Consider the following 85,286-nt stretch of genomic DNA (forward strand, 5'->3'; position numbering starts at 1 on the left):
CCCTAACAGGGGCGGCGAGGCCAGTGCGATCCACGTTGGCAGAAGGGGTATTGATACTGTCGAACGAAAGCTTGCCTTCCGGGTCAGGCGCGTAGTGACCTTTGTCTGTACTGAGTTGATACAGCCCACCGCTGGGAAGCGTCAGCGAAATACCGTTAAACTCGACAGCGAGATCTTTACCGGTATGGTCGCGACCACTCGGCGGCGGAATAACACCGGGGTTGGCCCCATTGTTAATCGTCGCCCCACTGCCACTAATAGTTTTCGCCGTAAGACTGGAGGCATATTGGTTGGTGGTGTGTTCTTTGACCTCCGGCCCCCAACCGGTACCCCACAAATTGCCTTTGTAGGTACGGTAGCGCCACTCACCGCTGGATGTCGTCCGTTCGATCAGGCGTTGTGCATTACCCCAACCATCCTGGTTCAGGGTGACACCCGAAAGGTTAATCTCACCTTGCGCACTCACTTTGCTCCAGAAGTTTTCCAGCGCGCCCACCTGTGGGGTCAGGTTCCCCCCCGCTAACAGTTGTGCCTCAGGGCTGATTTGATCAATGCCGTTATAGGCGTAAGTCGACGTATAATCAGTGCCGGTATAATCGCTATTCATTGAGCCGCCATGAGGTGGTTCAGCATAGCGCCCGCCAGGAATATCTGGGTTTTCCGCCGTCCAGTAGCCCGTCCCACTCACTGTACCTGCCGCCACGAAATTGCTATTGGCGGTTAAGATATGACGGCGATTAGTCAGCTTGCTGGCGTAAACCAGCAGATCTTTGCCTGATTCAATCAGGCCTGAAATATTGAGAATCTGAGCCGCCGGCTGGTAATTCCCACCATTATCTTGCCCGCCCGCCAGAATGACCTTGCCCATACCTAAAAGGGTGGTGGTCGGGGCGCTGTCTGTGTGGGTGACGGTATCACTGTTCTCAATCACCGGTGCCAGCAAGGTTAATGTGCCATTTTCATCCGTGGCGCCGATAAGGGCTTTAGGGCCGGAGTTGGTGATGCGATCTCGCGCTTTAAGTGTGGCTTCAGCCCCAATAATGCTGCCGCTATTGAACAAGGTGGTGGAGTCGGTGCTGAGTTTTCGGCCTGCCAACAACTGCCCACCATTGGTTAAGGCACCCTGAGTGGTAAAGGTTAAATCTCGTCCAGCCTGGAGGGTAGAGCCTGCCAGATTGTTGAAATCACTCAGTAAACCAATAGTCAGATCCTGACTGGCACTGACTTTACCTGCGCTGCCATCAAACTGGCCAAGATTCAACGAGATATTATTCGCCGCCAGTGCGCCGCCTTGGTTATTGAGTTTTTGAGCTGCATTTGCGCCCGCAGTAATGGTCAGCGAGCCAAGAGAGATGATGTTGGCGCGCTGTGTGCTGACATCACCACTGTTGGCAATAATATTCACCTCGCGGGCTTGCGTGTGGCTATCGGCAAGACTCACCCGACTACCGGTTAATGTCATGGCCCCCGCTGCGAGGGTCTGACCTTGTGCGATCAAATCCTGATGGGTGCTTACCGCCAGGTTGCCCGTATCAGTCAGGCGACCATCACTCTGTATCCCAGCGCCCAACAAGCTGGTGCTGTTGCTATCAAGACGCTGTGCCTGCACTGCCACGTCGCCTTTAGAGAGCAGGGTGCCAGCACGGTTGTCCAGATAACCAGCCAGATTGAGATTGAAATCCGTGATGCCGGTTTGTGCGATGACACCGCCTAAGTTAGAGAGTGATTGTGCGGTGAGAGTTATCTGATCAGCAATCAGGCTGGCTTTATCAGCACGTAGCAGAGTGGTTGTCCCAGCCGACAGCTGCGTCGCGGCTTTAACCACGGCCTCAGTTAAGGTGATATCGCCCGATTTGGCCGCCAGTGTTATGGCATTAGCCTGAGTCTGACTACCGGTTAAATCAAGTTGGCTACCTGACAGCGCTAATGTACCCGTAGCGATATTCTGCCCTTGAGCAATCAAGGTGTGCTCTGTGGTGATAGTCAAATCACTGCTGTTGGCTCGGCTACCATCTGCTGTCAAACCCGCAGCTATCATGGAGGGGTTGCTACTGAGTAAGTCGCTGGCTTTCAGTTGGAAGTCGCCAAGTGCGGCAATGGAACCACTGTTAGCGACACTCCCGCCAGACTGCCACTGTAGTGCACCTTGGGTATAAACGGAGCCGGAGTTAGCCGCATTGCCATGGACTGTTAACTCGCTGTTCCCCGCACCAAAGAGGCTGCCACTGTTATCCAGATTACCTTTGGTCAACAGGTGTAAATTGCCCTTGGCAGCATACAGGCTGCCCTTATTGGTTAGGTCACCGGTGACGGATAGCGCCATTTGGTCACCCGCGCTATACAGGGTGCCACTATTGTTGAGATAGCCCTCAGTGGATAACTGCATATCCCCGCGAGTTTGTATCACACCGCTGTTAGCCAGATTGCCCGCAGAGGCTAAAGTCAATTGTTGTTCGGTGTAAATCTCGCCCCGATTTTCGGCATTTCCGTTAATCGTAAATTGCCCAACACCGGCGGCATACAGAGTCCCGCTGTTAAACAGACTATCGGTGTTCAATGACAAATCCCGACCGGCCAGTAGGGCGCTGTTGTTATCAGCATTGGTGTTGCTGATACTGAGCGCCGTCAGCTGCATATCCCGTCCGGCTTCCAGTTTGTACTGATTAGTCAGTGTGCCGCTGGTGGTAAAGGCCAAATCACTCCCCGCCGTGAGCCGTGCGCCAGCCTGGTGAGTGAAATCACTTTGCAGGCGTATCCACATATCGGTCGCTGCGGCAATTTCCCCTTTGCTGCTATCAAGTTTGGCGAGATTGAGCTGGATATTATCAGCATGCAATTTACCGCCACGGTTATTCAGGGTTTGTTTCGAGTTTGCTGCGGCGGTGATCGCAAGGATTCCGGGAGTGAGCACCGTCGCGTCTTGCGTAGAAATATCGCCATCGTGGGCTGTTACAGTGATATTGCCAGCCTGAGTCTGGCTACCGGTGAGGTCAACACGGCTGCCAGATAACGTCATGGCACCCGCAGCCACATTTTGCCCTTGAGCAATCAATGCCTGACGCGTAGCGATATTCAGTTCACCACTCTGAGCCAGCTTGCCATCGCTCTGCACTCCGGCACCGAGCAAACTGTTGCCATTGCTATTCAGCGTTTCGGCTTGTAACGAGAGTTTGCCACCAGAGAGGATTTTGCCATCACGGTTATCAATATTACCCGGCAGATTCAGATTGAAATCTGTGGTTCCCGTTTGTGCTATCACGCCGCCAACATTGGAGAGCGTTTGCGCATCGAGTGTGACTTGTCCGGCAACCAGATTGGCCTTGTCGGTACGTAGTTGCGAAGCTGTTGAGGCAGAAAGATTCTGGCTGGCGGATAACCTGGCTCCGCTGAGATCAATTGGCCCGCCTTGTGAGGTCAATGTGATATCACGGCTCTGGGTTTGACTGCCGCTGAGATCGATACTGTGCGCGTTGAGATTCTGCGCCGTACCACTGACATTTTTCCCTTGGGCGATTAGCTGCCCGTTGGCTTCAATGCTAAGAGTGCCGCTGGTAATGTCGCTGTTGTCCGACTTAATCCCTGCCCCTAACATAGAATTACGGCTGCTGTTCACCTCAGCCGCGCGCAGAGTAGTATCCCCCGCAGCGGCAATGGTGCCACTGTTACTGAGCTTACCCGCCGTAGTGAGTTGGGTATCACCACTGGCGTAGAGCACACCTGAGTTATCAATATTGGCGGAAGACGTCACCGCCAGTTGTCTCGCACTATTGATCTGGCCGCTGTTGAGCAGCATACCGTCAGCCGTGATCGTAATATCGCCCGCTGAAGCGCCTATCTCGCCCGCGTTACGCACACCGACACCGCTTTCAGTCCCAATCAGGCGAATTTTACCCGCATACATGCCGCCCAAACTCGCAACATCCACCGCCACTGTCGGGTGCGGGCTGCCATCGGCGGCTTTGGCATTTATATTCTGATGTGCGGCATCAATCTGATTGCGCCCAGCGGTGACTTTTAGGTCGTTGGCCCAGATACCGGCATTCACTTTAACGGAACGGGCGATCAGATCAGTATGATCTTGGTTGCTGCTGTCCAGACCTTTGCCCTGAATAACAATTTCGCCCCGATCTACATCGTAGCCGGTGAGCTGACCATTATTGAGCTGCGCCTGACCGGTCGTTAAGGTCGCGCGGTTGGCGTTAATAAAGCCACAACCATCACAGGTAATGCCTGATGGATTGGCAATCACCACCTGCGCCTTGCGCCCGGCCACTTCGATATAGCCATTGAGCTTGCTCGGGTCACGGCTGTTGACTTCGTTAAGGATAATACTGGCCTCACCGTGTGCCAGCGCTGGGTTGCCGTTGACAAACCCACCGAGTTGGGTCTGGTTGACGCCGTGACCGTTATTGAGGATCACGCCACGATTATCAACATCTAACTGGCTGTAAACGTTGCGTGACACACCGTCGCTGCTCGGTGTCTGGATATTAACCTGCGGTGTCCCGTTGGCGCTGTTGATAATAGTTGGCTGCTGATTTCCCGGCGCACTGCCGTCGGCGACAATATCAGCCTGAGCGGATAACGAAACACAGCCCAAGGCCAGCAATAAACTAAAACTCAGCGACGATAAGGCACTGATACGGTGGTTTTGCGTATGCCCAAGACCTGTCGACGGCGATGATGCGGCCCGACCCGAGGCGGCAATATCAGCTACCACCATCAACATGCCACGCGCTTTGTTGAAAACGATACGGTACAGGTTCTTATTCATAACTCATCCCAGAGTAAAGCGTTAATCGGCGCATCAGTATTGCCAGTTCAGGTTAAAGCCCAGAGTCACCGAGTCGGTTTTGAATCCGTCGGGTTTAGAGAGTGGTTTGCCCGCAAACAGGTCGTAGCGGGTATTCAGAATATTGCCGCGCACACCGATGGCTCCACCCGCCAAATGCTGGCCCAGCAGATAAGAAGCACTGCGTCCCCCAACCTCGCCATAGTCAACGCCGACATACAGTTCATGCCCCGGTAGCGGGGTGTACCAGCCGAGATCATTGCGCACTGTCCAGCCACGATCAGCATTCAGCGTGCGCTCGCCATCAAACCCGCGTACCGACCAGCGGCCACCAATAGAGAACTGATCCTGTGGCGTCAGCGGCGTGTTAGTGCTTTGACGTTGGTATTGCAGGTTGTAGTGGAGTTTTTGCGTCAAGACGGCAAAAGGAATATCCAGTTGTGCATTTAAGCGCAGAATTTTACTCAGGGCGGTGCCTTCCCCGACATACTCTTCCTGTGCGGGCATCGCACCAAACCAGCGAGTACCGCGCTGATAACTGATACCGGCATCCAGTGTGGCCTGCGAAATAAAGTGGCGATGTTCCAGCCCAACACGCCAGGCGGAGGTGCGACGGCGCTGCACTTCCACTTCGGTATCATTGATGTAGTTTTTCGACGAGCGGGTCAGCACATTGTAGGTAAAAGTAGTTTTCTGGTTGGCATTACGGTGCAGCAGGCGGCTGAGTTGCAGTGTCACATTCTCACTTTCACCCCGATAGCTGTAGTCGCCATTCAGGCCTGCCACCGTCTGATGATAGTCATAGCTGCTGGCGCTAATACCTGCGGTCCAGTAACCGAACGGCAGCGAGTAATGACCGGTCAGGTTATTGGTGCCTTTGTCGCCGCGATTTTTTATTGAACCGCCAGCCGAGACATAAAACAGGTCACTCAGGGATAAAGGGTTATCCAGAAACAGTGTTGCGCCACCTTGATAGCGGCCGGTGCTGCGGGTGCCAGAGTCATCCAGTGAGGCCGCCAATCGCCACATTTTACTCTGTTTCCAGTTTAGGGCGATGTCAGTCTCACCGGGTGCGGAGCCGGGGATCAACTCCATACTGGCTTGCACGCTGGGGACGCGCTGTAGGTTCTCCAGCCCTTGTTCGATATCACGCAAATCCAACAAGTTACCGGGGCGGGCGGGGAAAGCACTGAATAGCGTGACATGGCGGTCACTGTCGGGAGTCAGAGTCACCTGACGTATTTTGCCGGGTATCACGTGTAATACCAATGTGCCGCGGTTCAAATCTTGCTGCGGAGCCAAAATACGGGTGGTGACATAGCCATGGTCGATCAGGCGGTTTTGCAATTGGCTCATCAACAGATTAATACCCTGTCCGCCCAAACACTGGCCTTGCGCCTGATTGGCGATGCGTTGCAGAGGCAACCAGCGGGGTAAAGGTTCGGTGCCGCTGAGGATAATATGGTCAATAACAAAGCAGGGTTTCTCAACCGGAAAGGTAATCCGGCCCATAGAGGTCGCAGGTGCCGATAAGCGCACATCGGGTGCCGCCGGCGCCAGACGTTCTTCCAGTGCCCGTTGCCGTTCCTGCTGATGAATACTTTGTTGAACGGGGGCTAATTCCGCACAATTACTTGCAAATGGAATAGCTACCGCTAGCAGCAATATGCCAGCTATTAATTTTAAATAATAGGAACGCAGCACAGAAAACATCCTTATTTGCCCTACTAGAGCAGATAAACGGCTGAATAAAATAATTCAGCGCATTATGCCTACGAGAAGTTATTTTCAATACATATTTTATAATATAAAAGACATCCAATAATTAGCTTATAAAACCCATATAAAATATCGTACAAACGGAAAGTTATTGTAGTAAGTGTCTCATTAAATTAAATACCAATAGTAGTTTGTTGTTCGTGAAGGCGAAATAGGTAGTCAGTTAAATTTATAATAATCTCAATAACATGACTTAAGTCAATATTCTCTGATAAAGCCGCAGGAGTAACATAAACTAATCCTGCAATTCCAAAGCAAAAATCTAACGAGTTATTATTTTCATTGTAAGTAAGGTTGGAAAGGACCCATTGTTCCATCAACATAAAATCCATAATTGACTGCCGATAGCAGACTCACCTTTCATATAAGGTTTCACTTTATATGTAACACCAGAGGATGGGCAGAGAAACTGAGGCCATATTTAATGGCTTAATTGTCTGAAGGCAAAATAGTTTATTGGGAGGATAATCCTCATCACACAGGCAACGCGTGCAATCAATCATGGTACTTGCGGCAGAGAATGGTATTCAGATTTATGGTGACATTGCGATAACTATGGGTAATGCCTATCTGATTAATGAGAATAACGCGGAAGTGATGGTCGATAAGACGTTTGTCTTCCGTCGTTGCCAAGATGGGCTGTTACATCTGTGCGTTCATAAATCAGCGTTATCCTACACTCCTGCGGTTAAATAAGATGCTGTGATATTAAGGCTTTGCTCGGATAAGATGTTTGCAAGCCGAAAGGCCTTTAATCAAACATTAGCCTGCTATAGCTAATTTCACAAAAGCAACAAGGAAGGAAATCATGGATTTGGCCTGATCCCCAATCTTATCTCCCCAGACAAGATAGTCGAACATTTTGGAGATTTAGCCCCATTAGCGTAAGCCATTTTCTCGTGGGGCTGGCATAAAAAATGGCTATCTCCACGAGAGTGAATGGCAGTTGTGGGCTGATACTGTTAAATGGATCGTGCCGATTTAATTCCTGACTGTTGTTAATGCAATAAAACGTTTAAAAATAGCCCCAAGGAGTGGTAACTGGGGCTACCATTTAATACAATTTCTGCGGCGGCCCGGCAAAGATCAGCGGCCCAACGCTTTTCATATCGACTTCTACTACCGATGGCCCAGGGTAGTTAATCGCCTCCGCCAGCACACCGCTGAACTGCGCAGCATCACTCACTTTCCAGGCTTTCAACCCCATAGCTTCGGCAACCAGACTGAATGCAGGTGTATGCAATTCGTTATAGTACTGACGCCCGTCAAAATACTTGTCCTGAATGCCGCGCATTACGCCATAGCCCCCGTCGTTCATGATAAGCAGCGTGATATTGGCCTGCTCTTGCGCCATGGTTGCCAGCTCACCTAATCCTAATGCCAAACCACCGTCGCCGACCAATCCCACCACTTTACGCTGCGGATTGGCAATCGCAGTGCCGATCGCCATCGGCAATCCCATACCTATAGCGCCGGCCAGAGAGTGAATATTACACAATGGCGAGAAGGCTCGGAACAAACGGCTACCCCACAAACTGCCAGATACGGTGATATCACGCACCAGTAATCCATCCGGTGGCAGTGCCGCCGCAATAGCATCGTTAAGCTTGGCATATTCACCAGATTGCTGACGCAATGCCACTTCAGCCTGCTGAACTGCACCAGCAATCTCAGCATCCCATTCAGCATTTACTTTCTCACCGACCGTCAGACGTGCTGCCAACGCGCCCAGTAAAGCGGCACAATCGCCATTAACTTGTTCGTCTGCCAGATAATTACGGTTGGCCGCCGCCGGATCGATATCAATCTGCACCATTGGGCGCGGTAGCTGCAGCATCCAGGTACGAGTTTCATTGCTGCGCAGACGCGAACCCGCCACCAGCGTCAAGTCACACTGCTCCAGAATCCTCTCAATACTTGGCGAATTGTGGAAAGCCCGCAGGCTACGCGGGTGGCTGTCTGGCAGGATCCCACGCCCATGAGTGCTGGAGATAACCAGCACTCCGGCATCCGCTAACTGTTTCACCGCGTCGCAGCAGGCCAGCGCGCCACCGCCGACCCATAACAGCGGGCGTTTGGCGTGCTTCAAATGTTGATAAAGGCGCTCAACAACCCGTTCATCCGCAGTGGGCAGTGCTGGCGGTAATATGGCTTGCCCTACAATACTGGCAGGAACCAGGCTGTTTTGAATATCTATCGGGATTTCTACCGCCACCGGGCCGCAGGGTACAGTCTGAGCATCCAGAATGGCACGCTGGATCACCGCAACCGCCTGTTCTGGAGAATTAACCCGGTAAGCCCGCTTCGAGCAGGCACGCAGAAAACCCAGTTGATCTTTGGTTTCATGGATAAACCCGGCATCGGCATCCAAATAGTTTTTTTCTACTTGCCCGGTAATGTGCAACAGTGGCGTATTGGCATTCATTGCTTCAATCATGGCGCCTACCGCATTGCCTGCACCGGCTCCGGTACTGGTCAAAGCAACGCCCAGACCGGAAAAGCGCCCATGAGCATCGGCCATGGTAACGGCCCCGGCCTCACCACGAGCCGGTACAAAACGGATCGTACCGCGTTGCCCGACAGCATCGGCAATCGGCAGATTATGGATAGAGATGATACCGTACATTACGGCCACCTCGTATTGTTCCAGAGTTCGGGCTATCGCCTCACCAACCGTGATTTTTTTGCTCATTATCTGCCTTCTTATTATTGTCTCTGTAGGGGATCGGCCACAACGTTAGTTAATCGCTCCAGCGGTTAGGCTGATTGTTAAGGGATAAATACAAACTCTTTTGCTGCATATAGGCCTGAATACCATGTAGCCCCTTTTCGCGCCCCAGACCACTTTGTTTATATCCGCCGAATGGCGTAGAAATCGAGAATGTCTTATAGGTGTTAATCCACAGGGTGCCGACTTCCAACAGCCCTGCCAGCGCCATTGCTCGAGGGAAATCGCGAGTCCAGATACCGGCGGCTAGCCCATAAACTGAGTCATTGGCTTGTGCTATCAGCTGTTCCTCATCATCAAACGGCATTGCCACCAGCACTGGGCCAAAAATCTCTTCCTGACAGGTGCGGGCACGGTTGCACAGCCCCTCAATAATGGTCGGCAAGTAGTAGCTGCCCGCTGCCAATCGTGGATCGGCAGGCACTTCGCCACCAATCAGTATCCGACCACCTTCCTGCTGTGCCAGCGCCACATAGTCCGCGACACTCTGCCGGTGTTTATCGTTAATCAGCGGGCCCAGATGGATACCCGGCTGTAGCGGATTACCAATACGCAGCCCTGCGGTCAGTTCACATAGCCGAACCAACAATGGCTGGTACAACGAACGGTGCACAAACAGCCGTGAACCCGCGATGCAAGCCTGCCCAGCCGAGCTAAAAATACCGTAACAGATACCACGCGCAGCCTGTTCCAAGTCAGCATCTTCCAGCACAATGGTAGGAGACTTGCCACCCAGTTCTAACGACGTGGGGATCAGTTTTTCCGCGGCCACATGCGCTAAATGACGACCGGTTGATGTGCCGCCGGTAAAGGAGATTTTTTTCACCAGCGGATGGCGCGCCAGCGCTTCACCAATCACCGAGCCCTTGCCCGGTAAAACGCTGAGCAACCCAGCGGGCAAACCTGCCTGCTCAAATAACTCGGCCAGTTTCAACGCCATCAGCGGTGTCGCCTCTGCCGGTTTGAGCACCACCGCATTACCCGCGGCCAGTGCCGGGGCCACTTTCTGCATTTCACTGGCAATCGGCGAGTTCCACGGCGTAATTGCCGCAATCACCCCTAGCGGTTGATACTGGCTCAGCGTCATTACTTCGGGGTTGCGCTGAGGAGGAAGCTCTCCTTCCAGCACTTCACAGGCTGCCGCGAAATAACGCGCCGTCGCCGCCGCACTCATCACCAAGCCACGGGTTTCCGCTAACGGCTTACCGTTGTCACGGGTCTGTAGTTGTGCCAAGGATTCAACCTGTTCGGTAATCAAGTCGCTGACGCGGTGCAGAATTTCCGCTCGCTGATGGGGCACTAATCCGCGCCAGGTCGGGGCCCGCCAGGCTTTTTCTGCCGCAGCAACGGCATCATTCACGTCATCGACGTTGGCTGCACGCAAACGAGCATTAACCGTGCCGTCTGCCGGAAAAACCGAACTCATCTCTTCGCCACGCCCTTCGCACCAGCGACCGGCTAGAAAAATCTTTAATGTTTCCATGCTTTGCTCCCACCATTCAGGCAATAGACCCTGAGTCTTTCAAGCCACAGCCTTGTTGGCTGCACTCCTTCACTCCAGTCACTTACCTGCTAAGCTCCTGGGGACTAACAAATTTACCGCCTAGCGACAACTTAAAATCCATTGGATGTGAAACCACCGTCTACCAGACTGCGGCAGACCTGCACCGCGCTCAATGCCGCCAACGTCGAGGTTTTCGGGTTACTCGCCAGCGGGTTACCACACAGCTCGATCTGGAATTCACCAAACTGGCCACAAACCTGCAAACGATGGGTATTACGTTGGGTGTGGGGATCCACCTGCAAACGAACCCGCGTAGCATCCATTCCCAAACCGTGCAGCGCAATGGTCGCCGCCACATTGGCATTGGCAGGAAATAGACGCGCAGCTTCACGGGCAGAACCTTCAAAGAACACTTGGGCTTCGCTCACACTATCCAAGTTGATCAGTTTTTCTGCCAGGCTGCCGCGCCAGCTGGTCGGGCTTTTACTGGATTGATAGGTGACGCTTTCCAACCCACCTTCCCGAGCCGAGGCAAGGCCATCCATCCCCGCTACAGCACCGGATAGCACGATTAACCGCCCTTGATAGCGGGCACAAGCCTGCTGCAAACGCAGTTGCAGTGCGGCATCAGCCAACGCACCGGTGGAGATAACCGCCAACCGCCAGCCACATTTGAGTACCGCCTCACCAAACTCAACCACGGCCTGCTGGCTGGCGCATTCCAACACCAGATCTGGCTGCCCACGACACTGATCAGGATGGGTTAATGCGTGCACGTTCCCAGCAAAGGTTTTTTCGATATCGGCATGATGGTTTTCACGTGCCACAATCCAACCGACCTCCACACCTGCCGGCAAACGTGCCAACACCTCTTTCGCCATCGCGCCATAGCCCATCATCATGATTTTTTTCATCTTATCGGCCTTATCGGGTTACAGATGACGGTTGAAACCACCGGAAACATCCAGCGCGGCCCCGGTAGTAAAGGAGGACATGGGGGATGCCAAGAACATCAACGCTCGTGCCGGTTCTTGCGGTTTACCCAAACGCCCCATCGGAATACCACGCCGCTCGGCGATGGCTGCCGTCCACTGTTCCCAGCTTTGTTGTTTATCTTCGCGTTCGGCGAAACGTCGCCGCCATTGGCCTGATTCCACCATGCCGAGCAGGATGGAATTAACGCGGATTCCTTTACTCACCAGCTCCTTTGACAGCGTGAGTGTCATGTTTAGCAATGCGGCGCGGGCTGCTGACGTGGCAATCATGTGCTCTTCCGGTTGCAACGCCAGCAATGAGTTCACGCAGGTTATCGAGGCAATATCTGAACGCTCCAGCGCCGGCAGAAAAGCCTGCACCGGATTAATCACACCGAATAACTTAAGCTCCGCCTCATGTAACCAGGCTTCACGAGGCGTTTGATCAAAATGAGCGACAAATCCCTGTCCGGCGTTGTTGATCAACAGATCTACCGCACCAAAGTGATTGCAGACCTGCTGGGCAAACTGGGTAACTTGCTCAACATCCAACACGTCGCAACGCAGCGCCAGGATCTCCGCCTGCGGGAACTCCTCACGTAGACTGGCTTCGGCGCTGACGAGTTTGTCTTGATTACGACCACAGAAAGCCACTTTCGCCCCCTCGGCCAATAGCAGGCGCAGCGTTTCAAAACCGATCCCCGAAGATCCTCCGGTGACCACCGCCACCCGGTTCTCAATCTGAAAATTCATGGTTGGATTGTCTCCGTAAAATCCTGCAAATAACGGTTAAAAAGCTCTGGCGCATCAAGATAACTGGCGTGCCCGGCAGCATGAATCAAACGCATCGTCGCATTCTGTCGCTGTGCCAACGTTTCCGCTCCCTGAGGTGTAGTGATGCTATCTTCACTGCCACACCACACCTGCAATGAGCCTTGATAATGCAGCAGATACGGGTTGATATCGTCATTGGCCAGCATCCACGCAGCACTGAGAAAACCGGCTGGATTAAGCCGCTGCATGCCACTGCGTACCCAAGCAATATCCTGCGGATCTGCTCCCTCACGTAACAACGCAGCGGCTCGCTGTTCGCCATAACCTTGCGGGCCCAGCGTTTCAATTATCTGTTTACGCTGGCCATACACTTGTTGACGTTTTTCAGCCGTGGCGCTGGCATAACCCTGTGCGGGATCGGCCAGCACCAAACCAGCTACCTTGTGTGAATTGGCCGCAGCGTAGGCGCTGGCGATCAACGCACCGAGCGAGTGCCCCACAATCAACGGCTGCGCCAGCTGCAGCCGCTCAACTAATGCTGCCAGCGCATTGGCATAATCAGCAGCGCTCGGTTCGGTCTGTGCTAAAGCTGCACTACCGCCATAACCCGGCGCATCCCAAGCAATCAGCCGATGACCGTCAGTCAAGGCGCGATCGCTGTACTGCTTTACCCAGGAAGCCGAACCGGAGCTAATACCATGCAGCAGTATCACTGCCTGGCCGTGGCCCGCCTCACGCCAGCTCAGCGAGTAATTACCACAGTCTGCCTGCTGGCATTCAGGTAAGCCATTCATCAGCTGCGCTTTACTTTGGACAGTGGATGATCGGCCGGGTAAGTCGGTGTCTCCGGCTTCGAAGTACCGAGCATCACGCACATTAAGGCTTCTTCTTCGCCATGGTTAAACAAACCGCGATAAATCCCCGCAGGTACCGAAATCAGGTCACGCTCTTTCAGAATGGTTTCGTAATACTCCTCACCATCCTGGATCATCAACGTGATGTTGCCCTTAAGCATGAAAAATACCTCTTCGACATCATCATGCAGGTGCAAAGGCCCTTCACACTTGGATGGCAGCACCATGGTGGAAAAGGTGAAATGCTCTGCTGGGACGGTATTGGTATCATTGACCACACCGGTCGCACCGGTGCCGATATAACGCATTTGTGCACGACGATATTTCGGGTCGTAATCGGCCTGAAACTTTAGTGCGTTCCAGTCATACTTACGGCCTTCGAACCGAGCAACACGTGATTCAATCCACTTCGCCATTGACTGATCTTGCGGCTTGATGCCGCCTTTATTCTCAACCTGGAACATGTTATCTCTCCTTCGTTGCATCAATACTTCTTCAGTAACGGCAGCAGAATGGCGCAGCCCACAAAGGCCATCACCACCAAGAACAGCAAGCCGTTATCCATATTGCCAGTAGAGGCGATCAACGCCCCCATCAGCACCGGTGCCAGTGCTCCGGCAAAATTACCTAATCCATTAAACACACCGCCAGCGGTGGCACTCACTCGGCTGCTGGTCGCTTTGGCCAGCAGCGCGAAGATATTTGGCGCACCGGCTCCCCACATAAAAGTGCTGAAGGACATCGCGGCGATCACGCTGTAGGTACCTTGCAGATGCAGCACTATGCCCAAACCAATCCCGGCACCGCACAGCGAGATAAAGCAGGCCAATGCACGACGATCCATCTTGTCCGAAAGCCAAGCCCCCACCACTTCACCCAGCAACATGGCAATAAACGGCAGTGACGACAGGTAACCGGCATGTTCCAGATGAATGCCTTTGCCCTCGATGAGGTAGCTGGGTAGCCAGCCGTTCATGCCCCATAGATAGGTAAGAAACGCGATGTTAAACAGGCAAATCATCCAGAAATGTGGAGTACGGAATAGTTCACGACGTAATTGCTTGCGTTCGGCAATCGCCGGTTGTGGATCGGTGCTTTTTAATGGGCGAGCCACGTTCAGATGCCGCATGCCAAACAACACCAATAGCATCACTGGCAAGGTCAGAAATGCCATAAAGAAGAAGGTAGTTTCCCAGTTAAAACGGCTGAGAATAAACAGCGTGACCGGGAAGCCCAACGCCGCCCCGATGGGTGTCCCCAGTAGCCACAGCATAGTGGCACGTGCCTGCAAACGTTGCGGGAAAGCCTGCCGTACAATCGCATATGCCATCGGCAACAGCGGCCCTTCGGCAATACCCAGCAAAATACGCAACGTCATCATGGTGTGATAAGAACGTGTCAGCCCCATCAGCACCATCAGCACTCCCCACACAACCATCATGCCGATCAATACTTTGACCGGATTTAACCTATCGCCAATGCCACTTAACAACATTGAGGAGAAGCCGTAGGAGAACAAAAAGGCACTCATCAGTAAGCCAAGCCGGGTGGGATCAAACCCAATGCCCATAGCTTGTTGAAACCCGGCGTCAGAGAACAATGCCGCGATGCTAATTTTGTCGAAAAATGCCAACAGTACGCAGGCAAACAAGGCGGCGGGCACTGACCAACGCACGCGGGTTGGCGAATTTTCGGCAACAGCATTCCCCACCCGATTGCTCTGGGCGTCAATATCTTGCGTAGTCATAAAACGCTCCCTTAGATCGGGCGTTATTTCAGCGCCATCAGAGAAAACTCCACATCCGCCAGTTGCTGCGGATCCAGTACCCGGCCAGTCGCTAACCAGCGCTTACCCAGCTTGATGGTGCGAGCGTCATTAAACGCCACCATTTGCACCAGTTGCCATTCGCTGTTCAGGGTGAAAAATACCTGCGACTGAGGCGTGCGGCGCACCACATAGTGGACACCACCGGTAGGGACGCCGAGAATTTGGATATTGGCGTCGTATTGATCCGACCATAACCAGGCCACATCATCGTAAGGGGCGGCGGACACATCCAGCATCGCACAGGCAGTGCTGATCGCTTGATTCTGCGCATAGGCCCAAGATTGCAGACACAGGCCGAGCGTAGGATGGCGCGCCACATCGCCAGCGGCAAAAATAGCCGGATGGCTGGTACGTCCTTGCCCATCCACTACTATCCCAGTTTCAACCCGTAATCCCGCGTTGAGCGCCAGTTCCAGATTCAGTTCTATACCGATGCCGACCACCACCAGATCAAAAGGTTGCGCCGCGCTGATGGTGCTGCCAATCCAGGCACTACCTTGGCGATCATCAAAGGTGATGTCACCGCAATCGCAATTCACCGTGACACCTTGCTGTTGATGCAATTCCAGTAATGCCTGGGAAACTTCAGCCCCCACACTGCGCATACACAGTGCTGGCTGGCGTTCAAATACTGTGACGTCGGTCCCCAGTTTACGTGCTGAAGCCGCAATCTCGAGCCCAATCCAGCCGCCCCCGACAATCGCCAGCGTTTTGCACTGCTGCAAGGCCTGCCGCAGGCGCACCGCATCATCCCAAGTACGTAACGTCATCACCCGAGGATATTTCGCCCAACAACCATCCGGCAAACGTGGTCGGCCGCCGGTTGCCAGCAGCAATTGCTCAAACTTCAGCTGACTGCCATCACTGAGCGTCACCATTTGTTGTTGACTATCAATGGATTCGGCGCGCAGCGGGCGATACCAATCGATATTCAATCCGGCTACAATTTCTTCGCTAAACAAGCGACTGAGTGGTGTATTGCCATCCAGCAATGCCGCTTTAGAGAGCGGAGGGCGCTCATAAAAATCGTAGGGTTCGTCGCTTACTACCGTTAGCTTGCCGCTGTAGCCGCGATCGCGTAGCGTTTTTGCCGCCCAGCCACCAGCCTGACCACCACCGATGATGACAACTCCCGCACGGATTAGCTGGCTCATACCGCCCCCGGCTTCTTATTTTGGCGACGAGTATCGTGATCTATCCCGCCTTCCACTGCCCATTCGGTAAACGACACCAGTGAATGTTCCAGCTCACGTGGCTGCCAATTTTCTGTCAGATAATCATCATTGGTGTAGTACTCAAACGCGCCACCGGTTGGGCTATTGACGTACCAGAAATAGGCCGAGGAAATCGGGTGTCGCCCTGGGCCAATAAAGGTGCTCCATTGCTCTTTATTCATCGCGATACCGCCGCCGATCACCTCATGAATATCACGCACGGTGAAGGCGACGTGGTTCAGGCCGCGTGGGCGATTAGGTAACTTCAACAGGAATAGATTGTGGTGACCGCCACGCGCCTGAGTGCGCAGGAATACGGCGCGATCGATATAACGATCTGAAACTTGGAAACCAAGAATATCGCAGTAAAAACGCTCGGTTGCTGCCAGATCGTCGACAAAGAACACCACGTGGCCGATATTGATTGGCTCAGCTTTGGCATAAACTGGGCTAGGTTGATCTATGCGGCGGACATCGCCCCACTGGTTAATCGGTGAAACCGGCAGATCAACCGCCTGCTGGGCGCTAACCCCGAAACGCAGCGTCATACCGTTAGGATCCTGACACTCCAATTCTTCGCCCACTTGGCGGAAAGCGGGCATCTTTGTCAGCAGCGGTTGTAACGCTGCCAGCGCTGCCCAGTTTTCAACTCCCCAAGTCATTCGGCGCAGGGTAGAACCGGCTTCAAACGCCGCTGGCAGCACCTCACTGTTTTGTGGGTATAACACCACGCCAGCGCCACTTAACGTGGTGAATTCACGAGACGGTTCACCCCAATGCTGCAAGGTGGGCTGTAGGCCAAAGTCCTGCATGAACTTTTCGCACGTTGGCAGATCTTCAACGCCAAATTCCAGTTTTTCGATTCCGGTTATGCTCATTATTGTGCCTCACGTTATCGCTGAATACGTTTTTCAGGCATGATCAGACCCCGACCCATGATTGTCATGAGTCTTATCCCTGCCTTAGTCAAAAAGTCAGTACGGCTGGCGGAGATGCCTAGCCAGCATTTGCCTGTGGAGATGCGCCTAAAAATCCAGAGATTTTCACTGCTGCGTCCCGAACTTCCATGCGTAACCGTTCGCGATCCGCTTTTGGGATTTCATCGAATGGCACCATAATGCTGACTACGGCCTCCACCTGTTGTTCACGGTTGAAAATCGGGTAAACAATCGAAGAAATGCCGTGGCGGAAGAAAGATTCACCAATCACATAGCCGCGTGCTTTATCCTGCTGCACCATCTGCCACAGTGCTTCTCGGTTGGCTGGTGTACCCGGTGCTGCATCGGGCAAAGCATCATTTGGGAATAACCGCTCAAACTCTTCGCGGCTGGTACTGGTCAATAACATGCGCCCAAGAGAGGTGCGATGCACCGGCAGACGAGTGCCAACACTGACCTGATTAATCTGCGAACCGGCGGCACTGACACGGGCGATATAGATAACATCGTGCCCATCGCGGATTGCCAGATGGCTACTGCATTGGCTGCGATCGCGCAGTTGCTCGATGACAGGCTGGCCAGCTTGTGTGATATCCAGCGAAGCAATATATTCAAAGCCCAATCGCAGTACTTTAATCCCTAGCACGAAGGTATTGGTGCGCGTGTTACGCTCCAAAAAACCTAGATGTTCCAGCGTCTGGACTACCCGGTAGGCAGTCGCCTTTGGCATATCGACCAGGCGATGTAATTCTGCAAAAGTCATTTCCTTATTCTGCTCACTGAAGGCCAGCAGCAGTTGTAACCCACGATCCAGTCCTGGGATCAGATATTTACACGCGTGATCATCTGCCATGTCCAACTCCTAAATGATTTGCCTGCCCGTCAGACAGTCAGTTAAACACGAAACCACCGTTAACGGGCAACAGCTGGCCAGTGACAAAATCAGCCAGCGGTGACAGTAAATAAAGCACGCTACCGGTGACATCATCCGGGTGCTGTGCGCCAGCCAGTGCCCGACCTTGCTCATACAGCTGATGGCGTTCGGCAGGAACATATTCCGTGGCTTCTACTCGCGTCAAACCCGGTGCAATGGCATTAACACAGATGCCTTGCGGCCCCAGTTCACGTGCCATGGAACGGGTCATCGAAATGATAGCCCCTTTACTCGCCACGTAAGCCATTAATCTAGGTGCTCCCCACAAGGCGGTATCTGAGGCGACATTAACAATTTTGGCATGCGCTGTTTGTGCCAACAGGGGAACTGCGGCCTGGCTCACCAACCAGGTACCACGCACGTTGACCTGCATCACCTTATCCCACAGATCAATGTCATATTCCATCATGCTTTTGCCACCGACACCGGTCGCCAGCGCCGCGTTGTTTACCAACCCATCGATCGCTCCACCAGCAGCAATGGCGCTAAATGCCACAGAGATGGATTGCGGTGATGCCAGATCGATGACCTGAGTTTCTACCTGTGATCCTTGCTCACGCAGGTTGGCAGCACTGTCTTGTAATTCCTCAACTAAGATATCGCACATCACCACGCTGGCACCGGCCTGAGTCACCGCAACAGCAAAGCTGCGCCCCAAACCGCGTGCCGCACCGGTCACCACAATACGTTTTCCCGCCAGCAGGCCGCTCATTGTGCCGTTTCCTGTTCACTGAGTATCGCCAGTTGTTTTTGTGCTTCTTTCTGCATAATACGGCGCAAGCGGGAAAGCCCCACGTCATGCTGGTAAAGATACTCATTACCGCGCGCATTGGGTGCCATGTTTTCCAATACGATGCGATCCTGTTCCAGAACGTCCCAATGTAGCTGTTCCAGACGATTGCGATACATAAAACGCCATGCGTCACGTTGCCAATCTTTCACTTTACGAATACGCCAGAAGAATACGCGGCAGTGATCCTTGTCTTCCGGTACCACCATACCAATTATCCAGAAGTGACCGCCCGGCCCGAAACGTTTCTTATAAGGGATCGACAAGCGCATCCAATAAGCTCCGCTGCTGCCAAACTCGACCCAGTCAAAGTTCACGCCGATCTGGCCATTTTTCTTAAAGATAAAACCGCTGTCGGTGGATTCCAGCGCCATATCGGCCTTGCGATCCCCTTCCGCCATCGAGTGCGATGAAGAGTGCAAGTAGGTGCCATGCATCGGATCCATCACGTTTTCCAATGCATACTGATAGTTACAGTCCCAACTGGCGGTACACAGGAAGTTACTGTAATTCACCTCATCCGCCAATTCCTGCGGAAAGGTCAGTTCCGTGGGTTCTTCATCGGCGGTAATGCCGAAATAGAGGAACACCACACCGTACTTTTCTTTTGCCGAGTAAGATCGCAGGCATTTCTGCCCAACCAGCGGGCAGCGATCCACTGCTGGCACATCTTTGACCGTGCCATCACCGCCAACTTCGACGCCGTGATACCAGCAGGCAATACGATCGCCAAGATTCCAGCCCATCGAAAGACGCGCACCGCGATGAGGGCAGCGATCTTCCAACGCGTGGATCGTGCCAGTGCTATCGCGCCATACCACTATTTGCTGTTCAAGACGGGTTATCCCCACCGGATTATTGCCCACTTCCCAACTCGCTAATACCGGGTACCACATCCCGCGTAGCCCCTGATCCAGGTAGTTTTGTACTGTCTGCGCGGAGGATGTTGTGTTGGCTGTCATTGTCTCTCCCTATACGGCTTAGAAACCGTTAACGTGAAGGTATTCGCGGAATGTGGCTTCATTCCATGGCTGACCAGCACGATCAAACAGACGACGTTGATTGAGCGCGCTAACTATCTGATCCAACTCTTCCGCTCCTTGATCAAAAATCTCTTCCAACGCCATTACCAGAGCGGTTTCAAACCCGTCCGGTACTCGCGCACGAGTTTGCCAGATAACATTCTGGAACTCGCCGGGTTGGTGGATTTGACCGTTGCCGCCAACACGTGCCGGGGTTACCTGCTGGGTATCCGGTAGCCAAGGGTTAAAATCGGTAATGTGCTGCATACTTATTCCTCCGCGGTAAAGGTGATTTGGATTTGGTTATCGATTACCCGGGTAAGATAGGTTTGCAGATCTCGACCGCCTGGTTCGCGCAGGCATTGGCCGGTACGCACATCGAATACAGCTTCATGCAGCGGGCACTCTACTTTTCCGTCATCAACAAACCCTTGGCTGAGCAAAGCATAAGCATGCGGACAAATGTCTTCCAGCGCATAATATTTGCCGCCAATCAAATAAACGCCGACCTCTTTTCCCTCTACGTTAGCGGAGAAAGGAAAATCCTCTTTGACCTGAGACACTTCGCACACTTTCTTCCAGCTCATTTTTCCACCCGAATCGTTTCATATATGAAACTAAGTTTCTTATTTAATACGATAACTATAAGTATGGCGATTATTTCGTCAAGTGAACAAGTCCATTATTGTTAATGCTTAGTTAATTAAAAGTTACAAATGCGGAATTGATCACAAAAAATGCATCGATGCATAAAAGGGGGCTTTAGCTGGGCTAAATATGGCTGGTTCAAGAATAGTGTTGATGGTGAGGATTTAGCGCGCGAAGAGTACAAGTCGGAAGGGAGAACAGCGTCAATTGAGAGTGGCTATACTTTTAAGATGGTGATTGGTTTTGTATTGTCGTTATTACAAAAAGGTGTACCGCTGAAGAAGTGATAAGTAATGGCGCAGAGGTAAAATGGATCTGCGCCATAGTGGCCATTTGTTGGACTGTATAAAATGCATATATAAATTTGATGCCAGTCATAGCCTGGTCAAAGAGCCACTTAGCCAAATAGTGCGTTATAGAAGTTCCATTTCTTCAAATGACCAACATCATACAAACGTAGCTCATAATGAGCCAAATTAATGATAACGATATCCGTCATGCACTGCTTGTTACCACCAGACCCGCGTCATAAATTTATGCCCACAATCCAGACAACAGCTGCGGGGATTATCCAGTGGTATAACGGTTATCCCTGCCGTTATCAGGTATGTCGACTAGTAATCGGCACAACGCACACCTTGTTGGCTCAGTATATTAACCCTTTTATCTTCCATGATAATCTCACCGTTAAGGGGCAACTGACTGCGAACCTGCGGGTTGAACCAGCAACGCATACCGATTCAGCAGTTGGGTAAACCGGCTGTCAATCTGTTGGCGCAATGCCGAGGGTGGGGTTTGCCCTGCCGTGATTTGGGCCTGATATTGGCGTAGCAGTTCTTCCAGCGGTAAGGTTTTTTCTAGTGGCTGTTGAATCGCAAACACCACTGATTTCAGCTCTGAGACGGTCATATAACGTCCCTTTTTCTCATCCAATCCATTCAGACGTTCAGCCAGCTGTTTTAATCGCGTTTGTGCCAGTGCAAATTGCTCCAGCTCCGCCAAGGGCGCGGCCCCGGCTTCTTGCTGCTGTTGCCACCAGGTACTCAACCGTTTGACGTCTGGATGAGCTGGCCACAGTTGTTGTAACTGTGATAACAGAGCATCACCGCGCAATTGAGCCCATAACGGCGCTAACTGTGCCAGCTGTTCCAACTGGCTGGCACTGGCTTGCAATGCCGGTTCAGCCAGCTGAGCTAACGCGGTATCTGACGTTTCCTTTCTCAGCTCATCAATGGATTTACTGGTTAAGGAAGCAGATAAAGGTGCGGTACTGACCAGCAATTCTTCACGTAATGGATGGGATGACGGCGACTGCCAGAGCAAGAAACTGCCGGTCATCAGTAGCGCCATCAGGACTAAACCGGCGATAAAACCGTGGTGGGCCTTCCAGCGTGGTGCCGGCGGCAGAGCTGGCGGGGGGAATTCCACCTGAACGCGCGGCGCGGCAGGTTCACTGACAATATACACCAGCGGCTGGCTGGCTGGAGGCGATGAGAATACCGACGGCGCAGGTGATTCATTAATAACAGCATGTTGTAGCGGCGCTGACAATGACGCGGGCGTATCAGCCGCCGCCTCGGCACTTTCCAGACGTAATGCCGCGTTATGCAACATTAAACGGACACCATCCAGCTTACTCAAGTGCTTGAGTTCCAGCATTTGCAACTGGGCGCACAGTTGTTCCAGCGCGCGTTCTGCCCGGTAAATCAGTGCCAAATCGCCATAACAGGGGGTCAGGGTGCGCCAGACTTGTTGCAAGCGGTCACTCAGCCATGCCAACAATTCAACCCGGGCATGGGTTTGCGGCGGCCACAAGGCGCTCCATTGGTGAGAAAGCAATCCCGCCAACAGTTCCACACCCTCACACAATCCGGCCAGCCCCGCCAGGTGAGTCCGTGCCAGAGTAAAATCGACCGTGGTCTGTAACTCAACCCCATTTTGGCGAAATAGCGCCAAACACAGCTGTTCAACCCGCACCCAATTAACATCCGGGCGGGCAGGATGGTGTAACTTGCCGATTTCATTACGCAGTGCAGTAAATTCAGCCAAATGGCGCGGATCGCCGCCGGTTTTCAGTGTGCGTTCGGTATTAGGCATTATGATTTTTCTTCCCTGAACTGGCGTTAAAATGACTCGCCCGGATTGATATAATGTTGTTGTTTCAAATGGCGAATTAATACCCGGCCTTCCGGCATAAACGCGGTGCCAAAATGCACCAATCCGAACTCTTTTAGCTCGGCATCAATGCCATACTCCAGGTGCCCGGGGGTGGACTGTGGCAACAGCACCACATTGAGGCTTTTTAGCCGCGGTTCATATTTCAACAGCGTGTCAGAGAGGATGGTCAGCAGTGCATGTGCCGTACCGGGCATTCCTTGCAGGATTTTGCTCATGTCTGGCAAACCGTAATCTGGCAGATGGCTGAGTGTACCCGCGCGGCAGTTAAGGATGCGCTGCATATTGTCGAGTACCGAGAGGACTCCTTGATTGGCTTCGCTCACTTGATGGAGATCGAGGCCACCGGCGACATTGCCGAACAGCATTTCATAGAGCGAAGGCGGGGGCATATTACTTATCCTTCAAGGGTAAAAGTGTCATTCCGTGATTATTCAGTTCAATCTGACGGGCCTTATCGGGGTCGAGGTCGTCACGGCTCAGCACCACCCGCCAGGTGTTGTTAACGATATCCGGGGTCAGAAACATACCCGCCACCGCCACATACTCCGTTTTTTCATCCAGCGGCACATCAATGGTGACCGCAGCGCCTGGGCGAATACGAATGTCTTTCTCAGCAACCAGATCCGCTTTTATCGCCTGACTGTCCTCGGCAAATAAAGAGGGATAATCGCTGCCATCAAACGTTTTACGATCCCGCAGCTGATAGATGCGCACCACCGTGGCCAGTGGAGCCCCTGCCGCATTGTTGTTTACCGCGTCCCGCGCTTGTATATCCAGATGCAGTATTTTCACCTGCTTATAAAATATAGCTTTTGTCACGGCGACGGTGCCGTCACTCACTTTCTGGGTCAGTCCACATCCGCTCAGAGTGAATATCATGACCAGCATCAAAAATATAAAACGTGTTTTACCAGCGATAATCGCCATGTTCATCGGTTTCCCTTCGGTGAAAATTTTCCTGAACACGCTGATAGCGGCCCAGATTAATGGTGATGATTTCAGTGTCAGTCTGGGCTGTTGCCGTGGTACGTAATGCCCGCATCACGGCTGTTCGACCTAACAAGATCCCGCTGCTTTGCGGTTGGCAGGAAAGTTGTGCATCGGGCAGCAGCGTGCGCAAGACCGACAGTTGTAAACGCACATGCAGCCGTGACCCCAGGTACACCTGCAATAACGCCAGCAAATCGGTGTGTAACTGCCCACCAGGCAACCATTCTCTGGCTTCATCAGGGTTGTCCGTCGTCAGTTGCAGTAATACCTGACTGTTAACATCTACCGCATGGCTACCCATCACCGGGCTGTTGCTCATGCTCACGGGGTGGCGCGCACTCATTGCCAGTGGATGGCGTAAAGGGATGCGGTAGCGGTCATGGGCTATCACGCGAGCATCGGTTTCAGGTGCCAGCAAATGAACCAGCGCAATAATACCTTCGCTGGTGCGCGTGGGCAGGCGCATCATGCTGGTCAGTGCCAGAAAACGGGATACCGGCGTGGCGATATGCGTTGTGCATCCCTCAATGCCCAGACCACAGAGGCTCAATAGGTACTGTGAAGTTTTATCCGTCCCGCCAGGAGAAAAACTGGCCGGATAAGAGTACTTACGCCAGATGCGGTAGTACTGCGTAATAAGCCGGTGATTGAAGATATCCAGAAAATCACTGACGGCCTCATGCCCTTCCCTGCGTTGGGTAATATCATCGATATACGCGGTAGGCAGCGGCGATTCCACGCCATACAGCCCCATAAAGGTGGTGCGGATGGTCGGCGGAAGGTGTGCCTGCTCGGGTATTTCCACCCGTTTAAATTCACTGGCCGGAAAACCCATGCCCGGATGGGGCCGAAAACGAACCGGGTCGTGTTTTACCTGCCAGTGACTGCCCAACGGAGGTGCCTCCGGCTGGCTTTGCTCCAGTAACTGACAGAAGCGATAAAACTGGGTATACGGCAGTTTATCCCGCAGTTGTTCGATTAGCCGGGCAGACGCTGATTGTGATTCTCTTTCCATCGGATACATTTCCCGGCAGGCTGAACGATAAGGGTGAGCTGATTGAATAAATGGATGTCAGCGTAAAGGGCAAAGAAGCGATTGAGCATTTCGCCGAACAGATGAATATCGCCTTCACCGGTAAAACCATTGCCATCCAGCCGCACTTCAATATCGATACCCCGCAGCAGAAATCCCTGTTCAAAACGCTGAATCTGGTGGTGTTGCACCTGTTGAATGGCATCAAGACGCCGGTTATTCAGTTCATCTCCCTGCCAGTTGTAAAGCTCCAGCGTTCCGCGCAGTACTTCGGCGTTACTCATCAGATTAAGGTAGCTTGAACCCAGGTGGCTCAATACCCGCCACTGAAAGTGATCTTCCGCCGGGGGATAAGACGGCAGCGTTGGCTTGCAGAGATTGCGCACTTTCAACGGCGTCTGTAACACCGCTTCGCAGCGATCCAGTAGTGTGCTCTGTAACGCTTTGCGCGGTAGCTGACCATTGGTGCCGGTAATTTTCAGCGAGACCGCCTCGCGGGTAAAAGCTCTGTCTGCTTCCCACTGCTGGCCACCGAGAATCAACCAGGTATCATGCAGCCCGGTCACGCCCCGTTTTACTCGGGTGTGGAAATAGCGTTCCGGCGCATGCCGCCGCTGCATCCCGCCGCGATGGCGAAAACTGGTAAAAGGGACATAAGTGGCATCAGATGTTCGCTGCGAACCGGTCACCGCGTCCACGGAGTAAATTTCGGTGTGCCCATCCTGCAGACGCCGCGGGCGCAGCATATACTCACTTTCCAGCCCATTGATAGTCAGCGGGTCAGCCTCCAGAGAGAACAGGTTAACTACCGGCACACAATGCAGGTGAAGTGCGTCGTCCCTGACCGGCAAATCACTTTGCCACTGGCAGTCAAACACCACTTCGATATCAAACCAGGTAATGCCTGCTGGCAGTGTCACCGTTTCCAGCCCATTCAGGTGCACAAACATAAACTTCTCGCGGAAGGTGAAATACTCCAGCAACAACTGATAGCCACTGAATGCGCTGTCACCTTTGGGCCACAGCAGGTCTTCGTCTGCAAAACCGCCGGGAGAAAACCAACCATCCAGTTTTATGCGGTCAGCCTGATTGGGCAGCCGTAAATAAAGAGCGGCCTGACGCCGGGTCAGTGCCAGATGTAACTCACTGCTGACAGGGGCGTCTCCCGCCAGATAAAAACACAAGCGCCGTAAATCCACTTGCGACCAGTCAGCCTGAGGGCTGCATGCCAGTCGTAGACGCAGCACCGAACGGCCATCCGGCTCCGTCGCCATCACTACGGTTGAGACGGCAAGTGGGTTAAGCACCATATCGCGAGTGGTTCGGTACTGGCAGACGGTATTTTTCGGGCCGATTGGGCGAGAATAGACTTCCATTCCCGCGGGCACGGTTTCGGCCATTTTCATCGCCGGGACATCTGGGGTCAGCGCAACAATAGAAAGCGAGGGAATGGTGCGCAGATAGTGCGGCCACAGCATGCTTACCAGCCCTTCGGTAAACTCCGGCAGGTCGTCATCGATTTTTTCGCGTAATCGCCCCATCGAAAAGGCAAAGCCTTCAAACAGACGTTCCACGTAAGGGTCTGGCGTACCGGGTTTATCCAAATCTAACAGGGCCGCCCGGTCAGGGTGAGTTTGGGCAAACTCTTGTGCCGCATCACGCAGATAGCGCATTTCGGCGTCGTAATAACGCAGAGTAAGGTCTTTCATGGTTTTCTTTTTATCCGGATATACCCGTCATATTTCAAAATGTGGGTGTGTTGACGGCAGTCAGTCACTCGAATTGTTTTGGGGATAAGATGAGTTATTACCCACACAGCACCGCAGCTCGTGCCGGGTCGAGGGCAATTAATCCGGCGAGCAGATGTTCCATCTCGCCATGCAAACGTGATTTGTCCGACTCTGTCCGGCTGGCTTTCATGCGCAGCAGTTTCAGGCGACGGGCTTTCACTTCAAACAGCAATTCCGGCTCCCATTGCGTGAGTGTCATTCGGGTTGCATTCCCCTCCAGCTCACCTAACAAATGCAGCGCCATGTCGTTTTTGCCATACTGCTCGGCGACTCGCGCCATCAGCAGGCGGATCAGCCACTGATGGCGCGGTGTGTGGGCCCCTGGGCGGTTCTGCAACCAACTCAGCGCGGCGTCCACGCCTTCAGTGTCGGCCTGAGCCAGTGCTTCCGGCTCCAGTTGCAGAATATCGTCATCACCTACTGTGCTGGCGGATGCGGCAGGTTCATTGCCCCAACTTGCTGCGGCCATAACTTGCTGGGTTAGCCAGTTCTGTGTCACCTCATCAGCGAAAGGCGTGCCATCACTGAAGGCCAATCCTTCAAGCCCCGGCAGGCGAGTCAGCAGGCCATTTAAATCCTGTTTAATGATGTCAGCCCAGCGCTCGTACGGCGCGCCCGTCTTCATCAGCGCCTGATGGGTATACCACTGGAGATCAAGCCACAGGTGATTGACCCCCTGAGCAAACAGAATGTCGGTTTGCTCCAGCAATTCCAGCCAGCTTTGTTGCAAATAAAGACGTTTCAGCAGTGCACGGTTCTCCGGCTTTGGCGGAGCCAGACGGGTACAGCCGCTGGCGGCCAACGGCGGCAATTCATGCAGTGTATCCAGACGAATACTTTTCATCAGATGATGACCTGATAGCCAGCCATTCGGCTGGTCGCGTAAAAAACCCGCCAGCAGTTTTGCCTGATCGAGTAAATCACGCCCGGAGGAGACCGCTTTCAACGCAGGGGCATCAGATGCCGCGTGACGAGAGGGACTGCTATTTTGTGGAATAACCGCATCAGGGCCGCCGGACTGCATTAGCCGGTTCTCCAGTGCCGCATAAAGGTTGCCAAACTGAGGGCGGGTGGACTCATCCCAGCCGCTAATATTTTCTTCGGCTAACGCCAATGCCCCCACGATGCGCTCAAAGTCAGCTTTTGCGACTTCAGGGTAAAGTGACAGGCTGTCCAGCACCCGGCTACTCGCTAGCCATTCCAGTGCCAGTTTGCGGCTGTTGCCTCGTTGCGGGTGCAGTGTATCGCCAAAACGTTGCAGTAATCCGGCCAGCAGGGCCAGGCCATCCGCCAACCCGCTTTCACCATCGATATGCAGCCGCGCCCAGATATAGTAGGTCGCGACGCGCACATCCTTGCACGACCCCGTTAGCAGTTTCTCCGCCAATGCACAGACCAGCCCCGTGTCCGCGCCAGACAGTTTGTTGACTTCTTCGCGCATCTGCTGGAAATCATCATCATAGCCGGGGTCATCACCTACCGGTGACTCCACGACTATGGGCACCAGCCATTTTTCCCAGAGCAAAATCTGCTGTTGTGCTTGTTGCGAAAGCGCCTGTTGTTCAGCATGACAAGCATTGAGTAAAGTATGCAATGTGGCCATCAGTCGCCCTCTCCTGTTGCGCTATCCGGTTTCTGAACAGCGCCAGTCGCACCCACGCTGAATATTTGCGTCGGTAAGACAAAATTACGCAGTTTCAATAAGGCCAGTGGGCCGTCTCCGGCTTCAGTCCGTAGGGTGTAATTCAGCGGCCGGCCATCAGGGGCTTTCCAGGTGAGATTAAAGCTGCTGTTCACACCCTGATAAGGGGTCACCACAGCTTTATCCAGTAAACGTATCCACCCCCAGGCACCGGGGAAATCAGCAAATTGCCGGGTACCGGCTTGGGTGCTTATCCAGCTCAAACTGGCACCTGGGGCCTCGGTATCATGGGGCCAGGTGAAACGTTTCCAAACTGGTAACTGATTGTAATAAGTGAGTTTTTGGCTATCCACCACCAGATCGGTCTGCATCACATCTTTGGCTGTTCCTGGGCGCAATTCAAAGCGTATTCCCGCTTCACCGTCCACAAATACCACGTCCGACAAATAGCTCAACTGATCCACGGCTTTCAGGAACGCCGGATTGAAGGTCAGGCCCTGAGCATTGATGCTGTCCGGCACCCAACGGCTGCCTTCTTTGTGCAGCACGCCGTTCAGCCGGGTTTGCAAGAAGCGGGCGATGCGTCCGCTATCACTGTTGAGATAACGCGCCAACAGCGGAAGTGAGACTTCACTGCTGGTATCTTTCAGGGGATAACGCCCGCCAAAAGTGCTGTTCCAGTCATCAACAATAGATGCCTGCCACTGGGCATTCAGGCTCTGGGCGGCGGGAGTTAAGACCTGCTGCCACGCCTGTTCCATCGGCTGGACAAACACCGTTTGACCAAATCCACTCCACTCCTGCCCAAGACTGGCAGCCACCAGACTGCCATAATCCCGGGTGTCGGTCAGATCAACCGCCTTGCCCTGAAATACGGTCTGAGCAAGGGTCTGGGTCATGGCCTGTGGATCCGCAGCATTCACTACCTGCTGGAGTTTAAGACGCACCTGGGTGACTCGGGTCAGGAAGGTTTGCAAACTAAGGCTGGTATTGCCCTGCCCGCCAGCCTTGCCATCCATCAGCGCCAATACTGGCCCGAAAGTGGCATCCAGTGGCCCTTGTGCACCCGCTTGCTGATCAATGGCGGGCTGTTCATCCCGGTTTAACAGATTTTTGGCCGATTTCACTAATGAGTCCGACAACGCCTCACCGGTTTGCCCGGTTTTGCCCTGCACGCTCAGGGTGTTCATTAATGCCACCAGAGGGGACTGGCGTACGTCGGCCATCAGAGTGAGCTGGTCGATAGAGTCCGATAAAGTTTGTGCTGGCTGCCAGTGCAGGCTGTTGAGAAAATCCAGCCAACTGGTGGAAAAATCGGCAAAATAGCGATCTTTCAGTCGGGCCTGCAGGGCTTCCGGTGAATCCTGCTGCAAAACAGCATTTTTGCTGTCACTCAGTACCCAGTCCATCTCTTCCCGACGTTCGCTAACCACTTTTTCAATCGCCGGTTTTACCGCGTCATCCCAGGCTTTACGGGTAAACATCCCCGGCACGACGGCATCGGTGGTAAATATTCTCTCAGCATCAGTATCACCGGTCATGTCTGACAAGCGCAGGTCAGCATACTGGTGCGCAACCTGAACCAGCATCTTCTGATAGAGCGAAGATTCGCTGTTGCGGGCCCCCATCTGGCTGATAAGCCTGGCCCGCACTTGATTAACCAGACTTTCATCCAGATTCAGACGCCAGTCCGGATGTTGGGAAAGATTACGAGCATAAAAATCCAGCAATGCCGGGCCGCTGCCCTGCCAGAAACTGTCTGGCACTCCCTTGCGTTGTGGCCAATCACTCAGCAGCGTTTTACTAAACCATGCCGCATCCATTTTCTCTGGACGCGCTAACATCAAATAGAGTTTTAACTGGTCATAGGCGGGTTTCACCAACGTGTCGCGCAGCGGAGAATCCGGTGGAAGTTGCGCCATGGTGCTGAGTTGCTCTTCAAGGTGACGAGCAGCCGCATCACGCAGCAAAGGGGTGGCACTGGCCCGATAATGTGGCCAGAGCGCAGCCAGTAACGGATCATTCTGATTTAAACCAAACCGGCTGTACCAAGGTGCGCCCTGTTGCTGGCGATACTGTAATCTGTCTAGCGTATGTTGCAGACTCAGTTGTGCCTGAAGGCGCGCAGTAAGGGGCTGTTGCACGTTAGCCGCCAGTTTCACCTGAGACTCACTGGTATTAAAGGTATCGCGGTTGACCAGGAATGACATCAGCATGCCCGCGCCCCACAGCACCATCATGCCTGCCACCGCCATTGCTAACATTTTACGCCAGGCGAACCCCAGCTTTGTTGCGGCTAAACCTGTGGGCAAGGATGGCAATGAATCAATCAACACATCCCAGCGGTTATCCTTGCCCCAGTGGTGTTGCACACTGCGCTTTGCATTGACCGAAACCGGGCTGAAGATAACCCCCGCCAGCGGGGAAGGACGATAGGGATTCAGTAGCGCAGCCAGGGGGCCGGCAACAGAGTCCGGCTGACGCGCCAGTTGATCGGCCAGTTGCAATAAAAATGGGTGCTGGGTATTGCTGCTAACCTGTTGCGTGCCTTGCTCAATTAGCGCGGGCAGCAGCCCGGCAAGTTGCGCACGCAGTTCGTCTGGTTGGCAACCTGCTGGCAGCAAACAGCCCACGGATTGCGTGATACGGTCGGCCCCGTCATCGGTATGCAGTGACCAGACATACAGCGGCAACCGCCAGCCGAGGAGTTCATAACGTGAAGCAAACGCCTGTGCCACGCTGTCCATCATGTCGGCGGAGAGTGTAGTTTTAGATTCTTTCTGGCCAAGCGTAGTGGATTGAGCTAAGGCTGAGGTCACCCAGACCACGCCATCCAGCGGACGACGGCGCAATTTGCGCAAAGCACCCAGCCACGCGCTATCGGCCTGCGCCCCCAAATCGCCGCCCCACAACAGCACGGTGCCACTGTCTTCTTGCCAGAACTGTGACGTAAGGCCGGGGGGGAGTTGCTCGACATCCGCCGCACTGCCAGTGAGCAGAAGAATGCGAACTTTGCGGGGCCAGAAACGGCCGTAGGTGTGGTGCAGGGCTTGTTGTAGACTTTTAACTCGCAAAAAATAGTGGCTGCCACTCTCCGTATTTGAATGTTTTTTATGACTTTGCCCACCGAAACTTACTTTCAGTAACCGGGAAAACTCTGAAGAGATAATCGCCTTCCATACCCTTGCCAATAAATCATCAAACAGCAGTCCCCCAAGGCAAAAACCGAGCAATGCAACCGAGGCAATCAGCTTTTTTTCCTGAGTAGATAAATGAATAAAAGGATTATCAAACCAAATGAGACAGTTACCAATAATTAGCAGCACAATCACGATTATCCATGTACTGAGACGTTTCTTCTTAATCACTTCAGATTTCCTTAACGCGGAACTACGCTGGGCGCACAATCACCCATTGAGGGGTTTCATCTTGCAACATGATCCACTGGGGTTGTTGCGAAGAGACAGCATGGTCGCAGGCGCAAATCAGGGTAATATGCCCGACTGCTACCGCAGGTTTACCGAGAGAACTGTCCAGCTGATGTTCGCTATCTTTATCAACGTGGTAGTTCATTGCATCCATCGCCTGAAGCATTTCAGTCTGTGGTAACGTTGGCAGTTGACTACGCCAGATAAAATAGCGTTCCTCAACAGAAAGCATTCCCCAGCGAATGACATCCTCCAATGCCTCTTTAGTCGCTGTTATGGCAACCGGGCGATGTATCCAGGCAATAGGGATTGTGTTTTGGTGTATTAACCATGCAGGCGAAGCCAGTAACAGCGCAGAAACAGACTCTGTCTGATAATCACGCCCCTCAACGAATAAATTCATCTCAAGGGAAAGTACCAAGGCTGAGTTTTGCTCGTCCAGCCAATTATCCAGCCACATCAAGCCATTATCTTGCTGTCCGAAAATAACTTTTGATATTGCGTAATCTTCAGGAAATATACGTTGCCATATACTCAAAATCTGAGCATCTTCCAATGTTGCATCGTGACGAATTCGCACAATAATTGATTCGCCTACTGCATATTCTTTCAGCTCAGTATCGAGCCCCTGGAGTACCGACTTAAGATGAGTTTCCAGCCTTGTGCAGTATTCAGCTTCACTACCGACTCTAGCCGGTGGTTGAAGTGATGACATCATTAGAACGGATGTACTGCCAGGTGGATATAATGTTTGCAGGGGAGCGGCCCCCTTCAATAACGCAGAAGCCAGTTTATTATTTGCAGCGGGGGTTACATAGGCCATTCCCAGCAAGCCCAGCGCCTTTTGCCCTTGTAGCACCATCTCTTGTTGTTTTTCTCGATGCAACTGGTTCCAGTACGAGACGCGCTCCCATTGCTGCTCATAATGTCGTAACCTGAGCGCATAACTGATAACACCGATGGAGGATGGAATAAATAATGAACACATCCAGAACCAGAAGGTGTGTGTGGATAGATCCTTAGGCCAGAAATAAAGCGTAAGAAAAAATCCCATAAATATGCACAAAATAATAAAAATGGCCCAGCGTATTTTTACTAAAGGTTCAGGTAACGCCTCTGGTTCGGGTATCTTCCTTAATTCAACAGACATAAATCAGCTTTTCCCGGTATTCGGTAGTGACGTAATCAGCGTACAACCGCAAGCACAGCGATGACCATGTAACGCAATAGGCCGTCCGTTATATTTAGAACCTTCATCCCCTTCTGATATAAATGTTGTTCCATGTAGAGGACAGGAGACCTTGTCCATAATACAGGCAACTTCTAGACCCATAAATTTAATCCCACTACTGCCTTGAATAACAGTGCCACCATGAGTTGTCTTATCTCCTAATCGTATTACACCTCGCATTTCAATCATCCTTATGATGTGGGTTCTATAATTAAAAATATTACTCACGCTTATTACTTAGTGATTGCTATAATATTTAAATATCTAATGAATTAATCCAGACAAGTAATAACCAATTATTTAATAGCTATATTTTGTGCATTTGATTATTACAATACAAGCAAGAAGTGAAGAGGTATTATTAAAAAACACAAGTACACTTAATATTAACTATTGCCACGTTTACCAGCGATCAGATGCTCCCCCACCGCCACTGCTTCCACCGTCACCGCTGAAACTGCTGCCAGAATCACGACTACTGCTGCTGCCAGAGGATGAAGATGTGGCATATGTTTTCTTGCCCGATGTTTTTCTTGTTCTCTGAGACGTATTGTCACTCGTACGATCCAAGAGACTTGCAGATGCAAACAGTAATAAAATGGCAGCAGTGATAAACATAAAAATATAATCAATATAATATGCACCGAAGAGGCTTCCCAAGCCAAATAATGCAGAACAGAGGGTACTGCTTTTTATTATCCTTGCCCAAAATGAGCTTTTCCTAAATACCCATAATGGAAGTACAAGTAATCCTATCCCCCATAAAAGGAAAGCAGAAAGGATATGGGGAAATCTCGGTGCTGGTTGCGATGACACAGCCGCTTTAGGATTTTGAGTTAACAAATCTGAAATTTCTTTTATACCAGCAGAAATACCGTCATAAATCTTCCCCTGTTTAAAAAAGGGCAGCATTGTGGAATGAATGATGTTTTTTGCCTGTATATCTGTGATTGTTCCCTCCAACCCATAACCAACCTCCAGGCGAACAGTGTGATCCTCCCAGGCAACCAACAGCAGTACTCCATTATCATGGCTGGCATTTCCTAGCTTCCACTGGTCAAAAGTTCGGGTGGCAAATTGTTCAATGCTGTCATCACCAGTGGTGGGAATAACAAGAAGTGCCAGTTGCACTGAGGTTTTCTGGTGTAGAATTTCCAGTTGTTGCGTTAACAAACGTTGTTCATTATCAGCTAATATCCCTGCAGGATCAGTAACCTGATGCTGTAATGATGGCACCGATATCTCTTGTCCATAACAAAACGATGTTACCAGCAACAACATTAATAGGCGTATTATCATAAAGTAACCCTGATATTAGTGTGCTGGTGCCATGCTAAAATCAACAATTGGCGTTTTCATTATTTTTGCGTCATCACTAGGAAGCTGGCTCACTTTAGGCTGATAACTCATTATCCGGGCAGTGACAACCGCTGGGAACTGGCGAATCGTCACGTTATATTGCTGCAGAGCTTTAATATAACGTCCACGGGCAACAGCTATACGATTTTCCGTTCCTTCCAGTTGCGTCATCATATTCTGGTATAACATATTTGCTTTTAAATCTGGATAACGTTCACTCACCACCATAAACTGCGTAATAACATGGCTTAGGTTCTGTTGAGATTGCTGCCATTGGCGCAATAATTGCGGATCCGAGGGCAAATTTGCCAGCGCAGTTGTCGACTTGATTACATCCGCCCGCGCCTTAGTCACTGACTCCAGAACATCCTTTTCATAAAGACTATATCCCTTAACGCTTGCCACAAGATTAGGAATCAGGTCTGCACGCCGCATATACTGGTTTTGCACTTCAGCCCAAGCAGAGTTAACTGTTTCGTCATAAAGCTGGATGTCGTTATATCCACATGCCGTCAAGTTGAATACAAGCGCCAACACTGAAATATAACGTAATAGAGTGTTTTTCACTTTTCCCTCAGGATGTATTGATGGTAATAAAAATGTTTTTATTTAAAAGAAGGTAACTGTGGAAGATAATAGTTTATTAATCCTCAGACATTTTTCATTAAGCATAGATTCTATGTTAGTTTTTATTTAATCGGTTCTGAACTATTTACCACACAACGGACAGTTTTATCCGTAGGTAGGTAATCTCTACTCTCTGGATCAGAATTAAATCTAACTACGGTTAAACCACGGCCTGGGCCAGAGTATGCTTGTGCTCTTAATACCTTAGTGAAATTCCCATCAGAGTCTTTAAATACGGGTTGTTCCGGGCCTTGCGGATCTTTCAGCGGTGACTTTTGATAATAGTTAGGGTCATACCAGTCTTTCACCCATTCATAACCATTACCAGACATATCGTAGATACCCAGTGGATTTGGTGGTCGTGCATCTCCGGGCATTGGTGACAGTGTCTCAAGGGATGTACCCACTTTTCTGGCATACGTTTCACGATCATCCTCAGTTGTAACATTAAGCCCCTTTCTATCTTCTATTTGAATAGTTCCATCATTTGTTGGGGCAATCACAAACTGCCCTCGGTTACGAGCGGCATATTCCCATTGTGCCTCAGTCGGCAATGAGAAAGCGAGTTTGGTCACTTTCCCTAACCACTGGCAATAGTTATTCGCTTCATTCCAATCCACATGGGCCGGTGTATCCAATATTCTGTTTTTTTCTTCCCAACGTCTTTTTTCTCTTGGCCCCGCATTTATGACTCTTCCAGTCATATCATTGAATACAAGATACTTTTTATATTCACCATTATTTACTTTAAATTTACTTATAGAGTAACTGGTTAGCTCTACATGATGCAGAGGCTTGCTGTCACTGCTTTCGTCATAAGGAAGATGTTCTTTGCCGTACTTTTCGCCAAAATCTCCCATTTGAAAGTCGCCACCCTGTACAAATATTAGGTTAGCTTTTATCTGTTGAACGTACTTTTCCAGTTCTTCGCTGTTATCTTTCTTTATTGGTGGAGGGAGGGAAGTATCACAGGCAGTAAGCAGTAAGACGGCGAGCGTCAGTAACATCAATTTATTATTCATATATTTCCCCTCCAGTTTATACTGTTTGAACTATATCATTTCTCGGCCCGAATTGGCCCATTTGAGGATAGAAAGGGTTGTTCTCACTATGCAGTTGGTATACCAGCGTATTATTCATTGCCAATGCATAACCCCAGGCTGGCGTCTCTTTTAATCGTTTGTATATTTTATCCATTTCTTTATCTTTATTAATCCCTTCTTGCAAAAACTCTCTTAATTCATTCATTTGCTTTTGAGCAACTATATATTTTAATGCCGAATTTCCGTTTGCTAAATCGCTACCATCAGCGGTTCGATGACTAAATACCTGGAACCATTCTCGCTGGGTCTGGATAGTAGTTAAAATGACAATAATGGCTTTTTTTCTATCATGATAAATATCAGGAATAAAACCATCCCCCCGGTTTCCAATATCTATATGGTCTGCGGTGGCATGACGAGTGAGTAAATAAAGTAATATACCTTTCGATTCTGGAGTATAGCTCAGTAACGACTGAGGGGCTGCGAGAATATTATTAGCTAAAGCATTTCTTTTCTGAGATGCTTTAAGCCCAGCATCAATTGAATCGATAAACTGACTAAATTGCGCATCTATTTTTTCTATACTTCCAGTTAAATATCTCAACTCTTTAATAATGTCACTTTTAATATCTGATAGTAGCATGACACAAATTTTACTGAAGGTCTTAAAAGCATCTTTAGTTATGAGTTCAAGGAATGCATAGTCTACGCCATATAATTGGTAGGCCAACCAATTACCAAAGTCCCTTAACTTGTCATATGAAACAGATGCTTTGAAACTGCCTTTAGCACCTAAGCCGACACAAAGACTGGCCGCAATTTTGAAACAAAATTTACCATTAACAAAATCACACTGGAAAGTGCCGCCAATACCAATTCCTGCCATACCAACAATGCTTTCTGAAATGCTACAGAAATCCACATATTCAGTAGCAGCCTCAGCTTGCTCATCGGTTTTACCCTGATGTGACGATAGCGCGGGAGGTTGTAGCCACTGTACGCCACCGCTTAATGTGAAATCTGCCCTGGCCCCACCAAAAATTTCACCACTGGCGCTGATACCCTCATCATTCTCGTCCATTTTTTTGTGGAACTCAGCCCCCTTAACCCGACGCTCACTAAAGCGAGGAAGTCGCTCATTAGGTTTGCCCATGAGGACTTGTTTACTATTGATCGTCGTTATCTGAAACTGTGCCTCAGCTTGTGCAGAAGCGCCTGCAAAACCGATTAGCGATGCTTGCAGATAGACACGCAACATCCCCATATTGACAGGACTGGTGCGGCCCGTTGGCGTGAACTTCAGCGGCCATCCAATACGATCGGGCATGAAAATCTTTGCATCTGCAGTGCCTGAAGCCACTGACAGTGCAGCACCGAACTCAGCCTTTAGTTTTAGTTTACCATTGATAGGATCCCATTCACCGGATGCACCTAAATTTGAAGTAAAACGCATAAATTGCGCACCCGCTGAAATATCTACATTCTCTCCTGCATTCCAGCAATCTGCCCACCCCGTTAACACCGCATCTATTTTAACGATGTCTTTTGCGTTTAAAAACTGAATGGCTGTATCTAGCTTTAGTTCTTTTTTTACTTGTTTGGCTAGCTGCTCCTTCATTTTTTTTGTGTCTATATTGGTGATATTCCCTTTCTTATCACGTTTGAAAATACTTTCCGGACTGGATGTTTTATCTTTGGCTTTCAGTGAGACGGTATGTTTTATACCTTTCCCAAGATTATCTTTATAGGCTTTTTTCACATAAATATATTTACTGCCTTTCCCTTTCTTTCCTGATTGATTATTTTTCGTCGCAATAGGGATTAATTCAACGATTTTTTCGTATCCAGCTCCACTATCATTAAATTTCCCCAATTTTTTTAAAAGTGCTTTCTTTTTTATTTCAAGCGTTTTTTCTGCTATTGACACCTTATTTTCCAAAGAGGCTAAATCCGCATTTTTTGCAGGTTGCGAGTAAGTTATTCCATATTTTTCGATAGCAAAAGAGTAATCTTCCGATGCTTGGTGATGTTCATCGACACAAACCATTAACTCTCGTGCATGGCTGTCCAGTTCACTGGCTGCCGACTCTGTAAGGAATATAAGCTCTTCATCTTCGTGGTGAAAATATATCTCGACTGATTCATGGTGTGCAATAACAGCTCCGCCATTTTTCTTATTCAGCTGTCCTTCGGCAATAGGGTTTTCTTGTCCGCTCATTATGCTATTCCCCTTGTTTATTCAAAGAATATTTTAATTGACTGAGGGGCCACACCATAATGCCCTTGAGTGTAACCATTTTTATCAGTCACACCGCGAATAATTGAGCCATCTTCTGCCTCAATGCGATAGGGAATATAGGCTTTTGACTGACCACTGTGTTTATCGAGCACCTGAAAACGCTCGGCCATTGGATATTTATATTGAGGATCTGTAACAGTGACCGGTTTTAATGCCTCTTCTAAAGAACTGCTACCACCCCAGTCTATATTACTACTCTTCAAGCTTATTTTTCCGGGAGCACCAATTTCAATAGCGCCGTCCTTTAATTTGATATAAGCCCCCCCTTTACTGGTCAGTGTAATTCCCTGGCTGGCATTCAAAATGATCTCACCACTGACGCTGTTAATATTCATCACTTTGTCCGATTGCAACCGAAGTGCATCAGTTTGAGCCTGAATATCAATCATTCCACGCGCGGCAAAGATCTTCATTCCCATCTTTTGAGCAAATAAGCTGATAGCTTCTCCCGCTGCAACGGTGAATCGCTTAAAAATACTAAAATCAACGTTTTCTCCTGCGGTAGCGGTAAGCGAGTGTCCAGCGGATAATTGAATATTTTTAGGCGTAACCGCCGCAATCCCCGTTGGGGCAGAAATGAGTAATCCTGCCTGGCTAAGTTTGTCTAATGCACCTTTAAGCTGCTGTTGAGAAGAGATATCCGCATCCATAGATCCTGATGTTTTTGCGCTCTGAGCAATCGCCGTCACTAATTGCAATGCATTCTCCAGTTGCGCAACTGCAGCCCCCATATCTAGCACATTACCCTTTGCAAGTGGTTGCGAATCAGCACTAATAAACAAGCCCTTGCCGCCACGAATAGTTCCCCACTCATCAGTGCGCAACTCAAAACCCTCACCACGAAGGGCTCGTGTTTCATCCACGTTGTGCCCAAGATTCAACTGGGTTTTGCCACCGTACTCGGTGCTGAGCTTGATGTGTTCTTCGCCGCGCTTGTCTTCCATGCGCAGTTTGTTGAAAGCCGGGGTGCGGATAACATTGCGGGTGTTGTTTTTTTCAGTGACATGGTCGGTATGACGCGAATCGTGCAGGGCATGGGCAATATACGGGCGGTCGGGGTCACCGTCATGGAAGGCTATCGCTACCTCGGTTCCTTGTATCAGCGGGAAGTGGATACCGTACACATCGCCACCGTAAGGTTTGGCGAGCCGCACTGGCATGCTCTCCTGGCCTTGTGTTTTATCGTCCTGATCAGCATCAAATTTTACCCGATACAGGCCGGAGGTATCCTGCCAGGCATAGATGTCGTTCGACTTCGCGCTGGTCACGCGTGCCATCATGGTGCCGCTGACTTTTGGACGCGGCAGCAATGCCGGACGCCAGCATAGAGTTTCGCTGTAGGGCACTGCAGTAAAGTTTACTTGTAGTGAGCTGGCGCGACTCGCAGAAAAACGTAAACCAGTTATAACTACTGGGGCTTGCCATACTGCCGGAAGGGTTGGAGGCAAACAACTTTCCTGAACTGTCAGTACTTGCAATAGGGCCAACGAGGTATCAGTGCTACTGCCCCGCAGTTGAGTCTGCACCGCCAAATAGCGTTCATGTTCAAGACGTGCCCAAAAATTACCACTTTCTGGGGCCGGAGTAAGTGCATCACCACGTGTTAAATGGCGGGGCTGATACTGGTATACATCACCATAAGTGATGCCATTACCATCACTACGGGTCATATCTGCTCGGGCAGAAACTAGCGAATTTTGAGCTTCGCGATAATTATAATCTTTAGCTTGTACAGATGCTTGTACCACCTGATGGCGCAGCGACAGTCCCCAAACAGCTTCTACGCCGTTATCATTCATTCCTGCTGGGTTGCCCAACGGAAGGGTCTTACCAAACTGATAGCAACTCTGTTTATCCCCTAACACCAAGACCTCAGTTTGTGTGTCCTCTTGTAGTGTAAAGGTGAAAAAAATCCCTACCTCAGCCAGTAGGCGTTCGATAAACGCACGATCACTCTCGTCTATTTGGTTGATTTGTTCGCGTTTTGGGTAGTCTAACTTTAAATTAAACTCAAATTCCCAACCTTTGAAGTTGTGTTCACGCAGTATTTGCTCCACAACATCCGGTATAGATTTATTGAGAAAAAATCGGTGGGAACGCTTCTGGTTACCCAAAAGTGCAAAGAACGGTTCAATGGTTATCTGGTAGTGTGCTTCATCTACTGAGCCTGACAAACGAGTAAAATTGGTCACCACACCATGAACTATTTTTTGTACCTGTGACACGGCAAGATTCGGTATCAGGGCCCCTGATGTCTGCATCGTCAACGTCGTGCTACGGTTTAACATCGCCTGCGCATTTATGTCTTTATCGGCACTGGTGAAATCAATCTTGTAGCGGTACCCGGAGCTTACCCCTTCTTGTCCAGAAAAAGACTCGACGTCCAGATACGCGTCACAGCCCTTAACATCAAGGCGGTAACGATTCAAACTACCAGAAAGTGACTTTGCTGCATCGGATAATGTGTTGATAAGATTCATTATGCTTCCTTCTGCATTACCCTGAGCCAGCAAATATGCTCCGGTAATACGTGTCCTTTGGATGAGTGAATTATCAGAAACTATTTATCTAAAAAACGGGCAGCGTAAACTTTTCTTTTTCCACTATAAGTATCAATCACGGAAAAACTGATGTTATATTCACCGTTAGTGACAAATTGATAATCCATCATGGGTAAACATCTGTTTTTCGCATATATCTTGTCAGTGAAATTGGCGATGAATTCTTTTGACTCACCTGTTTTTTGTATTTTCAATCGTTCAAAAACAAAGTTTTCACCTATTTCTGATGAATATATGCATACAGCCCCATTAGACTGTTTCACTTCAGCGATATCCCAGGGAATTCTGTCCCCCAGGCATCCGGATAGCATAAAGATGAACATTAAAATTGTTGCTTTCACAGTGCCTCCGGCGATGGGAATGACCCCATAACTTTTTCATACATACGCAAAATATCGACATCAGCGTAATAACTATCCTTATTAATAAAGTTATTACCCCAAAGTCCTTGCCACGTGCTATATCCCAAATCCCGCAAGACATAATAATCAGAAACAATAGAGGCTTGCTGTTCCATGGAATAATCAGAAAAACGGTTTTTAACTAAATCATAATGATAATCTACAGCCCAACTAAATAACCCTCGAAGTTTAACCATCATGCCATGCTGATATTGCCAGACATGACAAAGCTCATGTAAAAATACATGCTGGCTGTCTATACTTACTCTGTCTGATGAAAAGTCTGCGTAATAATAGCCTTCCCGGAAATAGACTTCGCCATTAGGTGTCATGGCAACATTTTTAGACTGTAAACCGAAAGGGAGATAACTATCGCAATGGATCCAGACTGTTGAGTAATCGATCTGATCGCCATACAGTGTTTGGGCCAACCTAATTTCCCCCGAGGTTATTCTTCTTAGCTGCCCTTCTCCGCCTGACATAAACGTTTCCTTATGAATAAAAGCCGCAAAACATGTCGGAGTTACCTATTTTATTGCCCGGAAAACTCCAACGTAATCCCGTCCTCTTCGTCCCAACCCAACGTCAGCGAGGTGGTGCGCTGTTGTTCAGACAGACGGCTTAGCAGTTGCTGGCTGAGCACCGGTAAAATTTGTTGGTTCAGCAGGCTGTCGATGTTGCGCGCGCCGGTGTCCGGCAGCAGGCAGGCGGCGACTAAAGTGTCGTACAGGCTTTCTTCGATGGTGCAGTGCAGGCCGTAATGTTTGTTCAGGCGTTTGGCGACCTGAGCCAGTTTCATTTCGACGATAATGCGCAGTGCAGGCGCATCCAACGGGCGGTAAATCAGCGTCTGGAAACGGGCCAGTAGTGCCGGTTGGAAGTGGTCGCGCAGGACGGGGCGCAGCAGTTCGTGTAAATCGCTGTGGCTGGCGTCCGGTTGTTCTTCCAGCAGCTGCATCAGCAGGTCACTGCCCAGATTGGCGGTCATCAGGATAACTGTGTTGCGAAAATCAATTTCGCGCCCTTCACCGTCGCGCATCATGCCGCGATCAAATACCTGATAGAACAGGTTGATGACATCCGCATGCGCTTTTTCCACTTCATCGAGCAGCACCACACTGTACGGGCGTTTGCGTACCGCTTCAGTCAGAATGCCGCCCTGACCGTAACCGACATACCCCGGTGGAGAACCTTTGAGCTGGGAAACGGTGTGCGCTTCCTGATATTCAGACATATTAATGGTGATCAGCGATTTTTCGCCGCCGAACAGGGTGTCTGCCAATGCCAACGCGGTCTCGGTTTTCCCCACCCCGCTCGGGCCGACCAGCAGGAACACGCCCAGTGGGCCATTTTCTGGTGTCAGGCCAGTTTTGGCCGCCCGCAGCCGTTGCGCCATGTCAAGCAGCGCCACCTCCTGCCCCACCACGCGGGTGGCGAGATGACGTTCTAACTGCAATAAATCGGTCTGTTCGTCTTTCAACAAGCTACTCAACGGGACACCCGTCCAGTCGGCAATCACGGTGGCGACGGTGCGGACATCAACATCCAGCGACAATAGCGGCGTATTGCCCTGAATCTGGCTTAATTCTGCCTGCAATGCCGCCAGACGGGCTACGTCGGCAATATCCTGACGGGCTTCAATAATAAGGGCGGTAAGCCGCTTTTCTGCTTCATATTGCTGTTCAAGCTGTTGTTGTTCAACCATCAGCTCGGTGCGGCGTTTTTCAATGTCGGGCAGGCGCGTTGAACCGACGTTCGGCAGCAGCAGTAAGTCCTGTTCGATGGCCTGTTGTTCCATGGCCAGGGCCGCCAGTTCGGCATTGATCTCCATCAGCGCTTCCGGCAGGGTATCGATACTCATGCGCACGCGCGCACCGGCTGTGTCGAGCAGGTCAACAGCTTTGTCCGGCAACTGCCGACCGGTCAAAAAACGGCGCGACAGGGTGACAGCGGCAGTAATGGCGGAATCCAGCATATGCACGCCGTGGTGCTGTGCATAGCGGCCTTTTAAGCCGCGCAACATCAGGCAAGCTTTGCCGTCGTCCGGTTCGTCCACTTTCACCATCTGGAAGCGGCGCTCCAGTGCGGCATCACGTTCGAAATACTGTTTGTATTCCGACCAGGTGGTGGCCGCGATGGTGCGCAGTTCGCCACGTGCCAGTGCCGGTTTCAGCAGGTTGGCGGCATCCGCGCCGCCAGCCTGATTACCGGCCCCGATAATGGTGTGGGCTTCGTCGATAAACAGCAGCACCGGCGTCGGCGATTGCTGCACCGCAGTGATAACATTTTTCAGGCGTTGCTCGAACTCGCCTTTGACACCGGCCCCCGCTTGCAACAGGCCCAAATCCAGGGTGCGCAGGCTGACGGTTTTCAGACTCTCGGGGACGTTACCTTCGGCAATGCGCAGCGCCAGCCCTTCCACCAGTGCGGTTTTACCTACCCCCGGTTCACCGACTAAAATCGGGTTGTTTTTACGCCGCCGCGACAAGATGTCAATCATCTGGCGGATCTCGGTGTCGCGGCCAAAAATCGGGTCAATCTGCCCGGTTTTCGCTTTGGCGGTGACATCAAGGGTGAATTTATCCAGCGCCGCTTGCAGCGCGTCATTGAGTTGCGGCTGACCACTGGCAGAGGGTGTGGTCGCTGCCTCATCGCTCAGCGTGACCGGGCCGTCTGCCAGTGCCGCGGATTGTTGTACTTCAGGGCGTTCGTCAGATTGGTTGTCCAGTAGCGGTAGCAGCCGGTGTAACTGGGTGACACTCAGGCTGAGCAACGGCCATCCTGCTTCTGCGGCCAGTAATGATGGCGAATTTATCAGCGCAGATAAGAGATGGGCAGAGCGCACCGCATCGGCATTTTCCTGTAACGAGGCATCCAGCCAGGCACTTTTGATCAGTTGTTGCAGCGGCGCTGACAGCTGGGGTTTGCCCTGCACCGTGCGCGGCAAGGTATCCAGATGGGCCAGCAATCCCTGCCACAAGCTGTCCATGTCCCACTCATAGCGCCGGGCAATGACAGTGATATCGCCTTCACCTTGTTCCAGAAGTTTCAACAACCAGTGTTCGATAGTGATCTCGGCATGGGCACGGGTCTGACATAAGGTAGCTGCCCCTGCCAATGCCTGCGCACAGTAAGGATTTAATCGACGTAATAAGTGTGCTGAATGCGTTGTCATAAGGTCTTCCTTGTTTGCGAAATCTGATAAGCCCGTTTTAAGAACGCTACCGCCCCTAGCCATCAACCGAGGCCCATAAGGTCATCTGATAAATTGTCAGTGTGTTTAGCGCAATACCGCTAAGCCGATACTCAGCTAAAAACACCAAAAAGCAGACGGCGAACCGCCTGCTTGTAATGATTACCCTCAATAATTCGTGTTGCAGGCAGGCGGCAAGTGAACGAGCCCCTGGGAGCATAGATAACTATGTGACCAGGGTGAGCGAACGTCGCCAACGCACCTGCGGCGCGAAGAATAACGGGTAACTAGGCGGTGGTGCGTTCGTTCCAAGAATCGGAATGAATGATGTTGCCGTCGTTATAAGTCCAGGTGATTTTTTCGTAACGCAATTCAATCGCTTCCAGGTGATTGTGTTTCTCTTTGGCCGGATCTTTGATGTCATGCATCTTCGGCGCCACTTTCACCAGTTTCACGTTTTCCAGTTTGGTGTTGAAATACTCCACTTCCTGGCCAGCATCGTTAATGCGATACCATTTGAATTCCGCCGATTTCAACGTTTGACCGGTGGTCACTGCCTTATACAAATACGGGCTGGACGAGTCGATTTCTTTGGTGAACAGGAACGGGGTATGAATACGGGTACCGGTCAGCTTGCCGGTGTTGTTGTCAGTCGGGATATACAGGTTATGTTCCTGCGCCACTATCTCGATGCTGCCTTCGCGATCTTTAACGTCTACGGAACCTTTAATGTCCGCACCGCCGTCGTCTTTCAGCCACAGATATACTGGAATTGCCATGGTTTACTTCTCCATTTCTTGAGTTGATACGTCACTTTCATCCTGTGACGCTGTTTTTACGCCTGGCAGGCGACAGGCATCGGCCTGCGGCACCAGACTAATTTCGACACGGCGGTTGAGCGCACGGCCCGTTTCCGTATCGTTAGGTTTTAGAGGACGACTCTGGCCATAGCCCTGTACGGCAAAACAGCTTTCCGGAATATCCCCGGTATCGCGCATCCAATTGCGTACTGATTCCGCCCGCTTAAGTGACAAAATCTGGTTAGATTTACTCTCCCCGGTAATATCAGTGTGACCCGCCACCACGATCAGCCAGCCCGGTTTGGCCTTAATCCCGACCAGCGCATTGATAAGCACTTTGGTGGAGCCGGATTTGAGCGTGGACTGCCCCACATCAAAGAGCGACAGGCTATCCAGACGGAGAGTTTTAGGCCCTTGAACAATGCGATTAATCACCGGGGGAGGCGGTGGAGGAGGTGTCCAACTATTGATAGCAATATCAAGCGGAGCCCTAAGCCGCAGCCCTTGATACAGGCCCAAAGACAGACGCATAGGGGCACCACTACGGAGCCAGTCATCCAGCAGCTGTGCATCCGCACGCAGTTGCTGCTGAGCTAAAGTTTTAGGGGCAGGAGGCGTACCAGTGAGCCTTTGATACAACGACAAATGATCACCAACACTTTGAACCAAACGTTGGTTATTGATAAAAGAGGCCAGCAGGGCAAACAGTAAAAAGACACCGCACAACGCGCCCGCCATCAGCCCGCTCTGCATCAAGCGAGAGACGCCGCGACGACGAGGCAAATAAGGCAGTAGTACGTCGGGCAACGGCAGATTATCTTGCGCCAGAGTCATCTCCGGCGTTAGCGTAGTTATCCCGCGAATGTATGTCTGCCACAAATTATCCTGACGCCCTGCCACTGGGGTAAAGCAGCACCCCCATACACAAGGAGTCAGCGCAGGGACATCCCCTTGCCGCTGAGTCAGGATGTTCAGTACATGTTCATCAAGCCAAAGTAGAAGGCTTTCCATCCAGAATACAGAGCTCAACTTTTCCTGACCGTTGCGGGACTCTGGATGTTGGCTCCATTCAACCAGCGGCACAGTACCGGCTCCGGCCTCCTGTACCTGAATGCCTTTCAGCCCAGGAGTGACTGTATACCAGCGTTCGGCCGGCACAGATGAAGCCGCAAGCGGTGAAATCCAGGTACTTAGCCAGACCGGAGGGATCCCCGCCAGCCATCCTTTGCACTGCACGATGGCCCGTTGCCAGCTGCGCAGCGATTGTGAAAAATCATCCCTATCCTGATGCTGCTCCGGCACTATGGCCAATAACACCGAGATCTGGGCAATCAGTGCCGGGCGTTCTGCGGCCAGATGTTGTGCGAGTATCGGTAGCTGCTCTGGCATTTTTACGGCCAGATACCAACCCTGATGGGTTTCACGAAAGGACGTAGAGGCGGGAAATAAAACGTGGCTATCACCACAAACCAACACCACCGCGCCCTGAAAATCTTCAGGTGGCAGCGTTGAATCTGCAATGGACTCGTAAACCACTTTATTGCGGTTGTGCTTGTGCCACTGAAAATAACCGACCGCACCGCTGAGAATAATAACCAGCATGCTTAGTGCTACACGGCTACCCGTTCCCAGCGGCCAAAAACCCAAAATAAGCCACAGTGCCAGGCAGGTTCCCAGCAGCAACAAGAGTAACGGTGTTAATCCACGCATCCGTTAGTGCATCCCTGTCAATTGAGACACCATGTGCGTCAGTCGGGTGGACAACGTGAACCACAGCCCCACCAGTATGACGACGCCCGCCCCCCACGAGAACCAATAGGTTTTGCGTCCGGAGCGCAGGCGCAATGAGCGCGAAACCACCGGCGTATCCTGTGAGGAGGCAAACGGCGGTACCAGCAAACTCAGCTTGCGCACCACATCTTCCCGGCGCTCGTCGCCTTGTTCACGGTAGCGACCGGCAAACCCCAGGGTCAACGCGCGGTAAAAACAGGTCAATACCGCCGTATCCGGTGCCGGTTCCTGCAATACAGTACGGATCCGCTCCCACAGCTCTTCACCCGCATTCAAGGTATTGAAGTAACGGGCTTGAAGCGGGTCTTTCAGCCATTTCATATAACCGCTGTCTTGCTTCTGGCGGTTTAGGACACTTTCATCCAGTAACGCGCACTGGGTGTACAGCATATGGTCACAGCTGATTTCGCTGAAGCCAGCGTGGGACAGCGCCGTGCGCGCGCCGTCAATCCACTCACAGGCTCGACGGTACAACGCTTCCCCGTCTTCAATTTCCTGACCATTACGTAACTGGCTGACCATCAGCCAACAGGGGTAAAAAACCGTATCAACAACCGACGTATTTATTTTGCTCATGAGCGCAGCACCGCAAACAGTTCAAGTTTGACATCGCCCAGTGAACCTGGGGTGTAGAAAGCACAGTTACCCGCATCCAGCATGGCTTGCGCCGCGGGCCCCTTGAGGTCAAGGGCAAAATACTGATTCTCCAGACGTAGCGGGATAGCGGCGGGCACATGAGATAGCGGTTTCATCGCCACACCGTTGAGTGCCACATTGACCACATCTGACACATCCTCAACGCTGCCCGCCTTACATAACAACGGGAACTGGGTTTGCAACAGATGGTTGGGGATAGAAGATCGGACAGAGAGATAGAAATCAGCCCCTTCACGCAGGCGGGCGTCATGCAATGAACCTGTCCAGAACTGGCCCTCGTGAGCCAATTCAATCGCCACCATACGCGATGGCAGACTGGCTTCGAGCAGGGCATCAAGTAAGCTAAACAGTGGCGGGAAAACCCGCTCTGGCGCGTCATGCTGATAAAGCGGAATATCTTCGGCTTTATGCTCAAGGGAAAAGGTCAGCAGGCTACCGGCGAGGCGGGCCAGTTCACGATAGAACAGTTCAGGATGGCGGGAAGGCGTCTGATACAGTTCCATCAATACCGGTTCAGCACTGTTTAGCGCATTCAGCAACCAAAATAGCGACACATCGGCCACGGCGAAATCCGCCATCCGCTCGTTGCTCTCACGCCGCATTCCCATCAAACGGCGTCGACGTGCCTGTAGGCGATGGATTAAATCGCCCAGTTCGGTCAATACCGTCTGACTTGCCGCCAGTGACAGCATCGGGGGAATAAAACTCTCATCCTGTATCCACTGCCCCTGCGCATTGCGAATCAACCGCACCACTGGACAAGTCAGATAGGCACTGTTTTCCTGATGAGCAAAACGCAACGTGACGGCGTGGCGCATGATTGCCAGTTCGGTGCGCTCATGGCCGGCAAGTTCTTGTACCGTAACCCATTCCTGCTGCCAACGGCGAGGGCGCGCGCTGTCCTGCCCATCATCCAGATTGCCACCGTTGGCAGAAAGCAAGGGTAATGCCAACACGACGTCTACGGCGTCGCGGTCTGTCACGGTGGACAAATCACACGCGGGGGGCAGATTATCCGCCCGTACAGAATCAATTAGCGTGCCATCAGGAAAGCGAACCACCAGCCGCAGAGCATTCAGCCGAGAAAGCGCCAACGATCCACTGTCAAATGCCGCATCAATGACACCCCATGGGGATGCCAGTGTCATATGTGCCACGCTGTCTGCCACATAGGCATCCCAACGGGCCTGCTGCTGGAATTGTTGTGGGGCCAAAAAGGCCCCGTCGTTCCATAACGGACGATAAATTTTCATCGTGTCTCCGTTATGCCTTAGCCTTCGGCATCTGAGAAACCAATGACAGATTCACGTCCATGCCTTCCACCTGGAAGTGCGGTACCGCATACAATTTCACACGGAAGAAGCCGGGGTTATCTTCGATATCTTCCACTGTGACTTTCGCATCACGCAATGGATGAGACGCCTGCAGGTCGTCGCCCGGATCGGTCATTTCAGTCACCAGCCCACTGATCCAGTTGTTCAGCTCCAGCTCCAACAGACGGCGGTCTTTAGTGGTGCCGATATTCTCGCGCTGAATCAATTTCAGATAATGCGCAATACGCGACAGCAAGAAAATGTACGGCAGGCGGGCGTTAATACGGCTGTTGGCGGTGGCGGCAGCGGTCTCATACAATGCCGGTTTCTGCGCCGAGTTGGCCGAGAAGAAGCAGGAGTAATCACGGTTTTTGTAGTACGACAGTGGGATAAAGCCCAGGTTGGCAAACTCAAACTCGCGCGTTTCTGGGATCATTACTTCTGAAGGGATTTTGACCTGATTACCGGTACCCAAGTCATACAGGTGAATAGGTAAATCGGTGACTGCACCGCCCGCTTGTGGGCCACGAATTTGTACGCACCAGCCATTTTTAATGAAGCTTTTCACCATGTTGGCAGCAAATGAGAATGATGCATTCGCCCACAGGTATTTTTCGTGATCCGGGCCTTTCACTTCTTCGACATAGTTAAAACTGCGCACCGGCACGGTATCCGGGCCATAAGGCAAGCGCCCTAATACGCGCGGCATGGTCAGGCCGATATAGCGCGCATCGTCGGAGTCACGGAAGGATTTCCACTTAATGTATTCCGCGCGGTCAAAATAGTTGCCAATGTCTTTGATGGCGGCCACTTCTTCCATCGAATCTTTAAGGAAGAATTTCGGGCCAACGGCGCCGATGAAAGGCATGTGCGCCGCGGCAGACACCTTAGAAATATTGCGCAGCAGAGCAATATCTTGTGGGCCAGAATCGAATTCATAGTTGGAGATGACCGAACCAATCGGCTCACCGCCCGGTGTGTCATATTCCTGAATATAGGTATGGCGATACAGGCCGCTTTGTACAATTTCCGGACAGTCTTCAAAGTCCTGACGCAAATCTTCTTTGGAGACGTCCAACAGTTCGATTTTGACATTCTGACGGAAATCAGTGCGGTCAATCAGGAACTTAAGGCCACGCCAGCCAGATTCTACGCGCTGGAAATCTGGGTGGTGCATCACCGCATCCAACTGGCGACTGATTTGGTCATCTAGCGCCGCAATGTGGCCATCCAGCAGAGTTTTATCCAGCTTTTCCACTTTTTTAGACGATTGCTTCAGCAGGTCTAAAAAGACGCTAACCGCAGCGGTCACGCGCTCATCGGTGGTCGCTTCTGCCAGGGCATCGTTGTTCTGAAAGGCATCAAGGCCGGTCAGGGAGGATACCGGGCTAAGGTTAATTTTTTCAAATAGTGAGGCATAAACCCCCTGAGCCACAGGGTTATTATCTAATAGGGTCGTCGCACTACCCTGCGCAGTATTTTCCTGTACAGACATCAGCATGTTCCTTTTCTTCTTTCCGTTTACAAGCGGCTAATTCAGTGATTAACAGTCTTTCGGGGCCAGAGCCGCCAATTCCGCACGCAGTTCATCGCTCAGCGCATCGTCTTTGAGGATATTTTCCAGCTCACGGCGGAAGGTGGCGTTGTCCAGCAGATTGGATTTGAGGTCACGCAGCAGGTTGCGCATCGCCAATAAGGCACGCAGTTGCGGGATTTGACGGGCGACGCTTTCCGGCTCGAAATCTTTCATATCACGGAAGGTCAGAGACACGGCGGTGTCGGTATTATCCGCAGCCAAAGTATCTGACACGGTTAATTTCAGGCTCGGCTGGAACTCGGCCAGTACACTGTTAAAATTATTCTTGTTGATATTAAGTTTTTCGCGCTCAGACAGTGGGCGTTGTTCCTGGCCATTGCTGTAATCCCCCATGACTAACAGTTTCAGAGGAAGCTCCATTTTCTTCTGGGCTCCGCCTGTATGGAGGTCTAATTTAATATTAACGCGCGCCTTGGGTATTTCATTTTGGAAGCTTGAAGAGGACATCGACTTTCCTTGTTAGGGGAAGGGGATTTAGGAAATCCATTCCTGATGATATGTGTAAAATAATCTACGTCGCCTAACTAAACATCCGTAACCTACCGATAAAACAGGTGGATTAAATAATAAAAATTGTTCGCAGAAAATATTATCCATTCATCTGATGGCATTAAACTGTCTCTGAAAGGTATTTTTAATACACATGAACAACTCAAGTAAATACCTGACAGGCGGCAGTGTAGAAACATTAGCTTTATAACACCAATGAGTTAAATGTTACCAAATGTAACTGTAAATTTTCATTACAATGATGATATATAAGAAGTTTCCTACACACCGTTTCATAAATGAATGTTAAGAGCGTGTTATTGATGAGTTTAATGAAAATCATAAAAACCAAATTAGGACTCTTCCTTAATAATTGAAGGAATATTCCTACACGACTTCCGTTATAAAAGTGTGACTCAAATCAAATATATTTTTATGAAAAAACAGGATGCACTACCATACCTATTATGATAATGAATCAGTTGACCATTGATAACCCAAACATGATTTACCCATCAGAAAATTATTGAACAACCCTGTCAACTCAGATATTGATTTTAGTACCCTTTCCTTACTAATAAACGCGTCGGTTAATATCTTATAAATAACCCGCTGAGGCACTGAGGTAATACCGGAGATAATTGTGTTGTAATGTGAGAAGTTACCGGGAGCGGCACGAACTAAATAATGCGTTTGATGAGGCTGATAATTGCAGGACTAAGTACTAAAGTAGGATATTAAGCTGCAACTCACCCAATAAATCGAGGCCAATAACCTTATAATTATCAGCCTCGGAGTGAGGTGCAGCTTTAGCCTTCGTTAACGGTTGAGTTTGATTGGCGAAGTTTACGTATCACCCGCAAGATAGGCGGCAGAAGCAATACCACAACGGCCAGTATGAGTAAGCTTTTGGCAATGGGGCTAGACCACAGAATATCGTAGTTTCCATTGCTAATGGACAGCGCGCGACGCAAGTTTTGCTCCAACATTTCGCCCAAAACAAAACCTAAAATCAACGGGGACATTGGGAAATTCATTTTTCTAAGCAGATAGCCAAAGACCCCTAATCCGACCATTAACATCAGGTCGAAAGTGGTGCTGTGCACCGCATAGACCCCTACCGCAGAGACTGCCGCAATAGCGGGGACAAGAAACCATAGCGGAATCGTTAGCATGCGAGTGAAGAAGCCGACCAGAGGCAAGTTCATCAGCAGCAATATCACATTAGCTATCAATAAAGAGGCAATTAGCCCCCAGACGATATCCGGTTGCTCGGTGAACATTGCCGGCCCCGGCGTGATATTATAGAGGGTCAATGCCCCCATCATTACCGCCGTGGTGCCAGACCCAGGGACGCCCAGAGTCAGCATCGGAATAAAAGATCCACAAGCAGAGGCATTATTTGCCGCCTCAGGAGCTGCAACACCACGAATATCCCCTTTACCAAAGCTATCACTGTTGCCACTGATGCGCTTTTCGGTCATGTAGGTCAATGCGCTGGCAATGGTGGCCCCCGCTCCCGGCAGAATCCCGACAAAGAAACCAATCACAGAAGAGCGCAATGTTGGCCCGACACACTCTGCGGCTTCTTTACGGTTGAACATCAATCGGCCGGTTTTACGCACCAGTTTCTGTCCGGTGCTGGTGCTTTCTAGCATCAGCAAGATTTCACTGACCGAAAATAACCCAATCACTACCACGATAAATTGGATCCCATCGGACAGATGAACACTATCAAATGTGAAGCGATAAACACCGGTATTTGCATCCACGCCGACCGTGGCCAGCCCCAATCCGATTAAGGCCGCTAACAATGATTTTAAGGGGTTTTGGCTCATCATGCTGCCAAGACAGGCGATGGCGAAAACCATTAATGCGAAATACTCCGATGGGCCGAAGGCCAGTGACCACTGCGCCAGTAGCGGTGCAAACAGAATAATCCCACCAATTGCCAGTATTGAACCAACAAATGAGCTAACCGCTGAAATAGATAGCGCTACACCGGCACGGCCTTGTTGCGCCATCGGGTAACCATCGAGGGCGGTCATGATGGCCGCGGCATCGCCGGGCACATTAAGTAATATGGATGAAATACGCCCACCATATTCACAACCGATATAAACCGTGGCCAGCAAGATAAGAGCAGACTCTGCCGGCAGTTTGAGGGCGAAAGCGAGTGGCAGCAAAATAGCCACGCCATTGATCGGCCCCAATCCCGGCAGTAAACCAACAATAGTGCCGATAAAGCAGCCTATTAAGGCAATCATCAGGTTTTGTGGTGTTAATGCCACCTCAAATCCTTGCGATAAATACATCCAAGTGTCCATCACAACCTCATTAGTTCAGCCAAACGCCGAGCGGTAGGGTGACATCAAGTAAATAGTCAAAGGCATAGAACAATGACGCGCCCAGAACGACACCAGACAGCGCCGCAACCCATATTTTCGCCTCAAATAACAATGCAATACTGAATGTGAGTAAGGCTGTCGCCAGTGGAAAACCGAGCGACTCAAACCCCCAGGCATAGAGCACTAATGTCATCACCATCACCAGCAGGCGGTGCAATACTTTGGCGTGCGGCCAGGCAATAACATCAGGTTTACGCAGCAGCAATAGCACCGAGCAAAGTGTCATTAACGATAGAATTGCTATTGGGAAAGGACGCGGGCCTAGCGGCTCGTAACTGTATTCGCTTTGAATTCCCCAGCCAATAAATAGGCCACTGATACAGAGCAGGATCCATATACTGGCAAAAATGCGATCGCTCATGCGCGTTCTCCTTAATTATTTGGCCAGACCGAATGCTTTAGCTTGTTCACGGTATTGTTCGACCTGTTTTTTGACATAAGCATCCAGCTCTTTACCGGTCAGATTGAACTCAAATAAGCCGCGCAATTCACGTTGTTTTTTGAACTCGTCAGTTTGTACCAAAGTATTAAAGGCGTCTGTCCACCATTGATATTCTTCATCACTGACTTTTGGCCCCAGATAGAAACCACGAATAATCGGCCACACTAAATTGAAACCTTGCTCTTTAGCGGTTGGGATACCCGCCAGTTGGCCGGGCAGACGTTGTTCTGAATAAACAGCCAATACCCGTAATTTATCACCCGCCAGATAGGGCACCATTTCACTTAAATCGCCGGATACCGCCTGAATATGATTGCCTAACAACGCGGTAACAGGTTCGCCGCCGCCCTCAAAGGCTACATAGCGCATTTTATGAGGATCTACGCCAACTTCACGCGCCAGTAAGGCTGTTTTCATCCAATCCTGACTACCAATTGAAGCACCAGCGCCGAAGACCACACTGTTAGGATCCTGTTTAAAAGCATTCATCAGGTCTGTAAGGGTTTTATAGGGTGAGTCAGCCCGCACGGCTATCATGCCGTAATCAGTGCCGATAGCCGCCAGCCACTTCACATCGTCAGGGCTATAGCGGCCAAATTTATTTTGTGCCAGATTAAGTAAAGAGCCACCGGAGAAAGCGACTACGGTGCCGAACTCTGCTGGGCGCTGTGCCACAATGGCGTTATAGGCCACCGCCCCCACACCACCCGGCATATAGGTCACCCGCATCGGGCGGTCAATCGCTTTAGTCTCTTGCAGGGAAACCTGAATCAATTTACAAGTGAGGTCAAAGCCGCCTCCAGGTTTAGCTGGGGCAATACATTCCGTTCTGCCAGGTGCATCGATAGCTTGTGCCATTTGTGCCGTCAGCATCAGAACCGAGGCAACTAAAGTGCGGGTAATTATTCTTTTCATTTTTTTCCCTCATTATTTTCTTCTAAATTGTGAGCTTTCCCGCGATTGCGAGGTTGCTGAATTGTTAATAGATTAACCTTTCAGTTACCTTTCAACAGGAATGAAAAAGTACAGGATGTGATATGCGTCTCTTGTTAGTAGAAGATCACCCCGAGTTATCTCACTGGTTGCAGAAAGCATTGACTCATGCGGGCTTCGCTGTGGATGTCATAAATGATGGTCTTGCCGCCGATCATTTGCTGCAAAATGAAAATTACGCACTGGTGGTATTGGATGTGGCGTTGCCGCGCCTGAATGGGTTGGATCTGCTGGCACGATTGCGTAAACGTGGACAGACCCTGCCGGTGTTGTTATTGACCGCCAGAACTGAAGTAGCAGACCGGGTGAAAGGGCTGAATTTGGGGGCTGATGACTATTTGACGAAGCCATTTGAACTGGATGAACTGGAGGCGCGGATACGTGCTTTATTGCGCCGTAGTATCGGTGAAACCGGGCAGGCGGTGGAGTTTGGTGATTTGACCTATCACGACGAAGGCTACTTTCTGTTAGCTGACAAACCATTGGCGCTGACACCGCGGGAATCGGCAGTATTAACCTCACTGATGCATCGCCGGGGTAGACCGGTTGCCAAACAACAACTGTTTGAGCAGGTATTTACCTTATCCGACGATGCTAATCCAGAAAGTATTGAACTGTATGTGCATCGGGTACGTAAAAAACTACAAGGCAGTAATGTGTCTATCCAAACCTTACGCGGTTTAGGTTACAGCCTGGAATGTACCCATGACGCGCTCTAACATTATTTCGCCACGATGGTTTAAAGCCCCGCAATCGCTGTTTCATCAATTACTGCTTTTTTTTGGTGTACCGCTACTGATTTTGGGCGGAATTTCTATTTATACACATTATATCAGCGCCATAAATGCAGCTACGCTTGCTTATGATCGCACCCTATTAGCCTCTGCACGGACGGTGGCGGAGCGTTTGGTTGTTCGTCATGGGCAGCTAGAGGTTGATGTCCCTTATATTGTCCTCGATAGTTTTGAACGTAATATGAATGATCGGCTTTACTATCAGGTAATTACGCCCGAGGGGAAAAGTATCGCTGGCTACAACGATTTACCGCCTTTCCCGCCGAATACACCACGCTCCCTTCTCTACCCCGCACTGGTGCATTTTTATGATGCTGAGTATCAAGGCAAACCAATACGTGTGGCCGCGCTTTATCAGCCGGTTAATGAGTCGGGTGTCATGGGGATGGCAATGATACTGGTGGCCGAAACGCTGTCTTCCCGCCACGACCTAGCGCAGCAAATCATGGTATCGGCTATCTTGACCCAAGGTTCATTGGTGCTATTGGCGCTGGTAATGGCGTATATCTTGCTCAAAGGGATCCTCAAGCCATTACGTAAGCTGTCGAGCCTTATGCTGCGGCGCGATCCCGGTGAACTGACCCCGCTCCCCAAAGTATTGCCCTGGTCAGAAATGGAGCCGCTGTTATTGGCTTTTGATCGCTATATCGAACGATTACGTGAGATCGTGGCGCGTCAGGGCCGCTTTAGTGCCGATGCCTCCCACCAATTGCGCACCCCGCTAACCGTACTGAAAACGCAGGTGGCGGTCGCTCTAACCAGTGAAGATCCTCAACAATGGCGTGAAAGTCTGTTGGCGATGCGCGGGACACTGGATCACACCGTTTCTCTGACTGACCGGCTATTACAGTTATCAAGGATGAAAGTGCATGAACGCAGATTGCAGCCGGTTAATCTCGGCCCATTATTACGAGATGCGTGTTTCGCGCACCTTGCTCAAGCCCGCAGTAAACAGATTGATTTGGGTTATGAGGGGGAATCTGAATGCTGGATCAAAGGGGATGCCTTATTACTGACCGAACTCTGTGACAACTTGCTGGATAACGCATTAAAATACACCCCAAAGCAAGGCGTGGTGACAGTGCGCTTAGTTGTGGGGAGTAATAAAGACCGCTGTTGGTTGGAAATAGAAGACAGTGGTCCCGGTATTGCACAAGATGAAACTGCACAGGCGCTGATGCCATTTCACCGGCTAGATAATGTCGGTGAACAGCAAGGGGCTGGGATAGGGTTAGCATTGGTAAAAGACATTACGACTTACCATAAAACCCACCCAGAGTTATTACACAGTGAGCTCTTAGGTGGTTTATTGGTTCGAATAAGTTTTAGCTTAGACGAATAATGCGACCCAGTATCTCAATTTACCATACGCGGCTAACAGCTGAGAAAATAATCAATTTTTCATAGACTATTAATATATATATAAAATAACTTCACCTGCTATAAAACATATTGCCTACTAATTGCAAACATTTATTCATCTATTTATTTTCCCTAATTTGTAGCTAAATTCCATTTTTTTCCCCTATACTAATTATTGATTTTTTATATTAAGGGAAACCGAATGTTCAATGTTTTTGAATTGACTAAAAAAAATACTAGACATGTCAGCCTGGCTATTTACATTGGTGTTATTGCGGGTATTTTTTCAGCTTTAGTCAAATCTGGTTTTGAAACAATACTGCCACCAAGAACCGCTGAAACCATGCCGCCACCGGTAGTATTGCTTGAAAAACTGGGGGTAAATATTGACCCGATGACTTACCATTGGATGGATTATTCGCTTAATTGGGGTGGTAATGGTGTTCATATTATTTTTTCAATAGTCATCGCTATTATATACTGCGTAATTGCAGAGTATCTTCCCAAAGTAAAAATGTTACACGGGATCATTTTTGGTATCGGTGTTTCTGTATTTGCGCATGGCTTAGTCGTTCCTTTACTCGGGTTATCTGGATGGTTATGGGTTGCAGGCCCAGAAGCATTGATTTCTGAATTTGTTGGCACTGCATTCTGGATTTGGTCAATTGAGGCCATTAGACAAAATCTACGTTATACCTTAACCAAAGGCCCTGATGCCGAACTCTGTTAGTGAAATAAGACCTGTGTTATCTGGCTTTTAGTTTCTTCAAAAACAGATATTTAAGATAGTATGAGTGACTAAATTCCTCTCATTTGAATAGCACTGCTGAAGTATTAAAAGACAGATTAACTGCAAGTGTAATAGCGGCTTTATGTAAACAAAATCATGTTAACAAATAACCGCTATTGCACTTGGTCACTGCGATAGGTAATGAGCTATTTAACCGGCCTTATTGAAGACTGACGAATCACCAATTCCCCCTCCACTTTCATTTTCAACGATAACAGAGGCTGTTGTTGTGTAATTTTCAGCAAGGTGTGCAATGCCAGTTCCCCCATTTCGCCATAGGGTAAATCTACTGAGCTTAATTCAGGAGTGAGTTCTGAGGAGATACTTTGGTTATCATAACCAACTACCGCTATATCATCAGGAATACGTAATCCTTGTGACAAAATCGCCTGATAACACCCCAAGGCGATATAGTCACTGCTACAGAAAATGGCTTCTGGCTGAGGAGTGAGCGCCAGTAACTCCAATGTTTTATTATAAGCTTCTTTCAATGACCAGTTGGTGACTTGGATATAGCGTTCGTCAGGGCAAATATCATGGTTTATTAATGCTTGTCGATAACCGTAAATACGATCATTGGCCGCATCCATCCACAACTCACCCGCCAGGATAGCAATCCGTTTATATCCTTGATCTAATAAATGACTGGTGGCTTTATAAGCACCAATTTTATCTGCGGGTAATATACAAGGGACATCGGGCAGCTCAGGGCTATAACCATTCAACATCACCATTGGAATAGATAAATTGTGGAACATCGGTGTCAGTTGGCGAGTCATACAGGATGCATAAATCACCCCCTGATAACCTCCTCCACTGATTTCCTCTTCCAAAGCAATACAATGTTCGGGTTCATTTTCCTGATCAAAAATAGCCAATAGTTTGTTATGTTGCCAGGCTGCCTGCTGAACCGCACTCACGGCTTCAATAAAGGGATCGTGGTTGATTAATCCATTAATTATTAATGCTATTTTTTCTCTTATTACCGGGCGCTCTACTGCTTTATGGACATAACCCATTTCCTGGGCAATACGCAGCACTTTCTCTCTAGTGTCGTCGGCTAATTTGATACTGTAGGAACCATTCAACACCAATGAAACCGTCGATTGCGAGACTCCCGCCTTAGCCGCAATGTGACTCATGGTAATTTTAGTTTTTTTACTCATATTTTACTCATACTGGCTAAGTTTCATCTCTTTTTATACTAACAGATTTTAGTCAACAGGATTAGGCATCAACTTCTCGCTAAGTTCACCCCTCATGCATTTACTCCATTTATCAGGCTTTCCGTCTATGGTAATTTGTTAAAAGTATAACAAATTGATATTAAACGATTTATATTTATCTGTGAAAATAATTTCGTGAATCAGCTCACTCTTAAAGCATTAGCTCATTGTTATTATTTAACCAGCTAATATATTAGCTAATGAGCTAATAATTTATCGAGCGAGAATAAAAATGAATAAATGGTCTGAAGAAAAGTCATGGGAATGGCATAAAAAACAGGGCTGGTTGTGTGGCTTTAACTACCTACCACGAACCGCAGTTAACTGGACCGAAATGTGGCAACGGGGTACTTTCGATCCCGCCAGCATTGCCCAAGAACTACAATGGGCAGCTGACGCAGGATATAACACGCTACGTACCAATTTACCTTTTGTGGTCTGGCAGCTAGACCGTGACGGATTAATAGCTCGCATTGAACAATTTCTCGATATTTGTCAAGGCGCTGGCATCAAAGTAATGTTGACCCTAATGGATGATTGCGGATTTTCTGGTGACCATCCTTATATTGGGCAACAAAAACAACCGATTCCCGGTTTGCATAATAGCCAAGCCGCCGCCAGCCCAGGTCGTAATATCGTAATGCAACCTTACTTATGGGAGCATGTAGAGCTTTACATCAAAGATATTATTGGTCATTTCGCTCAAGACGAACGGATCGCTATTTGGGATCTTTACAACGAACCCACTAACCGCATGATTTTCACTTTAACAGGTGAAGAAGCCTTTGACTCTGCACTGGAAGAATACAGCCACCAGCTAATGGAGAAAGCATTTACTTGGGCGCGGGAAATTAACCCATCACAACCATTAACTGTAGCTGCCTGGCATATTGCCAATATTCTAGATCTCGATGCACCAATTTATGAGCACCCGACCGATCGCCGAGCACTGGAATTGTCCGACATTATTTCTTTCCACGCCTATGTGCCGCTAGATTTGATGAAAAAAGCGATCGGGATCCTGAAGGAATATCAACGCCCAATGCTGTGTACTGAATGGCTGGCGCGCCACGCAGAATCGAAGGTACAAGACCAATTACCGTTGTTTAAGGCGGAAGGAATTGGTTGCTATCAATGGGGTTTAGTTAAAGGGAAAACACAAACTTATATTCCATGGCCTGAAATAAAACGCAGAGATAATAACTATAGTGAACGCTGGTTCCATGATGTCTTAAATGAAGAAGGCATTGCTTATGATCCAGCAGAAATAGAAATCATAAAAAGGCTAACAAAATAAAAATAGACTGTTCCGTTATGGCTTATAAAACCTATATATTGCCATAGCGGAAATTAGAAAATTCACCTGTACCCCACATAATATAAAGGCTAAGAATGAACATAAATCATTCAGGTGCAAAAATCCCAATGAAAGAACTTGCTTCTTATTTTGGGTATGGAATGGGCCAGTGCTTCAGTTTTGGGCTGGTAGGCAGTTTTATTCTCTTTTTCTACACTGACATTATGGGGATCTCACCAGTAGCAGCCAGTATGATTTTCTTAATCGCCAGAGTATGGGATGCAGTACATGACCCATTGATTGCTGGTGTGATGGATACAATTAATATGCGGCGTGGAAAATTCCGCCCATACTTGCTGTTTACACCTTTTTTGATTTTCATCGTCACCGTGGCTGCATTTTATAATATCGAAGCCAGCCTGATGACGAAAACAATATATGCCGGTGTCACCTATATCTTATGGGGAACATTATATGCCCTCTCTGATATTCCATTCTGGTCAATGAGCACAGTAATGACAGATGAGCCGCAAGAACGTGCCAAAACAGCAACTTGTGCAATGCTTGGCGTTAATGCCGGCATTGGTGCCACCATGGTTTTATTCCCTTATATCAGTGGATTATTTGCAGAGAACAGTGCTGACCGCGGCTACCTTGCTGGTGTTGTCATCCTCATGACATTGGGGGTGATACTGATGTTAAATGGGTTCTTTAATACCAAAGAGCGCGTCAAAGTCACAGTGGTTGAAAAAATAACCTTAAAGCAGACCTTTATTGTCGTTTGGCAAAATAAGCCGCTATTTTTTATACTTAGCGCCTTTTTCATGAACGTTTTTTCTAACATCGTTAACACATTTTATATTTTCTTCTTCACCTATAATATGAAAGATGCTGAATTAGTTTCTGTTATAGGTTTAATTACTTTTGCCTGTGCATTGGCTTGCCTTGGCACCCCATTCTTAACTCGTCACTTTAAAAAGAGAGATTTATTCATTGCTCTGTGTGTGTTGGAAATAATAGCTCGTATCGGTTTCTGGTTTACGGGTTATCACAATGTGGTCTATGTAATGGTCTGGTTAGCCGTGATTACAGCAATTTTCATGATGACCAACCCGCTTATTTCCGCAATGATTGCCGATACGGTGGAATATTCTTATTACCATACCGGTAAGCGTTGTGCTGCTATCACTTTCTCTGGGCAGACTTTTGTCGGTAAACTCTCAGTTGCTGTCGCCGGCGGCCTCTCTGGCCTGATTTTATCAGTATTGGGTTATATACCCAATGTGGCTCAGTCGGAATGGACATTAAATGGCCTATTTTTCTGTATTTCTCTGCTACCTGCTTTAGGCGCAGTAATACGCATTCTGATTATGAGAAAATATAAATTTACCGAAGACCAACATGCCATACTGCGTAAAGAGCTTAAACAAGGGAAATTCCACCCTTCCGTCGGTAAATAATGTAATGAGCCGGGTAAAGCCAACAAAGCCGGTTTGTTAGATATCCTCAGTATTAAATGCTCTGACTCTGGTAAATTTTACTGGAGTCAGCGCCAAAAAGTGCCATCTGGGCACTTTTTTACTTATTAACCACATTTCGTAGTCTAAAATCTGACAAGAAAATTCTTAGGTGTAAATTAGGTTATTAAGTGGCTGATGACGTCGCGCTTCGCCTTATTCTAGCGATCCCTCTCTGCCCCTTTTATCTCCCATTTCTTGCGCAAAATAGATAAAAATCCAATATCGCGGTACAGTTAGCTAGGTTAAACCACCGAATAAAGATATTTATTGTTGGTTTCTCAGGCCAAATAAACCCCAAGAGGAAAGTCTGCACATGAATAAAAACCGGATATCTAAAATTATTATAGGGGCAATGGCTTTTATCGGGACGGTAACTCTCATTCCCACTGCACTCGCCTGTACCAGAGCTGTTTATCTGGGGCCTGAAGATTTAGTAATAACCGCACGTTCAATGGATTGGAAAGAGGATCTCCATTCAGATCTATGGCTATTCCCACGAGGAATGGAACGCAATGGTAATGCGGGGCCTAACTCCGTTGTTTGGACTTCAAAATATGGTAGCGTGATCACCGCCGCTTATAATATTGCCTCCACCGATGGCATGAATGAGAAAGGGCTAGTCGTAAATATGTTGTGGCTGGCAGAGTCCCAATATCCTGAACCTAGCGCCGGGAAACCTAATATCTCGCTGGCGGCATGGGGCCAATATGTACTGGATAACTTTGCTAGTGTCGATGAAGCTGTTAATTACTTTAAAAATGAACCTATCACCGTATTAACCAGTAAAGTCCCCGGCCAGGAAAGACTTGGTACCATTCATCTCAGCCTGTCTGATGCCAGCGGTGATAGCGCAGTCTTCGAGTATGTTGGGGGTAAACTTATTATCCACCACAGTCGTGAATATCAGGTTGTTACTAACTCACCGACCTATGATAAACAGCTAGCCATCAACTCGTATTGGGAAAGGATTGGCGGTACGACCATGCTACCGGGCACGAATAGTTCCAGCGATCGTTTTGTGCGTGCACAGTTTTATATCAATGCTATTCCTAAATATACTGATAAGCAGCTTGCTACTGCGAGTGTCCTGAGTGTCATTCGCTCAGTCTCAGTTCCTTTTGGCATCAGCACGCCTGATGAACCGAATATTTCCTCAACTCGCTGGAGAACCCTCTCCGACCAGAAAAATAAAATTTATTATTTTGAGTCCACATTAATGCCAAATACTTTTTGGGTAGACTTTAATAAAGTTAATTTTTCAACAACCAGTGAGGTTAAAATACTGCAACTAAATACCCCACAAGCGGCTCATTATACTGGGGATGTTTCTTCTTATTTTAAGGCCGAGAAACCTTTTGTATTTGAACCTGTGATACCAACAACATAAGACTTCGTACAGAATTTTAAGATAAAAAACGAGAGCCAGGGATAGCTCTCGTCCCACCAAAATCACATTCACTGCACGCTATATTGTTGTTCTGCGCTGTTAGTCATTTTACCCATCACAAAGGCCAAATTAGCAGCAGCCACCAAAGAAGCGGCATGGGCATCCGTACTCATTTGTTGAGCATTTAATAAACCATTCGCCGCCTCGTTGGCGACCGTAATGGTGCCCACACCATTGCGATAAGATTCCAGCGCGCCGTCATAAGCAATAAACGAGGTTTTCACAAGATTAAGTGCCGCTTGATTGGATTCAAGTGCAGAGCGCAAGGTATCAGCCGCGACTACAATTTCACGAACAGCCAATTCCTGTGTTTTCTTAAAGCCCTCAGCGGCAGCGGCTGCGCGCGATTCTGCTTCTTTGACCCTTGCCGCTCGTATGCCTCCATCGTAAAGAGGCACACTAACGCCAAGTAAAATGTTAGAAGACGAAGTCTGCGGGCTAATACCAGGCAAGCCCTGAATATCAAAATGCCCATCTCCGCCGGCAACTGCCCCAGCCAAATAGACTTTCGGCAAGAAATCAGCTTCAACGGCTTTCACACCCGCCGTGGCAGCTTTCACCGCAGCATAGCTCGCCAGAACATCTGGCCGTTGAGAAAGAGCCAAACGAATCATTTTTTCTGTTGGTGGGCTGGCAACATCAGGTAAAGCCCGATCCTCGGCATAACCTACTTGAATCGTCAGCGTCGGTGAAACGCCCATCGCACCAAGCAGGGCTTGATAAGCATCACGCTCAGTCCCCTTTGTCATCACACGCCGCAACTCAGATTGCGCCACTTGCTGTTGTGCCAATGCCACTTCAACCGTCGTGGCGATACCATTTTTTCGACGTTCTTCAGCTGCATCCTGAATCTTTAGGCTATTTTTCAGCGTTTGCTCGGCTATCTGGCGCTGCGTTTGGGCTGCACCATATTGGAAGTAAGTCCGGGTGACATCGTAAATCAGCTTTTGGTGCATGCCATTAAAGGTCACATTGGCGGCATAGGACGTATGTTTGGCCGCTTCCAGCAATGCGCTGCGCTGCCCAAAATCAAAGATAAGCCACTGTAGTGCTAGCGCAGGAACCACCTCACTCCCAGAGGTTTTAAGATCCCTTTCACTACCGATAGCATAAGGTAACGGCGTGCTGGTACTCTGATAGCCACCAATAACACTCGCTGAAATTATGGGTAAAAATATCGCCTCACCCATGCCCACAGCCAGCGCGGCCTGTCGCGCCTGCTGCCAGGCAATACGTGTGTCAGGATTTTGATTCTGGGCGATATCAATCAGCTCTGGTAATGAGTAAAGATGCTCACTTTTTATTACTGGCGCTGGCGGCAATTCTGCCACCGCTGGATTTGCTGGCACAGAAAAGTTACGCAGGCCTGTCGAGGCTCCGGCATCCGCCGTCCAAGGTTCTGAGTATGATGCCGGGGCTAGATCCAAGCTTTCAGTGGCGCAACCAGCAAGTAGCATGCAAAAGCCCATTACCGTACAAGTCTGGCTTACTCTGGCTCTCCGGGCCATAGGTACCGCGAATGTCTTCATGTCATCAAGTTCCCAGAAGTGCCTCAAGCCGTTTTATACGTTGTTGAATGGTAAGATCCGTTGGCAATAATTCTTGCCGTAAAAACTCGCTATTTTGCTGTTGCTCACCAGAGAATACCGCAGCATTGCCGCTGTTAGAAAGACGACGCAGCAGTTTTGCATCAGACGGTGATTTTTCAGTTGTCAGATACAGCACCGGACATAATCGGCTAATTTCTGCCAATATGGCTTGTAACCGCGCGCACTCTTCGTGTGATGGGCGCAATTGAGCCGGTTCAAAAGGAACCAGTGCCAGTTCATCGCGAGCAGCGGTGACCTCGGCTTCTACAACAGTGGCTTCTCTGAGCGCTGCTGGCCGGGCATCCGGTGACAGCGCCGCCAGATTAGTTAGCCCAGTTAATGCCTTGCCAATATGTGCATGTACCGCATCAACAATCGCCACCGGCCACAACCGGCTAAAGATCAAATACACCACAAAATTACCTAATAGAATGCCAATCACCCTGTCGAGTGCTACGCCCATATCAGAGCTCGGCCCAAAACCCTGCAACACCGTCAGCAGGAACGCCAGTCCTATTTGTACCCCGGCGTAGGCTATACGTTCATTACCACTGGAGACCCATGCAGCCAATATTACGCCGCCAAATACCAACACCATTAATTGCCCAATATCATTCAGATGGGGAATAATGAAAATGATTGCCAGCACTCCCATTAGCGCCCCAATCAGACAACCGATAATCCGCAGCACTAACTTATGCACCGTCTCCCCGGTAGTGCCCAGCGCGGTAACGTAGCAGGTTATCATTGCGGTATGAATGTCCTGCCAATCCAGCGCGGTGTAAATCAGATAGCAAATTAGGGCTGCGGCGGTAGTTTTTAGTGCAAACCGTTGATGGACAGGATTGGTCAGGGCATCGGCGGCAAAGAATGAGGATTTCGGCGCGTCCAGGTCTTGCCCATTATCCGCATTGGCGAGCGCTATCAGCGCGTTATAGATCTCAGCGAGTTCATCACCGGCATCCTTAATCACAAACGGCGGCGCAACTGCAAGCTGACCTGCCGCAATCGCCTCACCCGCCTGAGTACAATAAGCGGCCAGTTCAAGCCGTATATTTTCTGGCGTAGAAGCTGGCAGAACTGAAGCTGCCAGCATCAACCGATACGTACTTTTTACTGCATTTTCGAGCCAAACCGCCTCAATAGAGGGGCGAAGATGAAAAATACGTACAAAAAGCGCCCGCTGTTGATGTTCACTTTGCCCTTCATCTAGCAGCTCCGCTACCTTAGCCCTATTTTCGTTTTCGGGCTGACGCAATAGCTCGGCAACCGTCAATAACCGGTCAGCCAAACTGGCCCGTAATAGCTGCTGTGGCATTCTGCCAATTAAAAGATTAAAACCAATAATCAGTAACATCGGAGATACCGCCATCAGCCAGGCATATAGCAGCCCCCGTGTTGCTACCTCACCCATAGGAATATTGCTCAGCAAGGACATTACAAACGCGATGACCAGCGCGATAATGCAGCCTACCGGGCCAAGTTTGCTCGCAGAACCAAGATAGACAAACAAAAATGAGCTGAGAATCAACGCCGCCATACGCAGCGGTGCGGCTTCCAGGGTGAAATGGATCAGCAGGAACACCAGCCCCACCACCAGCGACACCAATATCGTGATGGCGATGGCCATTATTATGCTTTCTACACCATCCGGCTTCATCACGAAAATGATGAGATAGCAGCTAAGAGCCGATTCCGGAATGCCATATACCATGGCCACCAGAGTCATCAACGCGCAGAGTGCAGCCACGCGCCAGGCCATAGCAAATCGGCCAGGGAAAAAGGCTAAATCAGCTTTTGCCTGGCGGATTATTCCGCCCAGAGTGCCATCAGCAATCATCGTCATTTCGCACGACAACTACAGCAGTAGCACCAATACGCATCAAGTCTTCTGGTGGATTATCCAGATTAATGCGCACTGGGAAGCGCTGAACAACACGCACCCAATTCAGCGATTTCGGCACATAAGGCAAACCACGTGGGATATTAAACAAATCTTCAGAGCTGACGCCCCAACCAATTCCCTCAACCCGCCCCTGAATGGCCCGCTGGCGGTCGGCCATGACATACACGGTGGCACAGTCACCCACTTTGATATTCTTCAGCTCAGTTTCACGGAAAAATGCTGAAGCATGCCAATGTTCGGTATTGATAAGAGTAAAAATAGCCTGATCCGGGATAACAAATTCCCCCGTCGAGACAGTCAGCCCCACCACTCGCCCATCATGAGGCGCGTGCACTTGAGTATTGGTTAACTCTCGTTCGGCAATCGCCAAGGCAGCGCGGCGCGCGACTACCAAAGCTTCAGAGGCCGCGGTGCTACTGACCAAGGCCTCGGCAGCAAAAGACTGTTTCAACGCTTGTTTCAGACTAATTTCAGCATCGTGTTTCGCCGTCGCTGCGTCATCGACTTGCTGGGCGGTGACATAGCCTTTAGGCAGCAGAGGTTGTAGCCGGGCCAGTGTTTGCGTCGCCAATTTGAGGTTGGCTCGTGCCCGGACAATCTGCTCATCAGTAATAGCGGCATTGGACTGTTCAGCTACCACCGTCCGTTGCTGGGTATCCCGAGTCGCCTCTGCCATTTTTAATTCTGCTTGTGCCTGTTCAACACGTAGGCGATAAATATCCGGCTCAATGGTAAACAGCAGGTCACCACGCCGGACTTTACTATTCTCTGCCACATTCATCGTAATTATCCGACCGGGAACCGAGCTGACGACATGCACTACACTGGCTCCCAGTTCGGCGTCTTCAGACAATGGATTCAATGTGGTTTGCCGCACGGAAAGCCAGCCCAAGACGGCAGCTGCGACAACAATAACTCCGGCGACAATCAGCGCCAGTTGCCGCTTGCGCCCACTCCCTTGTAGCTTATTCATATTTATCATTCATCGCGCAAACAGTAATAGGGAACAAATAAATGCCACAGCAAGTGCCAGGCAGACATACACCAACAGCCGCCAAGGCAGCACCTCATCAAGACCTACGCGAATAAACATCACCCGCGCAATAATCGCTGCAATGATCCCAATAAAGGCGCATGCCATCCAGGACGGAAAATAAGAACCCAAAAGCGCGAAAGAAGGGGCTTCTGCTCTGGTGCAACCACTCAGGGTCACCGCCGATAACAGGGCCAATACGCCACGCCATGAGTTCGAGCTTGCCCAACCTAAGCAATTGAAAAAAATCAACTGTGGCTTCCTAAGGTGTTTTTGAATATTTGCCCATCTTTCATGATGAGCCGGAAGGCGGTCTCTGGCTGAGTAATCAGTTGGATATCTGCCAGTGGGTCGCCATCAACCAAAATCAAGTCTGCCAGTGCGCCATTTTCTACCACCCCGAGCTTGCCGGGATACGGGTTTCTTGGGCCAGAAAAAGCACAGAGTTCCGCATTAACACTGGTCGCCATTTTGAGAACTTCAAACGGAGAATACCAGCGGGTCAGCTTGGCTAATTGCGCGCCCTGCCTTGTTGCTAACCGGGCATCAAACAGCGTATCAGTGCCCCAGGCCGTTTTGATGTTGTACTTTTTCGCCAACATGTAGGCGTTATCAGTCCCGGCGACCATTTCAAGTTGCTTGGCACGTGAGGCCGGGGTTGCCATCGGCACCGCATCCTCATCATCCAGGAAAGGTTGTAAGCTCCACCAAATGCCTTTTTCTGCCATTAGCTGGACGGTTTCTTCATCCACCAATTGGCCGTGTTCAATACATTTAACTCCGCCTTTGATGGCCATGGTGACGGCCCGGGCGGTATAAGCATGCACAGTGACATAAGTGCCCCAGTTTTCGGCTGCCGTGACCGCCGCCTGGATTTCCGGCACTGAACCTTCCGTCACACTGATTGAATCATACATGGAGGCTACACCACCACCCGCCATATATTTAAGTTGCGATGCGCCGCGCATTAATTGCTCTCTGGCCCGCAATAACACCTGGTCAGCTCCATCAGCAATGGCGGTCATCCCGACTCGCTCGGCATAACTCAGCGGATCAGATGGCGTATGGGGTAATTCACCAAGCAGACGGAAATCGCCATGGCCACCCGTTTGAGTAATGAATGCGCCGGATGGGAAGATGCGCGGCCCGGTGGCAATATGTTCATCAATGGCCCGTTTCAGCCCAAAAACCGGCCCGCCCATGTCACGTACCGTCGTGAAACCCCGCATCAATGTGGCATCAGCCTCGGCAATTGCCAGCGCCTGAATATAGTTAAAATCTGCGGTCATCGCGGTCATCATTGACGGACGAGCCATAATGGCGTGCCAATGTGCATCAATCAGCCCCGGCATCAATACCCCGCCGCCGCCATCAATCTGCTCCACATCAGCTGGCAACTCGGTGTCAGCCGGTTCTACCGATTTTATCTTGTTGCCTTCGACTAACACCCGCAACCCATCTCGCAGTTGGTCTGAAACACCATCAAAAATGCGAACATTCACAAAAGCCATTACCCGCACAGCATTGGCGGCAACATCATTTTTTTGCAGTTTCGCACCGGGTACCGCCGCCGCAACAGTGGCCGCAGTGATAGGGGCTGATTGCGTGGCTTTTTGGGAAAATACGGTGTTAATACGTACGAACGCCGGGCTATTGCAGAGGCAACCTTCAGCATGTGTATGAGGGAGCTGGATTAATGGCATTTGAGACATAGATTTCTCCTATAAGGACTGTCCCTCCAATCAATAATCAGAGGGCTGCGCAATCGATAATAGAACAAATTTTCGCGTAACAGCTTATTTTTATGCCATTAATTAACCATAAAGAGTAATGAGTCTCTTTTCCTGATGAGAGAGAACAAATAATAAACATCATTCTCAGCAGGTGTTTTTTGTTTGTCTCTGTGGCAATATACATAACATATATGTTTCGTATAGGTGTTTTATGGGCATTGTTAAAATCTCCGATCTGATGCATGAAAACCTGCGGCTCGCCAGTAACGCCATGAGTCGGTCAATAAATGCGCAAGCTGAGCACTGGCTCAAAATGGGTATGCTAGCGGAGTTGTACCCTAACTTGAGTCACCATGAGCTCGCTCGCGCATTGGTTCAGGCTGAATTACAAGGCGGAGCAGACATTGCCAGAATCATCCAAAGTGAAACTCATACACTGACTAAGGTAGAGAGCGCGCAATGACCGCAGTAAAGATCCACACCCAAGCAGAGATTGAAATGGCCCGTGCGGCTGGCCAAGCCGCAGCGAAAGTGCTGGAAATAATCACGCCTTATGTTCAGGCTGGCGTCACAACTGATGAAATTGATCAGATCTGCCACGATTATATTGTTAATGAACTCAAGGTGATCCCCGCAAATATTGGCTATCACGGCTATACCCGCACCGTTTGTACCTCCGTGAATCATGTAATTTGCCACGGGATCCCTTCTGATAAAAAACTCAAAAATGGTGACATCGTGAATATTGATGTGGCCATTATTAAAGATGGTTGGTATGGCGATACCAGCAGAATGTATTTTGTCGGCGAACCATCAATCAGAGCTAAACGATTGGTAGATATCACATATTTGTCTATGGTTGAGGGTATCAAGGTGGTACGCCCAGGGGCAACGCTCGGTGATATTGGTGCGGCGATTCAACATGTTGCTGAAAGTGCAGGGTTTTCCGTCGTCCGGGAATATTGTGGTCATGGTGTGGGGCAGGAATACCATACCGACCCGCAGATTCTGCATTATGGGACACGCGGCGAGGGCATGGTTCTTAAACCAGGGATGATTTTTACCATCGAACCCATGATTAATGCCGGCAAAGCAGCAACCAGCGTCCTTGCCGATGGCTGGACGGTGGTCACCAAAGACCGCTCCCTGTCTGCGCAGTGGGAACACACTATTGCTGTTACGGAAACAGGCTACGACCTGCTGACACCTTGGCCTGAGGGCACCGGTGAATACCCGGCAATCTAATGTGTTCCAGTATTCGTGGCAGATGCGCGGTCAATGCACCCGCCACGGATACTGAAAAAAGTGCGGCTCAATTAACTTAACGGTAATAAACCGCAATATGCTGATCTTGCACTTTTTCTATTCTGACGTTTATATCAAAAATTTCTTCGAGAATGTCTGATTTCATTATTTCTTCTGGTGCCCCACGATAAATAACCGCACCGTCTTTCATGGCAATAATATGGTCGGAATAAGCAGAGGCAAAGTTGATATCATGAATAACCAAGATAATGGTTTTATTCAGTTCATCTGCTGCACGCCGTAATTGTTTCATCATCGCGACGCAATGCTTCATATCCAGATTATTCAATGGCTCATCCAGCAGGATATATTTTGTATCCTGACAAAGCACCATAGCAACATAGGCGCGTTGTCGTTGGCCACCCGAGAGTTCATCCAGATACCGGTCTTTCAGTAGTGTCAGATTAAGAAACTCCATCGCAGCATTAATATACTGACGATCATTTTCATTAAGCCTGCCTTTGGAATAAGGATAGCGCCCAAAACCCACCAAATCTGCAACTGTCAGCCGGCTGGTAAAATGATTTTCCTGGCGCAAAACTGACAGTATAGTAGCCAGCTTATCGCCAGACGTTTTCGCCACATCCAATCCGTTGAACCTAACAGTGCCAAGATCCGGTGTTAGCAGGCGGCTCATAATCGACAATAAGGTCGATTTCCCCGCACCATTTGGCCCAATAATTGACGTGATGCCACCAGAAGGAATGTGCTCGTTTATATTATCGAGTACCGTCGTATCTTGGTATTTTTTATAAATATCGGTTATTTCAATCACACCGGAGCCTTTTTTATTAACAGATAAATAAACAGCGCACCGCCAACAAATTCAATAACGACTGACAGTGTTCCCGACATGTTCAGTAAACGGTCAAGAATTAATTGCCCACCAACCAATGTAATAGCCCCCAACAAGAAAACACCGGGTAGCACATATTGATGACGGAAAGAGCCGACAATTGGATAAGCCAGATTCGCGATAAGCAGACCTAAAAATGTTAACGGCCCGACAAGCGCGGTAGAGATGGCCACCAGCAATGAAACCAGCAGCAAAATTGCGGTGATTTTTTTCTGATAGGCAACACCCAGATTAATTGCGGTATTTCTACCCAGCGCGATAATATCTAGGCAATGACGCATACGCCAAACAATAATACCCACGATAACAATTATCCCAGTAGAGAGCGCAATAATTTCGGGTGCCGCTCGCGTAAAGGTCGCAAATACTCGCCCCTGTAATATGGCAAACTCACTTGGAGAAAGCAGGCGCTGCATTAAGCTGGATAAGCTGCGAAATAACGTCCCGCACACCAACCCTATCAACAATACCCGGTGTAGATTGATTCCTACTCCGCTCAGTAACCAGCGGTAAAGGAATACCGAGAACATAAGAAGCAATGCTGACTCGCAGAGAAACTTACCAGTAATACCTAACACCCTGAATCCATTGGCATCGACAAAAAATATCAGTAGGGTTTGTATCAAAATAAATAGCGCTTCAAGCCCCATGACTGACGGCGTCAAAATACGGTTATTGGTGACAGTTTGGAATAACACGGTGGCAATGCCAGCAGCAAATGCGACCAACAGCATGGTGGCTAAAATAAGGCCACGATGCACCAGAATATAATGAATATTACCCCGGAGATTAATGGTCATGAATAAAATAATAGCGGCCAGCGCAATAACACTCAGTAACAATAACCGCTTTGCCGGTATGCTTAAAGCTCGGCTTTTCTCGTGGGAATGAGAACCTGTTGAAGAATACTCATTAGCCTGCATGACGTTTTGTCCTAACAATTAATAACAGGAAAACGAGTGCACCAATTGCGCCCAGAATAACACTGGCAGGTATTTCAAATGGGTAGCTTATCAAGCGGCCAATAATGTCGCATGACACCACCAAACCACCGCCACACAACGCGACCCAAGGTATGGTGCGGCGCAGGTTATCCCCCATTGCCATACTGACAATATTCGGCACAATTAAACCAAGGAAAGGCAGCACGCCAATGACCACCACCACCACCCCACTGGTGATGGCAATAATAGACATTCCTATCAACATAACTCGCTGATAATTAAGGCCCACATTGACAGAAAAATCGCGTCCCATTCCGGCGACAGTAAAACGGTCGGCAATGAGGCAGGCAATAAATGTTAATGCGCCCACTATCCACAGCAATTCATAGCGGCCTTGTAATACACCAGAGAAATCACCCGACTCCCAACTGCCCAGCGACTGAAGAAGATCAAATTCCATCGCCAGAAACGTCGTTACAGAACTGAATACCGCCCCCAGCATAATGCCCGTCAGCGGAACCATCAGTGCCGATTTCATTCTCATTCTGGCCAACAGCAACATAAATAGCCCGGTGCCGCCCATCGCAAATAAGGTCGCCACCAGCATTTTGACCATCACCGGTGCCGAGGGGCTAAATACCATGACTAACAGCAAGCCCAAGCTGGCGGATTGAGTAGTTCCCGCAATCGACGGTTCGACAAAACGATTTTGTGTGAGCATTTGCATAATCAGGCCAGCCACACTCATAGCACTGCCCGCCAAGACCAATGCCAAGGTTCGCGGCACGCGGCTTATCATAAAGATGTCGCGCATCTCGGGGTCTGACCAAACATCGGCTAAGGTGACATTGCCAGCACCAATAAATAGGCTGCATGCCATCAGGCCCAGTAAAATGACCAGGCCGGCAACAAAGCTAAGATTTTTCATTAGTGAGATTTACTGCGCTGCTGCTTTTTTATCCAATACCTGGCTAATTTTATCCATCAGCTGGCTATAACTCTGTATGCCACCGGCAATATAGAGTGAGGAAGAATCGAGATAAATAACACGGTCATTTTGCCAAGCTTTGGTTTTATTTATCAGTGGGTTATTAAGCACTTGTTGAGCTGGTTGGCCTTCAGCCCGCCCAATCGCGTTATCGCGATCCAGTACAAATAACCACTCAGGATTAGCATTAAGAATAAATTCAGAGGTCACTACATTGCCATGGCTGCCGGTTTCGGCGAAAGTCGCGGCGGGGGTAAATCCTAGCTCGTCAAACACAAATCCAAAACGGGAGCCTGGAGTATAAGCCGACATTTTTCCGCCACTGACCATCAATACCATCGCGGAACCCGCATTGGCAGATTTCTGTTTTATGCCGTCTATCTGGGCGGTAAAGTTGCTTAGCAGTGTTTTTGCTTCTTCTTCTTTTCCAAAGATGGACGCCAGCTGTTCAGTACGCTGGGCCAGACTCTGTGTAAAGTGTTGAGTATCAATATTCAGTGAAATTGTCGGTGCAATGGCGCTGAGTTTATCATAAGCATCTTGAGCACGGCCGCCTGCAATTATCAGATCAGGTTGCGCCTGACTTAGCGTCTCATAATCAGGTTCAAATAAAGTACCGGCATTCAGATAATCTGTACCACTGTATTTGGATAAAAACTCTGGCAAATGAGTGCTGGTTTGTGGAACACCAGCCACATTGATATGCAAAGCATCAGCAATATCCAGTGTCGACGGATTCAATATGATAACTTTTTGCGGATTTAGTGGCACCAGAGTGGTGCCCTGCGCATGCTCAATACTGATTTTTGGTGTTTCTTCAGGGGGCGTAGATGAATCATCACATCCGGTAATAACAGCACTGACTGCCAGTAATGATGAAAATAAGGCTAGACGTAATCGCATTTTCTCTCCTGAAAGGTAGGTATGTAAATATCCTTGAGTGGTAACGCTAATGATTTGCATTACTGATGATGGGATAATACCGATCTATACCTACGATGAACAGATTACATCGCAAATCATCAGGTTAATCTGTGAGATAGGCAGCCGCATAAATTCATAGTTGGGCTTTATATAGTAACTAGAGAGCATTTAACTATTTGTATTTAATGATAAATAATGGGTTTTAGCTAAATTGAGGTATTTTGTGATTTAGTAGGAAAAAAAAGGTTTTTTCTGCCCTGATCAGGAAATACGCCCTGCAAGTAAGATTATTTCTTCAGAAACCCTCACTTCTACTTAGTCGTAAAAATGAGGATTATCATTGAGGTAGGGTCTTTAGCGAGCAACAGCCTCGACTATTGATACATAACTGCCGGTATCTATAATACGATTTATTTTAAGCTCAGCCTTAGCAAGCAGTTCACTCAACTCAGCCTCGGTTCGTTCCCTCCCGCCGTCAAAACTTGCCATCAGTAAAAGATCCATATTCTTACCAAAATGCGGCGTATTACCCTCAGGAATAATGGTATCCATGATAAGAACTTTTCCATTTGGCAGCATTGCTTTGCGGCAATTGTGCAGTATTTCTATGGTTTTCTCATCTGGCCAGTCATGGGTAATATATTTCAATAAATAGAAATCTGCCGCAGGACATGACTCAAAGAAACTACCGGGCTGAACTCTCCAGCGCGCATCATCGGCTAACTCACCAAGGCGATGTCTTGCCAGTATTGGGGCTTGATCAAATAAAATACCCTGGAGGGTTGGGTTAGCCTGCAATACAGTTAATAGCAATCCCCCTAAACCACCTGCAATATCAACCACGGTGGCGCCTTCAGGGAAATTATAACTGCGCACCAGAGCCAGATTTTCCACCTCTGACATAGAAGACATACCGGAATGGAAATCATATTCTGGCGAGCGGGTTTGTGGTTTTGACCAATATTCGAAGAATGACATACCGTAAAGTTGTTTAAAAGCCGAGTGGCCTTGAACACTTTCTGCAATATTTCCTAGCGGGCCCCAGAACGTCTCATCGGTCAACATTAATACTGCATGGCGCAGAGAGTGTGGCTCAGATGAACACAACAATTTAGCCGCTGGATTCAGTCTAAATAAATCTCCGGTTTCCTCGTGAAAAATGTTTCGCGTCGCCAAAAGCCGCATAACTCGATGTAAATTCTGTGCATCAACCCCCAGTTCCATGCCTAATTGCTGTGCGGTTTTTGCCCCATCCACAAGATAGTCTGCCACTCCCAAAACAGCCACCGCTCGTAATGCGGCCTGATAGGAAAAGCCCATTGCTTCGCCCAATAGATATAATGCTGCCTTCTCACTTTCAGGTGTAAAAACATTATTAGTTCTCATGCTTATAATGCCTCTGATATTATATTCAATAAATTGAGATTCGAGACAACCAGGCAAACTCGCATTTAAATTGAAGACTAAAAGTTTGCTCGGATATAGCATGGCTACAAAATATAAACATGCCATTTATTAGCATTAAATATATTAACCTTCATAGGTTTGTTTTTATTTACACATGGCCAATAATATTTACAGCTATATTTTATTATTTAGATCTTAAGTATCACATTGATATTATTGAGATAATAAATGGTAATATTTCATTTCGTTAAAATAAAAACACTAAAGGCATTGAAAACATTAAATATAAAAATACTCATATAAAAACTGAATCATACAGATATTTAGCATGCTACTTATATTTAAACATTAAAAAAATAATGCGTTATTTAAATTATTCCTCACGAGTCTGCATAATAAAATAAACAGTTAAGTTAAGCTAACCCACTCAATAACAAGAAAAAGGAATCGGTGATAATTACACCATCTGGGGGTATTTAATCTGTAGAGTTATCTGACTTAGCCCCTGAGGGGGCGTAAACGGGTACCAGAATCTGCGCATTTCTTGGTCAAAATCTGCTTTAACGCACCACATTTTATTTTCTTTCTCTAAGCCAACCGCGCAATATTTGTGCAAAAACCGAGCAGTTGTATGACAGTTTTGTGAACAATCTCTAAAGATAAAATAATTAGTTTGATCTATCTACGCGGGTAGATACACTAAAAACACAAGACAAAATCAATCACTGCTAATGTTTTATCGCCACCCCCTTTTTAGCTGGTATGCACCAGCTACAGGGATATAGGTTAATAAATAAACAGGCAGATATTGATGCATGACTATGTTGCTTCAACACCAGGGGAATTTTTTAATGACTTCAATCAATAGTTCGCTAGCAGATAGTGCTCCATCAGAGAGCGCAGCTGCAGAAGAGCGCCTGGCGACGCCCGAAGGTCGAAAAGACTTTTGGCGCGCCACCTTTTCATGCTGGCTTGGCACCGCTATGGAGTATGCAGATTTTGCACTCTATGGTTTGGCTGCTGGCATCATATTTGGTGATGTCTTCTTCCCTGAAGCGACACCGGCTATTGCCTTGTTATCCAGTTTTGCTACTTATTCCGTCGGCTTTATTGCCCGGCCGATTGGCGCTCTGTTGTTCGGCAGACTCGGCGATCGCAAGGGCCGTAAAGTGGTGATGATTACCACCATTTCATTGATGGGCGCGTCTACCACGATGATTGGCTTAATCCCAAGCTATGCCTCTATTGGTTTGTGGGCACCGGCTTGTCTGGCATTTTTGCGCTTTATGCAAGGGCTGGGCGCAGGTGCTGAACTGTCGGGCGGGGCGGTGATGCTGGGGGAATATGCGCCAACCAAAAGGCGAGGTCTGGTTTCTTCCATTATTGCCTTGGGCTCTAACAGTGGCACGCTACTGGCAGCCTTAGTGTGGTTATTGGTATTGCAGATGGACAAACAAACGCTGCTCGACTGGGGTTGGCGTATTCCGTTCCTTTCCAGCATCTTAATTGCCGGTGCCGCACTCTTTATTCGCCGTCATATGCGCGAAAGCCCGGTGTTTGAGCGCCAAAAATTAGTGCTGGAACAACAGCGTGCAGCAGCACTGGCTCTTGGTCGCAGCCATATGGCAGAAGTGGATAACCGCACTTTCTGGCAGCGCAGTAAGTCGTTCTGGATTATGGTTGGCTTGCGTATCGGCGAGAACGGCCCGTCTTATCTGGCGCAAGGTTTTATGATTGGTTATGTCGCCAAAGTGCTGATGGTGGACAAGTCGGTGCCCACCATGGCGGTATTTATCGCCTCCTGCCTGGGCTTTTTGATTATTCCATTAGCGGGCTATCTGTCAGACCGCTTTGGTCGTCGAATTACCTACCGCTGGTTCTGTTTATTGTTAATAATCTATGCTTTCCCGGCATTTATGCTGCTAGAAACTCGTGAGCCTATTCTGGTTATGGGGACTATAATCGTCGGTATGGGTCTGGCATCCTTAGGTATCTTTGGCGTGCAGGCAGCATGGGGTGTTGAGCTGTTTGGGGTGACTAATCGCTATACTAAAATGGCGGTAGCAAAAGAGTTAGGGTCAATTCTGTCCGGTGGTACTGCACCACTGATTGCTGCGGCAATGTTGACATATACCGGCCATTGGTGGCCAATTGCCTTATACTTCGCCGTGATGGCCGCCATTGGCTTTGTCACCACTTTCTTTGCTCCTGAGACACGTGGACGTGACCTCAACTTGCCAGAAGATGCGATTTAAGACAGAAAAGTAGGTAATTGTGGTCAAACTTCAGTCTCAACGTATTACACGTTCTGATGTTGCGCGAGAAGCCGGCACTTCGGTGGCGGTAGTGAGTTATGTTATCAATAATGGGCCGCGTCCAGTGGCAGAAGCCACCAGGCAGCGAGTGCTTGATGCCATCAAGAAAACCGGTTATCGGCCAAATGAGATTGCCCGCGCATTAGCTTGCGGTACCACCAAGACTTATGGTCTGGTGGTACCCAATATTTCCAACCCATTCATTTCTTCAATGGCCCATGCCTTGCAACGCGAGGCGTTTGCCAATGGGCAAGTTTTGTTATTGGGAGATGCCGGTGACTCTCGTCAACGTGAACTCGAACTTATCAATAACTTGCTGCATCGCCAGGTTGATGGCTTGCTGTACACCAGTGTTGACCGCCACCCTTATATCGATTTAATTCAAGCCACTGGCACGCCATTTGTCATGTTGGATAGGGTCGACCCCGCGCAACACATCTGTGCCATTCGGGTGGATGAACGCGCAGCGGCATTCCAAGCGACTCAGCACCTGATTGGCCATGGCTATCGCGATATTGCCATTATTTGTGGCCCGCTGGACATGCTTAATACTCAAGATAGGATTAATGGCTGGCGCGATGCATTGCAACTGGCAGGGCTGGCCGTGCGCAATGAGTGGATTTTCCCGACGACCTATACCCGCCCGGGCGGTTATCAGGCAGCACAAAAAATGCTGCAAGGGCCGTTGCCACAGGCCTTGTTTACCACCAATGAATTGCAGGCGTTTGGTTGTTTGCGCGCTATGGCCGAGCACAATATGACCGCCCCGAAAGACTTGGCTCTTATCTGTTTTAACGGCACCATTGAGTCTGAATATAACGTCCCGTCACTGACGACGGTGCGCCAACCGGTGGATGCAATGGCAAAAACCGCCATTGAGATGCTAAAAAACTGGAATGGCACCCCGACAGTTCGCGAGTTCGATTTTTCGCTGCAAGTCGGTGAGTCCTGCGGCTGCTCTATCAGCAAAAAAAATTCTCCATAATAAAAAGATAAAAACATGCGTTTAATTATTGATTGTGACCCAGGAAATGGCATACCCGGCGCGAATATTGATGATGGTCTGGCATTAGCACTTGCCATCGCCGCCCCGGAAATTGAGTTAGAACTGATAACTATCGTGGCGGGAAATACCCCCTGCGAAGTGGGATTTTCTGTTGCTCATGATTTAATCACCCGCTTGGGGCTCAGCATCCCAATCATTCGCGGTGCTTCACAGGCTTTGGTTGAGCCCGCCGCACTCTGGCGCGATAAGCTGGATAATGGTGCGGCCAGAAATGGGCTAACTGCACTTTGGCAGCAAACACCACAGCCCCCCGCCGTGGAGTCCAATGCACCATTAGCAGCCCATGCCATTGGCGAATTAATCTGTAATAATCCCGGCGAAATAACTTTGGTGGCTATCGGCCCTTTGACTAATCTCGCTCATGCGATGCAACTTTATCCACAACTGGCATCATCAGTGGCCGAAATTGCCATCATGGGCGGTGTATTTAATGTCGACGGCTACCTTAAAGACACTAATTTTGGACTTGATCCTGAAGCCGCCCATGTGGTGCTAACGAGTGGTGCCAACATCACACTGGTGCCGTTGGATGTCACCACCCAGACCCAAATGTTGCATCAGGATTTGGATAAGATTGCGCAGATTAACTCACCACTCAGTGATTATCTGGTCGAGACGCTTCGCCCGTGGATAAGCTACTCAATGCAAACCCGCCAACTGCCGGGGTGTTGGGTACATGATGCATTGGTCATCGCCGGGTTACTGGATAAAAGCATCGTGACCAGCAGCAGCGATTATCTTGATGTGGCACTGGAAGGCGCACTTACTCGTGGCATGACCTTGCGCTTTAGTCCGGAGAAGCTGCGCTTAGATGTGGGCATTCCGGCCCCAAGAGGGAAACCGGTAAAAATATTGCAAACAGTTGATAATAAAAAACTCTTGGATACTATCTATCAATACCTGAGCAATTATCACTAATTTGATTTAGTACCGATTTAACCGGTATCGGCTATCCTATTTATCCAGCGAGCTGTTTTAGTACCCAATAATAACCAGCTTAAACAGCCCCAGACTTGAAGAGCCCATATCCCTTATGCTGACACTGCTGCACCTGCTTTCTTCCGTCGCCCTACTGGTGTGGGGAACACACATTGTTCGTACCGGCATTATGCGGGTTTATGGTGCTGATTTGCGCCGAGTATTGAGCGCCAGTATCCAGAAGAAACCGACCGCTTTTGTGGCCGGGATTGGCGTGACTGCGCTGGTACAAAGCAGCAATGCTACCGCGTTACTGGTTATCTCCTTTGTGTCGCAAGGGTTGATTTCATTGTCGCCGGCGTTGGTGATTATGCTCGGGGCAGATGTCGGGACGGCGCTGATGGCGCGGGTGCTTACCTTTGACCTCTCCTGGCTGTCACCTTTGTTAATTCTCGGCGGGGTGATTGTCTTCCTTGGGCAGCGTAAGGCCCGAGTGGGGCAAATGGGGCGGGTGTGTATTGGCCTCGGGCTGATTATTCTGGCACTGCAATTAATCGTCACTTCAGCCGGGCCGATTACCCAGGCAACCGCTGTGCAGGCCATTTTCTCGTCCCTTACCGGGGATACCATTTTGGCGCTGTTGATTGGCGCGCTGTTCGCCATGATAAGTTATTCCAGTCTGGCCGCAGTGTTACTGACCGCCACTCTCGCCGCCACCGGTCTGGTACCGTTAAATATCGCCCTCTGTATTGTGATTGGTTCAAATCTGGGCAGTGGTTTTCTGGCACTGATCAGCAGCCGAGGGCAAAATGCCGTCTCCCGCCAAGTGGTTTTGGGCAGTTTGCTGTTTAAAATCATCGGCTGCATTTTGGTTGTGCCGTGGGTTAATGTGTTAGGGAAATGGATATACGGGCAAAATATGCCTGCGGCTGAAGTGGTTATTTACTTCCATGTTTTCTATAACCTACTGCGCTGTTTACTGATGCTGCCATTGGTTGGCCCAATGGCGCGTATCTGTAGTCGGTTGGTCAGTGATGACCCAAATACGGTACAAGCCTCTGCACCGCGCTATCTCGATATTACCGCCATCGATACCCCGTCACTGGCCTTGGCGAATGCCGTGCGAGAAACCCTGCGCATGGGGGATGTGCTGGAGCAAATGCTGTTGCGCTTTAAAGAAGTGCTGGAGGGCAATAAGCAGCAAAAGCATGAAGTTAGTTTGCTGGAAGACGAAGTCGACATGCTGTATAGCGCGATAAAACTCTATTTAGCGCAAATTCAGCAAGATGAGTTAGGTGAAATAGATTCACGCCGCTGGGCTGAAATTATTGATACCGCGGTCAATCTTCAGCAGGCCGGCGATATTATTGGCCGCATGACATCAGATGTCGCCGCCAAGTCGCTCAATGCCCGTAAGCCGTTTTCAGCCGAAGGTTTTGAGGAACTCACTACTTTGCATGCCCGCCTGGTGGCGAATTTGGATCTCGGTATGTCGGTATTTTTATCTAGTGATATCAATAACGCCAAGCGTCTGCGCCGCGCCAAGCACCGCTTTCGCTTGCTAAACCGCCGCTATTCCCATGCTCATGTCGAGCGCTTACATCAGCAAAACGTCCAGAGCATTGAAACCAGCAGTCTGCATATGGGGCTATTAGGCGATATGAAGCGCTTGAACTCATTGTTCTGCTCAACCGCTTACCATGTGTTGGAAGTACAAGAAGAAGCGCTGGATTAAGCCAACAATACTGGCAAATAAAACACCGAATCACAACATAACATATTGAATATGTTTGGTTTTTTACCTTTTTTATAATTAAAAATCCGGTTATTTTATTGACTTTTGTCGCCATAAAAAAACGGCACATACCTGATGATATGTGCCGCTGAATACTTATAACAACTTATCTTGGTTAGAAATTATATTTAATACCCAGTGTGATGCTGCTATCACTGTAACCATTGTTACCCAGTTGTTGGCCCACATTCCCCCACAAGTTCAGCTTGTTATTTACCTGGCCTTCAGCACCCAGTTTCAGTTCGGCAATATTAGCGGCACCCGCTTGTTTTACAGTAATGCCATCTAATGTAGTGCCGAAATCTTTGGTGTTATGGATCCAGTTAGCTTCCACATAAGGTTTAAATGTTGGCCCTTTAGCAACACCTTCAGACTGAATTGGGCTTATAAAGGCTTTCGCGCCTAAACGAGTTTGAATATTGTTATTCCCCTCGCCAGAGACGACGGTGCCATTTGTTTCCGTGTGAGAATCTGCTTTCACCCCCATCCAGACCACTTGAGCTTTTGGCTGAATAAAGTAATTGCGGTTAGCACTTTCACCCACTTTGAAGGTATAGCCACTCTCAACTGCGGCGGTAAATCCTTTAGAATCATATTTCTCAGTGGCGAGATCCTGCCCATCAACTTGGTTGTTAAACCAGTTATATTGCAACCAAGTGTCAACATAAGCACCGGTATTGTCCTGACCCTCAGCAAACCATGTGCCATACATCCCCACACTGTAACCATCAACAGAACCATTGGAGCGATAGCCAGTTCCCTGCGCCACACTTGAACTGCTGCTATTGGCATAACCGGCCATCACACCAACCCGCCACAGATCTTGTGCGTTGCGGCTCCATTGCGCCACATCTCCGCCCAATTGGATAACATAGCGGTTATCTTGCGTTTTCAATTCACCACTATCATCACGAGAGCGGTTATGGCTGCCTTCATTTCTTAGCCACATACTGGTGCTTTTCTCTTCACCGGTAAAGACGTCGGTATACAGCGTCTCGCCAGAACGATCCGCCAAAGTGGTCACAAACAGGGTGTTGGCTGCGGCCAGGTTCGCGGTATAGCTGGCGGACTCTGGGCGCAGCTCAGGAATTTTTTCCTCGTCTGCGGTACGCAAATACCAGTCACCATCAGCTGGCGCACTCGCACTGCCTTGATACAAGAAGTATTCGTAAGCACCCGCAACCGCACGACCATTAAGGGTAAATTCCCCAGCTGAATTACCGCCGACATCAATAATCTTGATACCTTCAGCCGTCCGCGCCCCATTACCGCCAATATTATTCACCGTGACATAACTTTGCCCTGCGGTATTCCCGGTAATCATCAACCGATCGGTGGTGGAGGAATCGCCTGCCAGAACAGTATTGAAGACCACAGTGCCATTGTTGCCGGTATAATTACCGTCAATAGTGAAAGTCCCAAAATCTCCGCCGGTTAAAGCATTCGGCATCAGCAGCCGACCGCTGTTTTCAACATTCCCGGTGACCTTGCCATACCCACCTAATGAACCTGTAGTGGCAATATTCACATCACTGGTCAGATTGGCAATAGTCGATGCCAGTGTGACCGACAATGAACGCGCTAACGGTGACTCTTCCAGCGCAATAATTGATGTCGCTGGTGCACTGCCCAATTGGAGTAAACCATTTTCAATGGTCGTCAGGCCGGCACTCACGGAGTCGCCTTCAATGGTAACAGCCCCGCTCCCTCGTTTAATCAGTGCACCGCTACCGGCGATATTGTTAATCAGAGTCCATTTTGCTGCAGTATCCAGAATTAATTCACCACTATTATCAACACTGCCACCCCCCAAGTTTTGGGCGCTATTTACTGTCAGCGCAGTGCCGGTATTGGTACTGAAAACACCAAAATAGCCGCTATTATCGCCCGCTAACTGGATATTGGCACGGTTCATCAATTGAACGTTACCATCACTACCCGTCAGATTATTCGATAAGACGCCGCGGGTATTATCCAGGTTAAGCATGCCGTTATTGTTAATCGCGCCACTTCCCAAACCTTGAGCCTGGTAGAGGTGTGCCGTTGCGCCGCTGGCAATATCAGTACTGCCGGTGAAGCCGCTATTCCCTTGCGTGATACTCAGTAAACCGCCGGTCAAGGCTAATTCCCCTGAACCACTCAGCGCACCATCAACCTGACCACCTTCTGTCACGGATAATTTGCCGTCATTGAAATTCAGGGTGCTGCCGGTTTCGGTAGTTAATTGCCGTACTCTCTGCTCGGTGCCGTTAAGATCTACATTAGTGGCATTGCTCATCGCCAACAGCGAGGTTTGCCCCAGTGCCGAGTCTGCATCCAGACGTAAATTGCCTGAACGTACCCATGTTGCCCCGGTATAGCTGTTGGTCGAGTTAGATAACGATGCGGTACTGCCGTCATTAGCGGAAACAAACGCCAAATCACCACTGCCACTAATCTGGACAGAAAGGTCATTGGATTGCTTGCCATTGTTAGCCAGCGTTGCGGTCAAGACCAAGGCATCATTGCCAGTGCCCTGTAGCGCTACGGCTTTCAGCCCATAATTTACATACAGACCGTCATAATCGTTACCGGTGGTGAGGCCGTAATTAAATGAACCGACTGCTGCTACCGAACTCCCTCCACTGTTATAAATATCCTGATAGAAAATAGCACTGATCGGATTGTCGTTCTCATCGGCTAAGGTCAATTCTTGCCCAGTCCCCGTGGCAGCCCCAGTCCCCAACTTAACAATAATTTCACCTTCATCCAGTTGCATCACCGGCAAACCATCAAGGCTTGGGACTAAAGTCGCAGGTAAGTTAACCCGAATAGTACCGCCACCGGTGGTATTGATGTTGTTTGCTGCAAAGGTGCCTTCTGAGCTAATAATCCCAGAATGATCAACAAGATTATTAAACAGCATCGTACCGCCGTTCATCACTAATCCGCCGATATTCTGGGTGCCATCCGCCACCGATGTTAGGCTGCCACTGGATAATTTCAGTGTGGCATTCGTCAGGGCCGAAGTATTCATCCCATCCAGAT

At 49.5% G+C, this 85,286-nt stretch carries 68 protein-coding genes and 1 pseudogene; 14 read left to right on the forward strand and 55 right to left on the reverse strand.

Annotation, left to right across the window (positions count from 1 at the left end; all coding sequences use genetic code 11):
* The 3 genes from YROHD0001_RS06575 to YROHD0001_RS0118095 all read right to left on the reverse strand — a co-directional run.
* The coding region (locus YROHD0001_RS06575; protein WP_004715290.1) for a two-partner secretion domain-containing protein at window positions 1-4,774 on the reverse strand (4,774 nt) is incomplete at its 3' end.
* Window positions 4,775-4,807: 33 nt separating this feature from the next.
* Entirely contained in the window at window positions 4,808-6,505 is a 1,698-nt protein-coding gene (locus YROHD0001_RS06570; protein ID WP_004715291.1) for a ShlB/FhaC/HecB family hemolysin secretion/activation protein, read from the reverse strand.
* 179 nt (window positions 6,506-6,684) lie between these two features.
* The gene (locus tag YROHD0001_RS0118095) at window positions 6,685-6,888 is read right to left on the reverse strand and encodes a hypothetical protein (RefSeq protein WP_128823202.1); all 204 of its coding nucleotides are present in this window, start codon (window positions 6,886-6,888) and stop codon (window positions 6,685-6,687) included.
* Window positions 6,889-7,060: 172 nt separating this feature from the next.
* On the opposite strand from YROHD0001_RS0118095, the gene YROHD0001_RS06565 reads away from it, so the two are divergent.
* Window positions 7,061-7,267 (forward strand): hypothetical protein, encoded by a 207-nt coding sequence (locus YROHD0001_RS06565; protein WP_144404256.1) that lies wholly within the window; start codon window positions 7,061-7,063, stop codon window positions 7,265-7,267.
* A gap of 358 nt (window positions 7,268-7,625) precedes the next feature.
* Here YROHD0001_RS06565 and YROHD0001_RS06560 read toward each other — a convergent pair whose 3' ends face one another.
* The 14 genes from YROHD0001_RS06560 to YROHD0001_RS06500 form a co-directional block, all read right to left on the reverse strand.
* On the reverse strand, window positions 7,626-9,263 hold the full coding sequence (locus YROHD0001_RS06560) for a thiamine pyrophosphate-binding protein (RefSeq protein WP_004715293.1): 1,638 nt from the start codon (window positions 9,261-9,263) through the stop codon (window positions 7,626-7,628).
* Between the two features lie 49 nt (window positions 9,264-9,312).
* Complete coding sequence (locus YROHD0001_RS06555; protein ID WP_004715294.1) at window positions 9,313-10,782, reverse strand: aldehyde dehydrogenase; 1,470 nt, start codon at window positions 10,780-10,782, stop codon at window positions 9,313-9,315.
* A 131-nt stretch (window positions 10,783-10,913) separates the two neighbouring features.
* Window positions 10,914-11,717 carry an aspartate dehydrogenase gene (locus tag YROHD0001_RS06550; protein WP_004715296.1) on the reverse strand — a complete coding sequence of 268 codons (804 nt, stop codon included), beginning with the start codon at window positions 11,715-11,717 and terminating at the stop codon, window positions 10,914-10,916.
* 18 nt (window positions 11,718-11,735) lie between these two features.
* Window positions 11,736-12,530 (reverse strand): SDR family oxidoreductase, encoded by a 795-nt coding sequence (locus YROHD0001_RS06545; protein WP_032817163.1) that lies wholly within the window; start codon window positions 12,528-12,530, stop codon window positions 11,736-11,738.
* On the reverse strand, window positions 12,527-13,345 hold the full coding sequence (locus YROHD0001_RS06540) for an alpha/beta fold hydrolase (protein ID WP_004715298.1): 819 nt from the start codon (window positions 13,343-13,345) through the stop codon (window positions 12,527-12,529). The genes YROHD0001_RS06545 and YROHD0001_RS06540 overlap by 4 nt, the downstream gene beginning before the upstream one ends.
* Window positions 13,345-13,869 carry a cupin domain-containing protein gene (locus YROHD0001_RS0118100; protein ID WP_032817165.1) on the reverse strand — a complete coding sequence of 175 codons (525 nt, stop codon included), beginning with the start codon at window positions 13,867-13,869 and terminating at the stop codon, window positions 13,345-13,347. Before YROHD0001_RS0118100 ends, YROHD0001_RS06540 begins: the two co-directional genes overlap by 1 nt.
* Before the next feature lie 20 nt (window positions 13,870-13,889).
* Window positions 13,890-15,152: an MFS transporter gene (locus YROHD0001_RS06535; RefSeq protein WP_004715299.1), complete on the reverse strand. Its 1,263-nt coding sequence runs from the start codon at window positions 15,150-15,152 to the stop codon at window positions 13,890-13,892.
* A gap of 23 nt (window positions 15,153-15,175) precedes the next feature.
* A complete protein-coding gene (locus tag YROHD0001_RS06530; RefSeq protein WP_032817167.1) occupies window positions 15,176-16,387 on the reverse strand; it encodes an NAD(P)/FAD-dependent oxidoreductase in 1,212 nt (403 codons plus the stop codon).
* Entirely contained in the window at window positions 16,384-17,325 is a 942-nt protein-coding gene (locus tag YROHD0001_RS06525) for a VOC family protein (protein WP_004715301.1), read from the reverse strand. Before YROHD0001_RS06525 ends, YROHD0001_RS06530 begins: the two co-directional genes overlap by 4 nt.
* A 118-nt stretch (window positions 17,326-17,443) precedes the next feature.
* On the reverse strand, window positions 17,444-18,238 hold the full coding sequence (locus tag YROHD0001_RS06520; protein ID WP_004715302.1) for an IclR family transcriptional regulator: 795 nt from the start codon (window positions 18,236-18,238) through the stop codon (window positions 17,444-17,446).
* Between the two features lie 37 nt (window positions 18,239-18,275).
* Window positions 18,276-19,031 carry an SDR family oxidoreductase gene (locus YROHD0001_RS06515; RefSeq protein WP_032817169.1) on the reverse strand — a complete coding sequence of 252 codons (756 nt, stop codon included), beginning with the start codon at window positions 19,029-19,031 and terminating at the stop codon, window positions 18,276-18,278.
* Window positions 19,028-20,071, reverse strand: coding sequence for an aromatic ring-hydroxylating oxygenase subunit alpha (locus tag YROHD0001_RS06510; protein WP_004715304.1), 1,044 nt, complete (start codon window positions 20,069-20,071; stop codon window positions 19,028-19,030). Before YROHD0001_RS06510 ends, YROHD0001_RS06515 begins: the two co-directional genes overlap by 4 nt.
* A gap of 18 nt (window positions 20,072-20,089) precedes the next feature.
* A complete protein-coding gene (locus YROHD0001_RS06505; RefSeq protein WP_004715305.1) occupies window positions 20,090-20,398 on the reverse strand; it encodes a recombinase-like helix-turn-helix domain-containing protein in 309 nt (102 codons plus the stop codon).
* A gap of 2 nt (window positions 20,399-20,400) precedes the next feature.
* Window positions 20,401-20,718, reverse strand: coding sequence for a non-heme iron oxygenase ferredoxin subunit (locus YROHD0001_RS06500; protein ID WP_004715306.1), 318 nt, complete (start codon window positions 20,716-20,718; stop codon window positions 20,401-20,403).
* 180 nt (window positions 20,719-20,898) lie between these two features.
* Here YROHD0001_RS06500 and YROHD0001_RS20950 point away from each other — a divergent pair.
* Window positions 20,899-21,012 (forward strand): annotated as a pseudogene (locus tag YROHD0001_RS20950) (autotransporter outer membrane beta-barrel domain-containing protein); the annotation flags it as partial.
* Window positions 21,013-21,466: 454 nt separating this feature from the next.
* Here YROHD0001_RS20950 and YROHD0001_RS06490 read toward each other — a convergent pair.
* From YROHD0001_RS06490 to YROHD0001_RS06385, 26 genes are all read right to left on the reverse strand, one after another.
* The gene (locus YROHD0001_RS06490; RefSeq protein ID WP_086023442.1) at window positions 21,467-22,879 is read right to left on the reverse strand and encodes a VasL domain-containing protein; all 1,413 of its coding nucleotides are present in this window, start codon (window positions 22,877-22,879) and stop codon (window positions 21,467-21,469) included.
* Window positions 22,880-22,902: 23 nt separating this feature from the next.
* Window positions 22,903-23,346, reverse strand: a complete 444-nt coding sequence (gene tssE, locus YROHD0001_RS06485; RefSeq protein WP_032817170.1) for a type VI secretion system baseplate subunit TssE — start codon at window positions 23,344-23,346, stop codon at window positions 22,903-22,905.
* Between the two features lies 1 nt (window position 23,347).
* Window positions 23,348-23,884, reverse strand: coding sequence for a type VI secretion system lipoprotein TssJ (gene tssJ, locus YROHD0001_RS06480; RefSeq protein WP_032817200.1), 537 nt, complete (start codon window positions 23,882-23,884; stop codon window positions 23,348-23,350).
* Window positions 23,865-24,971, reverse strand: coding sequence for a type VI secretion system baseplate subunit TssG (gene tssG / locus YROHD0001_RS06475; protein ID WP_032817171.1), 1,107 nt, complete (start codon window positions 24,969-24,971; stop codon window positions 23,865-23,867). Before tssG ends, tssJ begins: the two co-directional genes overlap by 20 nt.
* Entirely contained in the window at window positions 24,926-26,689 is a 1,764-nt protein-coding gene (tssF, locus tag YROHD0001_RS06470) for a type VI secretion system baseplate subunit TssF (RefSeq protein WP_004715312.1), read from the reverse strand. Before tssF ends, tssG begins: the two co-directional genes overlap by 46 nt.
* Before the next feature lie 97 nt (window positions 26,690-26,786).
* Entirely contained in the window at window positions 26,787-28,373 is a 1,587-nt protein-coding gene (gene tssA / locus YROHD0001_RS0118105; protein WP_032817173.1) for a type VI secretion system protein TssA, read from the reverse strand.
* Entirely contained in the window at window positions 28,373-31,780 is a 3,408-nt protein-coding gene (locus YROHD0001_RS06465) for an ImcF-related family protein (protein ID WP_144404257.1), read from the reverse strand. Before YROHD0001_RS06465 ends, tssA begins: the two co-directional genes overlap by 1 nt.
* A gap of 22 nt (window positions 31,781-31,802) precedes the next feature.
* On the reverse strand, window positions 31,803-32,990 hold the full coding sequence (locus tag YROHD0001_RS06460) for a hypothetical protein (RefSeq protein WP_004715315.1): 1,188 nt from the start codon (window positions 32,988-32,990) through the stop codon (window positions 31,803-31,805).
* A 3-nt stretch (window positions 32,991-32,993) separates the two neighbouring features.
* Window positions 32,994-33,251 carry a PAAR domain-containing protein gene (locus tag YROHD0001_RS19730; protein WP_071817890.1) on the reverse strand — a complete coding sequence of 86 codons (258 nt, stop codon included), beginning with the start codon at window positions 33,249-33,251 and terminating at the stop codon, window positions 32,994-32,996.
* A gap of 222 nt (window positions 33,252-33,473) precedes the next feature.
* Entirely contained in the window at window positions 33,474-34,370 is an 897-nt protein-coding gene (locus tag YROHD0001_RS06455) for a TPM domain-containing protein (RefSeq protein ID WP_004715317.1), read from the reverse strand.
* Between the two features lie 15 nt (window positions 34,371-34,385).
* On the reverse strand, window positions 34,386-34,997 hold the full coding sequence (locus YROHD0001_RS06450; RefSeq protein WP_004715318.1) for a LemA family protein: 612 nt from the start codon (window positions 34,995-34,997) through the stop codon (window positions 34,386-34,388).
* A 122-nt stretch (window positions 34,998-35,119) separates the two neighbouring features.
* Window positions 35,120-36,079 (reverse strand): formylglycine-generating enzyme family protein, encoded by a 960-nt coding sequence (locus tag YROHD0001_RS06445; protein WP_004715319.1) that lies wholly within the window; start codon window positions 36,077-36,079, stop codon window positions 35,120-35,122.
* A 16-nt stretch (window positions 36,080-36,095) separates the two neighbouring features.
* On the reverse strand, window positions 36,096-38,318 hold the full coding sequence (locus YROHD0001_RS06440) for a hypothetical protein (protein WP_004715320.1): 2,223 nt from the start codon (window positions 38,316-38,318) through the stop codon (window positions 36,096-36,098).
* A gap of 17 nt (window positions 38,319-38,335) precedes the next feature.
* Window positions 38,336-40,879, reverse strand: a complete 2,544-nt coding sequence (locus YROHD0001_RS06435) for a type VI secretion system Vgr family protein (RefSeq protein ID WP_032817175.1) — start codon at window positions 40,877-40,879, stop codon at window positions 38,336-38,338.
* Between the two features lie 80 nt (window positions 40,880-40,959).
* Window positions 40,960-41,301 (reverse strand): putative T6SS immunity periplasmic lipoprotein, encoded by a 342-nt coding sequence (locus tag YROHD0001_RS0118110; protein WP_032817177.1) that lies wholly within the window; start codon window positions 41,299-41,301, stop codon window positions 40,960-40,962.
* On the reverse strand, window positions 41,298-41,843 hold the full coding sequence (locus YROHD0001_RS0118115) for a hypothetical protein (RefSeq protein ID WP_032817179.1): 546 nt from the start codon (window positions 41,841-41,843) through the stop codon (window positions 41,298-41,300). The genes YROHD0001_RS0118110 and YROHD0001_RS0118115 overlap by 4 nt, the downstream gene beginning before the upstream one ends.
* 50 nt (window positions 41,844-41,893) lie before the next feature.
* On the reverse strand, window positions 41,894-44,536 hold the full coding sequence (gene tssH / locus YROHD0001_RS06430; RefSeq protein WP_004715324.1) for a type VI secretion system ATPase TssH: 2,643 nt from the start codon (window positions 44,534-44,536) through the stop codon (window positions 41,894-41,896).
* Window positions 44,537-44,841: 305 nt separating this feature from the next.
* Window positions 44,842-45,333, reverse strand: coding sequence for an Hcp family type VI secretion system effector (locus YROHD0001_RS06425; protein ID WP_004715325.1), 492 nt, complete (start codon window positions 45,331-45,333; stop codon window positions 44,842-44,844).
* 3 nt (window positions 45,334-45,336) lie between these two features.
* Window positions 45,337-47,064 (reverse strand): OmpA family protein, encoded by a 1,728-nt coding sequence (locus YROHD0001_RS06420; protein ID WP_004715326.1) that lies wholly within the window; start codon window positions 47,062-47,064, stop codon window positions 45,337-45,339.
* Between the two features lie 3 nt (window positions 47,065-47,067).
* Entirely contained in the window at window positions 47,068-47,721 is a 654-nt protein-coding gene (tssL, locus tag YROHD0001_RS06415; RefSeq protein ID WP_071817891.1) for a type VI secretion system protein TssL, short form, read from the reverse strand.
* The gene (tssK, locus tag YROHD0001_RS06410; protein WP_004715328.1) at window positions 47,718-49,055 is read right to left on the reverse strand and encodes a type VI secretion system baseplate subunit TssK; all 1,338 of its coding nucleotides are present in this window, start codon (window positions 49,053-49,055) and stop codon (window positions 47,718-47,720) included. The genes tssL and tssK overlap by 4 nt, the downstream gene beginning before the upstream one ends.
* 10 nt (window positions 49,056-49,065) lie before the next feature.
* Window positions 49,066-50,616, reverse strand: a complete 1,551-nt coding sequence (tssC, locus tag YROHD0001_RS06405) for a type VI secretion system contractile sheath large subunit (RefSeq protein ID WP_004715329.1) — start codon at window positions 50,614-50,616, stop codon at window positions 49,066-49,068.
* A gap of 42 nt (window positions 50,617-50,658) precedes the next feature.
* Entirely contained in the window at window positions 50,659-51,159 is a 501-nt protein-coding gene (tssB, locus tag YROHD0001_RS06400; RefSeq protein WP_032817180.1) for a type VI secretion system contractile sheath small subunit, read from the reverse strand.
* A gap of 851 nt (window positions 51,160-52,010) precedes the next feature.
* Window positions 52,011-53,528 (reverse strand): tripartite tricarboxylate transporter permease, encoded by a 1,518-nt coding sequence (locus tag YROHD0001_RS06395; protein ID WP_032817181.1) that lies wholly within the window; start codon window positions 53,526-53,528, stop codon window positions 52,011-52,013.
* Between the two features lie 10 nt (window positions 53,529-53,538).
* Complete coding sequence (locus tag YROHD0001_RS06390; RefSeq protein ID WP_004715334.1) at window positions 53,539-53,970, reverse strand: tripartite tricarboxylate transporter TctB family protein; 432 nt, start codon at window positions 53,968-53,970, stop codon at window positions 53,539-53,541.
* Between the two features lie 15 nt (window positions 53,971-53,985).
* Window positions 53,986-54,966 carry a Bug family tripartite tricarboxylate transporter substrate binding protein gene (locus YROHD0001_RS06385; protein WP_004715335.1) on the reverse strand — a complete coding sequence of 327 codons (981 nt, stop codon included), beginning with the start codon at window positions 54,964-54,966 and terminating at the stop codon, window positions 53,986-53,988.
* 122 nt (window positions 54,967-55,088) lie between these two features.
* Between YROHD0001_RS06385 and tctD the strand changes: the two genes are divergently transcribed.
* From tctD to YROHD0001_RS06370, 3 genes are all read left to right on the forward strand, one after another.
* Window positions 55,089-55,763 (forward strand): transcriptional regulator TctD, encoded by a 675-nt coding sequence (tctD, locus tag YROHD0001_RS06380; RefSeq protein WP_004715336.1) that lies wholly within the window; start codon window positions 55,089-55,091, stop codon window positions 55,761-55,763.
* The gene (locus tag YROHD0001_RS06375; protein ID WP_032817182.1) at window positions 55,750-57,180 is read left to right on the forward strand and encodes a sensor histidine kinase; all 1,431 of its coding nucleotides are present in this window, start codon (window positions 55,750-55,752) and stop codon (window positions 57,178-57,180) included. The genes tctD and YROHD0001_RS06375 overlap by 14 nt, the downstream gene beginning before the upstream one ends.
* A 222-nt stretch (window positions 57,181-57,402) precedes the next feature.
* Window positions 57,403-57,930: a YagU family protein gene (locus YROHD0001_RS06370; RefSeq protein WP_004715338.1), complete on the forward strand. Its 528-nt coding sequence runs from the start codon at window positions 57,403-57,405 to the stop codon at window positions 57,928-57,930.
* A gap of 206 nt (window positions 57,931-58,136) precedes the next feature.
* Here YROHD0001_RS06370 and YROHD0001_RS06365 read toward each other — a convergent pair whose 3' ends face one another.
* The gene (locus YROHD0001_RS06365) at window positions 58,137-59,156 is read right to left on the reverse strand and encodes a LacI family DNA-binding transcriptional regulator (RefSeq protein WP_004715339.1); all 1,020 of its coding nucleotides are present in this window, start codon (window positions 59,154-59,156) and stop codon (window positions 58,137-58,139) included.
* A 292-nt stretch (window positions 59,157-59,448) separates the two neighbouring features.
* Between YROHD0001_RS06365 and YROHD0001_RS06360 the strand changes: the two genes are divergently transcribed.
* The 3 genes from YROHD0001_RS06360 to YROHD0001_RS06350 all read left to right on the forward strand — a co-directional run bounded on the left by YROHD0001_RS06360 (window position 59,449) and on the right by YROHD0001_RS06350 (window position 63,420).
* Window positions 59,449-60,513: a cellulase family glycosylhydrolase gene (locus YROHD0001_RS06360; protein WP_004715340.1), complete on the forward strand. Its 1,065-nt coding sequence runs from the start codon at window positions 59,449-59,451 to the stop codon at window positions 60,511-60,513.
* A 95-nt stretch (window positions 60,514-60,608) separates the two neighbouring features.
* On the forward strand, window positions 60,609-61,973 hold the full coding sequence (locus YROHD0001_RS06355) for an MFS transporter (protein ID WP_004715341.1): 1,365 nt from the start codon (window positions 60,609-60,611) through the stop codon (window positions 61,971-61,973).
* A 373-nt stretch (window positions 61,974-62,346) separates the two neighbouring features.
* Window positions 62,347-63,420 carry a linear amide C-N hydrolase gene (locus YROHD0001_RS06350; protein ID WP_004715342.1) on the forward strand — a complete coding sequence of 358 codons (1,074 nt, stop codon included), beginning with the start codon at window positions 62,347-62,349 and terminating at the stop codon, window positions 63,418-63,420.
* Between the two features lie 68 nt (window positions 63,421-63,488).
* On the opposite strand, the gene YROHD0001_RS06345 is transcribed toward YROHD0001_RS06350, so the two are convergent.
* The 5 genes from YROHD0001_RS06345 to YROHD0001_RS06325 are packed head-to-tail and all read right to left on the reverse strand — an operon-like array spanning window position 63,489 to window position 69,720.
* Window positions 63,489-65,009 carry a TolC family protein gene (locus YROHD0001_RS06345; RefSeq protein ID WP_032817184.1) on the reverse strand — a complete coding sequence of 507 codons (1,521 nt, stop codon included), beginning with the start codon at window positions 65,007-65,009 and terminating at the stop codon, window positions 63,489-63,491.
* Between the two features lie 4 nt (window positions 65,010-65,013).
* A complete protein-coding gene (locus tag YROHD0001_RS06340) occupies window positions 65,014-66,915 on the reverse strand; it encodes an FUSC family protein (protein ID WP_032817185.1) in 1,902 nt (633 codons plus the stop codon).
* Window positions 66,899-67,948 (reverse strand): multidrug transporter subunit MdtN, encoded by a 1,050-nt coding sequence (gene mdtN, locus YROHD0001_RS06335; RefSeq protein WP_032817187.1) that lies wholly within the window; start codon window positions 67,946-67,948, stop codon window positions 66,899-66,901. The genes YROHD0001_RS06340 and mdtN overlap by 17 nt, the downstream gene beginning before the upstream one ends.
* A 9-nt stretch (window positions 67,949-67,957) precedes the next feature.
* A complete protein-coding gene (locus tag YROHD0001_RS06330) occupies window positions 67,958-68,260 on the reverse strand; it encodes a YtcA family lipoprotein (protein ID WP_072086864.1) in 303 nt (100 codons plus the stop codon).
* Window positions 68,257-69,720: a metal-dependent hydrolase family protein gene (locus YROHD0001_RS06325; RefSeq protein WP_004715347.1), complete on the reverse strand. Its 1,464-nt coding sequence runs from the start codon at window positions 69,718-69,720 to the stop codon at window positions 68,257-68,259. Before YROHD0001_RS06325 ends, YROHD0001_RS06330 begins: the two co-directional genes overlap by 4 nt.
* A gap of 232 nt (window positions 69,721-69,952) precedes the next feature.
* Between YROHD0001_RS06325 and YROHD0001_RS06320 the strand changes: the two genes are divergently transcribed.
* Both YROHD0001_RS06320 and map read left to right on the forward strand, forming a co-directional pair.
* Window positions 69,953-70,204 (forward strand): ParD-like family protein, encoded by a 252-nt coding sequence (locus tag YROHD0001_RS06320; RefSeq protein ID WP_004715348.1) that lies wholly within the window; start codon window positions 69,953-69,955, stop codon window positions 70,202-70,204.
* Window positions 70,201-70,986, forward strand: a complete 786-nt coding sequence (gene map, locus YROHD0001_RS06315) for a type I methionyl aminopeptidase (protein WP_032817189.1) — start codon at window positions 70,201-70,203, stop codon at window positions 70,984-70,986. The genes YROHD0001_RS06320 and map overlap by 4 nt, the downstream gene beginning before the upstream one ends.
* Before the next feature lie 76 nt (window positions 70,987-71,062).
* Here map and YROHD0001_RS06310 read toward each other — a convergent pair whose 3' ends face one another.
* The 5 genes from YROHD0001_RS06310 to YROHD0001_RS06290 form a co-directional block, all read right to left on the reverse strand.
* Complete coding sequence (locus YROHD0001_RS06310) at window positions 71,063-71,821, reverse strand: iron ABC transporter ATP-binding protein (RefSeq protein ID WP_032817190.1); 759 nt, start codon at window positions 71,819-71,821, stop codon at window positions 71,063-71,065.
* A complete protein-coding gene (locus tag YROHD0001_RS06305; RefSeq protein WP_032817191.1) occupies window positions 71,818-72,825 on the reverse strand; it encodes an iron chelate uptake ABC transporter family permease subunit in 1,008 nt (335 codons plus the stop codon). The genes YROHD0001_RS06310 and YROHD0001_RS06305 overlap by 4 nt, the downstream gene beginning before the upstream one ends.
* Complete coding sequence (locus YROHD0001_RS06300; protein ID WP_004715352.1) at window positions 72,815-73,774, reverse strand: ABC transporter permease; 960 nt, start codon at window positions 73,772-73,774, stop codon at window positions 72,815-72,817. Before YROHD0001_RS06300 ends, YROHD0001_RS06305 begins: the two co-directional genes overlap by 11 nt.
* A gap of 9 nt (window positions 73,775-73,783) precedes the next feature.
* Window positions 73,784-74,737: a siderophore ABC transporter substrate-binding protein gene (locus tag YROHD0001_RS06295; protein WP_032817192.1), complete on the reverse strand. Its 954-nt coding sequence runs from the start codon at window positions 74,735-74,737 to the stop codon at window positions 73,784-73,786.
* A gap of 375 nt (window positions 74,738-75,112) precedes the next feature.
* Window positions 75,113-76,144 (reverse strand): methyltransferase, encoded by a 1,032-nt coding sequence (locus YROHD0001_RS06290; protein ID WP_004715354.1) that lies wholly within the window; start codon window positions 76,142-76,144, stop codon window positions 75,113-75,115.
* An 872-nt stretch (window positions 76,145-77,016) separates the two neighbouring features.
* Between YROHD0001_RS06290 and YROHD0001_RS06285 the strand changes: the two genes are divergently transcribed.
* From YROHD0001_RS06285 to YROHD0001_RS06270, 4 genes are all read left to right on the forward strand, one after another.
* The gene (locus YROHD0001_RS06285; RefSeq protein ID WP_004715355.1) at window positions 77,017-78,420 is read left to right on the forward strand and encodes an MFS transporter; all 1,404 of its coding nucleotides are present in this window, start codon (window positions 77,017-77,019) and stop codon (window positions 78,418-78,420) included.
* 43 nt (window positions 78,421-78,463) lie between these two features.
* On the forward strand, window positions 78,464-79,465 hold the full coding sequence (locus tag YROHD0001_RS06280; RefSeq protein WP_071817892.1) for a LacI family DNA-binding transcriptional regulator: 1,002 nt from the start codon (window positions 78,464-78,466) through the stop codon (window positions 79,463-79,465).
* Window positions 79,466-79,480: 15 nt separating this feature from the next.
* On the forward strand, window positions 79,481-80,464 hold the full coding sequence (locus YROHD0001_RS06275; RefSeq protein WP_004715358.1) for a nucleoside hydrolase: 984 nt from the start codon (window positions 79,481-79,483) through the stop codon (window positions 80,462-80,464).
* Window positions 80,465-80,579: 115 nt separating this feature from the next.
* Window positions 80,580-82,199: a Na/Pi cotransporter family protein gene (locus tag YROHD0001_RS06270; RefSeq protein WP_004715359.1), complete on the forward strand. Its 1,620-nt coding sequence runs from the start codon at window positions 80,580-80,582 to the stop codon at window positions 82,197-82,199.
* Between the two features lie 175 nt (window positions 82,200-82,374).
* Here the strand turns inward: YROHD0001_RS06270 and YROHD0001_RS06265 are convergent.
* On the reverse strand, window positions 82,375-85,286 hold a 2,912-nt coding region (locus YROHD0001_RS06265; protein ID WP_032817203.1), incomplete at its 5' end, for an autotransporter outer membrane beta-barrel domain-containing protein.

This window comes from Yersinia rohdei ATCC 43380, assembly GCF_000173775.1.
Lineage (GTDB): Bacteria > Pseudomonadota > Gammaproteobacteria > Enterobacterales > Enterobacteriaceae > Yersinia > Yersinia rohdei.

Bases quoted from the DNA above. Each gene is read 5' to 3' on its own strand.
- YROHD0001_RS06570 (WP_004715291.1), bottom strand. From the start codon at position 6,505: ATGTTTTCTGTGCTGCGTTCCTATTATTTAAAATTAATAGCTGGCATA.
- YROHD0001_RS0118095 (WP_128823202.1), bottom strand. From the start codon at position 6,888: ATGGAACAATGGGTCCTTTCCAACCTTACTTACAATGAAAATAATAAC.
- YROHD0001_RS06560 (WP_004715293.1), bottom strand. From the start codon at position 9,263: ATGAGCAAAAAAATCACGGTTGGTGAGGCGATAGCCCGAACTCTGGAA.
- YROHD0001_RS06555 (WP_004715294.1), bottom strand. From the start codon at position 10,782: ATGGAAACATTAAAGATTTTTCTAGCCGGTCGCTGGTGCGAAGGGCGT.
- YROHD0001_RS06550 (WP_004715296.1), bottom strand. From the start codon at position 11,717: ATGAAAAAAATCATGATGATGGGCTATGGCGCGATGGCGAAAGAGGTG.
- YROHD0001_RS06545 (WP_032817163.1), bottom strand. From the start codon at position 12,530: ATGAATTTTCAGATTGAGAACCGGGTGGCGGTGGTCACCGGAGGATCT.
- YROHD0001_RS06540 (WP_004715298.1), bottom strand. From the start codon at position 13,345: ATGAATGGCTTACCTGAATGCCAGCAGGCAGACTGTGGTAATTACTCG.
- YROHD0001_RS0118100 (WP_032817165.1), bottom strand. From the start codon at position 13,869: ATGTTCCAGGTTGAGAATAAAGGCGGCATCAAGCCGCAAGATCAGTCA.
- YROHD0001_RS06535 (WP_004715299.1), bottom strand. From the start codon at position 15,152: ATGACTACGCAAGATATTGACGCCCAGAGCAATCGGGTGGGGAATGCT.
- YROHD0001_RS06530 (WP_032817167.1), bottom strand. From the start codon at position 16,387: ATGAGCCAGCTAATCCGTGCGGGAGTTGTCATCATCGGTGGTGGTCAG.
- YROHD0001_RS06525 (WP_004715301.1), bottom strand. From the start codon at position 17,325: ATGAGCATAACCGGAATCGAAAAACTGGAATTTGGCGTTGAAGATCTG.
- YROHD0001_RS06520 (WP_004715302.1), bottom strand. From the start codon at position 18,238: ATGGCAGATGATCACGCGTGTAAATATCTGATCCCAGGACTGGATCGT.
- YROHD0001_RS06515 (WP_032817169.1), bottom strand. From the start codon at position 19,031: ATGAGCGGCCTGCTGGCGGGAAAACGTATTGTGGTGACCGGTGCGGCA.
- YROHD0001_RS06510 (WP_004715304.1), bottom strand. From the start codon at position 20,071: ATGACAGCCAACACAACATCCTCCGCGCAGACAGTACAAAACTACCTG.
- YROHD0001_RS06505 (WP_004715305.1), bottom strand. From the start codon at position 20,398: ATGCAGCACATTACCGATTTTAACCCTTGGCTACCGGATACCCAGCAG.
- YROHD0001_RS06500 (WP_004715306.1), bottom strand. From the start codon at position 20,718: ATGAGCTGGAAGAAAGTGTGCGAAGTGTCTCAGGTCAAAGAGGATTTT.
- tssE (WP_032817170.1), bottom strand. From the start codon at position 23,346: ATGCCCCCGCCTTCGCTCTATGAAATGCTGTTCGGCAATGTCGCCGGT.
- tssJ (WP_032817200.1), bottom strand. From the start codon at position 23,884: ATGGCGATTATCGCTGGTAAAACACGTTTTATATTTTTGATGCTGGTC.
- tssG (WP_032817171.1), bottom strand. From the start codon at position 24,971: ATGTATCCGATGGAAAGAGAATCACAATCAGCGTCTGCCCGGCTAATC.
- tssF (WP_004715312.1), bottom strand. From the start codon at position 26,689: ATGAAAGACCTTACTCTGCGTTATTACGACGCCGAAATGCGCTATCTG.
- tssA (WP_032817173.1), bottom strand. From the start codon at position 28,373: ATGGCCACATTGCATACTTTACTCAATGCTTGTCATGCTGAACAACAG.
- YROHD0001_RS06460 (WP_004715315.1), bottom strand. From the start codon at position 32,990: ATGTCTGTTGAATTAAGGAAGATACCCGAACCAGAGGCGTTACCTGAA.
- YROHD0001_RS19730 (WP_071817890.1), bottom strand. From the start codon at position 33,251: ATGCGAGGTGTAATACGATTAGGAGATAAGACAACTCATGGTGGCACT.
- YROHD0001_RS06455 (WP_004715317.1), bottom strand. From the start codon at position 34,370: ATGATAATACGCCTATTAATGTTGTTGCTGGTAACATCGTTTTGTTAT.
- YROHD0001_RS06445 (WP_004715319.1), bottom strand. From the start codon at position 36,079: ATGAATAATAAATTGATGTTACTGACGCTCGCCGTCTTACTGCTTACT.
- YROHD0001_RS06440 (WP_004715320.1), bottom strand. From the start codon at position 38,318: ATGAGCGGACAAGAAAACCCTATTGCCGAAGGACAGCTGAATAAGAAA.
- YROHD0001_RS06435 (WP_032817175.1), bottom strand. From the start codon at position 40,879: ATGAATCTTATCAACACATTATCCGATGCAGCAAAGTCACTTTCTGGT.
- YROHD0001_RS0118115 (WP_032817179.1), bottom strand. From the start codon at position 41,843: ATGTCAGGCGGAGAAGGGCAGCTAAGAAGAATAACCTCGGGGGAAATT.
- tssH (WP_004715324.1), bottom strand. From the start codon at position 44,536: ATGACAACGCATTCAGCACACTTATTACGTCGATTAAATCCTTACTGT.
- YROHD0001_RS06425 (WP_004715325.1), bottom strand. From the start codon at position 45,333: ATGGCAATTCCAGTATATCTGTGGCTGAAAGACGACGGCGGTGCGGAC.
- YROHD0001_RS06420 (WP_004715326.1), bottom strand. From the start codon at position 47,064: ATGCGTGGATTAACACCGTTACTCTTGTTGCTGCTGGGAACCTGCCTG.
- tssL (WP_071817891.1), bottom strand. From the start codon at position 47,721: ATGAGCAAAATAAATACGTCGGTTGTTGATACGGTTTTTTACCCCTGT.
- tssK (WP_004715328.1), bottom strand. From the start codon at position 49,055: ATGAAAATTTATCGTCCGTTATGGAACGACGGGGCCTTTTTGGCCCCA.
- tssC (WP_004715329.1), bottom strand. From the start codon at position 50,616: ATGCTGATGTCTGTACAGGAAAATACTGCGCAGGGTAGTGCGACGACC.
- tssB (WP_032817180.1), bottom strand. From the start codon at position 51,159: ATGTCCTCTTCAAGCTTCCAAAATGAAATACCCAAGGCGCGCGTTAAT.
- YROHD0001_RS06395 (WP_032817181.1), bottom strand. From the start codon at position 53,528: ATGGACACTTGGATGTATTTATCGCAAGGATTTGAGGTGGCATTAACA.
- YROHD0001_RS06390 (WP_004715334.1), bottom strand. From the start codon at position 53,970: ATGAGCGATCGCATTTTTGCCAGTATATGGATCCTGCTCTGTATCAGT.
- YROHD0001_RS06385 (WP_004715335.1), bottom strand. From the start codon at position 54,966: ATGAAAAGAATAATTACCCGCACTTTAGTTGCCTCGGTTCTGATGCTG.
- tctD (WP_004715336.1), top strand. From the start codon at position 55,089: ATGCGTCTCTTGTTAGTAGAAGATCACCCCGAGTTATCTCACTGGTTG.
- YROHD0001_RS06375 (WP_032817182.1), top strand. From the start codon at position 55,750: ATGACGCGCTCTAACATTATTTCGCCACGATGGTTTAAAGCCCCGCAA.
- YROHD0001_RS06370 (WP_004715338.1), top strand. From the start codon at position 57,403: ATGTTCAATGTTTTTGAATTGACTAAAAAAAATACTAGACATGTCAGC.
- YROHD0001_RS06365 (WP_004715339.1), bottom strand. From the start codon at position 59,156: ATGAGTAAAAAAACTAAAATTACCATGAGTCACATTGCGGCTAAGGCG.
- YROHD0001_RS06360 (WP_004715340.1), top strand. From the start codon at position 59,449: ATGAATAAATGGTCTGAAGAAAAGTCATGGGAATGGCATAAAAAACAG.
- YROHD0001_RS06355 (WP_004715341.1), top strand. From the start codon at position 60,609: ATGAACATAAATCATTCAGGTGCAAAAATCCCAATGAAAGAACTTGCT.
- YROHD0001_RS06350 (WP_004715342.1), top strand. From the start codon at position 62,347: ATGAATAAAAACCGGATATCTAAAATTATTATAGGGGCAATGGCTTTT.
- YROHD0001_RS06345 (WP_032817184.1), bottom strand. From the start codon at position 65,009: ATGAAGACATTCGCGGTACCTATGGCCCGGAGAGCCAGAGTAAGCCAG.
- YROHD0001_RS06340 (WP_032817185.1), bottom strand. From the start codon at position 66,915: ATGACGATGATTGCTGATGGCACTCTGGGCGGAATAATCCGCCAGGCA.
- mdtN (WP_032817187.1), bottom strand. From the start codon at position 67,948: ATGAATAAGCTACAAGGGAGTGGGCGCAAGCGGCAACTGGCGCTGATT.
- YROHD0001_RS06325 (WP_004715347.1), bottom strand. From the start codon at position 69,720: ATGTCTCAAATGCCATTAATCCAGCTCCCTCATACACATGCTGAAGGT.
- YROHD0001_RS06320 (WP_004715348.1), top strand. From the start codon at position 69,953: ATGGGCATTGTTAAAATCTCCGATCTGATGCATGAAAACCTGCGGCTC.
- map (WP_032817189.1), top strand. From the start codon at position 70,201: ATGACCGCAGTAAAGATCCACACCCAAGCAGAGATTGAAATGGCCCGT.
- YROHD0001_RS06305 (WP_032817191.1), bottom strand. From the start codon at position 72,825: ATGCAGGCTAATGAGTATTCTTCAACAGGTTCTCATTCCCACGAGAAA.
- YROHD0001_RS06300 (WP_004715352.1), bottom strand. From the start codon at position 73,774: ATGAAAAATCTTAGCTTTGTTGCCGGCCTGGTCATTTTACTGGGCCTG.
- YROHD0001_RS06295 (WP_032817192.1), bottom strand. From the start codon at position 74,737: ATGCGATTACGTCTAGCCTTATTTTCATCATTACTGGCAGTCAGTGCT.
- YROHD0001_RS06290 (WP_004715354.1), bottom strand. From the start codon at position 76,144: ATGAGAACTAATAATGTTTTTACACCTGAAAGTGAGAAGGCAGCATTA.
- YROHD0001_RS06285 (WP_004715355.1), top strand. From the start codon at position 77,017: ATGACTTCAATCAATAGTTCGCTAGCAGATAGTGCTCCATCAGAGAGC.
- YROHD0001_RS06275 (WP_004715358.1), top strand. From the start codon at position 79,481: ATGCGTTTAATTATTGATTGTGACCCAGGAAATGGCATACCCGGCGCG.
- YROHD0001_RS06270 (WP_004715359.1), top strand. From the start codon at position 80,580: ATGCTGACACTGCTGCACCTGCTTTCTTCCGTCGCCCTACTGGTGTGG.